This window comes from Parvularcula mediterranea, from assembly GCF_013085255.1.
Taxonomy (GTDB): Bacteria; Pseudomonadota; Alphaproteobacteria; order Caulobacterales; family Parvularculaceae; genus Parvularcula; species Parvularcula mediterranea.
In genome coordinates this window covers 1120448-1230424 of the sequence record NZ_JABFCX010000003.1, presented here as the reverse complement: position 1 = coordinate 1230424, position 109977 = coordinate 1120448, and the positions used below count along the sequence as shown (strand labels likewise).

Here is a 109977-nt window from a genome sequence, read left to right as displayed (position 1 = left end):
CACCTCGAAGAGGGCCTGCTGACGGGGATCGAGGACGCACCAGCCTTCCCCTACCCCGCTTATGCCGTCTGGCAGGAAGAGTTCGTGGACCACGGGGTGATGGAGGACGCGCTGGCAACCCTCCGCGAGACAGCCGAAGCATCGATGCGTGGAGAGCTTCCTCCTCCGTACTGGGCCTGACGTCGGCAGCACTCGAACAAGGTCGGTGCTAGCGTCACCTCTCCCTGAGGAAGAGGTCGAAATCTACGCTTTCGGGTGAGGGCATTCTAGGCCGAGCGCCAAAGTCCCTCACCCTCGATCCCTCTCCCGATGGGAGAGGGAGGCGGCACCTCGCCTGCTGCGCATCTATCCCAACATCTCAGCGGCGCGGCCAAGCGTCCGACCGGGCGCCGGGCGGACAGCCCGCCCCATCGGAGGCGCCGCGCGCCGTGAGATAGGAGAAGGAACCTTTCCATCCGTTCACAAATGATGTGGCTGCGCCGTCACGCCGCGATCAATTTGCGCAATTGTTCAGAATAAGGACCTTGCGGGAGATGCAGGGCTCAGCGCACCATCCTATATGTTGTATCGGTTCTTTTGAGCGAAATCGTGCGCTCGGAGGCGCGTTTGTAGGGTTCTGCATCGTATTCCATTTACGCTTTGCATTTACCCTGATGGTTGCGCCGATCGCACGTGGCTTGAGAGCGATCCGGCAGTGAGCATGGGCGGGTACCGGCGCTCCCGCCAGAGAACCGCTGGGCATCAGGGGCCCGGCAGAAACGGGTGGCAGTGATGAGCATGACTGACGGACTGGATGTCTTCGACGCCTTCGCAGAGGGCTATGAGCGGACCAAGCATGAGGAGATGTCGCTTCGCGATTACCTGCTCGCCTGCCGCGACGATGTCATGATGTACGCCTCCCCGGCCGAGCGGATGGTCAAGGCCATCGGCGAGCCAGAGTTCATCGACACTTCGAAGGATCCGCGCCTCAGCCGGATTTTCTTCAACCGCACCATCAAGCGCTATAAGGCCTTCGAAGGCTTCTACGGCATGGAAGACACGATCGAGCGGATCGTCGGATACTTCCGTCACGCAGCGCAGGGCCTCGAAGAGAAGCGCCAGGTCATCTACCTCCTCGGCCCCGTCGGCGGCGGTAAGTCCTCTCTCGCTGAGCGCCTCAAGGACCTGATGGAGGAGTACCCGATCTACGTCCTCAAGGCTGGCGACGAGCTTTCCCCTGTGTTCGAAAGCCCCCTCGGCCTCTTCCAGACCGAAGACCTCAAAGGCCTCCTCGAGGAAAAATACGGTATCGAGAAACGCCGCCTGACCGGCATCATGAGCCCCTGGGCCGTGAAGCGCCTCGACGAGTTTGGCGGCGACATCTCGAAGTTCACCGTGGTGAAGGTCTACCCCTCGAAGCTCCGCCAGATCGCCGTCTCGAAGACAGAGCCCGGTGACGAGAACAACCAGGACATCTCCGCGCTGGTCGGTAAGGTCGATATCCGCAAGCTCGAGCACTACTCCCAGGACGACACGGATGCCTACAGCTACTCAGGCGGTCTCTGCATGTCGAACCAGGGGCTTCTCGAATTTGTCGAGATGTTCAAGGCGCCGATCAAGGTCCTCCACCCGCTCCTGACGGCCACGCAGGAAGGCAATTATGTCGGCACAGAAGCGCTTGGCCCGATCCCCTTCCAGGGCGTGATCCTCGCCCACTCGAACGAGTCCGAATGGCAGGCTTTCCGCAACAACAAGAACAATGAAGCCTTCCTCGACCGGATCTCGGTGGTGAAAGTTCCGTATGCGCTGCGCCCCACCGAGGAAACGGCGATCTACGAGAAGCTGCTGAAGTCCTCGGAACTCAAGAACGCTCCGTGTGCACCAGAGACCCTGCCCATGCTGGCCAGGTTCTCAGTCCTCACGCGCCTCAAGGAGCATGAGAACTCGAACCTCTACTCCAAGATGCGGGTCTATGACGGCGAGAAGCTGAAGGACACCGACCCGAAGGCGAAGAGCCATCAGGAATACAGGGACGCTGCCGGCGTCGATGAGGGCATGGACGGGATCTCCACCCGCTTCGCCTTCAAGGTCCTCTCCGAGACCTTCAATTTCGATACGGAAGAGGTCTCCGCCGACCCCGTCCACCTGATGTACGTCCTCGAAAACTCGATCAAGCGGGAGCAGTTCCCTGACGAGGTCGAGAAGCAGTATCTCGAGTTCATCAAGGCCGAGCTCGCGCCCCGCTATGCTGACTTCATCGGCAAGGAAATCCAGAAAGCCTATCTCGAAAGCTATGGCGAGTACGGACAGAACCTGTTCGACCGCTATATCTCCTATGCCGATGCGTGGATCGAGGACCAGGACTTCAAGGACCCCGACACCGGCCAGCTCCTTGACAGGAACACGCTCGATCAGGAGCTTTCCAAGATCGAGAAGCCTGCGGGCATCGCGAACCCGAAGGACTTCCGCAACGAGGTCGTCAAGTTCGCCCTGCGGTCCCGCGCATCCCATGGCGGCAAGAACCCCAGCTGGACGAGCTACGAAAAGCTCCGTTCGGTGATCGAAAAGCGGATGTTCACGCAGGTCGAAGACCTCCTCCCGGTCATCTCCTTCGACTCGAAGAAGGACTCCGAGACCGCGAAGAAGCACGACGACTTCGTCAGCCGCATGACCGAGCGCGGCTACACCAGCCGTCAGGTCCGCCGCCTCGTCGAGTGGTACATGCGGGTGAACAAGGCCGGGTAAGGCCAGCTTCAATCGAGGCTTGATCGCCTCTCTCAATGGCGGTTCCATGGGAGCCGCCATTTTTCTTGAAGGTGCCCAATGGCCGAGCCCGGCAGCTACATTCTGAGAACCGAAGCCAAGGACGAGGTCGGCATCCTCGCCGGCGTCACGGGCCTGCTCGCGGAACATAGCATCTCGATCGCCGAGAGCCATGATTTCGGCGACCCCGTCTCGGGTAAGTTTTTCATCTGGGTAAGGATGACTTGTCCCGAGGGGATGGACATGGCGGCCTTCGAGAAGCGTTTCGCTGGCTTTGCCGAGTGGCGGAAGATGCAGTTCTCGATCCGCCCCGCTGACTATCGGCCGCGGGTCCTCCTTATGGCCTCGAAGATGGACCATTGCCTTTCGGACCTTCTCTTCCGCCATCGCCACGACCGTCTGGGTGCGGAAGTCGTCGGCATCGTCTCAAACCATGACGACGCCCGCTGGCATGCCGACCGGCACGACCTGCCCTTCCATCATATCCCGGTGGCCAAGGAGACAAAGGCCGAAGCCGAAGAGAAACTCCTGGTACGGATCGAAGACAGCGGTGCTGATTTCGTGGTCCTAGCCCGCTACATGCAGGTGCTCACGGACGATCTTTGCCGAAAGCTCGAGGGACGGTGCATCAATATCCACCACTCCGCCCTGCCAAGCTTCAAAGGCGCCCGGCCCTATCACCAGGCCTATAGTCGCGGCGTAAAGCTCATAGGCGCCACCGCGCACTACGTCACGGCAGACCTCGACGAAGGCCCGATCATCGCCCAGGAGGCCGTCAGCGTCGACCACCGCGCCACGCCCGACCGCCTCATCGAGCTTGGCCGAGACATCGAAGCCCGCGTCCTCGCCCGCGCGGTCAGGGCCCACGCCGAGGGCCGCGTCTTCATGAGCGCAGGCCGCACGGTGGTGTTCGACTGAGCAGCGCGGTCAGTGCACATCTGAGTTCTTGATTTGTCAGCGCGATCGCCATCACTGCCTTTCAGGCTTCCGCCTCTGCCCTCATTCAGTACACTACCTCTTAAAAGGGAGGACTGTCATGGACAGGAGAGGGTTCATTGCAGGCGCGTCGGCCGCTGCACTCTGCTGCGGAGGCGGCACAGCCTCTGCCCAGCGCTACAGGCTCATGTGTTCCTACGCAGGCGGAACGACGGGGCAAGGTCTCTTGCCAGCTACCCGCAGGGCCATCGTCGAACTGCAAAGCATCATGCGCGCGCTCGGCTACAGAGCGCCGCTTGAGATCTATCAAGGCGGCGTCCCAAACGCAGCGGCTACGGTCATCGGCGGCAGGCCCGTCGTCCTCTACAATGCAGGGTTCCTGAACGGGCTCGCTCGTTGCCATAGCGCAGCGGCGGTCACCGTCCTCGCCCACGAAGTCGGACACCATGCGAACCTCGATACGCAGTGGACGGCGCAATTCAAGCATCCCTGGTCCAAAGAGCTGGGCGCGGACTTCGTTTCGGGTGTCGCCATGAGGCGAATGGGCTATTCATGGCGAGACGCCCAAAGCGGGATCAATTGCAGCTTCGGTCCGTTCTCACCGGGGAACCAAAGCCATCCCGACAGTCAGCGCCGCCTGAGAGCAATCAATGACGGTTATTCGGCAGGCTGACCGGATCAAGGTTCCTGGCGCTGAGCCACGCTGCGTCGAGGATCTCCACGACGGTCAGATTGTTCTCCAGCGCGCTGGGGTCGGTGGGGTCCAAGGTCACCTCGCCCCGAACGACAGCCCGGAAGAGAGCGAAGGGGTCGTCATGGGGTGCCTCGCGCGGCGTGACCGGGAGCGGTGAGAATACTCCGCCCTCCTCGTCCTTGAGATCCAACCTGTCGCGGTCTGCGAACATGACCCCCTCGGTGCCGTAGACGGTCATGTCCTTGACGGAGAACGTCCAGTTCCAGCTCGCCTGAATGACTGCGACCGCGTCGCCATAGTCGAGGGTGATGACAGCATCATCGTCCACGTCCGGATAGAGTTCAGGCTGGAGCTGCGCGACCTGCGCCGTCACGGAAATCGGCTTCCGCCCGTCCATCAGCCATGTCATCAGGTTCGCGCCGTAGCAACCAAAGTCAATCAGAGCGCCGCCGCCATTCTGGTCCGGATCCGTCAGCCAGCTGAGGAATTCGTCATCGACACCGATGAGAGCAGGCCCCTTATGGCCGTGGCGAAACTCAACCCTCCGCACCTCTCCAGCCTTGCCTTCCCCAAGAAGCGCCTTGGCCTCATGGTGCGAGGCGTACCAAGTGGTCTCATAGTTCGTAAGAAGATGAATACCCGCGCCCGTGGCCAGCTCCGCCATGCGCTCGGCATCCTCAACCGAGAAGGCAAGCGGTTTCTCGACCATCACATGGATGCCCCGCGGCGCTGCGGCCTCGACCACGCCGAGATGCTCCACAATGCTTCCGAACGCGGCCAGGCCTTCAGGCTCCACCTCATCGAGCATCGCGCCAAGGTCGTCAAACAGCAGCGCATGATCCTTCCCGTACTGAGCAAGGTAGCGCGCCGCGAGCGCTTCGTCGGGCTCATAGATGCCCACGATCTCCACCTCACCGCGCTTTTCGCTCTCGAACAGCCAGTGGACATGGGTGTGGGTCAGCCGGGCAATGCCGATCCGCATGGGCTCGGAGGGGTGCGCGATACCCAATGCGGAGAGCAGCACCATCAGGGACAGGGCAAGGCGGATAAGGATCATGGCTGAAGGTCCGGCAGTGACGCCGGGTCAGCCTAGCCCCCAGGAGCACCCTTGGTCGAGCGTTCTGCGCAATCCTTCTCCCCCTCCCGATAGGCGGTGATGAGAAGCAGCTTCCGGCGGGTCGGATAGATGATCGCGACAACGCCAGCGGCGCTTCGCTTTTCCATCTTGTAGCCCTTACCCTTTTCGACCGTGTCCGGATAAAAAACGGCCGCCCTCAATTCAGTGCGGCCGATCCCTCGCCGCTCGACAGCGAGGCGGGCATGGCGGGTCTTGACGAGCTCCGCCATGCGAGAAAGCCTTACTCAGCTTCCGGTTTATAGTTGGCGACGCCTTCCTGGATCAGGCGCTCGGCTTCTTCCTTGCCCTTCCACTCGATCACCTTCACCCACTTGTTGGGCTCGAGGTCCTTGTAACGGTCAAAGAAGTGCCAGATCCGCTCAAGCAGGATCGGCTGCACGTCTTCATAGGTTTTGATGTTGTCGTAGAAGCGCGTGAGCTTCGGATGCGGCGCGGCGAGGATCTTCTCGTCGATGCCCGCCTCGTCTTCCATGATCAGTACACCAATCGGGCGTGCACGGAGGACACAGCCCGGGACCAGAGGACGGTTGCCAAGGCACATGACGTCCACCGGGTCACCATCGCCGGACAGCGTGTGCGGAACGAAGCCGTAGTTACACGGATACCGCATGGAGGTGTAAAGGAAGCGGTCGACGAAAATCGCGCCGGACGGCTTGTCGAATTCGTATTTGATAGGCTCGTTGCCGAGCGGGACCTCGATGATAACGTTGATGTCTTCGGGCGGGTTTTCCCCCACCGGCACCTTGTCGATGCGCATAGATAACCTCTTGCTGGCCTGAGACAGGCCCTTTCGGGCACGCGTTCCCCCTGAACACCGTGCCCCTCTGATGGTGCGTTATATTGCACTGCGAAAGCGCTGCAACCCTCGACATGAGGAGGGTTGACGGCGCTGAGGTGTTCGATAACCCCCGAGCGTTGATCAACAAGGAGGAAGCATGGGCGCCGATATCGTGGCTCTGCACGAGCAAAGCCAGGGGCCTGTCATTGAGAAGGTCTTCGACGCCCTCCTGCCTGACGGGTCGGATACGATCCTCGTGGAAGATGTCTACGCGGCGCTGGCTGCCTGCGGTCTGGACCTTCAGGACCGCCGCATTCGCGAGACCGTGCGCAACCTCAAGCGCCACGCGAAGGGCCAGAAGCTCGACCGCGAAGGTTTCCGCGAGATCGTGGCGCCGGAGAATGCCTCCCTCATCGCAAGAGGCGTCGCCGGGGACTTCATCATCCCGAACTTCACAAGCTTCCAGCGGCGTATCGGCGACATCTTCGAAGAAGTCTCCAAGGTCGAGAGCGGCCAGGTCGCCAACTACATCCCCCAGCTCGCCAGCGTCGATCCCGACCTTTTCGCCGTCGCGGTCTGCACGGTGGACGGCCAGCAGTTCTCGCTCGGCGATGACCATGAGAGCTTCTGCGTCCAGTCGACCTGCAAGCCGGTCAGCTACGCCATCGCGCTCGATGCCCTCGGCCGGGACGCGGTCCATCGCCATGTGGGCCGCGAGCCATCGGGCCGGGGCTTCAATGAGCTGACCCTCAACCAGAACGACCTGCCTCACAATCCGATGATCAATGCCGGGGCGATCATGACCGCCTCGCTGATCAATCCGGGCCGTCCGCTTGCGGAGCGCTTCAGCAGCGTCATGGATGTCTGGAAGAGGCTTTCAGGCGGCAGGCGCTGCGGCTTCGACAATGCCGTCTTCCTCTCCGAGAAAGAAACCGCCGACCGGAACTTCGCTCTCGCCTATTTCATGCGCGAGCACGGCGCATTTCCTCCCGGTACAGATCTTCTCCAGACCCTCGACTTCTACTTCCAGCAATGCTCGATCACCACGGACGTCAGGCAGATGGCGAACCTCGCCGCGACCTACGCCAATGGCGGGGTGTGCCCGACGACGAGCGACCACGTCTTCAGGGCGGAAACCGTCAAGGACGTCCTCTCTCTGATGTACAGCTGCGGCATGTATGATTTCTCAGGGGAGTACGCGTTCTCCGTTGGCATCCCGGCAAAGTCAGGCGTGTCCGGAGCGCTTTTCATGGTGGTCCCAGGCGTCTGCGGCATTGCGCTCTACAGTCCAAAGCTCGACGTCCTCGGAAACTCCGTACGCGGCGTTGAGTTCTCGCGCAGGCTCGTGGAGACTTTCGCTTTCCACACCTATGCCGGCATCGTCGACGATCAGGACCTCGTAGATCCGCGCAGGCCAAGGGTCGAGCGCGATGCAGAAGCCGCCGCCTACCTCTGCTCAGCAGCAGCCAGGGGTGACATCGGTGAGATCAGGCGGCTGATCGCTTCACACATCGATCCGTGCACCGCTGACTATGATGGCAGGACAGCCCTCCATCTCGCAGCATCAGAGGGAGAGGAGAAGGCGGTCCGCTACCTCCTCACCATCTGCAAGGACATCCGCCCCCTCGACCGCTGGGGCAACTCTCCCCTCGACGATGCAAGGCGCGAAGGACACGCGGGAACAGAGGCGATCCTCGAAGAGGCCTATGCCGCGCCCGCCGAGGATCAAGGGTGATCAGCCGTTGGGCGCCTCTTCAACGTCCTCCACCGTGACCCGCGCATCGAACGTCGCAGCAGGCGTCAGGCCGGTGCCCACAGGGAAGCTTTCAAGCGATACGCCCATGCGCAGGACCTCAAGTTCCATCCGCATACGCGCTATTTCGAGCTCATACATACGTGTGCAGTCAATCCGCTTGGCCCGCTTGCCGATCGGGAAGACCACCCGGCCGTAAACAGCTGCGGTCTGTCGCGCATAGACGTCTTCGGACTGAAGAACACCGACATCGAAGAACGGGCCGCCATTCGCCACGGCTGACTGACAGGTCGTACCATCCGCGCCGCGGACGACGTCCTGACCCGTGACAATGGGCGCTTGGGGCAGGTTGATCGTGTTTTGATTGAACAGGGAGCTTTGCGAGGGAATGACAATCGGCGTCGGTGGTGACTGGTCTTGCGCCGCTGCGCTTCCAACCAGCAGGACCGCTAGAGCGATCGGCGTAGAATACGAAAACGTCCGCATACTCTTCCCTTTACGGCTGCGCCGCGCGCCTTGAGTGGCTCGGCAGTTGCACAAATATAGATCGGCTCGCCCTCTTCATCAGGTGACGGAATGATAGCCAGAATGCTCCGCTCACCCCCTGCTCCGAGGATGAAATCCGAACGGGGGAAGCGCGCCTCCTTGATAGGCTGCCAGCTTGCGTCGAACGCGTTCACCGTGAACCGCCTCGGCATGGCGTAGGGGTTCGTAACGAAGGCCCGCACCGCGGCGCGCTCGGCGAAGGTGACCACGCGCCCCTCCATCGGCCGCAGGGTCTGCCCTGCGGCGGGCCCTGCGAGGAGGGCGCTCAGGACAAACGGGACTAGGGCGCGCATGTGACGATCGTATCGAGGGTATAGTTGCCCGCGGAGAACGTCCCTGCAGACTTGGTCGCCGTGGCATCCACATCAAGAAATGTGAGGCCCAGACCAAGAGGCGATGGCGTCGGCCCTGGCACCCCAACCGCAACGGTGACGCCCGACGCATCATAGCTGGTCGCAAAGGAGGTATTGGTATCGGCGTCGACCGGCCCGGTGGTGAAGTTCGCCGGAGGCGCGACCGTCACGTTGAAGCCCGAACCGGTGGTCGTGACCGTTGCCCGGCCTCTCGTACCGCCCGCTTCGGTGCTCGACAGGATGGTCAGGTCCGCGGATGGACCCAGCGTCCCGTCAGTATCCGCGATCACGGTGCAGGTGCCTCCGACATTGGCGGTGAAGGTCACCGTCTGCTGGGCAGCTGCAACCGACACGAGAAGCGGCGCGGCGGCGGAAAGAGAGAGAAAACTGTGAGACACTTAGGTCCCCCCAAGGATTACTGGCTCAACATAGCCTTGCCAAACTCGCGTTAAGGTTGCGGATCGATGCTCGCCGCATTTTGACTGATCGGGGAAAGGTCGAGCGGCTGACTTCGCTTGGCGAGGGGCGCTCTTTCGCCTAGTGGCGGCGGGAACTCTCAAGAAGGACCACCCCCCATGTTCGACGATCTCAAGGGCCGCAAGGCCGTCATCACCGGCTCGACCTCCGGCATCGGCCTCGCCTTTGCTGAAGCGCTGGCGAAGATGGGGGTCGACATCACGCTCAACGGGTTTGGCGACAAGGACGAGATCGAAGAGAACCGCGCCCGCATCGCTGGCGAGTACGGCGTCGATGTCCGCTATGACGGCGCGGACATGACCAAGCCTGAAGAGATCCGTAGCCTGATCTCAAGCGCAGAGGCTGCCCACGGCCGGATCGACATTCTCGTCAACAATGCCGGCATTCAGAAGGTCGGCCCGATCGACGAGTATGATGACGCAACTTGGGACCGGATCATCGCGATCTGCCTCAACTCGAACTATCACACGATCAAGGCTGCGCTTCCGGGCATGAAGAGCCGCGGCTTTGGCCGGATCGTCAATGTGGCGTCAGCACACGGACTTGTCGCCTCGCCCTTCAAGTCGGCTTATGTCGCGGCCAAGCACGGTGTCGTTGGCCTCACCAAGACCGTCGCCCTCGAGGCTGGCGAGGACGGCGTCACCTGCAACGCCATCTGCCCTGGTTTCGTCAAGACCCCGCTCCTCGAAGCTCAGATGGCGGACAATGCGAAAGCCCGCGGCATGACCGAGGAAGAGGTGAAGGCCAAGCTCTTGAGCGACGCCCACGCGACCAAGGAGTTCGTGACCTACGAGAACCTCACAGCGCTTCTTTGCTACCTCTGCTCGAATGCAGGCTCGGGCTCGACCGGCTATCCTTACGCGGTCGACGCTGGCTGGACTGCGCACTAAATCGGTCTGATGGCGGAAAAGCGGAAATCACTGAACCTCGCACTTCAGGGCGGCGGCGCGCATGGCGCCTTCGCCTGGGGGGTCTGCGACAAGCTCCTTGAGAGCAAGAAGATCAAGCTCAACGCCATCACGGCCACCTCGGCAGGCGCGATGATCGCCACCGTGCTCGCCTACGGCATGCACCTTGGCGATGACGAAGGCGCGCGCGAGAAACTGGATGAGTTCTGGGAAGGCGTCAGCAGGCTGAAGAATCCCTTCGAGCTGCCGATGACGTCCCCGCTCCCCTTCTTTCAGGAGCTGCAGACCGCCTGGACGGCCCAGGCGATGGGCGCTGTGACGAGCGCCTTCTCGCCCTACCAGCTCAATCCCCTCAACTGGAACCCGCTCCGCGAGCTCGTCGACGACATTGTCGACTTCGACCGCCTGCGGGAATGCAACAAGATCAAGCTCTTCGTCAGTGCAACGAATGTTCGCACAGGGAAGGTTAAGGTCTTTAGGCGCGAGGAGATCTCCATCGACGCCTGCATGGCCTCGGCCTGCCTGCCTCACCTTTTCCAGGCGGTGGAGATCGACGGCGAGGCCTATTGGGATGGCGGCTATATCGGCAACCCCTCGCTCTGGCCGCTCTTCTACGAGACGGAGGTCGAGGACCTGCTCCTCGTCCACATCAATCCGATGGTCAGGAACGACGTCCCCACCACTGTCCCGGAGATCGAGAACCGCCTCAACGAAGTGACGTTCAATGCCTCGCTCCTCAAGGAAATGCGGGCCATCAACTTCGTGCAGAAGCTCCTGCGTGAGGGTTGGATCAAGGACGAATACCGGGACCAGCTCTCGGACATCAAATACCACGCGATCCGCGCAGACACGTTCCTCGACGACTTCGCCCTGCCGACGAAGTACCAGACCGACCTCACCTTCCTCCGTGAGCTGAAGGCTATCGGCCGGGAGGCTGCGTCGAGCTGGATCGACAGCCACTGGGACCAGCTCGGACGCGAGAGCAGCTGCGACCTGCAGGCAGAATTCCTCGGCAACAGCTAGGGTTGCGGGGCCCTCAAGGGAGCCCCGCTCTTGGATCAGTTGATCGCGTCGAGGCGGCGCTCAGCATCTTCTGCAAGGCGGACGTCGCTGGCAGGCACGTCTTCCAGTGCTTCACCGAGGAGGGCCACGCGGGCGAGGACCTTCTCGATCGGGCCCGGAATGAAGGCTTTCTCGAGGCCCGTCAGCTCATCAAGGCGCTGCATCTCGGCGAGGTCATCATCGTCCATATCGAGGCGGATGATCGCAAGGATCAGGCGGTTGCCAACGTCAGCAAACTGACGGGAATTGCGGAAGCCGTTTTCACGGATCACTTCGCGGAAGGTGCCGCGCAGCTCAGGGTCATCTTCGATGCCCTCAACGATCCGGCTGAAGAGGACGATCTCGCCATCGCGGTCGATGAGGAGGTCAAGGGCCTCGCCGGGCGAGCTGATATCGAGGTCGACGTCGATATCGAGATCTTCGAACGGGCCTTCATCCTCAGCCAACGTCTCAACGGCGGTCATGAAGCGGTCGACCTCGTCAGAGGTCAGAGGCGATGCTGCGAGAGCGCTCGCAGGCGCTACGAGCAGAAATGCAAGCAGTAGACGGATAATCGGCACAGGTTCTTCCTCCCAAAGCCATCACACGGGTCCCGATCCCCGCATAAAAACTGCGGCCACGCCGCGCCCTGCCGGCTGTCCCTTGCCGACCACACTCAGGTAGGAACGCAAAACGGGCCCATGAAGGGCCCGCCTGCGGTTTTTGCGACGAAAATGTAAGAAAAGGCGGTCGCGCTCGCCTTAGCTGCCCAGAGCGTCGAAGCGCGGCTTGTACTTCTTGGCCAGCGCCACATCGCTTTCGGGCACATTTTCCATGGCCTTGGCGATCTTCAGCATCGGCTCGATCATCTGACGGGCTTGCGGCGGCAGCATGTCGAGGCCTCCCGCGCCGACCATCTGCACGGCCTGCTCCATCTCACGGAGGTCCCGGTCGGAAATCTCCACCCGGGCCATGGCCAGCATCAGCCGGTCACCCACCGACGCGAACTCCGGCATGGACGAGAAGCCAGCCTTCTTCACCTCAGCCTCCATGTCACGCCGCGCCTCGGGGTGCTTGGCGAGCATGTCGACCATGTTGGCGAACATTTTGAAGCGGCCGTTCTCGTCGATCATATCGCCGACAGCCTGCGCGGGGTTCTTGCCCTCGCTCTCGCCCATCACGTCCAGCTCGACTTCGGGATAGCGCTCGTCAAAGTCTTCGATGGCTTCTGCGACGGTGAGAAATTGCTGCACCTCCTTCTCCTTGAGAAGGTCGGCGGCACTGGCAGCCGTGGGCCACGCAAAGAGAATGACCAGGAACGGTCTCAGCAGGTGTTTCATCGGGTTCTCCCTCATTGTTCAAAGCAGCCTGGTCCTGAGCGGAGGCGGTGCCTCCTCCGAACGCAGCTCTCCTTCTTCGATCGGTCTGACAAGGTATTCGCCCTCAGACTTCCAGCTTCCGACCTTCCGGTCCACCGGCCAGAACACGTAATCGGCCTGGGGCGCACGAACGATGTCCCATGCGGGCGTGTCGTCGGTCTCATCGACATCGAGCCAGAGGGGATAGTCCTCAGGCCGCACCACCACAGGGGTCCGCCCGTGGATCTTCGCCACCGGCCCTTCGCTCGCGCGCGTCAGGAAGGCGGCGGTCCTGATCTCCGACCCGTCCGCGCCCAGCCAGTCCTCATAGAGGCCCGCCAGCGCAAAGAGCGGCATGTCCGCCCCCGTGGTGATCAGATAAGGCTGCTTCACCCCGCGCTCGGTCCGCCATTCATAGAAGCCGTTCAGGGGAAAGAGGCAGTGCCGCCGCCGCCAGGCATGGCGGAACATCGGCTTTTCGTGGGCGGTTTCGGAGCGGATGTTGATCATCGGCTTCTTCATCCACTTCCCTTCCTTGTCCCAGGCGGGAACGAAGCCCCAGCGGACGATCTCGTATTTCCGCTTGCCTCCCTCACCGATGATGACAGACACGGGCTGGCTCGGCGCGATGTTGTACCTCGCCGGGAAGTTGTCGGTGATGGGCACGTCGAAATGCTGCCCAATATCAACCGGCGTGTCTTTGAGAGCGTAGCGCGCGTTCATGGGAGTGAGCCTTGCCTGACCAGAAGCCCATCGTTGCGGTTGGCGGCGTCGTCCTCAAGGGCGACGAGGTCCTGCTGATCAAGCGGGGACGTCCTCCCCTGCGCAAGCACTGGTCGATCCCGGGCGGCAAGGTCGAATATGGCGAGCCGCACATCGATGCCCTCAAGCGCGAAATCCTCGAAGAGACTGGCGTCATCTGCGAGCCCATCGGCCTGATCGGCGTCTTCGAAGCTCTCCCCGATATCGGCGGCGACAAGCACTTCGTCATGGTCGACTATGCCTGCCGCTATGTGTCCGGCGAGGTGACCCCCGGCGACGACGCGATGGATGCCGAGTTCCTGCCCATCCCCGAGGCCCTCTCCCGCGTTGCTTGGGACGAGACCCGCCGGGCCGTGCAGGGTGCGCTGAAGTTTGCTAGGGACTGAGGCGATGCTTGCCCTCGCAGCCCTGCTCCTCGCGCTCCAGGCCGACCCGCCGCCGTCCACTGCACCCGATGCCAAGGCGGTGTTCGAGGAACGGCAGGAGGATCTCATCACCCTCGCAGGGGCCCTCGGCGGTCTTCACAGGCTGAACCAGCTCTGCCCCGGCTATGGCCGAGTCTCGATCTTTCGCGACAGGATGAAGGAGATCATCGACGGCGAGAAGCCGCCCCGGGACACGCGCGAGCAGATGATCGCCAACTTCAACACCGGCTATAGGCGCATGACCCGGCTGCACTTCACCTGCAGCGCTCAGGCGGAAGCTGACTTCAGAAGCGAAGCCCTCGCCGCTTATTCGGTGAGCGAGAAGCTCTCCGCGCCACTGTTGGTGCGCTGAACGCGCAAACCCCGCGCTTGACCCCGAACCGCTGCCGTATAACACTTCGTTAAGGGTTCAAGGCAGGGGTATTGGATGTTCTGGCGCGCGATGTCGGTCCTGGTGATCGCACTCACCCTCGTGGTGAACGTCTTCGCCGTGACTGCGCTCTTGGATGCCTGGGAGATCGCCGACACCGCGTGGAAGCCTGAGCTCTACCAGCTCGGCAAGATCTATGTCGTGCCGATCGTCCTTCTCTCGCGGACTATCGACGGGCCGATTACCTCATTCCTCAGCGAATGGTTCACGCTGCCCTGCTGGTGGATTCACCTCTTCGCCATCTATGGCGCGAGTGCCGGGGCCATCTGGGCGGGCACCATGTCCGTGGACGAGCGGTCGAACCGCATCAGCGAGATCAAGCGCGGCGGCGCGTCGATCTTCTTCCCCCTCGCGATCATCGGCTATATCGGCTCGCTGATCATGCAAGGATTCCGGAACCGGGTCGTCTCGACGTTCCTCGCCAAGCACACCGGCACGGCGCTTCTCTACACGATTGCGGTCTTCGGCCTCTACGCCGCGGCCAACTGGGCGAACGCCAACTATCTCGATGGCCCGCCCTATCCGGGGCAGGAAGTCGAGCTCAAGAACGCGACCCCCTGTCCTGTCGTCCCGGTCCCGACGGACGAGGAGCTAGCTGCCCCGATCGCGCTCCGCTGATCAGTTCTGCGGCGCGATCATCGGCGGCACGAGAAGCTCCGGGTCCATCGGCGTGCCATTCCAATTGAGCGTCCAGTGAAGGTGCGGCCCGGTCGAGCGGCCCGTCGACCCGACGCCGCCAACCACTTCGCCCTTGGCGACGATCTGCCCCGGCTTCACGTCCACAGAGCTCAGATGCATGAACACCGTCTCGAGCCCCTGGCCGTGGTCGATAAAGATTGTTCCGCCCTCAAAGTAGAGGTCAGGCTCGGCCAACGTCACCTTACCCGTCGAAGGCGCCTTCACCGGCGTGCCGACGAACTCGTCATAGGAGACACCGGGGAAGCGCGCGATGTCGGTGCCTGAATGCGGACGCCTCGGCTCGCCGTTCAGGATTCGCTGGGCCCCCATCTTGGTGGAGATCCGGCCCCTCAGCGGCCAGTCGAAACCAGCCCGCCAATAGGGCGTGCGCGAAGGATTGGCCCGTGCAGCGTTCTTGATCTCACGGTCTGCCGCGATCTTGCTCAGCTGCTCCTCCGTGTAAGGCGTCACCTTGCTTGGCGGCAGGCCGTCGACACGGCTGATGGGAAATTCACGGTCACCGATGGACAGCGTCCGCTTCTCCGAGCTGCCATCGGTAAAGATGACCTCGAGCTCGGCATTCTCCGTGCGGTCGCGACCGAAGCCCAAGGCAAAGTGCCCGTCCTTGTCGACCTGCACCATCTTGCCGTCGAGGAAGACCTCCGCACCGGGCTCGGTTTTCCAAAAGCTGAGTCCAGCCTGAACGATCCGTCCCTTATACTGTTGCAGCCGCAGTCTCTTTCGCTCGGTCACGTTCTCAGGCTCGGGCCGCGGAGCTTCCTCCGCGACAGTTGGCTTAAGCGAGGGCGGCGGCTGGGTGCTCGCCGTCGAGCAGGACGACAGAACTGTCGCAGCCAGAAGCGCGGCGTAACGATAAGTCATCTAAAAGCCCTCGCCGTTCTTCAGGGCTTCGTCGCGCACCCTGTTGGCGGTTGCGGCGTCGACATAGGGCTCCTGCCTGTCGACGCTCCAGTAGCGCAGGTCGCGCAAGGGAATCGCTTCGCCCGTCACGGCGCAGCGGACAAAACCGCCGGCCCTCAGGACCTCAAAATCGGCGTCGAGATAGCGCAGTTTCGCTTCCCCGCCGCCACTCAGATCAAGACTGTTCATGGGGTTCACCTAGGGCCATTGGCCCCATGCGGCCAAGCTTTCTCTTTGTAAGGCGTTTGCTGGCGTTGACCCGGGCGAAGGGCAGATATAGAGGGCGCGGCGAAATCTTTCGCGGCGCGCAAAATCAGGTGCTGCCGACTTCATGAGCGACGACGATCACAAGCGCTCCGACCTCGACGACTTTGGCGACAGGCTCGCCAAGGCTCGGGGGGAGGAGAAGGGGTCCAAGGATGAGGACCGCAAGGCGATCGGCGCGGCTGCCGGAGATGGCCTGAGGGTCGCGATTGAGTTTTTCGTGTCGGTGCTCGTCGGTTGCGGGCTCGGCTACACCATCGGGAGCTTCTTGGGCTCGGCGCTGGTTGGATTGTTGATTGGGATGCCGTTCGGTTTCGCCGCCGGTCTCCGCACTGTGTATCGCAGCCTCAAGATTGGGGCGGCTGATGAGGAAGAAGAGACATGAACCTCGGACTGGTTGAGCGGTTCCTGCCTGACATGCTGCGCCCCTTCGCTGCGGGCCCGATGGAGCAGTTCGAGATCGTCCCGATCTTCCCGCTGTCGTTCAATGGCGCGATCGACCTTTCCTTCACCAACGCATCGCTCTGGATGGCGATCGTGGTGGGTACCTCGCTCCTCTTCTTCACCCTCGCGACTCGCAGGCTCCAGCTGATCCCCGGCGGCACGCAGTCGATGGGCGAAGTCGCCTACGAATTCATCGCAGGCATGGTCCGCGACACGATGGGTGATGAGGGACGCCAGTTCTTCCCCTTCGTCTTCACGCTCTTCACCTTCATCTTCCTGTGTAACCTCCTCGGCCTCCTGCCCTCGATCCCGGGCTCGCCAGCCTCGTTCCACACCTTCACCGTGACTAGCCACATCATCGTGACCTTCGTCCTGGCGATCCTCTCGGTGGGCCTCGTGGTGGTCTACGGCCTCATCAAGCACGGCTTTGGCTTCCTGAAGCTCTTCGCGCCGTCGGGTGTTCCGCTCTGGCTGATGCCGCTGATCGTGCCGATCGAGATCATCTCGTTCCTGTCGCGCCCGGTCAGCCTCGCCGTCCGTCTCTTTGCCAACATGCTGGCAGGTCACGTCGTCCTTAAAGTCTTCGCAGGCTTCGTGGGTACGCTCCTGACCGCAGGCGGCGTCCTCTCGGTCATCTCGATCGTGCCGCTCTTCGGCATCGTTCTCGTCTTCCTGCTCGAATTCCTGGTGGCTTTCCTCCAGGCCTTCGTGTTCGCCATCCTCACCTGCATCTACCTGCAGGACGCGCTCCATCCGAGCCACTGAGTTTCACTAACCCGCAAACCAAACGATCATCACAAGGAGTATCACCATGGACGCGGAAGCAGCAAAGTACATCGGCGCAGGCCTCGCGGTTCTCCCCCTCCTGGGCGTCGGCCTCGGCCTCGGCATTATGTTCGGTCAGTTCCTCTCGGGCGCTTTCCGCAACCCGTCGGCCACCTCGGGCCTCACCGGCAACTTCTTCATCGCCTTCGCGCTGACGGAAGCAACGGGCCTCTTCGCCCTCGTCATCGCCTTCCTCATCCTGTTCTCGTAAGAACCTGATGATGCGGCGGCACCTCGCGGGCGTCCTTGCGGCGCCCCTGCTGGTCGGCACCGCTCTCGCCGCCGCGCCCGCTGAGGGCGAGGCTGAGGGCGGACTGCCCCAGCTCAACACCGAAACCTACGCAAGCCAGGTCTTCTGGCTGCTGATCGCTTTCCTCGTTCTCTATCTCCTGATGTCGCGGATCTTCCTTCCGCGTCTCGGCGGGATGATCGAGGAGCGTCGTCAGCGCGTGGCCGACGACTTCGACAAGGCTGCCGAGTTCAAACGGCAGGCTGAAGAAGCCGAGGCTGAGTACAAGCGCGCCCTCAGCGACGCCAAGGCCCGTGCCTCGAAGATCGCTCAGGAAACCCGCGACGAGATCGATGCGGAGATCCGCGCCATGCAGGCGGACACCGATCAGAAGCTCGAAGCCGAGATCGCGGCGGCCGAAGCCCGGATCGAGGAAACCTCGGCTCAGGCGGCAAGCGCTGTCCGTGAAGCGGCCCGCGAAACCACCCGCGCGGTGGTCATGGCCCTGATCGACGAGCAGCCCAGCGACGACGCCGTCGATGCTGCGCTCAAGTCGGCGGAAGGAGCCCGCTCATGATGTTCTTCATCGAAGGCCAGGACACCGACCTGATCGACGAGACCGAGGCGCAGCTCTCCGAGGACCTCGGCGCCAAGGAAGCGACCTACGGCGAAGCCTATGACGGCGACAAAAGCATCCTTGAGGACACCAACCTTTGGGTCCTGATCGGCTTCATCGCAGTCATCGGCCTCTTTGTCTGGCAGGGCGTCTTCAAGAAGCTCGGCACGTTCCTCGATGGTCGCGCCAAGACCATTCAGGACCAGCTCGACGAAGCGCGCTCCTTACGTGAGGAAGCCCAGAAGCTCCTCGCGGACTACCAGAAGCGCCAGCGTGAGGCCGAGACCGAAGCCGAGGGCATCATCGCCCAGGCCAAGGCCGACGCCAAGACGATGCAGAAGGACGCCAAGGCGAAGCTCGAAGAGCAGGTCGCACGGCGCACCCAGGCTGCCCACGACCGGATCGCCCGCGCGGAGGCTCAGGCCCTCGCCGATGTCCGCGCCCAGACCGCTGACCTCGCCGTCGACGCGGCGCGCGAGATCATCAAGGCCCGGACCGACGGATCGGCCCAGAAGGCCCTCCTCGACCGCGCCATTGGCGACATTCGCGGGAAGTTGAACTGACGCAGCCTAGGAACCTTTGTTCCAGCAGATATGTCCCCAAGACCTAGCAGTCTTGGGGACTTTTTTATGCCCATCCGCACCCTTCTCCTCACCGCAGCAGGCGCCCTCGCGCTCTCCGCGTGCTCCTCCCTGCCCTTCCAGAAGGAAGAGCTGACTTTCGCTGAGCAGCTGCAGGAAATCGAAGAGGACTGGACCGACGGCCGCAAAGATGTCGAGCGCGGCAAGGAGATGATCTCCAAAGGCGAGGAGAAGCTCGAGAAGAACAGGAAGCGCCGTGAGCGCCGCCTCGCTTCCCTTGAAGCCACCGAGAAAGAGATCGACGACCTCCGCGTCGAGATCTCAGGCCTCGCCCTCACCGCTGGCACCAGCGAGATCGAAGACAAGGCCGACCGCCTGAAGCGCCTCCAGGGCTACGCCAAGGAGCACGCGGAAGAGGCCAAGGACGCCGAGGACGATATCCGCGACGCGCGCAAGAAGATCGAACGCGGCGAAGCCCTGATCGAGGCAGGCACGCGCGACATGGAAGAAGCCGAGCGCCGCTACTACGAGGACGCCGGCCGGGCGCTCGACAAGGAAATGGCGAAACGCCTCGGCCTCGACGCCGATGAGAAGGGCAAGGACTAGCGTCCAGACCCCTTTTTCCTCAGCGTCAGGAGCGCGGCCACCCCTTGCGCTGCCAGAAGGAAGGTGAGCGGGACCGCTCCCGCCACCGCTAACGCCCGCGTTGCATCCTGCCCCTTGTCGGACAGGACCGCAGCGCCCGTCAGGACCGCGAGCATCAGCCCCCAGAACATCCTGCCGCCGCGGCTCGGGTCAGGCTCTTCCTCCGAAAACATAGCCATGACGTAGGCGCCGCTGTCCGCGCTGGTGATCAGGAAGATCACCACAAGGATAATCGTCACGAGCTGCATCAAGGCCGTCAGCGGCAAATTCTCCAAGAGAACGTAGGCCGCCTGCGGCGCTGTCCCGAAGTCCGTAACGCCAAGATCCACACCGCCAGCCTGCAGCGACAGCGCTGTCCCTCCGACCACGGAGAACCAGACCAGCGTCATGAGCGACGGCACGATCACAGCGGCGAAGACAAAGCTCCTCACCGTCCGGCCACGGCTGATCCGGGCAAGGAACACTCCGACGAACGGCGTCCAGGCCACCCACCAGAGGAAGTAGACGAGCGACCAGGCCCGGGTCCATTCGCGCCCAGGACCGTCATCCCTCAGCGTCGTGGAAAGCTCCACGAATTGAGAGAGATAGGCACCCGCCGTCTCAAGGCTTGTCGCGAAGATCTCGCCTGTCGGCCCTGCCACGAAAATGAAGACGAGGAGCAGGCCAGCCAGCATCATGTTGATATTGGAAAGGACCGCGATGCCCTCGCGAAGCCCAAGCCATGCAGACCCGAGATAAGCCACCGTCAGCATGAAGAGGAAGATCGCCTGCGCGCTCGCCCCCTCCGGGATCGCTCCCCCAGTAAGGAGCGCGAGGCCCGCATTGATCTGGAACACCCCCTGCCCCAGCGAAGCGACCAGCCCGAAAAGGAGCGCCACCAGCGCGACAATATCGATGGCCCGCCGCGCCGGTCGCGGCAGGAACTTGAAAGGCCGGCTCGGAAGGATCGACTTCGTCACATCCTGCGACAGGCCGATGGCCACCGCCGCCACGGCGTAGATTGCCCACGCATGAAGCGACCAGTGAAACTGCGTCAGGGCCAGCGCACGGCCACGCGCCTCCTCCGTCCCCGGAAGAACACCGTCTCCCGGGGGCGGATCGAGGAAAATGATGAGGGGCTCTGCTGCGCCCCAGAAGACGAGCCCCGCGCCCATCCCGGCGGCGAACATCATCGCCACCCACGTGATGGCCCTGAACTCAGGCTCGGCCTCCTCCCCGCCGATCTTCACCCGCCCCTTGGGATGGACGGTCAGGATGATGCAGACGACGAGGCAGAAGGAGGCGAGGAACAAGGTCCAGCCATCGAGCGTCTCGAGGAAAACCCGCGCAGCCCACTGCGCCCCTGCGGTGAAGGGGCCGGGGAAGAGAAGCGCGGCCACTGCGGTGAGCGCTGCGATGAGAACGAGGACGCGGCCCTTCTTCAGGAAATCGAAGGCGCCACCCATCAGCGCTTCCGCGACGTCAGCAGCGTGACGGCGAAGAGCCCTGCGGCGAGGCCATACCAGGTGATCGCGTAGCCCAGATGATTGTTCGTGAACGTCACACGGGTCGTCCCGCCCCTTGGAAGCTCCGTCGGCAAGGTGCTGTCGAGGATGAAGGGCAGGACCTCGCCAGTCTCTCCGGGCGCAAGATAGGCGGCAAGCCGCTGCGGATCGCGGGCATGGAAGACCCCGTCTTCGGGCCTGTCCGGCGGAGCGAAAGCGCCCGCCAAGCCGCCCGTCTCGCGGTAGGGTCTGATGAGACCCGTCATCGCCTCGGCATCGGGAAGGGGATAGAACTCCGCCCTCTGATCGTTCGGCACGAAACCGCGATTGATGACGAGCACTGCGCCTTCAGGCTCGTCGAGCCGCATAGCCTGGAAGGCGTAAGCGCCGGGCATACCATCATAGGTACCGGGTACGTGGGCGGTCTTAGCGCTTGGGAAGCCGCCAACCGCTCTGACCGGTTGGTAGGCGATCTCCGCATCCTCGCGCCCGAGGACCTCAGGTAGCGGGATTGGCGCAGCCTCGACCCGCGCCTCGACCGTCCCGATGAGCTCGGTTTTCCACTGGAGGCGCTTCACCTGCCACGTGCCGAGGGTGAGGAGGATGGCGACGGCCACTGCCGAAGCGATCCACAGGCCGGGACGCACGGCAATCTTCACGACAGGCGCCCTTCGGCGGCTTTGTTCTTGTACTGAAGGCCGATCAGGAGGCCCTTGGCAGGCCGGAGGATCAGGAGGGTCGCGCCGATGGTGAAGGCAAAGCCGATCAGCAGAGCTGCACCCGCGGGCATCTCAAACCCTGCGAGCAGGATGACGACAACCACCACGGCGAGAAAGCCAACGATCGACATAACGAAGAAGGCCGGGCCATCGCCCGAATCGGCAAACTCGAGATCGAGACCGCAAGAGCCGCAGGTCTTCGCGACAGTGAGATAGCCGGAAAAGAGCTTCCCCTGACCGCAACGCGGGCAGCGGCCACCCATGGCGGCGCTGCCCGGATCAGCGGTGGTGGGGTAATCTGCCAAGCCTTAGCTCAGCAGGCCCTGGTTCCCGAGGACGTAGATCGCGGCGAAGAGGAAGAGCCAGACGACGTCCACAAAGTGCCAGTACCAGGCCGCCGCTTCGAAGCCGAAGTGGCGCTTGCGGGTGAATTGGCCAGAGAGGCCGCGCACCATGCAGACGGCGAGGAAGATCGTGCCCACCAGGACATGGAAGCCGTGGAAGCCCGTCGCCATGAAGAAGCTCGAGCCGTAGATCGTGGAGCCAGAGAACTTGAAGAGATCGCCAGCGATCGCCTCGTAATACTCAACGCCTTGGAAGAAGGAGAAGATCGCGCCGAGAAAGACCGTCGCGTACATGCCCCACTTGAAGCCGTCGCGGTCGCCGACCTGGAGGGCGTGGTGGGCCCAGGTCACGGTGGTACCGGAGAGAAGGAGGATGATCGTGTTGACCAGCGGAAGTTGCCATGGGCTCAGCGGCTCGACACCGCGCGGCGGCCACTCACCGTTGAGGGCGTGGAACTTAGCGTCGTTCTGAAGATAGGCAGGCAGCCCCTCGAGGTTCAGCATCTGCGTGCCGTCAGCGAGAAGCACCGCTTCACCCGCTTCGGGGAAGAGAGCGCCTGCGAAGAAAGCCCAGAACCAGGCCACGAAGAACATGACTTCCGAGAGGATGAAGAGGACCATGCCGTAGCGCAGGCCGATACGGACCACGGTCGACGTGTTCTCACCGGTCAGCGATTCGCGAACGACATCGCGCCACCAGCCAGCCATGCAGAACAGGGTCGAGGCAAGGCCGAGAATGAAGAGCCAAGGGCCTGAGATGAAGAACAGGCCCGCTTCGCCTTCAGCGGTCGTGTGTCCCCAGCCGACCGCGCCGAGCATCATCAGCATCGCAGCGATCGAGGTGACCAGAGGCCACGGGGAAGGATTGACGAGGTGGTAATCGTGTTTGACGTCGGCAGCCATGGGATACTCTTTGGATTTCGCCGCCTGATAGCGACGGGAGCGCGTGAAGGCAACGTGGCATTCGCCTCTTTGCACGAGCTGTGATGAGGGACGGGTAAAGACCGGCGACGAAAAAGGGCGACCCCGAAGAGCCGCCCTTCCCAGACTTTGATGGCCGAAGCCCCTTAGGCGGGAGCGCCCTCAGGAACCGTGCCTTCTGCCGTGCCCGACGAGGCACCGGCGAGGTAGGTCTCAGCGCGTTGCAGGGCCTGCAGGCGCGTGATGTCGACATCGGTCTGACCCGCAAGCGACAGGATGGCGAGGCCATCGAGCATCTTCCGGACCTCAGCATTGACGTTGCAAAGGATCACGTGGCGGTTCTCCCGCTTCGCGTCCTCGATGATCGATTGCAGCGCATAGACCGCCGATACGTCGATGGTCGGCATCTGGGTGAAGTCGAGGATCAGGACCTCGCGACCCTTCACGTTCTGGCGCACTCGGTGGGCGATATCCGCCGCTGCGCCGAAGCTCAGCGGGCCGGTGAACTCGAACATACGGATCCGGCCGTCGGCCTTGTCGTAGATCGCCTTCTCCTCATCGGTGAAGCTCACGAAGCGCTCTTCGCCGATGGCTTCGAGCTGCTCCTTGGCCACCGACTGGGCAAAGCCGAGGGCGGCAAGGAAGACGCCGAGGCCAACCGCTGCAATCAGATCGAAGAACACCGTCACCAGCAGCACCAGCGCCATCAGGATCAGGTCCCAACGCGGCCCTTTGTGCGAGCGGGTGATGTAAGCGAAATCGATGATGTCCCAGCCGACCTTCACGAGGATACCGGCCAGCACCGCGTGCGGGATCTCAGCCGCCAGCGGGGTCAGCGCGACCACGATCAGGAACAGGAGCGAGCCTGCAATCATGCCCGACAGCTTGGTCATGCCGCCGGTCTTGATGTTGACCATCGTCCGCATCGTGGCACCCGCGCCAGGGATCGCACCGAAGAAACCAGCGATCGAGTTACCGATGCCCTGGCCGATCAGCTCCTTGTTCGAATCGTGACGCGTCCGGGTAGCGTTGTCGGCCACGAGGCTCGTCAGCAGGCTGTCGATGGCCCCGAGAAGAGCGAGGATGATCGCCGATTCGAGGATCAGGAAGCCAAGCTTCGGATCGAGGTTCGGGATGACAAAGGCCGGGAAGCGGTCACCGAAGGTCTCAAAGACCGGGATATCGGAGACGAGCTTCGGCACCTGATCCGCACCGAACGGCAGCGCGAGCAGCGTGCCGATGATGAGCGCTGCAAGGGCGCCGGGCACGAACTTGCCGATCGACTTGGGCCAGAAGAACACGATCCCCAACGAGACAAAGCCGATCACCGTGGCGATCGGGTTGAGGTTCATGATGGCGCCCGGGATCGCCTCGATGCCGCCCAGTGTGCCGCCACGCTCCGGCGCGCCGCCGAAGAGCCTTGAGGCCTGCAAGAGAATGATGATCACCCCGATCCCTGACATGAAGCCGGAGATCACCGGATAGGGCACGAGGCGTATGTACTGGCCCACCTTGAAGATACCGAACAGGATCTGGAGGATACCCGCCAGGATCACCGCGGCGAAGATGATGCCCGAGACCTCGGCGAAGTCGGCGTTCCGCTCGGCCGTGATCTCGGCCACGAGGCCTGCGAAGACGACGACCATCGGACCCGTAGGACCTGTGATCTGGGTGTTGGTGCCGCCGAAGGCCGCGGCGAAGAAGCCGGTGATGATCGCGCCCCAGAGGCCTGCGATCGGTCCCGCGCCTGACGCTTCGCCAAAGGCGAGCGCTAGCGGGAGGGCGACGATACCGGCGGTCACGCCGCCGTAAATGTCACCCTTGATGTGTTTGAAGTCGAACATGTGTTCCCTACCCTGAGAGTTTTTGGGGAGTGCTCAGCCCCGCGCCGCCCTATCCGCGGCGCGGGAGTGGCCGCCCGTATCCGGACGGCCCAGCCTGCTCAGCTTATGGCTGGTAAGGGAGCGACGAGTGGTGGAGGACGATGCGGAGGGTGCCCTCGGCGTCCTTCTTGTAGCCCCAGCTCTTGTCGACCTTGGTGACGTTGCCGTCCTTGTCGGTCATGGTGACCCAGCCCATCCACATGGCGACGTCGCCTTCGATGAAGTGCGCAGCCGTCTCCGAGGTACAGGTGCGCCAGCCTTTGATGCCGAAGCCGCCATCGAGCGGGAAGTCGTCATCATGGCCGACGAAATAGGAGAGCGCGCCCTTCTTGGTCGGGCGGAAGGTCTTCTCACCGCTGGCAAGGGTCGGTTTGAACAGAACGTCGCCCATATTGTAGCCGTAGGCGGCGTCCAGCACGCTGTCTGCCAGCGGCCGGGCTTCGTCGATGCCGCCTGATTCATAGGCTTTGGCGATAGCCACGAGGGCGTCGCCCCAGGCTTTGCGGGCGTCGGCGAGTTCCTGTTCGGTGATCGTCATGTCGGCTCCTTGCTCGAGTCTCATTGTTCGCCGCGGAGGCGGCGCCTCGGGATGACCTATTCGGGGGAACTCCTCAAGCAAGGTCGTGTCGCAGCCAGCGCTCCGGCCCGCGCGGGATTTCAATCGGATAGGTTTCGCAAAGCTGTCCTCAGACCCTCTTCCGTCACCGGATGATAGGCCGGCATCTCCTGCGCTTCGGAGATGGTTATCTCCTGCCGGAGCATCAGCGCGAGGATGTGAGCGTGGTGCTCAGCGTCAGGCCCGATCATCTCGGCGCCGAGGATCTTCTGGTCCTTCGCCGAGCCGTAAATGCGCAGGATGCCCTCATTGCGTCCCTCGCAGATGGCGCGCCCCTGGTCCGAGAAATCAGCGCAGCCGATGAGGAGATCATCGCGGTCCTCGACCTCGGAGAATCGCTTGCCGACCTGCGCCATCGAAGGCTCGGTGAAGCAGATGCCCATGGTCGGCGGCGCGTCCGCCTTCCCTACAGATGGCCAATTCGCTGCGTTTCGGCCCGCCGCCTCCCCGGTCCAGTTGGCGCGGGGGAGGACCATCGTCTCCGCATCGGCATCGCCAGCGATGAAGACTGGCTTGTCTTCACTGCCACGGCAGAGGCGGGTCAGCTCATCGAATTGAGGCGTGCCCTGATCATCGAGTTCCAAGCCCGCCTTTTCGAGATTGAGGTCGTTGAGTGACGGCTTGCGTCCCGTGGCCACGAGTACGGCATCGAAGCCTTCTGTCTGCGGACCATCACCCTCAGCAAGCTTGACCGAAAAGACGTCCCCCTCCCACCCGAGAAGCTCGAATTCTGCATCCGGGAGGAGGCGGAAATGGCCCTTCAGAATCGTCTCGGCTGCGCTTTTCACAAGGGGGTCCGATAGGAAAGAAATATCACCTCCCTTCGAAAGGCACGATACCTCCACCCCCAGGCTCGCCATCGAATCGGCAATTTCGCAGCCAATGACGCCCGATCCGAGAATCAGGAGCCGCTCGGGAAGGCCGTGAAGCTCGAAGATATCCCCGACCGTCATGAACCGGCCGCCGGTGGCTTCAGCAATATCGCCGGGGATCACGGCCTCGGACCCTGTCGCAATGACGATCCGCTCGGCCTCGACCCTCCGCCCACCGACGTCGAGGATCCCGGGTGCGAGAAACTTCGCGCGCCCGCGCAGGCGTTGGGCTTCGGGGATTGCCCGATAGCCCTCGATCACCCCGTCAACGAAGTGATCCCGCAGCCGGCGCACGCGCTTCATTACCGCAGGCCCGTCGACTTTAACGCTCGTCTTCACACCGAAGCTCTCGCCGCCACGTGCGGTGGCAGCGACCTTGGCCGAAGCGATCAGCGCCTTGGATGGCATGCAGCCTTCCCGGGCGCAGGTCGTGCCGAGGGGACCGCTTTCGATCAGGAGGACGTCGTCAGTCAGCTCCCGCGCTGAACGGAACGCAGCGAGCCCGGCGGTACCGGCACCGATAACGGCAATCTTGCAGGAGACATCAGGCATCGCTTCCACATGGGCGGCAACACCATCGGGACCATCACTGTTTCAGGAGAAGGGCGCTTAGGGCGCAGTTTTTTCAATCGCCGTGCGAATCACAGGCGGGCAACGGCGCTTCACCTTGCGGAGGCCATTGTCCACGGCGGGAGAGCGTCGGCGCAGGGCGCGAACGGCGTTCTGGATCGGCTTGAAATAAGGAGCCAGCAGCAACAGCCCGAAGGCGATCATCAGCAGGCCGACCGGAATAGGCAGCGGGAACAGCACGAGCCCGAACACGACCAGCACACTACCAGTCAGTTTGTGCACGAATGTCAGGAGACTTGCTGTTAGCGGGCCCATCGATCCTCCATGTTGCGACCGTGTAACAAAGGACACGGTCAGCTTCAATTGTAATTTGTGCACCCTCTGCACCGGGTGAAACCACGTTACGAGATTTTCGCCTGCGGCTTAACGGAGCGTGACGTCGGATCGAAGCTGCGGCAAGGGGCCAAAATGGCATACCGTTCCCTGCGTGACTTCATCGCGAAGCTCGAGGCTGAAGGCGAGCTTCTTCGCGTCTCAGAGCCCATCTCCACCGACCTCGAAATGACGGCGTTCCACAGGGAAATGCTGCACCGCGGCGGCCCTGCGATTCTCTTCGACAACGTGATTAACGAGCGCGGCGAAAAATCCGAGATGCCAGTGCTGGTCAATCTCTTCGGCACGGTGAAGCGGGTCGCGATGGCCGTCACCTTCGGCGGCAAGGAGCGACGCACTGGTGAGGAGCTACGTGAGGTAGGCGAGACCCTCGCCTTCCTCCGGCAGCCCGAACCGCCACAGGGCCTCAAGGACGCGATGGAGCTCCTGCCGCTGGCGAAGCAGGTCCTCGCGATGCGGCCCTCCTCCACCAAGAAGGCACCCTGCCAGGAAGTCGTGCTCACCGGCGACGACATCGACCTCAACCGCATCCCGATCCAGACCTGCTGGCCCGGCGAGCCCGCGCCGCTCATCACCTGGCCGCTGATCGTCACCAAGGGCCCGTCGGACAAGCGCGAGGACGCCTTCAACCTCGGCATCTACCGGATGCAGCGCCTGTCGAAGAACAAGACCATCATGCGCTGGCTGAAACACCGGGGCGGGGCCCAGCACCATCACCGCTGGTCCAAGGAAAAGTCCGAGCCGCTGCCCGCAGCCGCCGTCCTCGGCGCAGACCCGGGCACGATCCTCGCCGCCGTGACGCCAGTGCCCGACACCCTGTCGGAGTACCAGTTCGCAGGGCTCCTGAGGGGCAAGAAGGCCGAGCTCGTCGACTGCAAGACCGTCCCGCTGAAGGTCCCGGCAGAGGCAGAGATCGTCCTCGAGGGCCACGTCAGCCTTGAGGAGTATGCCGACGAAGGTCCCTATGGCGACCACACGGGCTACTACAATTCCGTCGAGCCCTTCCCGGTCTTCACCATCACCGCGATCACCATGCGGAAGGACCCGATCTACCTCTCGACCTTCACCGGCAGGCCGCCGGATGAGCCCTCGGTCCTTGGCGAGGCGCTGAACGAGGTCTTCATCCCCCTCCTCCGCCAGCAATTCCCGGAGATCACCGACTTCTGGCTGCCGCCCGAGGGCTGCAGCTACCGCATCGCCGTCATCTCCATGAAAAAAGCCTACGCAGGCCATGCCAAGCGCGTGATGCTCGGCGCGTGGAGCTATCTGCGGCAGTTCATGTACACCAAGTGGGTGATCGTCGTGGATGACGACATCGACGCGAGGAACTGGGAAGATGTCTGGTGGGCCATCTCCACCAAGATGGACCCGGTGCGCGACATCACGACGCTCGAGAACACGCCGATCGACTATCTCGACTTCGCTTCGCCCGTTTCTGGCCTTGGTTCCAAGATAGGCCTCGACGCCACGGACAAGTGGGAAGGTGAAACCAACAGGGAGTGGGGCGACGAACTGAAGATGGACGGCGATGTTGAGGAGAGGATGACAGCGCTGATTGACCGATTGACCTCTGCGCCCGGTCAGGCACGATAGAAGTTAACAGACTACGTCGCTGGGGCAGGCGGCGCGAATTCTAGGGTGGTACGCGATGACTTTGGCCAGAACACTTCTCACCGCGGTCGCGGCGCTGACCCTGGTTAGTGCCTGCACCCAGGGTGGCGGTGGTAACGACACGCCTCCCGCCCCGACGCCAACACCTGCACCGCCTCCCCCTCCACCGCCGCCTCCCCCTCCGGCCAACGAGGCACCGGTCGCGTCCTTCACCTTCAGCTGCACAGAGCTGGTCTGCGACTTCACCAACACCTCGACCGACGACAATGCCGTCACGGGGCAAGAGTGGAACTTCGGTGACGGAACCATCGTCACAGATCCCAATCCGGCCCACACCTATGCCGCTGACGGCACGTACACGGTCACGCTGATCGTCAGCGACGCCGAAGGGGAAACCGGCTCAGCGACACAAGACGTGACGGTTTCGGCTGCCGCACCGCCGCCTCCACCACCTCCCCCGCCTCCGCCCGGGCCAACCCAGGGCACGATCAACGGCCAGCTTCTCGCCGACGCGATCCTCGTGGTGGACAGCGATCTCAACGATGCTCCCGCAGGCGCATCTTCGAACGACGACACATCCTCAGCCCAGCCGATCAACAATGATGCGGAAGTCAGGGGTTGGGTCTTCTGTTCAGGCAGGACGAGCGGCTCGACCCCGTGTTTCGCCGGGTCCGACCAGCAGGATTACTACCGCGCCGAGCTGCAGACCGGGCAGCGCATCTCGCTGACGATCGCGGACTTCGATCCGAACATTCCTGACCAGCTCGATCTGGACCTCTATCTCTATGACGAGAGCGGTACGCTTGTGACCTTCTCCTTCGCCTTCTCCGCGAAGATCGAGCAGATCGTCGTGCCAGAGGACGGCACCTACTTCGTCGTGGCCGACGCGTTCGCAGGCGGCTCGAACTACATCCTCCAGATCACACCGCCCTCCTCGACGACACCGCAGCCGATCGGGACGATGCACCTCAAGGACATGGCACCTGAGCGCCTGATCCTCGCCCAGCCGCAGCTTGGCCCTCTCCCAGTCGAGATCGCCGAGGTTGAAGGCCGCCGGGCGCTCGTGCGTCCTGAGGCTGGCGAAGAACGCGCCCGCCAGGTGCACCTGCCCGTTGGCTCGCTCCTTCCGCCCGAGAGCGGTCCGCTTTCGCTCAGCTTCGCCGAGGAAGCCTTCGGCATCCTGCCAGAGGCAGCACGCGACCCTGAATACGCGGCAAAGCTCGCGCTTCTTCACCGCATGAAGGTCGCCAATGCCGAGCGCGGCGGCGCGTTCTTCGAGGCCTATGCCTACCCGCGGATGCACGCCGTCGATCCGCCACCGGACCCGAACCTCCAGTGGAACCTCGGCGCCGTTCACTGGCAGGAGGCCCTTGAAGACCTCGAAGCGAACATCGCCGATCCTGACCGTCCGCTGGTCGCCATCCTCGACAGCGGCGTTCTCTCCGCACACCCCAAGATCGCTCCAGTCATGGTCGACGCCCGGGACTTCGTCCCATCCTTCATCGACGGTGATGGCTTTGATGCGGAGGCTGAGGAAGACGTCGTCACCGACGAGGAGAATCCTGGCGACTGCTTCGACTTCCACGGCACCCACGTGGCGACCATCGCCACCGCTCCGCGTGAAGGTGACCCGATCAACGGCCGCGACATGGTCGGTGGTCTTCCGTTCGCGGATCTTATGATGCTGAAGCTCGGCTACAACCAGGGCGACCGCTGCCGCCTGATCGTCGGCGACGTTCCCGCTGCTATCCGGTACGCGGCAGGTCTCACCAACAATTCAGGCGAACTGCCCGCGCGCCGCGCTGACGTCATCAATATGAGCTTCGGCGGCAGCAGCCCGGACAGCGCCACCCGCGCTGCCGTGGAAGAAGCCGCCGCTGCAGGCGTTATCATCGTCGCGTCAGCAGGCAACTCAGGCGATGATCCGTCGGAGAACGGACCAAACTATCCGGCCTCCTACCCGGAAGTCTTCTCGGTCGCGGCAACCACCATCGACAATGACCGCGCCAACTATTCCTCGTTCTACCCGCAGGTCGAAATCGCTGCACCTGGTGGTGAGTCGAGTACGGACAATAATGGCGACGGCCTCGCGGACTCCGTCATTGGCGGCGTCGGCAGGCTCAGCAATGACGGTACCCGCTTCGTTGCGCGCTACGCTCTTTATCAGGGTACGTCGATGGCAGCCCCGATGGCTGCCTCCGGCTTTGCCATCATGAAGTCGATCTACCCCGAGCTGACCACCGAACAGGCGCACCGCGTCGTTGAAGAAGGTCTCCTCACGGAGGATATCGCCGACCCGGGCCGCGATGACGAAACGGGCTTTGGTCTCCTCGACTTCCGCAAGATGGTCGACATCGCCCTCCAGCTGAGGGCCGATGCCCTCGACCTGCCACCGGACTTCAGGCTCAACCCGCCGGTGATCGATCTCGGCAACATTCGCGAGACCGAGACCATCGAGATCACCCGCGCAGGCGATCCGGCCTTTACCATCGACAGCCTCGTCGTCTCGGTTGAGGGTAGCGACGTTGTCGTGCCTGATCCTGTGGCCGAGACCATCGATGCCCAGGGCTTTGGTACCTACGAGCTGAACATCGACCGGAACGCGTTCGAGCCCGGTGAGTATTTCGGCGAGATCACCGTCACCGCGTCGAACGGCTCAAGCAAGCTCATCCCGCTCAGCTTCGACATTCCTGAGCCAAGCCTCCTCGCCGAGACCGCTCCTGCTCGGATCCTCCTTGAGCGTCAGTTCGAGCCCGGCACTTTCATCCAGATCCAGGAGCTGACACCTGGCGGGGCTGGCTCAGAGTTCACCCTGGAAGGCCTGTCTGACGGTTTCTACAGGCTGCGGTTTACCACCGACATGGATGCTGACGGCGAAATCTGCGACGCTGGCGAGCTTGGCGGCACGTTCCCGGGCGGTGACTGCCTCGGTGAGGAAGTCTTCGAGATCCCCGGCCAGGAAGGCGAGCTGATCGAGGCCGTGCTGCGCCGACTGCCAGAGTAGGTTGGGCGGCAGGCCTTTTGCAGGCCATATGGGACGGAGCACTTGGAGTCCCTGAATGTCCGGCGTTGACCTGCCCTTCGCCCAAGAACCTGAGGTTGAGACCAACAGTCTCGCCGAGAAGGGCCGTTGGTTGAAGTCAGCTTTCGCAGCCCGTCTTGGCGAGCCGCTGATCTGGCTGGCTGTGGTCGTTCTCCTGTTCTTCGTTCTGGACACGGGGCTCCGCGCCTATTGCCAGGGTGGACGCTGCGGCGTGGGCCTTGGCCCTGCTGGTGGCCTCCTCAATATCGCCTTGCTCCTCGGCATCGGGTTCACCCTCAAGGCATCCTTCGGTCGCTATCTCCAGGAGCGGACCCAGTGGCTGGCTGCGCTCCTCGCCGTCATCCCCGTGGCCTATCTCCTCGCCTACCCCCGCGTGACCGTGCCAGCGCCTGCCGCTGCGCAGGTCGTGACAGAGCCCCAAGCGGTCACTCCATCACCGGTTAATCCGGCACAAACCGAAGCCATCACGGCAGAGCTCGAAGCGGCCTCAGCCATGCTCGCCGCCGCGGAGGAGCAACAACGGCGCCTGAGATCCGAAGTGGCTGCCCTCTCCGCAAGGCTCGAAGCCTTGGAAGCCGCTCCTCCCGTCACCGAAGAAGCCGTACGGGCCATCGCCGCCGAGACACTTCAAGGCGTGGAGGCGGCCGATGAAGAGGCCTTGTCCGTCCTCCTCGAAGAGCGCGAAGACGCCCTCGAAGCGGCCGTTGCCGACCGCCTGCGCCGCGAGGCGAGCCTCGCCACCGTTGGCCCGAGGATCGCTGAAGCCGGCCCGCTCGTCCGCGAGGTCCCTGCGCTCTCCGAAGAGCTCCAGCAGGTCGCCGAACGGCTCGAGCTCTCAGAAGCCGGGGTCGAAGCGCTCGCCACCGACCCTGACCGGCAGAGCTGCATCACCACGCGGCTGGCCGAGCGCGGCGCGCTGATGACCATGAACCAGCGGCTCAATCCTGAGCGTTTTGCCGACTATCTGGCGCCCTGCTTCGAATAGGGCCTCACCCACTCTTTAACGGTTTGTGGCGGTGCAATATGTTAGGCCGTCCTGTCTTCGCGTGGAGCTTTTGATGCTGTCTTCGGAACCCGTTCTTCTCGTCGGCCTGCCGCGTAGTGGATCGACGTTGCTGAACGCTATCGTCAATCAGTGTCCTGACACCTATTGCCTCAATGATCTCTACATCCTGCAGCTCATTGATGAGCAGGGCAGCTGGGACCGGTTCGCGAATGACGAGCAGGCCGAGGCTGTGCGGCTGCACCTGCGGGGTAAGATCGAGCGGCAGTCCGGTGTTGGCCTGCCTGAGCGCATCGAGTGGACGGCGCGGATGACGCCTGAGCAGCTTGAGCGTGCGCTGTCGGTGATCGATGGACCTTCGATCCGTCGTGGGCACTGGGCCGAGATGATCGACGATGTGATCTCTGCTGCTGCGAAAGCTTGTGGGAAATCGACTTGGGGTTGGAACACTCCTCAGGATTACCTGCATAAGGAACGTGTGCTGAAGGAATGGCCGAAGGCGAAGTTTATCTTCAACCTTCGTGATCCGAAGTCGATGCTTCGTTCGTACAAGTTCTATCCGCATGATACGGAGCGGGCGCGGTACCATCCTGCTGCGCAGAGTTTTGCTTGGCGGAAGGCTGCCCGTGCCTATGAGGTGATGGCGGAGGAGATGCCGGAGCAGACGTTGCTTCTGCGGTACGATGACATTGTTCGTCAGCCCTCGGTGGAGATAGCTCGGCTGAACACTTTTGCCGGAACGTCTGTGGACGAAGGGTTGGAGCTTGAGAGCCTTGGGCGCAACACGTCCTATGGCAGCGGCGAGAAGAAGCCCAAGGGCTCGGTGGAGCCGTTTGAGCTTTGGCTTTCGGACCAGGTTCTGTTCCGTGAGCGGAAGGCCCTTGGCTTTGATGCGACGCGGCACCCGTTCTCGTTCAGGGGCGTGGGCGTGACGGCCGGGAACTCGCTCAAGTTCCTGTCGCGATACGGTACGCTGATCGCCTCGGACCCCAACATCCGCCGCAGGGTCGGCCGGATGCTAGGCGGTGCAAGCTAGGCCCTAGCCAGCGCGAAAAGCCGCCCTTGGGCGGTTATCTCATGATATGCGGGGGCGGAGCGAACGGCTCGTTTGCGCGCATAGAGTAGATTGTACGCAGACGAACCGTCCGCTCCCGGCGCTTTATGCGAGAGGCCATGTCCGCGGGCTTTTGAGACCGGCGGCTAAGCACTTCAAACTCTCGTCCACGAAGGATGGCTTGTCAGGGCCACCCTTACGCGGAGCACCGCTCTCCCACCGGGCCGTTGACGTCGGCGCGCCCGCTATGCGGGAGAGATGGCTAGCTTAGGACCAGGGGGAGGTGCGGGGATTAGTTTTCTAGGATTTTCTGATGGCGCGGCCGAGACTGTCGCTCATGCGGTCGAAAGCATCAGGGCGCGAGCGGCGACGCTCCTGCCGCTCTTCCTTCTGACGCTTGATCCGCAGGAGGAGGAGTTTCTCCCTCTCAATCCGTAGCCGGATGGTCTCAAGGGGCGATAGCGAGCGTTGGATACGGCGCGGCATGAGGTGAGTATGGGGGTGGTTTGCGGGTGCGGGGATAACACACTGCGTGCGGGCGTTTTGGGTCCCGAGGCTCTCACCGTAGGGTGCATGGAGGCGAAGCCGAAATGCACCTTTTGGGAGTAAATGCGGTGCATTCCGCCCTTGGCTTCATGCACCCTACGCTCGATGATAATCTGAGCGGAGAACGCCGGTAACGATCTCCACCACTGGTCTCGTTTGAAGCTCTTTAAATGCGCGCCGTTTGGCTCTGTTTCTAGCCCAATCAGAAGACAAAAAATTACGTGCGGAGCGATCTATACAAACACAGTGCTCGACCAACGCCTTGAACTCTTGCCGCAGACCGACGCATGCCACCCAGAAGATTTCTTGGCACTCGGGCGTCATCAGCATTTTCTCGATTTGGCGAGTCGCCTTGATCACTGAGATCGCTTCGGTTCTCTGAAGTGCCCCTTTTAACGCTTTCCCGGAAAGCTCGACCATCCCACCAATCTGTTCGCGGATCATTTTGAGGTGCAAGCGCGCCTGGACAGTTCTCGACCCATCGCGCAAATCGCAGAAAAGCTTCTCGCACAGGTAGCCCGCTCCCTTCTCGAACTTCCCCCGGAGGTCGAGCGCAATAAGCCTGTTTGCGTGTGATTTTTCTCGTCTTATCAACTCACGATAGAGCCTTAAAAGTTGATAGCCGAGTACACGTTCCGAATTATCGATTGAGGTCTCATAAGAAACATCGAACTGCCCTCCATCTACCTGTGAATAGACGTATACGGCAAAGCCTTCCTCAGTAATTGAGTCATGCAGAATAATACCCGAGGCGTCGTGTTTTCGACCATCTACATGGCGAAAGGACAGCGCAGGATGCCCAACGCTTACGTTTCGAGCGGACCGAAGGATTGCTGTGTCTGGATTGGCGTGTGGGTCGAACTTCACGCCGAGCGACTCAGACAGGCACTTGACCGCATCCTGCATGACATAGAGAGCTTGCAAGAACCCATAGCATGCCAGGACCCCCGAACTGGGGGCGTTTGTTATCGCATCTGGGTAGGCTCGGACCGCTGAATTCGCATCCCGCAAGGCATCGAGAGCCCCGAATAAGCGCGATCGGGTCTTCGCGCTCAATTCAGCCTCAACAAAGCGAAACTGGGAAATACATTCGGCGATCGCTTCCCGCACTTCCCAAAATGTGCTCATCCCTTAATCTTCTCAAACTGCGCCCACACACCTTCTGCGCCGTGCCAGGCACCCTGCGTCGCGCCCTTCGAATACTCCGTGGCCCGGGCTTCGAAGAAGTTGGCGTGTTCGACGCCGTTGAGCATTTCTCTCAGCCAAGGGAGGGGGTGCTTGGAAACTCCGTACACTTCCGGGAGGCCGAGTTGCTGGAGGCGCCAGTCGGCGATGTGGCGGATGTAGGACTTGATGTCGTCCGGGGTCATGCCGGGGATGTCGCCGGCCTCGAAGGCGAGGTCGATGAAGCGGTCCTCAAGACCCACCACGGTCTTGCAGCAGTCGACGATGTCGTCGGCCACGCCCTTGGTCAGGCAGTTCGTTTCCTGGGCGAAGGTGTGGAAGAGCTTGATCATGCCCTCGCAGTGGAGGCTCTCGTCACGGATCGACCAGGTGACGATCTGGCCCATGCCCTTCATCTTGTTCTGGCGCGGGAAATTCATCAGCATAGCGAAGGATGCGAAGAGCTGGAGACCCTCCGTGAACGCACCGAACATGGCGACGGTGCGGGCGATGTCGGCCTCGGTCTCGACGCCGAACTGGCCCATATAGTCGTGCTTGTCCGACATTTCCTTGTAGTCGAGGAAGGCGGAGAACTCGGACTCCGGCATACCGATCGTCTCGAGCAGGAGCGCGTAGGCGGCGACGTGGATCGTCTCCATGTTGGAGAAGGCCGACAGCATCATCTTCACTTCGACCGGTTTGAAGACCCGGGCGTAGCGCTCCATGTAGTTGTCGTTCACCTCGACATCGGACTGGGTGAAGAAGCGGAAGATCTGTGTGAGGAGGTTCCGCTCACCGTCCGAGAGGGCGCGCGCCCAGTCCTTGCAGTCCTCACCGAGGGGCACTTCCTCCGGCATCCAGTGGACCTGCTGCTGCTTCTTCCAATAGTCGAACGCCCAGGGGTAGCGGTGCGGCTTGTAGCCCTTGGACGGGGTCATCAGGCCGGGCAGCTTGCCGTTATCAAGGGCGTCGAACATGGTGCTTCTCCTAGAGCGGACGGTCGGGGATTCTTCCCCTAGTTTGATTCCTCGGGTGCCACGATATCTTGTGGCCGGGGAGAAGAGAAACGCTGTTTGTCCACAAGATGAAGGGGTATCGTGTCGCAGGGAGGGTTCCCTTCTGACGTGTTTGCCTTTTTTCGGTCATGGGCAGGTGGGACATTTGCGCTATGCTCCCCGGCGGGGATCTCAGATCTGAAAGGCTTTTCAGCGTGAAAGCGATTTTGGCAGGGGGCGTTGCCGCCCTCGCTCTCGGCACGGCTTCGGCCCAGGACGTGGTGGCACCCGATGGCCGGGCGACGTGGACGGTGGCGATCGAGAATGACGGCTATTTCGGCGAGGACGACAATTATACGAGCGGGCTGCGGCTCGGATATTTGAGCGGCAATGAGCGGCTGGGGCGCACGGGACGGTTCGTGGCGCAGCGGGTGCTGGGCCTGAACGGTGATCCTTCGAAGATGCGCTGGCGGCGCGGGTTTTCGATTGCGCAGGAGATCTACACCCCGCGGGACCTTGAGGCCTCGGCACTGCTGCCGGACCAGCACCCTTACGGCGCCTACCTCTATGGGGAGTACACCTCGCTGGTGGAGCAGCCGGGGCGGGTCGACCAGATCTCGGTGCAGATGGGCGTCGTGGGACCCCAGGCGCTGGGCGAGGAGACCCAGGACTTCACCCACTCGATCACGGGGCGGGAGAAGTCGAACGGCTGGGACAACCAGATCGACACGGCTGTCGGCCTGAACGTGACCTACGACCAGCAACGCAGGATTGCGCATTCGGGGCTGGGGATCCTCGGCATGGGCTGGGACTGCGTCTGGAACATGGGCTTCAGCGCCGGAACGGTGAAGACCGCCGGCCGGGTCGGCGGGAACATTCGCATCGGCGAGAACCTGACCAATGGCTTTGGCCCTCCCAGGGTGCGGCCTTCGACGGCAGGCTCAGGCTTCTTCACGCCGAAGGACCGGCGGAGCTGGTACATCTTTGCCGGCGGGCAGGTCGAGGCGGTGGCGCACAACATCTTCCTCGACAACTCCCTCTTCCGGGACAGCGGGCCTAGCGTTGAGCGCCGGGTGATCGTCGGGGATACGCAGGGCGGGGTCGCGCTGCAGATGGGCAGCGCGCAGGTGACCTTCACCTACGTCCTGAGGACCCGCGAGTTCGAAGCCCAGCAGGACAGCCAGAAGTTCGGCGCGCTCAGCATCTCCAGGAGGTTCTAAGGCCCTCGGCTGCCTTGCCGCAGGGAACCTTTTTGCGCTTTCAGTTATTCTCACCTGTAACGTAGTCTCACCTGACTGCGAACAGGGAGGCATAGCTTCCCCTCAGGACCAGAAAGCCGCCTTATGCGCACCACGATCATCGCTACCCTTTTCAGCCTCCTTGCCGCCTGCGGCATGAACGAGGCTCGGACCCAGGAGGTCGAGACGCCAGACGAGCTCGCCGAGCTCATGGTGGCGGGGGGCTGCTTCTGGTGTGTCGAGGCGGACCTTGAGAAGCTGGCGGGCGTGAAGGACGTGATCTCCGGCTATGCCGGCGGAGATGTTCCGAACCCGACCTATCAGAACTATTCCAAGAACGGCCACCGCGAGGTCGCACTCGTTCAGTATGATCCTGAGGAGATCAGCTTCGAGGAGATCATGACTGTCTTTATCCGGACGATCGACGTGACGGATAATGGCGGGCAGTTCTGTGACCGGGGTTTTGGTTATACAACGGCGGTCTACTACGGCACCGAGCGTGAGCAGGAATATCTCGAGGTGATCATCGCCAAGGGCGAGACGGAGATCGGCCGCAAGATCGTCACGCCCATCCTTGCCAAGCCGCAGTTCTGGCCTGCCGAGGACTATCACCAGGACTATTACATGAAGAACCCCCGCCGCTACGGCGTCTATCGCGGTCTTTGCGGCAGGGACAACACGGTGAAGGCCGTCTGGGGCCAGAAGCCCGGCGACCTTCTCGCTTCGCTGAAATAATCAGCCTGCAGACTTGTATTCGAGATAACGCAACCTTCCGAAGAGCGCGAGGGTGCCGATCGAGCCTGTGCAGCAGGTGAGAAGCGCGTAGAGCACGGGGCGCATGCCCACCGCTCTCGCCCGCGGCGCGAGCAGAATCAGGGTCATGCCCAGCGCGATCAGGAGGTCGAGCCAGATCTGGTTCCCCCAGAGGCCGAGCACATGCTCTTCCCAGAAACCGAGCGGGCCGTCCTGAACAACGACGATTACGGAGAAGATGGTGAAGATCGCGAGGATCAGGGTTGGCAGGATCCACGACATGGCCGTCGGCTTTCCGTCACCGAGGACGGACGCGAAGACGATGACCAAAAAGGCCGCGAGGCCTGCGAACGGGATGATTGCTGTTAAGTCCATGATGGCTCCCATCGTTTGACGTGGGCCTGAGAAAGCCACGGCGACGTCATCGCGGCCATGATGTACGAGGTCATGGCGCCGATGATGCGCCCTCTGGTAGTCTCAGCCCATGTTTGGACAGGAGCTGAAACGCTGGCGGCAGACGCGACGGTTGAGCCAGGAGGCGCTGGCTGGCCTCGCCTCGGTCTCGGCGCGGCATTTGTCCTGCCTTGAACGCGGGGTTTCGTGGCCGTCCGAGGCGATGGTGCTGCGGCTTTCCCGGGCGCTGGACTTGCCTTTGAGAGAGCGGAACGGGCTCTTAGGCGCGGCGGGCTTTGCCCAGCGCTGGCATGATGGGGGCGAAGCGATCCCCGAGCCGCTTGTCCCGGTGGTGGACCGTATCCTCAGTGGGGGGAACGTTCCCTCCTACGCGATCAATGGCCGGTATGAAGTGCTGCGTGCGAACCAGCTCGGCTGGGGGGTGCTGAAGACCCTCGCGCCTCAGGCAGACGAAGGGACGGACGTCGCGAGGCTGTTCCTGAGAAAAGGTCCGCACAGGGACATGATCCTCGACTATCCCGAAACGGCCCGCGCGTTCCTTGCGCGGCTCAGGAACGATGCGGCAGGACAAGGCCCCTCCTCGCCCCTCCATGACGTGATCGCAGAGGCGGAGGCCGACCCAGTCATCGGCAGCAGCGAACCGGCATCGGGGTCGATGCCGGTTCTTCCCATACGGATCAATTTCCTTGGGCAGGAGACAAGCTGGATCACCGTGCTCCTCTCCTTCGGCACGCCGCAGGACGCGATGGTGGAGCAGCTGGTGATTGAGCAATTCATCCCCGCGGACGATGCCACCGAGGCGCTCCTCAAGACGCTGATGGCAGCGGGCTAGAGCAGCTCGCCGCGCTTTGCTGCCTTGAGGGCTTCCACGATGGATTTGACGTCCTGGCTGCGCTCCGAAGGTAGGATGAGGACGGCGTCGGGGGTCGAGACGACGACCATGTCCTTGAGACCTACCGCGGCGACCATGGGCGCATCGCCCGAAGCGCGGATCAGCGTGTTCTCGCAGTCAATAGCGATGCTCCCCTCACTGACCATCGGGTCGGCGAAGTCCTTGACCGCGGACCATGAGCCGATATCGTTCCAGCCGATCGTCACGGGACTGACGACCGCAGCCTTGTCGGTGGCTTCCATGATCGCGTAGTCGATCGAGTCGCTCGGGACCTCTGCGAAGAGGTCTTCGGGCAGGGTGAGCGTCGCGCCGTCGCGGGGGCCTGCATCGTAGGCTGCGCGGGTCTTAGCCAGCATGTCAGGAACGAGCTTTTCGGCCTCTGCTAGCAGGTCCGACGCGCGGTAGAGAAAGATGCCCGCGTTCCAGGAGTAGCCGCCTTCGGCGAGGTAACCTTCCGCTGTCGGACGGTCTGGTTTTTCGACGAACCGCTCGACCTTGAAGGTTCCGCCCGTGAGCTTTTCGCCGCCCTTGATGTAGCCATAGCCCGTCTCTGGGCCCTCGGGCGTGATGCCCAGGGTGACGAGATAGCCCTTCTCCGCCGCCTCGACGCCGCGGGAGACGGCCTCGGTGAAGGCAGGAATGTCAGCGATGTGATGATCTGCAGGCAGAAGAAGGACGAGACCCTCTGCGTCGCGTTCCGCCACGAGCAGCGCGGCGCAGATGGCGGCCGGCGCGGTGTTCTTGCCGAAGGGTTCGAGAACCACCGGCGCGCCTGCGGGCAGCGCCTCTTCGATCATCGCGCGGTGGGGGACTGAGCCGATGACCGCCGGTGCGGTGTACTCATCACCCGTGACCCTGGCGAGCGTCTCGGCCAGCATCGTCTCTTCACTGACGATGGGCTGGAACTGCTTCGGCTGGCTCTTGCGCGACAAGGGCCAGAGGCGCGTGCCGCTGCCCCCAGCCATGATGACCGGCGTAATCTTCGCCATAGTGACCTCTCCCGTGGTGCCTTCAGCGGGTGAAGCGGCTCACCCGCCGAGGGTCAAGGGTTTCAGAAGGAGCAGACGATGCCGCGGCTCGGGTCGACTTCGCCTTTCACCGTGTCGGTCCAGACCTGCTGGACGTCCTTCGGGCCCTTCAGGTGCTCATAGACCAGCCGGTCGCCGAGGCCGTCGGAGATCGCGACCCATGCGCCGAGCGCATCGCCCATGAGAGCACCCGCGCCGCGTTCGGTGTCGCGCTTCTGGATCTGGGCCGGGGCGAAGAACATGGTCGGCTTGGCGCCGGGGAGCGGCTCGCGCTGGCGCGGGGCCTGCCAGTGGGTCGCGCCGACGATGGCGGAGTTCTTGACGTTGTCGCCCAGGTGCTTGTGGACGCCCGTGATGACCTCGGCGTTGCCGGACATGTCGACGAACGCTGTGGGTTTGTCGGCGATCTCGGCGACCTCGTCATAGCCGAGGACTTCGTCGAAGGCCTTCAGCTCACGGACGAATTCCTTGCGGTGGGGCGAGGTGAGGCCGATGACGGGCAGGCCCTTGCCGAGCCGCTTGATCGTGTGACCTGTTCCGAAGCTTGTCTTGGAGGAGGCGCTGGTCACCACCACCTGCTCGGCACCGAAGAAGTCATTATCTTCGAGCCAGTCGGCGATGATGTAGGAGGTCGCAAAAAGCGGGAAGAGGACGGCGCGTGCATCCTTCCGCTCACGGACGGCATCGTTTTCTTCTGCGGTCAGGCGGTAAGCATTGTAGGCTGGTGGCAGCTGGGCGCGGTGGGGCGAGGTGTCCATGACGTTGGCGCCCCGGCGCTTGGGCTTGATCACCATATGGCTGCCCATCGGGAAGTATCCGTAGAGCTCTTCGCCCTCGGCGAGGTCAGCGCTTTTGGACGCCACCACCTTGCCGAAGCCCCAGACGGGGATGATGCCTGTCTCCGGCGCGTCCGGGGTCGGGAAGAACTGCCAGTAGCCGATCTGCTCGCCGACAATGCCGTAGGTGACGTTGTTGGCGGTGAGGCCGAAGCGCTCAACTTCGAGGAGCGCTTCGCCGTCTTCGAGGCCCTGATGCTGGTATTCTGCGATTTCGGAGTTGGCGAGGTCGCCGCGCCTGACGCGCAGCTCGGTAATTGTAGTCATGGTGTCTCCCTCGGTCTTTGTTCGACCTATAGGAGACAGGGCACAGGAACTCCAGCGAGGCCGATAGCGCAACGCAGAGGCATGTTTTCAAAAGGGAAAATGGTACCGCCTGTGGGAATCGAACCTACGACCTCTTGATCCACAATCAATTTTTGGCGCATTTTTGAAGCTTTATGCTATGTAGTTAAGCTATTGCAAATCAGCTGTTTTTTGAGATTTTTGCTTCGTTTTTGATGCCTACTGATAGCTATGAATTCCGCTAATTTGGTTGCCATGTGGTTGCCAGCTTCGTACCCTCACGTCGAGAGCAACCTCAATTTCGGGACCGTTGATTATGAGCCGTTTGACGAAGCGCATTGTCGATGCGGTCCCGGTCGGCAGCACAGCATGGGACTCAGAGTTGAAGGGTTTCGGCTGCCGTCGCCGCAAGAGTGGGGCAGCCTTCTACGTTCTGAAGTATCGGGCCGGTGACAGGCAAAGATGGCTCACGATCGGAGAGCACGGCAAGCCTTGGACCCCGGATGCGGCACGCAAACGCGCCGCCGAATTATTCTTCGAGATCCGAGCAGGCGGAGATCCTGCAGCTAAGAAGGCCGAACGTCGAGAAGGCCTTACCGTCAGCGAGTTCGCCGACCGCTATGATCGAGACTGGATCGAGCTTTACAAAAAGCCCTCTTCGGCCTCGAGCGACCGATACAATCTCAAAAACCATGTCCGTCCCAAACTCGGACGAATTCTTATCACCGACCTCGACGGTGAAGACGTGCGGCGCCTCCACCGGTCTCTCAAAGCGAAACCGACGCTTGCCAACCGTGTGGTGGCCCTTGTCTCTCACATGTGCACGAAGGCAGAGGATTGGGGGGTACGCGAACGAAATACCAATCCTTGCCGCGAGGTAAAATTCTATCGTGAGACAAAGCGAGATCGGTATCTGTCGACCGACGAGATGCACCGACTTGGGCAGGCCTTGGACGCTGCCGATGGCAAGACGGCAAGCACGTATGTCGTGAATGCCATTCGCCTACTCGCGCTGACCGGCGCTCGTCTCGGTGAGGTTCTCGACCTTCAGTGGAGAGACGTCGATTTTGAGCGTAAGCTGCTGTTGCTTCGCGACTCGAAGACTGGGGCGAAGCCGGTACTTCTTTCCGATACAGAAGTCGCCCTACTCCTTCGACTTCCTCGCAAGGAAGGCAACCCGTATGTCTTCTGTGGTCAGCGCGTCGGCTCTCGGCTGGTCAACATTCAGAAACCGTGGCGCGCTATTCGAGATGCGGCTGGCCTCGATGACGTTCGCCTTCACGACCTTAGGCACAGTTTCGCCTCCGTGGCGGCAAACCAGGGCGCCTCGCTTCCAATGATCGGTGCCCTTCTCGGGCACAAGCAAGTTCAAACGACAGCGAGGTACGCGCACCTTGCGAATGATCCAACGCGTGAAGTCAAAGACCGGACGGAGACAGTTTTAAACCGCTTCTTCGGAGGGGAAACAGATCATGCGAGCTAGCGGCGGCGATGCGCTTCAACTAAACCTAATATAGGCATATCGTTCAATGGCTTGCACTATTACCTCTAGTTAGAAACATAGCAAAAAGCGAAAATTATCTGTAGCAAAATCTGACGTCATTTTTCGCGCTGAGTCCCGTCATACCCTCTCTGCGGAGAGCCAGATCCGGAGCTCATCGTCGGCAAAACGCCAGTCGCCGTCCCAGCGATCAATGATGCCCTGATCGGCTAGAGATGCGAGCGCGCGCTGCACGGTCGATTTTGCCGGCTCTTTGCCGGTCTCGCTCTCGATCATGGCGGATGCCTCTGCACCAAAGGGTGGGTACTCGGTTGCGAGGGCTCCGAGCAGGGCTCGGTGAAGCGGCTTAAGTCCGAGCCAGAACGTATCGTAGCCCTGCTTCGCTGCGAGCCGCCGCCGGTACGCCACCAGAGCATCTTCGATCGACAGGTCGGGCCTGAGAACAATGTCCTCTATCAGAGCTCGAAAATGGTAGGGGGATCGGCCGAGGGACCGGTAGGCTTCGATCGCCACCTCCCGGTCCAAGGCCGTGCCGTTCAGCTCGAGGACCCGAGCGATCAGGTGATCGACGAACTCGTCGCCCAGAGGCTCCAGATCGAACTGGCTCCCAAAATGAAAGAACGGCGCCTTGGACGCTGAGAACATCGTACGCAGACCTTCGCGGGAGCTGCCGGTGAAGACCGTGCTGAGGCCGTCGCTACGGACATCAAGCGACGTGCGGAGCGCGGCCACGAGCCCTTCGTCGCGCTCCCGCCGCGCCAGTTCCTGGACTTCGTCGAGCAGCAGGATCGTCTTACGCTTCGGCTTCTCGAGGCGACCAAGAAGCGTGTCGACATGGGCGACGAGGCTGGTTCTCGTCTCCGGCGGAATCTGCGACAGGTCGATCTCCCCGCCCGCGCCGGTACCCGGCAGTTTGGCGGACAGCTTCAGCTTCGGGGTGATCCGCCGAACCGCAGCTCCCGCCTTTCCTGTGATCGTCTTTCTCGCGACCGCCTGCTCGAGGGCGTCGACGAGCAGCGCAAGAGGCTCCAGCGGGTCCCAGAAGCTGATGTAGACGACCACGTGCCCCTCTTTCTCGGCAGCGGGGGTCAGGTCTTTGCGCAGGAACTCCGTCTTGCCCTTCCGCCGGGGAGCGAAAAGGGTCAGGGCCTTCGTCGGACCCTTGGTAAGAGCGAGGACCGTGCGCTCAGCCAGCTCGCGTCGATGGAAGTGCCAGGGATCGGCATTGAAATCGGACATGGTACGCATGAGTACGCACCAAAGCGTACTTATGCAAGGATGCGAAAATTTGCGCAACCATTGGCTAGTCGGGGCCTGACAACCGAATGCGAGCTACCCAGCTTTTGCGCAACCTAGGTTTCGAGGCCAGAATGCCAAAAACCTCCGGTAAGCCGCATTCACAGCGGCTTCTCAGGTAGACCTTCCTCAACAGCTATCGATGACACGCTGCAGCCTCGTCCGGACCTCCTGAGATACTACCCTGAGCGAGCCATTATCGATAGCGCTCATGGAAGCGACCGGATCGATCGCGGCAACCTCAACCCTCCCGGATCCCGTCTCCTGAACGACGACGTTGCACGGCAGCATGGTTCCGACCTTGTCTTCCGCCTTGAGGGCTTCAAACGCGAAGTCCGGATTGCAGGCGCCCAAGATCAGATACCGCCGAAATGGTACATCGAGCTTCGCTCGGAAAACGTCCTGCACGTCGATCCGCGTCAAGATGCCGAAGCCTTCTTCACCGAGCAGCTGCTCGAGCCTGGTCAGCGCATCCTCGAATGACATCGCCGCTGTCTTAGAAAAATAGTAGCTCATCGCTTACCCTGTGATCGTTCTATTTCCTGATCTCTGAGGCTTTCAGCCCTCTCGGCTGTTGTTCGCCGAAGTGCTCAGCACCGTTCAGTGAACGAGGAGCGTCGGCATGAAGGGCTGCCTGATCGTCTTTCTCGTAACGCCGCCCAGGACACGCTCCCTCAGTCTTGAATGAGAGTATGCGCCAAGCAGGAGCACGTCCGCGCCGGCTTCTGAAGCCTCGCCTTTCAGTGTTTCCGTCACGGTACCGATCTTGCCAACGGTTCTGCCTTCGGCCTTGATCCCAGCGTTGTTCAATGCCTCCGCGATGACGCTAGCGTCGGGCGCGGGCCGGTCGATCTCCCCGACTGAAACCACCGTGACACGCTTGGCAGTCTCAAGGAGCGGACGCGCCGCGGCGAGGGCCCGCGTTGCTTCGATACTTCCGTTCCATCCGACGAGATAGGAACTGGGAACTCGGGGCTCCGCATCCTCCGGCGTCAGCAGTACCGGGCGGCCGGAGCCGATCATCAACTGCTCGACGAGGCTTTGAGCATCTGGGCGTCCGCAAACGTTCGGCGGCGGCGCCACAATGAGATCGGCCATGCGCGAGGCGGGACCGAAATCCGCCTCCTCAACGCCCTCAGGCTGCAACCAAGTAAAATCGCTACGCCCGGCAGCTTCCTCCGCCGCCACTCTCAGCTCTTGCGCACGCTGCGCGACCTTCTCCGCAAACTCCTTTAAGACCTCTGTATGCCAATAATACTCGGCCACATGCGCCGCCGGATAACGCTCTCTCACGTGAAGGACGTTGAGGCTGGCTCGGAGTTTCTGGACGAAGGGCATCGCCGCACGCACGGCGTGGCGGATGCCTTTGTCATCGAAAGCCGGAACAAGAACAGTGCCGATGGTCATGGAGAGGCTCCTTGCGATTTAACGCCGAGGTAGCCGTCAGGACAGCTGCACTTCTTTGCGATAGATCACAAAGGATGCGGGCGCGTCAGTGGACCATAACCGTTGGAGGCAGCGCCTCCCGGAGGAGCCAGCGTTTGACGCCGCCGAACACACGCTCCTTCAGACGGGAGCGCGAATAGGTACTAATGACGAGGCCGGTAGCTTCGACATTTCGGCACCCGTCCTTCATCAGGTCGACAACCTGCCGGTTGTGATCAGCGGCGCGCATGACCAGAGCCTCAGCTGCATAGCCAGGCGTTCGCAGACCGCCAGCGACCTCCGCAGCATCCGGAGCCCCGACGCAAACCGAACCGATAATCATCACCCTCACCCGCACGCCATCCAAAAAGGGACGGTCTGAGGACCGACAGGGCGCGGGCCGCTGCAGTGCTGCCATTCCAGCCAATACCTAAAGGTCGAGCTCGACGGCGGAAAACGGTGCAGGCGTCAGGAGGATTGAACCCCCCGCACCGATCAGGATTTCCTCGTTGATGGGTAGACTGTTCCGGTGATCCGTATGCTTTGGGAGCGGCAGCGCGATCAGTTGACCGAGACGGGAGGCGGCCGCGTAGCACCCTTGCTCAGATGGCGGATGCTCGATCCAACGTATCTTTTGCGGTGGCAGACCCAGCTATGCCGCAAGTTCGCAAAAGGCCAGCCGCCGCCTCTGGGCGAGGCGATGGCTTTCTGCCTCAAAGCTCTATTAGATCCGGCGCGCGGTATGCGGGTCTGTCAGCAGGGCCCGCTGCTGCATATCTGGAACTTAGAGACCGATCGCCTCCCCGGTTTCGCCGAAATACGGCACGGCTGCCCTCAGCGCGGCCTTCATGCCGCGGTCGTCGAAGGCAGAAACGATGACGGAGGTCATGACGGTGAGCTGCCCGCTCGCGCCCTCGAAGGCCATGAAGGAAGCATCCGCGCCACCAGGCCATCTCGCCGTACGAACTGGTGGTAAAGGGTACCAACCATATGAAGAACGATGAGCCCCGTCAGAATATCGACGGAGAAGCCGTGAACGGAGTTCATCAGCGCTGCCGCCGAGGGGTCGTCACGGAGCCAGCCCGAGACCCGGATCGCTCCCGCGAGATCAACATCATAGGCGACCAGCCCGGCGAGGATCAGGCCGAGAACGGGAACCAAAAAGAAGAGGACGTAGAACGCACGCTTCACGCCAGCCGCCAGCCGCTCTTGCCAGAGCGGACCGGCGATCTTGTCGGGTACGGGAAGCTTGCGGACCAGCCAAAGCCTCACGGCTCCGAGGCAGAAGAGGCCTGCACCCAAGGCGGCATGAACTTTAATCCTCTCGGCTCTCTCAACGCTTTCCATATCTTCGAAATGGCTCGTCAGAATGAGATAAGCGATCATTGCCGCCATGACCCAGTGAATGATTTGGATGGACACCGGCCACCGGCGCGCGCTCGGCTGCGAAGCGTTGGACCGATCTGCGAGGTGATACGTCACGACCGTTCTCACTCGAAATCTAAGACGACGCGCCCGTCGATCCGGCCTCGCTCCATGCGATCGAAGATATCGTTGATCGCTTCGAGCCGCTCGGTCGTTTGGTGGACAGTCACGGCTCCGTCGCCCGCGAACTCCAGTGCCTCGCGAAGGTCGTTGCGTGTACCGACGATCGAGCCGCGAATCGTTTTTCGCGAGAGAACAACATCGAAGATCGGAAGCTCGAAGCCGCCAGGTGGCAAGCCGACCAGCGCCATCGTTCCTCCGCGCGCCAGCATCTCGACTCCTTGCGCAAAAGACGAGGTCGAAACGGCCGTGACGAGCACCCCCTCTACGCCGCCGCCTTTTTGGAGCTCCGTTCCGGGATCCACTTCAATCGCGTTGATCGTCGTATTGGCACCGCATTCGCGGGCAAGTCGAAGCTTGTCCTCCGAAATATCAACCGCGACGACGTCCATACCCATCGCCTTCGCGTACTGAACGGCTAGATGGCCGAGACCACCAACGCCGACAATCGCTACTGTTTCGCCGGGCTTTACCTCGGTTTCCTTGAGACCCTTATAGACCGTAACGCCAGCGCAGAGAATGGGCGCTGCGGGGACGAAGCCAAGCTTGTCTGGCAGGTGGCCGAGATAGGCCGGGTCGGCATCCACATACTCGGCAAAGCCACCGTTGACGGAGTAGCCGGTGTTCTCTTGTTCTCCGCAAAGCGTCTCCCATCCGCCGACGCAGTGGCGGCAGTGCCCGCAGGCTGAATGAAGCCAAGGTACCCCGACACGGTCTCCTTCGCGGATGCCGCGAACACCCTCACCCACTTCGGCCACCACCCCCACGCCCTCATGACCTGGAATGAAGGGCGGCTCGGGTTTCACGGGCCAGTCTCCATGGGCCGCATGAAGATCCGTATGGCACACGCCGGAGGCCCTCATTTCGACGAGTACGCGACCCGACCGTGTCTTCGGTCGGTTGACCTCTCTAATCGCAAGAGGCTTTCCGAACTCGGTGACTACGGCGGCCTTCATTGTCTGTGTCATGGGATTTTCCTCTCTAAGAGGGATCATTTCGGCGGAAGGAGAAGGCGTCTCTGACCTCGATCAAGCGGCCGCTGGGGCGCAGTAGTCGGTCTTGCACCTCTGTTCTGTTCCTGGCTGCGGCGCTGCCCTGCCCCCGTTACGGCGAACCGCAACTGCTTTTCCGTTTCGAGAAGAATCAAGACGATCACGCCCAAGCCGAGAATGATCAAGCCTTCTCGCACAGGAACTGCTGCGGTACCGAAGATGCTCTGAAGAGAAGGAATGTAGGTGACCGCCAGCTGACCGGCGGCAGTGAGGAATACAGTTAGCCAGATGACCCTCGTTCCGCGAACGGCCTTCCAGGTGAAGCTGGTTCCATAGATATTCCGCACATAAAAGAGCGCTGCGATCTCGAAGGCCACCAGAGCGTTGAGCGCCATGGTCCTTGCGACGGGCAGATCGTAGCCGAGCCGGAGGCCGTAGGTGAAGATGCCGTAGATGCCCGCCACGAAGACAACTGTCACCACCACAACATGCCAGGCGAGTCTCCCATCGAAGATCGGCTGATCAGCGGGCCGGGGCGGACGGTGCATCGTGTTCTCTTCCGTTGGCTCAAAGGCAAGAGCGATCCCGAGGGTGACGGCGGTGACAAGGTTCACCCACAAGATCTGAAGCGGCGTTATCGGAAGCGCCGTACCGAGAAGGACTGCGAGTGAAACGATCGCGACCTCCGCAGCGTCGGTGGGCAAGAGCCAGGCGAGGACTTTCTTGATGTTGTCGTAGACCGTGCGCCCTTCCCTTACCGCCGCGGCGATTGAAGCGAAGTTGTCGTCGGCAAGGACAATGTCCGCGACCTCGATCGTCGCTTCGCTACCCTTGATGCCCATAGCGATACCCGCATCTGCCAGCTTCACGGCAGGCGCGTCATTGACCCCGTCGCCGGTCATTGCGACGGTCAACCCCTGAGCCTTCAATGCCCTGACGAGCCGCAGTTTGTGCTCAGGGCTGGTCCTGGCGAAGATATCAGTCTCGAACGCGGCGTGACTGAGAGCGGCGTCATCGAGCTCATCGAGATCCTGACCCGTCAAAACACGGTCCACAGACGCAAGGCCGATCTGACGACCGATCGCTGCCGCTGTCCCTCGGTGGTCACCAGTGATCATTTTGACATCGATCCCCGCCTCGATGCAGGCGGCGACCGCCTCGATGGCCTCGGGACGCGGCGGGTCGATCAAGCCGACAATTCCCAGAAAGACGAGTTCGTGCCCGAGCGTGTCAGGCGTGAGGTCGCCTTCCTCTGCCGCCGCTTGGCGACTTGCGAAGCCGAGGACACGCTGGCCGCTCGCGCTCAGCCGGTCGATCTCATCTTTCCAGAAGGTTTCGTCAAAGGGCTCTTCCGCTCCCTCCGCACCTATCTGTGTACGGCAGAACGCGCCGATGGCCTCGGGCGCCCCTTTCACGGAGACGACAGAATCATCGCCGGCTCGGTCGAGTGTGGCCATAAACCGGTGGCGAGCATCAAAGGGGATAAGGCCCTTCCGCTCGGTTTTGGGAGCTTCGTCCGGGTTCGCCTTCCTGGCGAATGCAAGGAGTGCCCCCTCCATCGGGTCACCGCCTACGGACCACCCACCGCCTTCTTCGGCGAGGCATGCATCGTTGCAGCGTTCCGAAACCGCAGCGATTGCGTGGAGGACTTCGATCGATCCCGTACCCTCGGCCCTGATTTCGCCTTCGGGGGCGTAACCCTCGCCCTCCACCTCCCAGCTCCCCGCCCGCGCGACAACCGACCGAACGACCATCTCGTTGCGTGTAAGTGTCCCGGTCTTGTCCGTACAGATCACCGAAACCGAGCCCAGGGTCTCAATGGCCGGAAGCCGCCGAACGATGGCATTCCGCTTCGCCATGGCCTGAACACCCACGGCCATGGTGATGGTCAGGATCGCGGGCAAGCCTTCGGGAATGGCCGCGACGGCGATGCTGACCGCAGCCATGAACATCTCGATGAAGGGCTCGCCCCGCACCATGACGCCGAAAACGACCAGCAGCGCTGCCAACAGTAGGGCGAGGATCGTTAGCCAGGTCGAGAACCCGTTCATCTGCCGGATCAGCGGCGTGGTCATAGTCTCCACGTCATGCATCATCCGGCTGATCTTGCCGATCTCGGTCCTGTGACCGGTGGCGAAGACCACCCCCTTCGCCTGACCTGAGGTCACCAGTGTTCCGCCGAAAGCGACGCCGTACCGCTCGGCGAGGGCCGCATTTTCAGCGCTCGCCTCCTCGCCCTTTTCCACAGGGACCGACTCGCCGGTGAGGACGGCTTCCTGGGCCTGAACGCCGTGAGCCTCAAGAAGTCTGATATCCGCGGGCACCCGGTCGCCAGCATCGAGGAGGACGATGTCGCCTGGCACAATCTCCGCGCTGTCGAGAGTCAGACGCTCGCCACCACGGATGACAGCAGCGTGAGGCGCCAACATTTTGCCGATCGACGCCATGGCCTTTTCGGCGCGCCCCTCTTGGATGAAACCGATGATCGCATTGGCAAGAACAACAGCGGCAATCACCGCGGCGTCGGTGCTATGTCCTAGAACGGCCGTCGTGACCGCTGACGCCATCAGGACGTACATGAGGACATTGTTGAAATGCGCGAGGAAGCGCAGCAGGACAGGCGTGCGCTTGTGTTGTGGCGGTCGATTAGGGCCGTATTCAGCGAGGCGCCGGGTCGCCTCTTCGGGTGTCAGTCCGTCATCGGACGAAGAAAGTGCCCCGAGGCATTCCGGCCCGGACCGAGCGTGAAAGGCCGTGGTGGCAGCCTTATCCCCGACGGCCCCGGAACCCGTGTGGTCATTTCTGTCGGGCTCCGAGAGGTCAAGCATGGTCAGGCGGCGGCTCCCGGCACCCGGTGGATCCGACGATACTCCAGCAGGTTTCCTTTTTTCAGAGGAGCTTGCTCCTGCATTTCTTCTTTATACGCAGTTTCAGCATCCGTCCGCTTGATCATATCGAAATGAGCCAAAGCCTCACCGGCAAAGATCATCGCCGGGCGCTCCGCCATCATGACGCCGCGGGTCAGCGCGCGCTTGATCTCAAGCCGAGAAGCACCCCGGCCGATGGCGTTGACAAGGGCATCCGCGACGCACCCTTCGCAGCCGCTGCCAAGGGTCGTCATGAGACGGAAAAGCGCGCGGTCCTTCGCCGTCATCGTCTCCTTTGCGTAGCTCCGCAAAGCGAGAGTGAATTCACCGAGCGGGCCGAAGGGAAAACGGGCCCCGCTGCTCATCTCCGCTTCGAGTTCCTTGAGGGTCGAGCTCACGTCGAGAGGACCGTTCAGTCGGCTGAGATTTTTTAGACGCGCATCATCAAGGCTCATTGTTTCTCTCCCAATTGGCGTTTGCCATTATGCGGCCAGCAGCGCGCTGACCTTTATCGCCGCCCCAACTCTATTTAGTCCGTAGCCGGGCAATTCGTATTGACCTGGCGCAACCTGAACGAGGCGTCCTTCGCGCACCCAGCGGGCGAAGATGCGGGACACGGTCTCGAGCGTCAGGCCGAGATAATCGGCGATCTGCTGGCGCGTCATGGGCAGGTCGATCTCGCCCGGTGCGCTACCCAAACACTCCGAGACGCATTCGAGAAAGTCCGCGAGCCGCTCCTGGGCCGTCTTACGGCCGAGCATCGTGATGTGACGCCGGTCCATAGCCAGGCGTGCACGGGTCTGCTCGAGGAAAAAGGGCAGGAAGTCAGGGTCACCGAGGGCGGAGGCGCCGTCGAACACCGCCAGCTCCGTCTCGGTCAGAGCCTCCGCGAAATGGTCAAGCTCGCCGTCGAGATCGAAGTGTAAAAGATCGCCGGGGCCTGCCAGGTCGATGATCTGACGGCGCCCGTCCTCGAGGATCATGAACAAGATCACCGCGCCCGAGCAAACCTTGTAGAGAGCTGCCGCCTCTTCCCCCGCAGCGTAGATCTCGTTGCCTCTCTGAACGTGAATCAGTTTGGAACCGGTCATCGCACTCTCCCTGGTGCTGTTGCCCGATCAATGTCCCACTTTCGCACACCGCGCGGTATCCGGTCGTGCGCGTAGGGGGTTTCTATTACGTACGTGGCGCCCCGTAGGGTTGCACTGTACCAAGCTGCCGCAAGAGCGCACGCAGGTTGAGCGGTTTGCGGTAAGCGGCCTCTGGCGCAATGCAACGGACAGCAGCTTCGAAGGGTCCCAGCTTCAGACCAGATACAACGATGATCCGCGGTTGGAAGCCGGATTTTTTGAGAAACGCTACGACGGCGTCCCCAAGAAGATCGGGCAGGCCGATATCCAGCACCACGACATCGTTGTCGGTCGGTGCCGCGTCGGAGAGGAAATCGAGAGCGGTTGCATAGCAGCTCACCTGATAGCCCTCCCCTTCCAGAAGGGTCCGCATCCCTTCGCGAACGGCATCGTCGTCTTCGACAACGAAAACACGGGTGGAGGGACAATGATTCCGAAGGGCTAGCTTCATCGGGCCCCGCAAGCTTGACAGTAGAGTTCATGGGCGCGCCGGAAGACCTCCCCGCCGGGTGTCTTCGGATAGGCCGCAGGATCGTCGTGGAGCTTGAGGTCGATCCCGACTTCGGGACCGCGGGTATCCCGCTCCACTTCGAAGTCGTCTAATAGGTCAAACAGTTTTCTGTTGTCCGACATATCCACAGACCGGAAATGGGCGATGCCATTGTCTGTCGCCCGGCTCGCGATGACACCCAAAAGCAAGGTGCCGAGACCGCGCCCCTGGTGACTGTCGAGCACCGTGACAGCGAAATCCGCGGCGGTGGGGCTCTCTTCCTGCTGAATGTAGCGAGCGATCCCGATGGGCTTGGGACCGTCGCCGCTCTCATCGAACGCGCCCCAGGCATCGTGCGTGTGGTGATCGATCTCGGTGAAAGCTTCGAGCTCGCGCTCCGAGAAGGCCTTCTTTGGCGCGAAGAAGCGGTAGTGCTGCGCTTCGAGCGACAGCTCCTCCAACCCCTCATTCAGATAGTGTTTGTCCTCGGGATGGATCTGACGGATCATCACGGGGGTTCCGTCCGTGAGGGTGGTTCGGATGGGGCGCTCGAACTCGGCCATGGTGGTCCTCTGATTGGATGACGCTCCTTTCCTAGACTGACGACCCTCCAGACTCTTTGCGCCAGGTCAGACGTCTCAACGGACGAGCTTTTCGAGAACATCGCCGACGAGGAACGCTGCCCCCGCCGCGAGAGAGCCGATCGCGAGGGTTTCGAGCCCGGACACCCACCAAGCTCTCAGCGACCAGCGCGCCTTGGCAGCGCCGATGAGAAAGAAAACCGCCGCCGTGGCAAAGGCCGCGACGGTGAAGCTACGAGAGAAGCCCAGAGCGAAAGGGAGAAGTGGAACGGCCCCGCAGATTAGAAAGGCTGTGAAGGTCGCGAGCGCCGCGGTCGGAGCCGAGCGGGCGACCGGGCTGAGCCCTAGCTCTTCGGTCAGCATGAACGCCGCCCATCGGTCATTGTCCGACGAGATGACTTCGACCGCTCGGTCAAGGTCAGGGCCCTCGAACCCCTTGCGCCGGAAAATCTCGCGGACTTCCGCCCTCTCACCTTCGGGGACCTGGCGAATGTGCCGAAGCTCCATCGCTCGGAGCCTCGAGCGCTCGTCGTTCTCGGCTTTGACCCCGCTGTAGTTCCCGGCGGCCATCGAAAAGCCGTCGGCAATCAGGTTGGCACAGCCCAAGATCAGCACCACCGAAGGTGCAAGACCCGCCCCCGCCACCCCGGCGACAATAGCAAAGGTTGTCACCGCCCCGTCGATCCCGCCGAGCACCCAGTCCCGAAGCAATCCGCCGCGTCCGGCGTTACCGATCCTCTTCCGGATCGCGGCGGTCGTGTGCTCATGCTCGAGCGGCTCGCTTGTAGGCCCGTTCATGGCGCCAAGGTGAGGCCCCGATGGCCACCACACTTTGACCTCAAACAAAGATTCGCAGTCAGTGGCTGAAGCCCGACACCATCCTGACAAGACCTGCAATGTTCGAGACGCCGAGCTTGCTGAAGACCCGCGCACGGTGGACTTCGATCGTTCGCGGGCTGCACCCGAGGCGCCTTGCCACTTCTTTGTTCGTCAGGCCCTCATGAAGGGCGAAGGCCACTTCTTTTTCACGCGGCGTCAGTACCGAAAAGTGGGTCTGCTCAGGTTCGACATCAGGACAGGCTGGCTCAGTGTTTCTACCACGTTCCCGCAGCACCCTTTCGATCAGCCCCTCCAGCTCCTCCGGCACGAAAGGCTTCTCGATGAAGTCCACAGCCCCAAGCTTGATCGCGTCGACCGCCGTACGGATATCACCGTTGGCACTGATCATCACCACAGGGAATGCAAAGGGCTTAAGGCGCTCAAGGATTTTCAAACCTGTCAGACCAGGAAGGCGAAGATCAAGGACCGCAAGGTCAAAGGCCTTCTCAGGAACGGCGTCGAGAAACGCCTCCCCTGTTGCATAGGCCGAAATTTGGCAGCTACCGACCCCCAAAAGCGCAACAAGAGCGCGGCGCATGCCGTCATCGTCATCGACGATCGCAATCCTTGTCATCGATCATTCTCCCGTATCTCTTCGTCGGCATCGGGAAGCCTCAGACGGAAACAGGCGCCAGGCGACAAACCAGCTTGAGAAACCAGGAGCAGCTCACCGCCGTGGCTTTCTGCAATGCTGCGGCAGATGGAAAGATCAATTCCCAGTCCGCCGCTCTTCGTCGAATGAAAGGGTTCGAACAGCTTCGCGGCGATGGTCTGATCGACGCCGGGGCCGTTATCGGCAACGTCCACAGTAATGGAGCGCTGTCGGGCGACAGCAATCTGCACGTCCCGGCGGTTCTGATGCTGGGTGGCTTCAAGGGCGTTTTTGATAAGGTTTACCAGAACCTGGCGGATCTGAACCTCGTCACCGAACACCTCGACGCTGTCCGCACCAACGATCTCGAATGTGGCGGGGTTCGCCGTATCGGCGATACGGCAGAGCTCGATCGCATCCTCGATCACAGGCTTAAGCGCGAAGAGTTCTCGCTTGTGCTCCGCTCCTTCGACCATCTTCCGTATGCGCTTGACAATTGCCCCCGCCCGTTGCGCTTCGGTACGGGCATCTTCGAAAAGAGCGAGCGCTTGGTCTGGATGTTTTGGAAATGCCCGCTTCGCCGCCGTCAGAAAAAGGTCGATGGCTGTCAACGGCTGGTTGAGTTCGTGCGCAAGCGACGCCCCCATTTCTGAGACTGCGCTCCGCCGCCCCATCAGGGCGAGCTGATCTTCGAGCTGCTGAAGACGGGCCTGTTCATGGGTCTCCGCGGTCAGATCCCTCAAGATACCTACGAAGTAACGTTCGCCAGAGACCGTGCACTCGCCGACGCTCAGATGCAGGGGAAATTCGCTGCCGTCGTAGCGTTTCCCGCGAACCTTCCGGCCCTTGCCGATGATGCGCGCATCTCCCCCGTCCATGTAGCGGGCGAGATAGCCGTCATGGCGATGCGCATCGGCCTCCGGCATGAGGACGCTGACATTCTTGCCGACAAGATCCTGCGCCGGCCAACCGAAGAGCCGTTCGACAGCGGGGTTGCAGAGCCTGACCGTTCCGTGGCTGTCGATCGAGACGATCGCATCCACCGCGGTCTTGATGAGCGCGCCAAGCTGCTCGCGCAATTCGGTGTCGTCGCTGTCCAGCTCCATGACAGCGGCCATAGCATAGGCATGTTTGGCGCCGAACGTTTAAGTCCGAGCTTGCACAGTAACTTGAGGAGGGTGCCGACGACTGTTCTTTTACATGTCAGGAGGGCGCCCCGCGCGGCCTGATGCGGTCGCCGTTTTGAAGATCCGGATCGGGATAGAGCACCACCTCGGCGCCTTCGAGACCCTCGCCCGCGACTTCGGCTTCAAGGCCGTTGGTCAGACCCTTCGTCACCCGCGTCAGGACCGCCCGTCCCTCGCGGAGAACGTAGACAGCGTCACCGCCTTCATGGGCGAAGAGACTTGTGGTAGGGACGATCAGGACATCGTCACGCTGGTCAGCCACGATCCGAACATACACCCTGTAGCCATGCCCAAGACCGACCCGCCCTTCTTCCGGATCCGTCAGTTCAATCAACACGTTGGCCCGCTGCTCTTCGATGCCGAGGGCAGAGATCTTCGTAAACGCCCATGGATCGACACGGCGGACCCTGCCGTTCAGCACACGGTCGCCGCCCCAGCGCTCGATTAAAACGGGATCGCCAGGCTCGATCCTGACGGCCTCGGGGGAGAGAAGCTCGGCCACCACTTCGAGATCGTTATGAGGATCGCCCACCGAGAGGATAGGCGATCCGGCCTGAAGGGTGGTCTCGCTTTCGCGGTGCACCTGAAGAACGACGCCGCTCGCTGCAGCGATGACCGGGGTACTTTGGACGGGGTGAGGATTGCCGGTCATCGCGGCCTCCTCGGCTGCCTCCATCGACATGAGAAGAGCACGGGCCTGGCGAAGTTCCGCCGTCCGCATGCTGATCGCCGCTTCCGCCGAACGCAGCTGCGCCGCCGAGAAGCGGACATCGCGCTGGGCCCGGTCATGGTCGGCGCGGGACGCGGCATCGACCCGAACCAGCCCTTCGTACCGCTCGAGGGTGGAGCGTGCCAGGGCGAGGTCAGCCTCCGCCCGCGCCTTGTCGGCCTCACCCAGGGCGAGTGCGGCCTGCGCCGCATCGACCGCGGCCAAGGCCTGCTCCTCCGTCCTGATATCGAGGGCGTCGGGATTGGTCGGCATCATCCGTGCCAGAACCGTCTCACCAGCGATCACCGGATCACCCGGCTCGACATCGACCCGCAGGAGCCTGCCAGAAAACGGCGCACTGACCTCATAGATCTCGCGCACGCACGCCTCGGCCTCCTCATCGACCGTAACCAGAATTGTGCCGCGTTGGGCAATGGCGGTATCGACGAAGATCGGCCGCGGCCAGAACGCCCACAGCAGAAAGAGAGCCACGACCGCACCGACCACAGCGAGAGACACCAAGCGGGAGCGGTTCATGGGATCAATCCCTCGCTTTCAAGGCGGACACCATATCGAGTCGGCCGATGTCGCGGCGAATCATCAAGACGGAAACGGCACCGGACAGAAGAACGATGATCGCGGCAGCGCCGAAGCCGGCGGGGTTCCAGACCGTGGGCACCTGATAGAGCTCGTTGCTCATGGCGACCGAGATGTAGCTCCAGATGAGCGTCCCGATCAGCGCGCCCACGGGAAGGGCGAGGATGACGAGGATCATGATCTCGCCCGTGACGACGTAGCTCGCCTCCGCTCTCGTGAAGCCCAGCACACGGAGGCTTGCGAGATCGTAGCGCCGCTCACCGAAGGTAATCCTCGCGCCGTTATAGACGACACCCACCGCGATGAGCCCCGCGAAGAGAGTCATGATGGTTCGGAACGTCCCCGGCCCCTCCTCCAGCAGCTCCTCGAAATTCGTCAGTACATCGCTTCGCGCACTGACGTTGGAGAGCTGCGGTATCTCCTTCATCTGCCGTTGCAGCGCTGCCAGGGCGCTGCTGTCGGACGCGAGATAGGCTCCAGAAACACGTCCCGGCTCGAGCAGCAGCCGGTTGATCGCCGAGCGAGACATGTAGGCCGGTGTCCCGATCATCGCGTCCATAATGCCGACGATTTCGATTTCGAGCGAAGGCTGGCGCCCCTCCCGCACCTCGACGGTCATGACATCGCCAACCTCAGCGCCGAGAAGCCGCGAGAGGGACGAGGAAATCAGAAGCCCCTCCTCCGGCACGACAACGTCCCTCAGGCTCTCGTCCACAATGCGGTTAAGCCTCGGCTGGCCATCCACGCCAGTGATGCCGCCAAGGTACTCTTCCGTTCCATGACGAAAAGAAACGGCGACGGAGCGGAAGGCCTCGACGTGGCGCACACCGCCCAAGCGCCCGAGCTCCAGCGTGACCCGCTCGTGGAGAGGCTCCCTAAACCTGACGGTAAGGTCGCTTCGGTCGACCACGTGGAAAGACACATCGAGGATCTGCCCGATTGCGGCCCTGTTGAACTCCATCATTACCGACAAGCCCATGGCCGCGCCGATGCCAAGGATCAGCGTTCCGGCCCTGACCGGGCGCCTGGTCATCTGCCTCAGAACCATCCTCGTAAGCCCGTCGAGCCGTTTCGAGACAGCTCCGAAAATGCCGCCAGCCTTGGCGAACCTTTCGGGTGCGGGAGGACGCATCGCGACCGCAGGCTGAAGCCCGATGGCAGAACGTACGGCGCCAAAGGCTCCGACCCCTGCGCCAAGGAGGCTGAGACCGAAAGCATAGGCTGCGGTACGGAAGTCCGTTTCGAATATGAGGAACGGGAAGCTGTAGTAGCTCTGGTAAACCCTAGTAATGACACGGCCGAGATAGAGACCGCCGCCCCACCCGACGAGGGCACCGAGAAAGGCTAGAATGAGTGCAAACTTGGCGTAGTGCAGACCGACCTCTCCATCCGTGTAGCCAAACGCCTTGAGGAGGCCGATCTGCTCGCGCTCGGTCTGGACGAGCCGCCCGATGACGACGTTCAGAAGGAAGATCGTGACGCCCATGAAGATCGGCGTCATCAGAAACGTCATGACCCGCAGCTGCTTCAGTTCCTCAGTCAGGAACTTGTTGGAAATCTGGTCGTTGCGACCAAAGGCGTCCCGTCCGCCAAAGGGGGAGAGAACACGGTCGATACGGGCGGTGACCTCGGCCTCTCCCGCCCCGCGATCAAGTCGAACCACGAGGTCGTTGAAGGCCCCATCCATGTCGAAGGCGGCTTCGAGAGCCTCCTTCGGTGCCCAGATGATAGTGAATCGATCGTCGTCCACCGTTGGCGCGCCGGGAGCGATCGCGTAGATGAACTCGGGCGAAAGGGCAGTGCCGACCATGCGAAACTGGCGTTTCTTGCCGTAAGCGACGACGGAAACGGTGTCCCCGAGTTCTAGCCCGACGGCTTCCGCGAAGGCATTGAGAACCAAAACTTCATCAGTCCGCACTGGATTGGGGCGTCGTCCTTGCACGATATGCACGCCGTTAAGCTCCGAGCGGGGGTCCTCGCCAAGGGAGACGAAACTCGCCGAAACCGGTGCATCAATGGTTGGGATATCGACGAGGCCGCCACCAACGACGCGCCCTTCCGCGGCGGCCACGCCGTCGATGGCCCTGATCTCAAGCAGCGTCAGGATGGGAGCGCGGGTGGCGGAAGCAAAGACATCACCGAAGCGGTAGCGATCGTAATAAGCCTCCATGGTCTGGCTCAAGGAGGCGATCATCCCGAGGCTCATGACCAGAAGTGAGATGCCGGCCGCCTGAACGAGAATGATGGCCAAGGACTGACCTTTGATCGCCCAGAGGTCGCGAACGAGCTTTCGGTCGATCGTTCTCATAGCATCACCACACGATGCTTTCGGGGTCGGCCTTGGTCACGTTGCGGACGATCTCCCTGATGGCCCCGTCGCTGAAGTGCATCACCCGATCTGCCATTGCCGCCGTCGCCGCCGCGTGGGTGACGATGAGGACGGTGGTGCCGAGCCGCTCGTTGAGGTCGGCTAAGACCTTCAGAACGGTGATGCCGGTCTTGCTGTCCAGCGCCCCCGTAGGCTCGTCGCAGAACAGGACGTTGGGATTCTTGGCAATGGCCCGGGCGATCGCGACCCGTTGCTGCTCACCGCCTGAGAGTTCCGAGGGAAAATGCCCCGCCCGCTCTCCGAGGCCCACCATGGAAAGGGCCTCACGGGGTTCGAGGGGATCGTCCGCGACTTCGGCGACGAGGGAGACGTTCTCCTCCGCCGTGAGGCTCGGCATCAGGTTGTAGAACTGAAAGATAAAACCGACATGGTGACGCCGGTAGTTCGTAAGCTGACGGTCTGTCATGCTCGTGAGGCAGCTGCCCTCGTAGAAGGCCTCTCCCTCACTCCCCCTGTCGATCCCTCCGAGAATGTTCAGAAGGGTCGACTTCCCGCTCCCCGATGGTCCGAGGAGAACGATCAGTTCGCCCCGCTTGATCTCGAGATCGACACCTCTCAAGGCGTGAACCGCCGAGGGGCCCGAACCGTAGGTCTTGGTCAGCCCCCGGGTTTCGAAGACATGCGCGGCAGAGACCGAGGCCGTTGGGCTCCGCTCGACTTTTTTGCGTGCTTTCACGAAGGGCATGGGCGGTCTTTACAAGCTTCTCTCCGCCTTGCCGCGCGAATCTAGGGTGATCTTTGATCCCCATCAAACCGGGTCTCAGATGGCCATCGCGCCGAGACGACCGGCCCGCTCCAGCCATTTCTCTCGATAGCTATCGGAGCCTCCCTGCACACCGCCGATCAGGCTGGTTCGGACTGGACCGAAGCCCGCGAACTTGAGGAGGTTCCGTTCGAGATTCTTCAGCCCATGAGCACGAAAATAGTGCCGGTAAAGAAACGCTGGCATCCCCATGGTCATGATGATGCGCGCAGATTTGCCTCGCAGAAGCTGTTTAGGAAGGGTCTTCGGATCAGTCGTGTCGAGAGCGAAGCCCTCTCTGAAGGTCTGCTCAATGACACCCTTGGTGAGAGCTGGAAGGGTGCCCATCCACATCGGAAAGATCAGGACCAGATGGTTCGACGCCTTGATCGCCTTCTGAAGGCGTAAGGCAGGTTCTGGCACCTCGCCTTCCTCGAATTCTCTCTGGGAGCGGAGGAACGGAACCTCTTCCGCGGCCGCATCGAAGAAGATGATACGGTGACCTGCCCCCTCAGCGTGCTCTTTGTAGCGTTCCGCCAGTGCCCGGCAATAACTGGGGCCAGGATCGGGATGTCCGAGAAAGAGGGTGACGGTTTTCGTATCAGTCATGGGGCGGACCATCGGAAAAGTCGTACCACTCCTCCCCCCGGTAGCGGTCGTAAAAGTCGTCCAGGTCCTCTTCGAGAACGTAAGCCTCGTCTAGGAACAGTTCCTGCATCTGAAGCGGCACGTCGTCGATGGTGAACGTATCCTGTGCCTGCGGGTCGGAGGCGAAAGCGGCGAGATGGAGAAGCTCGTCGCCTTCGAGATCAATCTGGTAGCCGATCTCCAGGCGCTGCAGCTCCACCATGATCGGTGCACCACGCCACATCCCGGCGAGAAAATCCGCGGACGTGGGACTCTCGCCCCCCACGATCACATCGAGGGGTGGTCCCGCCCTGCCGCCGACGCCCCTCACCTGGTGGCAGGTGACACAGCTCTTGGTGACGAAAAGCTTCCGGCCCATGAGCGAGTCGCCATTCGCCTCGGCAGAAATCCGCCTCTCCGGTTCTGGTATCTCTCTGGCCGCACGAAGCACGAAAAAGGCGGACAGAGCACCGAGAAGTACCACAACAAAAACGAGCGCACGCTTCATCTTCGATCTCCCAAGCCTGTCGGGAACGTGAGCTGCAAGGACCAGGGCGGCCTTGCGCTAGGTCAAACCCTGCCTGTCCCGCCTGGTGCAGAACCCGCACATGACTTGGGAGGATCAGCGACTGATGGATGGCAGCCTTTCCCCCGACTTCTCAGGCCCCACGGCCAACGCCGGGTCGGCTAAGCCAAGCCCTGCATCCCCTCGTTGGTTGGAAGTGCCGTTCACCGGGGACATGTTCGAGGCGTTCAGACACGAGCTGCCGGCAAAGCTCGACCACCATGCCCACGCCATGGTCGGCAAGCTCATGGGGGGCTTCTCCCCGATCTCGGTGATGGGCAGCTATCTCGACTGGGGTACGCATCTTCTCTTCTCGCCGGGCAAGCAGATGCAGGTCGCGTTCAAAGCGGCTGATAAGGTCAGGCGTCTGACGGCCTACGCGCAGCAACTGACGGCTTCGAATGCGACAGACGGACTCTGTATCGAGCCTTTGGCTCAGGACAGGCGTTTCAGGGACGAGAGCTGGCAGACCTGGCCTTTCAACGTCATCCATCAGCATTTCCTCCTGACCCAGCAGTTCTGGCACAACGTCATCACCGGCGTGCCGGGCGTCAGGCCCCAGCACGAGGCGCTAGCCGACTTTCTCACCCGTCAGGCGCTCGATACGATGTCGCCGAGCAACGCCTTTTTCCTCAATCCGGAAGTCCTTCAGCGGACCATGGAGGAGCGGGGCGAGAACCTGCTTCGTGGGGTACTCTATTTTTGGGACGACACTTTCCGGCAGCTCTCCGGACGTCGCCCGGCCGGGCACGAGGCTTTTACGGTAGGCGAGAACCTGGCCGCGACGCCTGGCGAGGTCGTCTACCGCAACCACCTGATCGAGCTCATCCAGTATGCACCCACGACCGAGGAGGTGCGGCTCGAGCCGATCCTGATCCTGCCCGCCTGGATCATGAAGTACTACATCCTCGACCTGTCCGCGGAGAACTCCCTCGTCCGCTACCTCACCGGTCAGGGCTTTACCGTCTTCATGGTGTCCTGGCGCAATCCGGGAGCAGGTGAGCGCGATATCGGCTTTGATAGCTACCTCGAAGACGGAGCCCTGGCAGCTCTGCGGGCTGTAAACGAGGCCGTTCCGGAGGCGGATGTTCATCTCGCGGGCTACTGCCTCGGCGGCACGCTTGCAGCGGTCGCGGCAGGCTACCTATCGAAGAGGGAGAAAACCGGGCTCGCATCCCTTACTCTCCTCGCAGCGCAGGTCGATTTCGAGGGGGCGGGCGAGCTCTCTCTCTTTATCAGCGACAGCCAGCTCACATTCCTCGAAGACCTGATGGAGGAGCAAGGCTACCTCGACAAACAGCAGATGGGCGGCGCGTTTCAGATGTTGCGCTCCAACGATCTCATCTGGTCGCGTGGTATGCGGCACTACTGGCTGGGGGAGCGCCGCCCGCCAAACGATCTCATGGCTTGGAACGCCGATGGTACGAGGATGCCAGCGAGGATGCATGCGGAGTACCTTCGCCGTCTCTATCTCGACAACGAGCTTGCCCATGGTCGTTTCGATGCCCTTGGTCAAAGTATCTCGCTATCAGACATCGACGCGCCAATCTTCGCGGTCTCCACCACGAAGGACCATGTCGCCCCCTGGCCATCGGTCTACAAGATCCACATCCTGTCCGATACCGACGTGACGTTCGTTCTGACAAGCGGCGGCCATAATGCCGGTATTGTCAGCAAGCCAGGTCACGCTGGTCGGACCTTTCGCATCCGCACCACACCCCATGATGCCAAGTTTCAAACACCCGAAGCCTGGGAAGCCGAGACAGAAGAACAAGACGGCTCTTGGTGGCTCGCCTGGACCGCCTGGCTCGAGAAGCGGAGCGGCGACCCTGTATTGGGCCGCCAGCCCCGACTGGTGGAGATCGCAGGCAATGACCTCACACAAACTGAAAAGGCGCCCGGTAGCTATGTCTTCCAGCTTTAATGACAACCTTACGGAGCAACTGCCCCTTTCGGGTGCTAAGATCCTCGTGACCGGGGTTGCCAACCAGCACTCGATCGCAGCTGGCTGTGCGCAGGCTTACGTTCGGGCCGGAGCTGAGGTGGGCCTGACCTACCTCAACGATAAAGCGCGGTTCCATGTCAAGACGGTGGCGGATGCGGTGGATGCGGCCTTTCTCTGCCCCTACGACGCCCGCGTGCCAGTCACGGCCGACGGCGTTTTCGAAGAGATTGGCCGGACATGGGGGCATGTCGACCACGTCCTCCACTCAATTGCTTATTGTCCGCTTACCGATCTTCTCGAACCTCTTCACGAATGCTCGCAGGAGGGTTTCCTCGAAGCGATGGAGATAACCTGCTACTCCCTGGTCGATCTCGCGCGCCGCTCGGCCGCGATCATGCCCAAGAACGGTAGCATCACGACCGTCAGCTATCTTGGCGGGCAACGTGTCCTTCCCGATTACAACGTGATGGCACCGGTCAAGGCCGCTCTTGAGGCGACCGTCCGTACGCTGGCGTACGAACTCGGCCCGCGCGGGATCAGGGTTCATGCCCTGTCTCCGGGACCGATGGACACCCGCGCGGCCTCCGGCCTCGAGGATTTCGACCGCACCATGGAGCGCGCGCGGCAGGTGGCTCCCTTGAGAAGGCTCGCTAGCCCGGAAGATGTCGGCAGTTTCGCCGCCTTCCTCGCCGGCCCCGGTGCTTCGGCGACGACCGGAAACGTTCATTTCGTTGATGGCGGCCTTCACGTCATGGGATGGGACGATGGCGACCCTTGTTAGCAAACCCTACGAAGCCTTGTCGGTCGGCGACACCGCCTCGCTCGTCCGCACCCTGACCCAACGGGACATCCTCGCCTTTGCGGGGGCCTCCGGCGACATCAACCCTGCCCATCTCGACCGAGACTACGCGGCCGGGTCTATCTTCCGCGGTGTCATCGGCCATGGGCTCTGGACCGGCGCCCTCGTCTCCACCGTTCTGGGCACGAAGCTTCCCGGTCCGGGCACGATTTATCTCTCGCAATCCTTCTCTTTCCTCGCTCCCGTCCGCGTCGGCGACACCCTGACCGTCGCGGTGACCCTCACTGCAAAGGAGGACAGGCGGCAGGTCCGGCTTGGGTGCAGGGCGATCAACCAGGACGACGAGCTTGTGCTGGAAGGCGAAGCCGTCGTTCTTGCCCCCGAGGAGGCGCGAGAAATCGAAGCGCCGGACGTGCCGCCCCTCCTCCTGCCCGAACGTGGGGAGCGCCTCGAAGCCCTCATCGGCGAGGTTGCAAAGGAGGGCCCAATCAAGGTCGCGGTGGTTCACCCCGTCGATGAAGTCTCTCTGAGGGGTGCCCTTGCCGCCCGCCGGGACGGGCTCATTGAGCCGATCCTGATCGGTCCTCGCGCCCGAATCGAAAGCGCGGCTTCAGCTGGCGATCTCTCCCTCGACGGGCTCTTCATCGAAGATGTCCCCCACAGCCACGCGGCCGGGATTAAGGCGGCAAAGATTGCGGGCGCCGGTGAAGTTCAGGCGATCATGAAAGGGGCACTGCATACCGACGAAATGCTGGAGCCTATCGTTGACCGTGTCCACGGCCTCAGGACTGAGCGGCGGCTCAGCCACGTCTTCGTCATGGATGCGCCGAGCTACCCGAAGCTTCTCCTCATCACCGACGCCGCAGTGAACATCGCTCCGAACCTGGCGCAGAAAGCCGACATCCTCCGCAACGCCGGCACCCTCGCCGCAGCGCTGGGGATCGAGACGCCGAAGGCGGCAATCCTCTCGGCTGTCGAGACGGTAACGGGAGACATCCCATCGACGGTGGATGCGGCGGCGCTCTGCAAGATGGTGGAGCGTGGACAAATCGAAGGAGTCATTGCGGACGGGCCTCTGGCCTTCGATAACGCAGTGTCTCCTGCCGCTGCCGCCCTCAAGGGTCTCAAATCCGAGGTGGCCGGCGTCGCTGACATCCTGCTTGTTCCCGATCTTGAAGCGGGCAACATCATGGCCAAACAGCTCGACTATTTGGGCGGCGCCGTTGCCGCCGGGATCGTGCTTGGCGCCCGCGTACCGATCATTCTGACAAGCCGGGCGGAAGGCGAGCTGCCGCGCCGAGCCAGCTGCGCTTTGGCAAGCCTTCTGCTGAGGCAGGAATGGTAAGCCGGGTCCTCGTTCTCAATACGGGCTCGTCCAGTGTGAAGTTCGCCCTGACTGATGGGCACAAGACCGTTCTCCGCGGTCAGATCAGCGGCCTGCCCTCGGCTCCGGAACTCGAAGCGCGTTCCGGCAGGTCGGATGCCATGCACGAGCGCCTCGACGGGCCATTATCAGCAGATGAGGCTGTCTTGGCCGTGCTCGGCCTCATCGAGGAGCGCGCCTCTGGCACAACGCCCGACATTGTCGGTCACCGGGTCGTCCATGGCGGTCCCTTCTTCGAAGGACCAGCGCTCGTCACCACGAAGGTCTTGAAGCGGATCACGCAGCTCGTTCCTCTCGCGCCGCTTCACCAGCCTGCGGCGCTCGAAGCGATAGAGGCCGTTGAGCGCCACCTACCCGGCGTTCCCCAAATGGCGAGTTTCGATACGAGCTTTCACCGAAGCCAGGAACACCACGTCCAGCTCTATGCTCTGCCAGAGGATTACACACGGCGCGGCATCCTCCGATACGGCTTCCACGGCCTCTCCTACGATCATGTCGCGAGCGAAGTGGCGCGCCTCCTTCCGGATCTCGATCAGCCGCGCATCGTTGCTGCTCATCTCGGTAGCGGCGCCAGTCTCTGTGCGATCCGTGGACGGCAGAGCGTGGCCACCAGCATGGGTTTCAGTGCGCTCGACGGGCTGCCCATGGCCACGAGGTGCGGCAGCCTCGATCCGGGCGCGCTCCTGTTCCTCATTCGGCAGGAAGGCCTCGATCCTGACGAGGTCGAGCAGGTCCTCTACAGGGAGGCTGGCCTCCGAGGGATGGCGCGCATCGGTACGGGCGATATCCGTGAGATACTGAAACGCGAGGAAGAACCGGGCCCGGCTCAGGCGCTTGCGCATTTCGTTCACCGCATCAGTCTTGGGATCGGTGAGATGGCGGCAGCCCTGAACGGTATGGATGTTTTGGTCTTCACCGGCGGTGTCGGTGAGAATGCGGCCCAAATCCGCGAGCGGGTCGCGGCTGGTCTCGGATACTTAGGAGTCCATATCGACCGCACGCGGAACGATCAGGGACGACAGCGTTTGGAGTTCGACGACAGCAACTGCCAGGTACTCGTCATCCCCGCCGACGAGGAAGCGGTCATCCGCCGCGACGCGGAAAGCATTCTCGCGTCGCGGGACTAAACTGCGTCCGATTCAGGCGAACATGCCATTGTGCTTGGGGATACCAGCGACGCTATGAAGCGCTTCTTTGGTGCGGTCTTCCATCGGTCTGCAGGTCGCAGCGGTTGCATCTGCAGCGAGGTGGACCATCTTCGCTGTTTCATCAGCGTAAGCACGAACCGCATTGTCGAAAAACGCCGACCCGGTACGGAAGACATCCTCGCCGGTGCGACAGGTGGAAAGATGCTTTGCAGTATCCATGTCCTCGCGCATGCGTTCACTGAAGAAGCGCGTTGCTTCCCCCGACAGTTTCATCGCGCCATGGATTGAAGCGGAAAGCATCTCCGTCATCGCGGTGATATTCCGTGTACTGGACCAGTAGAACTCTGTCTGTTTCAGGAAGGGGTCGAAGATCGACGCCATAGGATGGTCCTGAGGGTCGGTGCTCGGGTCGTTTGCGTCATCGATATTATTGGTTTGATCAGCCTCGGTTCGAGTGGCTTTTTCAGCTTCCTGAGACGGGCGCGTGGGGTTTTTCGATTGGTCTCGTGCGCTAGGCATGCGGGGCTCCATGGTTGGGGGTATGGCAATCCTAATGGCGCCGCAGAAAACACGTTCTGAGATGGATCAAACCCGCCGGTGAAGACAAAGCGTGTCGCAGAAACGCTGGGACAGGATTTCCGAGGCGACGTAGCCGAGATCCCCGCCCTGACTACCTCTCGTCGGAAGGACCAGAAGGTCGGCATTCTCTTCCCTCAAAGCTTCCCGCAGACCGGTAAGAAGCCCGTCTGCCGACACGTGAACTGAAAAGTCGGCGGGAGAGAGACCCGCAGCAGTCAATGCACGGCGAAGCTTGTCCTCACCGGCGGCCAGCTCGCGGCTGAGGCTTACGCTGAGAAAGACCGCGATATCAGCCGCGGGAGCATAGACCCTCGTCCGCTCGATCGCGGATTGGAGATCCTTGCTGCCGTCCCAGGCAATCACGATAGATCGGTAGGGTCCACTCTCCTTGCTTCTCACGAGAAGGACGTCAGCGTCCGTATGAAGAAGAAGATGGCTCATGGTAGAGCCAAGCCGCTTGGGCGCGGAGGACACTTCTCGGTGAAAGCCGAGAACGAACAGGTCGGCTTCGGCCCGTTCGCCTTCCACCTCTATGATCGCTCCCGGAACGCCGTGCCGCGTCTTAACATCCGGGCGCAGGTCGACGTCGGCGATCGCATCTGCCTGACGCGTGAGCGCCTGACATGTGCGCTGCTCCTCAGCTCCCCTCTCGCCTTTAACTCCGTTCCCAGACAGGACGTGAAGGACGCTGAGGTCAGCGTTCAAAGACCGCGCCAGCTGCGCGGATCGCCGAACGACATGACGTGATGCGTCCAGAAGATCGGTCGCGGCGAGAACGCGCTTGATGTCAGCCGTGGTCACGGGGCAGCACTCCCTCGTCAGCCAACGGATAGGCGAAGGGGCGGCCCGGGACGTAGTCGTAGCGCTCAAGGAGATCGCAGCCGCCGAAGGCAGGGCTCGGCGCGATGGTTTCGGCATCCTCCGCGTTGCCCTCTTCATGGTTCGCTCGCATCGGGCGGAAAAGAAGACCCTGGAGCAGACCAGCGAGCCCTTCCGCGACGATGGCGGGCAGAGCCATCAAAGAGAAGAGCGGCAGCTTGCTGCCCGGGGTCCTCGGCGGAGCTGGTCGAGATGAACGGTCCGTGGTGTCGTGCGTCATGACGGCCTCCTTCGCCCTCATTCTCGCGAGAAGGCGATGGCGCGGCCTTGATGTCGGTCAAAGCCCGGAGTGGTGGGTACGGTTGAGAGTGGGGCGAAAGCCGCGGAGACCCAATTCATGTCCATCGATAGTCGCCTGGCCGGACAGCTCGTCTTTCTGGTCTTCCTCGTCCTGCTCCTCCTGTTCGCGACCGCCGCCGTCAGAGCCCAGGTCGAAAGCCGGGCGGGTGAGGAGATCAGGGTCGAGGAAGCCCTCGACGACATCGCCTTCTTCGCTGGCGGCGAGATCACCCTGAACCCGGTGTCGAGTGACGACGTCGTGGCGGCAGGTGGGCAGGTCCTGAGCGAGGGCCTTTCGGCCGAAACGCTCATCCTAGCAGGGGGTGCGCTTGACCTGAGCGAGATCCTCGTCGGCGACGCGTTCCTTGCCGGAGGCAAAGTGTCGATCCCAAGCGGGCGCGTGATGGACGATGTCACGGTGGCAGGGGGTGAACTCCGTCTGGGCGCGGAGCTCGATATCGGCGGTACCCTCCACGCAGCAGGCGGCGAGGTCACGATCAACGCCCCAGTCGGGGGCAGCATCCGGGCTGCCGGAGGCGATCTCACTGTAAACGGAACGATTGCCGGAGATGCCGACCTGACGGCCGAGCGTCTTGTCGTTGGCCCTCAGACCAGGATCGCCGGTAACCTCCGCTACCGCGCCAAGGACGCACAGATCGACCTCTCCGCCGTCGTCGAAGGAGAAACCGAAGCTTTGCCGTGGCCGGAGGAGAGGAATGGATGGAGGGCGTCCCCGGCCAAGACCGTTCTCTCCGGTTTCCTCGCCTTCGCGGCAACCGCCCTCGGTGCTGGACTCCTCGCCGTCGTCGTGGCGGTGGTCTTCCCGGAACTCGTGACAAGGACCCACGACCAAGCACATCGAAAGCCGCTGGCCAGCCTCGGTGTTGGCGTCCTCGTCTCTCTCCTCGGCCCGGCCGCCATCGTGGCACTAGGTATGTCCGTTGTTGGGTTTCTTCTAGGCGGCGTTCTGTTGCTGCTTCTCCTGCTCCTGTTGCCGTTTGGCCTGGCCGCAATGGCCTTCACGACCGGCTCGCTTTTGCGGTCATTGAAGGGAGCGACGAGGCCTGAGCTCGGCCCCGGTGGCCGGGCCTCTTGGACGGCTCTTGGGTATCTCGCAGCGCTGCTCATCAGTCTCGTTCCCTTCGTCGGTCCCCTCCTCTGGATGGTCCTCGCGCTCCTCGGCGTCGGTGCGATCGCAAGGGCAGGCTTCGGGCTCCTGGGACCGGTTCATCGGTCGGCGGTCACCATCTGACTTAGGTCAGAGCGGGCCCTCGGGCTCGGGTCTTAAAACCCCAATGGATGCCGCCCAGGAGACTACCTATGGCCCTCGACTTCGCTTTCGTCCCCGCCATCGACGAGCCGAGCTTTGAAGCTGGGCTCACTACCGCCCTGGAGCTCGTCAGGCACCAGAAAGGGCATTTGTCTGCCTGCCATCTGCAGCAACATTATCCGCCCAACGACATCGCCTTTGGCTACTGGCAGGTCGGTACGCTCAAGGCCCTCGAGGCGGACGTCAGAGCCCGTAAGGAGAAGCTCGAAGCCGCCTTCTACAGCTTCTGCAGTGAACGCGGCATCGAAGTGATCGATACCGAGCGCCTCCCGAACAAGAACGCCGTGACGGCATCCTGGCGGGTCGAGGGGGCCAACCCCTTCGAGGATTTCGGCCTCTTCGCGCGGTCTTCGGATGTGTCCGTCCTCTGCCGATCGGCAACCGAACCGGCTCCCCTCGCCCCCGTCGTCTGGGAGGACCTAGTGACGAGCTCTGGCGTACCGCTTCTGAACGTTCCCGTGGGAGCGGGTTTCAAGGAAGCTCAGAGAATCCTCGTCGGCTGGAACGGTTCGGTCGAGGCCAAACGGGCCGTGGCGGCCGCAATGCCGCTCCTTCACGCGGCGAAGTCCGTCCACCTTCTTTCGGCGGGGCTGACCAAGGACGGCAGACCATCGGCCGAAGAGATGGCCGCAGTTCTTGGCCGGAAGGGTATCAAGGCTACCGCGGAGGATCGCGACGATAAGAAAGAACCGGACGAGCAGCTGGTTCAGACCGCTGCCGACGGCAGCTACGACCTCCTCGTCATCGGTGCCTATTCCAAACCTCGGTGGCGGGAAGCGATGTTCGGCGGCGTGACCCACCGCATGCTGGTCGACCCGCCGCTTCCCGTGCTTTTGGTGCACTGAGGGGGTCCCATGCCCGTTCACTACCTCAACGGTGCCGCGCGCCTCTCGGCCTCGAGCCCTGTTCCCAGAGACAGCGCGTCGGCTCTGGCGGGTCTCCTCCCCTCAGCAGAGCACGAGGAGACGCACCTTTCCCATATCTTCCTAACGGACGACACGGTCTACAAACTAAAAAAGTCCGTCCACCTGCCCTTCGCCGACTTCAGCACCATCGGCAAACGTCACGCCGCCTGCGCTAAGGAACTGGAGGTCAACCGCGAGAGTGGGGGCGAGCTTTACCGCGATATCGTACCCCTCACCCGAAAGGACGGCGAGCACGCCATTGACGGCGAGGGCGTACCGGTCGACTGGCTCGTCCGTATGCACCGGTTTGGGCCGCAAGACCGCGGTGACCGGGCCATGGAGGCAGGACGGATCAGCGGAGAGATGCTGCGCGACTTCGTCGACCACCTCTATCGCCGACACGAAGGGACGCCGAAAGCAGAGGGGCTAGATTGGCGCTCGAAAGTGCGTCTTACCCTCAAAAACGTGGCTGCGACGCTCCTCGAACAGGACCTGTCCGCTGAGACAGAGGAGCGGGCCAGTCGCTGGTTCGCTGATCTCGCGGGGCGCTTTGCAGCCTGCGGCGAGGATCTCGACGGGCGGAACGCCTCGGTTCTGGACAGCACCCACGGCGACCTTCACCTCAAGAACCTCTGCATCATCGATGGGCGTGTCATCGCCTACGATGCCCTGGAGTTCGACCGCGATCTCGTCCGCATCGATCCGCTCTACGACCTGGCCTTTTTGGTCGCCGATCTCTGGCATCACAGCCATGCTTGCGCCGCCAACGCGGTCATGAACCGCTATCTGGGACTCTCCGCCGCTTATGAAGCCGCCCCGCTCCTCTCCCTCTACGCCTCCCTGCGCCTCGGCATCAGGGCCCTCGCCGAAGCGATGTCAGACCGACGCGCGGAGGCTGAGGCCTATCTTGTCAGCGCCGCGGGCTTTCTCGCGCCGGTCGAGCCCGTGACCCTCCTTCTGTCCGGCCGGTCGGGCACCGGGAAATCAAGCCTCGCCGCAAAACTCGCTACGGATTTTTTACCGCCCCCGGGCGCCGTCCATCTGCGCAGCGATGTGCTCCGTAAACGCATGAACAATACGTGGCCCGAGGACACCCTTTGCGACGCCGCCTATACGCCCTGGGCCCGCGATGAAGTCTACCAGCGGTTCGAGGAGATCTCCGCTTCGATCTCAGGTCGGGTACCGCTTATCCTCGACATCGCGCTGGCGGGATCGTCCGAAGCGCCTCGTCTCGAGGACCTTGCGACCTCCAAGGTCTGGCTTACCGCGCCGGACAATGTGTTGTCGGAGAGACTGAAGCGGCGGCAAGGCGATGCCTCGGACGCCGATGCCGCAGTCATGATCACGCAGCGAGGTGATCCGCCGAGCATGGCTTGGACTGTGATCGAGGCTACGGGTTCCTTGGACGAGGTCGCAGACCGGATACGCGAGGCTCTTTCGGCTGAAAACGGGGAAGAGGGCGACGTCCCCTACGACCCCCGACACGAGGTTTGACCTATCGCAATGGCGAGCACCCAGTCAGGTCCCTACAACAGACCCGTCAACTTCAGGAGGTACTCCCCATGCGCGGAGAAGGTCTCATTCCCTGGCGGCGCCACCACCGTCCACAGCAAACCGTCCCGTCCCAGGATCACGACGATCTTGGCCACGACATGTCGCGGCTTATCGACAGCTTTTTCGGTCGGCGGGCCGGGCTGTCCGATCCCTTTCTGGGCTTCGGCGATCCGGGCTTCGGCGCCGTCGACTTCACCGAGAAGAACGGCGCGTTCTCTGTATCTATCGATCTGCCAGGTGCGGACGAGAAAGACATCGATGTCGAACTGAATGGCAATCGCCTCTCAATTTCCGCCGAGCGCTCACGCGAAGAAGAGGTGGAGCGCGACGGTTTTCATCAGATCGAACGCTCCTTCGGACGGGTCAGGCGTGAGGTTATCCTCCCCGACGATGTCGATGGGTCCAAGGTCGATGCTAAGTTCGCGAACGGAGTCCTGACCCTTGTCCTCCCGAAAACCGAGACGGCGAAAGAGAAAACGCAGAAGATCCGTATCGGTCACTAGCGACTGCCGCGGCGCTCTCCGCCCCTTACTGCCCTGGAACGGAGCGCCGCGGACTTTTTACTCTCCCGATCGAGGCGCAATGAACAAACAGACACCGGACAGCCGCCGGAGCGGCACGATCCTGACTGCGGTCAGACCCGAAGGCGACCTGACGGCCCTCGAAAGGGCTGGTCAGATCGCCAAGGCTTTCAGCCTACCCCTCCGCATCGAAACGATCATGGACGAGGAGACCACGAAGGCGGTTCTCGCCGCGGCGGAAGACGCTTTGCGAAAAGCAGCGGGAGAGATCCTGCCGGACGGTGTCGAGGCCAGCTTCGGCGTTCGCCGACTGGCACCCCAATTCAGTGACGAGGGCTTCGGCACCGCGGCCATGCTGCTGGACACGGCCAGGGTCCAGGACATCGCAATGGTGGTGCTGAACAAACCCACCGGCAAGAAGAGCTTCGGCAAAACGATGGTCGAAAAGCTCCTCCGCCTGACCCGGCTGCCGGTGCTGACGGTCGATGGGGATAGCCGCTTTCCCTATGAGGGTGTCCTCGCAGGGGTCGACTTTGGAAACTGCGCGGCCGCCGTGGTCGACAGCGCCCTTCTCTGGGCACCCGGCGCGAACTGGTCCTTCGTGCATGCCTATGACCCCGTTCTACGGCGGGTCCAGGCGGACATCGCCAGGGCGGAAGGCCTTCAGCTTGCGGAGGAGGAGATGAGCAACCTCATCGAGCGCCAGGCTATGCTGTCGGTGGCGCAGGAGGGCTACGTGGACCGTTTCTCTGCCCATATCGAAGACGGCACCCCCCGCGACGTCATCGCTCGGCATCTCGAAGACGAGACGCCGGACCTTCTCGTCCTCGGCGGTCACGGCCGCTCGGGCTTCGCCTCCGCAATCCTCGGCAGCTGTGTTTCGACCTTCATCGAGAGGGCCGCCTGTGACGTGATGATCGTTCGCGGCTGACATCCGTATTTGGAGCTGCCATGTCTATCGGGTCGCCTCTTCCGTTTCAGAAGCGCTTCCCGATACCGAAACCGACGAGGACCGGATCGAGGTTAATGCCGACGATATCGTCGCCCGCCTCGGTCTCGAAGACCGCGTCGGTCTTCAGATCCAGATACCGTATATCGACATTGAACGCCCAGCCGTCCGACAAACTGCGGTCGAACCCCGCCTGCAGGACGTAGCCGGTCGTTCCCTCGACCGAGAGTTCAGCCTCGCCAAAGCGGGCCTCCAACGGCCGGGAGACCTGCTCACCGAAGAAAACCGTCCGGTGGAAGCCCGCCCCGAGATAGGGATTCCAGCGTTTTCGCGGACGGAAATGGTACTGAAGCGTGGCGGTGGGGATCAACATCCACGCCTCGGCGACCTCACCCTCACCGGAGAACGCGCCGGTGCCGATGAAGTCGTGGGTGGTGGCAAGGACCGCGAACTCATAGGCAATCCTCTTGGTCAGGAACATCGAGACGTCCACCTCCATGGTGAGGTAGTTCTCGACATCGAAGCCCGGAGCGCCGCCTTCGAGGGCGAAATCGAAGCGGTCCTCCGTAGGCGCCACTTCGACGAGGCGAGCCCGCAGGACAATGTCGCCGTCATCGCTTGCCAGAGCCGTGGTGAAGAACAGGGCGGCACTGCATAAGAGAGCTTGAGACCGGTGGCGCATGGGAGAGTACCTCGTTGCATCGCGACCAATCTGAAGAACGCTCTGTCCACCGGCCTTGACCTACCGCAACCAAAGCAGGGGCTCGGGTTTCAACGCCAGAACCGGGCCGCTTCATCGATCACCGTCGTAAGTCCGATGTCGATGCGAAAGCCTGCATCAAGATGCGTCGAGGGCTGCTCGCGCCCGCTCCTCGAAGACGGGGCCGAAGCCCTTTAACTGCCGCACCCGGCCATCATCGAGGGCAGCGCGCAACTCTTCCTGTGAAACGATACCGAGCTCCTTTCGCAGGGTGCGCAGCCGTTTCGGGCCAATCCCCGGAATCAGCAGGAGGGCTGCGGTATCCGGAGGCATTTTTTGTTCGAGCTGGTCCAGGGCATGAAAAGTGCCGGTCTGAACGACTTCTGCAATCTTGCACGCGATGTCGTCACCAATGGTCGGCAACGCCGTGAGATCCTCACCATCCATCAAGGCGCCCTCGAGAGAAACCGTCAGTGTTCTAATGAAGCGAGCTGTCTGCTCATAGGCCCGGATGGCGAAAGGATCACCGCCGGTCAGCGCGAGCAGCTCGGAAAAGACATGAAACCGATCCGCGATGTCATCGTTCGTCACCGGCATAGGGAACGTCCAGCGTTTCTACCGCGAAGTGCACCAAGAAAGGATGGCAGATCGTATCCACAGGGCACCTTGATGGAGATCAACCTTTCGAAACGAGCGCCTCCTCCGGACCGGGCTCTCGTGAACGAAGCCAACCCGTCGCCTCCGTCGACAGGCCGTCTTCGCCATCCGGCGTCGATCCCTGACGCTTGGCCGGGCGCCGCCCGGCGAGGGACGCGCCGCGGCACGGCGCGACTTCTGATGGTGCCTTTCCCTACGAGGTCGGGGGACCGGACGCTCGATCCGGCTACCGGAGGCGGCCGGTCCGCAACCTGTTTCGGGATTGAGACGTCTGAGTGATCTGAGTTCTCCTACGAAACAGGTCCATCGTTCCTGTCCGTCTACGGGTCTTTTCGCCTCACTTGCTGACCGTCTCCTCGCCTCCGGTTTCCGGCGCTTACCGGTCCCCCGCCTCGCGGGGGAAAGGATGCGAGCGGAGAGGAGCGAGAGCATGGGTGCGAGAACCCCGAAGAGTGGCGCTAGGGCGAAGGCCGGAGGCGCGAAGCGGCGGGACCTTTATCAGGAGGTCACCGACCGGATCATCGCCCAGCTGGAGGCGGGCACCGTCCCTTGGGTGCAGCCTTGGGACGGTAAGAAGGTAGGGCCAACCGTGGGGCTGCCCCGCAACGCCTCGACCGCCAAGAGCTATTCCGGGATGAACATCCTGCTCTTATGGGGTACGGCCTTCGAGCGGGGTTTTCCTTCCCTCGACTTTCTCACCTTCAAGCAAGCGCTGGCATTGGGCGGTGCCGTGCGGAAGGGCGAGCGCGGAAGCACCGTGGTCTATGCGGACCGCTTCACGCCGGAGAGCGAGAAGGAGAAGGCCCGCGAGAGCGGCGAAGCGGCGCGCGAGGTGGCGTTCCTCAAGCGCTACACATTGTTCCACGTCAGCCAGTGCGAGGGCCTGCCGGAGAACCTTCTGACCGGCGGCGCGCCGCTGCCCGAACGGCAGACGATCCCGAGGGCGGAAGCCGTCATCGCTGGGACCGGCGCAGACTTCCGCATCGGCGGTGAGCGCGCTTATTACGCCCCCGGCCCGGACTTCATCCAGGTCCCGCCGCAACCGGCCTTCCGGGAACAGATCAATTATTACTGAACCTGCTTTCACGAGCTTGGCCACTGGACCGGCCACGCCTCGCGGCTGGACCGCAACCTCACCACATCCTTCGGCACCAAAGACTATGCCCGCGAGGAACTGGTGGCGGAGATGGCTAGCGCCTTCACCTGCGCCCAGCTCGGCATCGTCCCCACCGTGCGGCATGCCGACTATCTCGGCAGCTGGCTCAAGGTTCTGAAGGAGGACAAGCGGGCGATCTTCAGGGCGGCGTCACAGGCCTCCAGAGCCGCGGACTTCATTCTTACGGGTCAGACGCCCGGGGCCGATGCGGGCCAGCAAGTGGCAGAGGTGGCAGCGTGACCGGCAAGGTCGGCGCGCGCCTTGGCCGGCCGAGCCGCGAGGGTTCGGCTGCGGTGCCGTGGCGCTTCTCCCTTGGCCGGGTCCCGATCAATTGTGACGGCTATGACCGCAGCGGGACCTATTGGGGGATCGGCGCGCCGCTCTACCGCTATGCGGCGGAGGGACCGGACAGCGAGAGCGATGAACCCGAGGGCTACTTTCGAGCGGCGAACCGCGACACTGCCAAGGCCGAGCTTCGGTCCCGCTATCCGCTGGGTCGGTTCTTCCGATGACCGGCACCATCGAGACCACCGAGGCGGGGGAGCAGCGGCTCATCTCAGGCGTCCGACCTGTCGGCTTGCGCGACCGGCTGAAGGTTCGCGCCAGCGAGCCTTTGCGTCCCAAGCGGCACCCCGACTGCCAGCAGCGCCCCTGCGATATCGGGCTCTTCGACAGCGTTGGCAGAGCGCAGATCGACCTGATCGATCTTGTGCAGGCGGAGGGCCGAGCGAAGCCGGAGCCGTAGTGATCCCTGAGACACCGGACGGCGCGCTTCAGATGAGGGCGCGGTGCCCCGCCGTCCGGCCTCGCTCCATAGGGCGCCGCGTCCGCTCATTCAAAGCGTCAGGAACAAGGAGACCCACCATGACCGACTTCATTACCCACCCGCTCAAGAGCCTCGTCATCGCGGAAGAGAACGCACGCGCCGAGGCGGAGCCCGATCAGGGCATCGCGCAGCTCGCGAACCTCATCGCCGAGGAAGGCCTGCAGCAGCCGCTCTGCGGCTACGCTAAGGGCAAGACGCAAGTTGCTGTCTATGACGGACGCCGCCGCCTTCTGGCCCTGAAGCAGCTCGCGAAAGAGCACCGGCTTCCGTCAGGGTGTACGGACGGTGTCCCCGTGCGGCTCGGCAGCAAGGAACAGGCGCGGCAGGCGTCGCTTTCGGCGGGCCTCAGCCATCGCGGCTTCCACCCCGCCGAGGAGTACCGGCAGTTCGCGCGGCTCTTGGAGGACGGGAAGACCGTGCCCGAGATCGCCAGGACCTATTCTGTCGCCGAGCGCGAGGTGGAGAAGCGGTTGAAGCTGGCGCGGCTCGCGCCGCCTATCTTCGACGCCTTCGCCCGGGACGCGATCACCATCGAGCAGGCCCAAGCCTTCGCCCTCACCGACGACCACGACCGGCAGGTCGCGTTGCTGGAGCCCCACGGCTTCGACATCAGCGCCCACGCTATCCGGCGGCACCTGACCGAAGGCGAAACCCCGGCCACCGACAAGCGGGCCCGCTTCGTCGGGCTGGAGGCTTATGAGGCAGCGGGCGGCAAGGTCCGTCGGGACCTGTTCGGCGAAGACGGCGATACCTTGGCCGATAACGGGCTTCTGACCCGCCTTGCGGAGAAGAAGCTGCAGGAGATCGCCGAGGAGGTGCGCGGCGAAGGCTGGTCCTGGGTCCTGGCCATGGTGGCGTTCGACCCGGCACTTCACCAGACCTGCTACCGGGTCCATCCCCAGAAGCACGAAGTGACCGGCGAGGCGAAGGAGGAGCAGGGCCGACTGGTCGCGCGTCTGAAAGCTCTGCTGGACGGGCCGGAGGGTACCGAGCCTGAAGAACACGACCTCAGTTCCGAAGAGTGGGAAGAGGTCGAAGCCATCGAGGCGCGCATGGACGAGATCGACAGGGCACATACGGGCTTCACCGACGACGACCGAGCCAGGGGCGGCGTGGTGGTGCATCTCGACCACAAGGGCGAGCCGAAGATCGTGCGGGGGCTGGTCCGCCGTGAGGAAAAGAAGGCGGAGACAAAGCCCGACAAACCCAGCGTGCCCCATAGCGTACATAAGCGGTGTACGGAGATCGTCACCCAAGCCCTCGCCCGCGACGTGGCCGCGAACCCTGCCGAAGCGGGTATTCTCCTGACCGCCGTCCTCGCTCGAAGCGCCTTCAGCCATTGGAGCCTGCAGGGCGTCAAGCTCGCCATCAGCGGCTTTCATCCGTCCGAGGGCTCGGAGCTGCCGGTTAGTCACGCCCTCGCCGAGCGGCAGGAGCACTTCGCCGAACGTTTGGGTGACAGCCTCGCCGAGACCGTCGCCATGGTCCAAGGCCTGACCGAGGACGAGCGCCGGGAGCTGCGCGCCTTCTGCCTCGCCCCCTCCCTCGACTTTACCGAAGCCCGAAGCGATCAGCCGGACCACGGAGCGCGTCGGACGGCAGCCCTGATCGCCGAGCGCTTCGGCTCGGACCTACGTCAGCATTGGACCCCGGACGAGGCCTACTTCCAAAAGCTCAGCCGCCCTGCCCTCGCCGATGCACTACGAGAGATGGGCAGCCGGGAGACCGGGCTGGAGAGCTGCAAGAAAGCCGATCTGGTTCCGATGGCGGTCAGGCGCGCCAAGTCGTCCGGATGGCTGCCGGAGAGCGTCCGTTTTGCCGAAGCCACTGCCTCTGAAGAAACGCTTACGGACCAACAACACGAGGCTGCTCTTAAAGCGGCTTAGAGATCGAGGGCTTTACCGCAGGCGGAGCCCTCACCCTTTCGGCTCAGCTCCGCAGATAGGCAAAAGCGTGCTGCACATAGTCGGCTTTGCCGAGCGGCACACCTTCTTGCCGGAGGATCGCATAGGCCGTCATCACGTGAAAATAGAACTGCGGCAGGGCCCAGTCGCGAATATATTCCGCTCCCGTCATATCGAAGACGCGCCCATCGGGAAGTTTGAGTTCGACGGGCCCGGTCTCGCCGTCATTGAGCGCGTCCGGTCCAAGCCCGCCGAGAAACATCACCGCATCCGCGATCCGTGTCTTCGCCTCCGCGAAGGTGCCGGGCCTCTCTCGCCCATGGCGCCCTTCTTCGAGAAGATCGTGCCAAACTTGCGGAAACTCTTCGCAGCGGAGATAGGGGACGCCTTCGTAAGCCTGAAGGCACGAAAACCGGACCTGCGTCGCCAGCGGAAACATATCCGGCGCGAGACAAGCGCTGACAGCTTTATCCTTGTCGTCCGCCTTGTCGAGTCAGCCCGCGAGGGCCGTCAGCATCTGGGTGTAGGTCGGGACGAGCAGATCGATCGGGGTCATGGGCTGGGCTCCGTCAAGCGTTGGCCCTTGGTCTATGAGGGATCGCTGCCTGAACCAAGTCCGCTGACCAGAGTGACGGGGTGCCCGCTGGAGCACACCCGGTTCGCTCATGGGCTGGGGAAGGTACACCCGCGCGAAGGAGGGGCGTGGCCATCGCTGCGGCTTCGCTACCAGAAGCCGCTTAAGGAATCATGGTGGGTCCTACCGAGTCAAGATTGGAGCAGGCTGGGACCGACCGCAGCGGCGAAGTTCAGCGAGACGAGCCGCCTGTCGAGCCGGTCCTAGATCTTCTGTAAACGGACTGCCGTGCTCTGGAAGCAGAACTTTACGGGCCAAGCAGCACCGCCTCCGCATCGCCAGCCAGCACCCCGCGTAGCAGTCACGGCGAGGGTCCGAAACGCCGCGCCCGCATGTCCCGCCTAAGGGATCGACAACATCTCACCCGCTGCCATGGCGGCAGTCTCCTTCCGTCACTCAAGTGGTACACGGAAAACCATCCCTGCCGACTGACAACCAGGCCCTGGGGCGAACGGCAGCCGCACGAAACCGCCCTCCACCGAAAAACTCCGGTGGCCTGCCTGCGGCTGGGCCATTCCATCGCGAAGCAGTTTTTAGGTCTCGTTCGGTCCTCCGCTGGCGCTGCGGCCTTCCAGGTTCGTCCACCTGCCGCCCGCCCCTTTTGGGGCCTCGGTCGGCAGGGATGGTCCCCGCTGACCACGGACAAAAGGAGACCACCACCATGGCAGCCATCGGCTACGTCACCCACAACCCCGAGCGGGACAGCTACAAGGGCTCGCTCAAGACCCTCACCATCGCCTGCGGCATCGAGCTGGTGCCCAACGGCGAGAAGGCGGACGACAAGCAGCCCGACTTCCGCATCTTCACCGACGAGCGCACCGAGATCGGGGCAGGCTGGAAGAGGACCGGCAAGAACTCAGGCCGGCCCTACGTCTCGCTGACCTTCGCGGCCCCGGAGCTTGGACCCAAGCGCCTCTACGCCAATCTCGGCCCTGCGGCAGGACAGGACGACAGCTCCGTCTACGCCATCATCTGGAACCCCGAAGGCTGAGGCCCGCGCCCGCCTCTTACCGGGGCGGGCGTTCTCTTTTCCGAACAAGGAGAACCGTCATGAAACTACTCACCAGCGACCACCGCACCGCCCTCAAAGCCGCCTTCGAAGACGAGACCAAGGACCACCCACCTCTCGTCAAGCTCTTCCGTCCCTGGGGGCCCGGCACCTGGCTCCTAATGGGTCTCACCGAGGACGAGGCCCTAGCCTTCGGGCTCTGCGACCTCGGCTTGGGCTTCCCGGAGCTCGGCTATGTCAGCCTCGACGAACTGCGCGCTGTCAAAGGCCCCTTCGGTCTCGGTGTTGAGCGGGACATCCACTTCACGGCGAAAGCCACCATCGGGGTCTACGCCGAGGCCGCGCGGATCGGCGAGGCGATCACCGAGGATGAAGGAAAACTTCGGCAAGCCTGTGCGGTCCTGGAGCGCCGCGCCAAAGAGGACGGACGGAGGCTAAGAGCAACAATGCTTTAAAACAGCTCACCTTCTCCGATGCATCACGTCGGAGAAGGTACTGCTCGAAGGGGACGAAAGGATGCGGATCGACCGCACGACTTGATCTCCCACGAGTTTGGATCAATCGGGCACCGCCTCCTCCGCGCGGCGACGAAGATCTGCCTCTAAAGCATCGAGATCGTTCCGGTCGAATACGCGGCCGGCGGCGACCACGGTTTCGATTTCTCTAAGGGCGCGGATATCTTCCAGAGGGCTGCGGCGGAGAAGGATCAGATCCGCCCGCCGACCTTCTTCAACGCGTCCGGTTTCCCCGTCATTGCCAAACAGCCGCGCGGGGTTGATGGTTGCAGTCGCAAGTGCATCACCCGGGCTCAAACCGATATCCACATAGCGTTCCACCTCTTCGATCAGTGTGAAGCCATGGAAGAGAAATGGATTGAGGAAGGCTGCGTCCGATGATGCCAATATGGTGACACCGGCTTCGTGCGCCAGTTTGAACGTCCGGCGATCCTGCCGGACGGCCTCGGGGGCGATGGCGAGCATGTCGTCGGTCATCGCCGCCCGGCGAAAATCCGGCTCCCCCCAACCTTCCCGGATGTTTGCGGGAACGGTGAGCATCCGGGGATCATCGGCCTGGGGATCGTCACCGAGGTAGAAATCCGCAACCATGAGAGTCGGCGCGACCGCGATTCCCACGGCGGCTAGCCGATCGACCGTCCGTCGGCAAAGTTTCTCATCCCATGTCTTGAAGGTTCTCATCGTGTGAGCCGCCATCTCCGCCATCAGTGCGTCGAAAGGTTCGTCCTGCGACAGCGCAGCTTGGGCACCTACGACCATCTCAGCTTCATCCCTCGAGCAGGCCTTCGTTACTCTGCCGACATGCTCGACGACGTCCTGACCGGCAGCTACCGCCTCATCGAGTCGCACTGCTTCCGGCACATGGCCGTAGAGAGGGAGGCCGAGTTTCGTCGCTTCATCGGCAATCGCAAGATAGGTCGCCCTATCGAGGAGGGAGTAGGCTTTGACCGACGTCCATCCGAGATTGGCCGCCTCTCTCACGCGAAGGCGTCCTTCCTCAGGCGAGGCGGCCACCATCTGCCCCGGCCAGGACCCAGGCGGACCGTCGATCATCGCCCCCGCGGGTACGATACGAGGCCCGACGCGATTACCAGCGGCGATCGCTTCGCTGATGGTCAACTGCTCTCGGAGCGGAACGAGCGCACCCATGTCTCTGATGCTGGTAACGCCGTGCAAAATGTAGAGCGGTAGCGCGACATCCGGCTCACCCTCCGCAGAGAAGACATGGACATGGGCATCCCAAAGACCCGGCATGAGGAAGAGGCCTTCCCCCGATATCACCCGGCTCGACCTGGCAAGGACGACACGCCGCTGGCTTGCCACCTCGACAATCCTGTCGCCGCGGATGACGACGCTCTGATCCGGTATGACGCGCCCCGTCTCCACGTCGATCACTGAGACGCCTTCTATGACCGTCAGCCCTAGAGCGGGCGAGTCTTGACCAGCGCAAGCGGCCGCAAGGAGCAGCGCAAACAGGGCAGCAACTCTTTCCGGATAGGCGCTATGCTTATTTTCTGTCTTTATACTGTTCATCATCTGACCTCCTTGATACTACTGCTGCTCATCCCGTATTGCCCTGCAATAGGCACTCGCGATCCGGTCTTCGATCTCCATGAGAATGGGCCGGTCGCTATCAATGATCCCGATGTCAGTGTTGATCTGAAGAGCAATCGCAGCGTCGTGGGCGCGATAGTATTGAAGGCTGGTCGAGTAGCCTGGTATCCAGCCGCGATGACCGTAGGCCTCGCCCATGACGGGACCGGATCGTACTGCGATACCGAGCCCGTAGCGCGACGCTCTTCGTTCCGGTGCTGTGGGAACCCCTTCTGCGGCGACCTTGAACAGCTCTTCTTTCGTCAACCGTCCGGAAAGAAAAGCGCGGCCCCAAGTAGCGAGGTCGCTGGACGTCGAGTAGAATCCGCCGCCGGCTCCTTCGATGGCTGGATTCCAGACGAGGCGACCTTCACCGTCGGTTGATCGGACGGGCAAACCAAGACCCCCGGCCTCGGAAGCGTAGCCGCGGGCAAGGCCAGGAAGCTGCCGCCTGTTCGAAGGGCCGGTAAGCCCAAGGGCAAGGGGCTCAATAAAACGTATACGGACGGCGTCTTCGAAGGGCTCGCCTGTGACTCGCTCGATGATCAGGCCCAAGATGAGATAGCCGGTGTCCGAGTAGGACCATTCTTCCCCCGCCGGAAACAACGGATCAAGACCTCCAAGAAGAGAGATCAGCTCGACCGGGTCAGTTTCGCGGTCCGAGCGGCGGAGCATCTCTGGAAAGGCAGAGAGTTTGACGTGATCAGGCAGCCCCGAGCGGTGGCCCAGTAGATGCCGGACCGTCATCGTTTCGGCATTGGGGAGCCGGGCAAACCACGCATCATCCGCAAACAAGGGGGCAACCGGACTATCGAGGCTCAACTGAGCTTCAGCGACGAAGTCGAGAACCACGGCAGCGACGAAGGTCTTCCCCACACTCGCCGCCGGCATGGTGGTGCGCGGGGTCATCTCCTCGCCAGTTTCGAGGTTGGCAGAGCCCACCGCCACCGAGACAACGCCGTTCCCGTCGGCGACCGAGACCGTGATGCCGGGAAAGCCGAACGCGTCGGCGATTTCCTCGGCCTCGACCGTCAGTGACCGCTTGAGATCATCAACGAAGGCCTCGGATGAGGCCAGAGCGGAAGGGGCGAGCGCCACGACCGCCGCGGCGAAGCTTTTGGCGAAACTTGTCATCTTGCCGTCTCCGCTTCGTCGCCGAAGAGATCGGTCACAGCTTCTCGCGATGAGAAGAGCCCGGCTCGGTTCATCCAGACGACGAGGCACGAGGCGGCAGCAAAGAGATACATGTCGTAGGGCTGCGCGTCCGGCCACAGCGGGTTGTTCATCTGGAAGTGGAACAGCATCGACAGCGCCAGGCTGCCCCGGGCATGGTTGAAAAGGGCTGTTAGAATGATGCTACAACTGACCGATCCGATGAAGAACGGCAGGAACTCCCAGGCGGCTTGCGGCGTCGTGCCGAGGACGAAGGCGGGCAGATGCCAGACCGCCCAGATCACTCCAAGGACGAGCCCTGACCAGAAAGGCAGGAGGAACCGCTGCAGGAGGGGAAGGGCGAAGCCGCGCCATCCGATCTCTTCGACCGGCCCGAGGACGAGCATGATCAGGGCGAGCGGGAAAAGGGTCATCCATGGCTCCTTCAGGAGGGGCGCCGAGCCCGCTTCGCCCTTGATCAGGGCACCGGCGAAGAAGACCAGCGGAAACCCGAAAACGAGAAAGGCGTACCAAGCCAAAGAAGCTCGAAAGAGAAGGAGGCGGCCAAAATAATGGCGAAGACCTCGGGAGCCTGCGCTTCGCCACACGAGGCTGATCGCAACGAGGGCCGGAGCGTAGACGGCGAGGAAGAAAAGCGGGTGGCGCCCATGAAGAGCCCCCAATCGCTCCTCCGCCCACTCCGGCCATAGAAGAAAAGGCGCGAAGACCGACCACGCCAGCCCAAAAGTCAGAAGGAAAAAGGGCACGACCAAAACGGTCTGCGCCCGGTTTTGCTCATCCGGTGCGCTCGCCATCAGCATGGAATGCCGCTCCCGGGCCATAGCCCCCTTTGCTCTGGGCGGGGTTAGGAACAACCGCGGAAGACGGCCTTGATCCAGATCGAACACACGCGGCAAGCCGAGGTGCAAAACTCAGACGCGATGAAAATGATCTGGCTTCTTCTCCTCGTCGTGGCGGCGACCTTTTCCGGACTTCGAGCCTGGCGTGCGCTCGACCACCGGTCTGACCTGTCGGCGTGGCAGAGCCTTGCTAGCCGCGAGGCGAAAGAACTCCGGCTCTTTGATCTTGCGATGGTCGAGGACCTACCCGAACCGGCGAGGCGTTATTTCGCCTTCACTATCGCGCCGGGGACACCGCTGCATACGGTTGCCGAAATCGATATGGTCGGCACGCTGGACAACGGGTCGAGAGAGGCCCCGAACCCGATGCCCATGGAGGCGAAGCAGATTCTCGCCCCTCCCTTCGGGCTCGTCTGGCGCGTCAGGTTCGGAAAGCTTAGCGGCTCCGATGGAGCGACGCCTTCGACCTCCTGGACCCGCTTCTGGCTTCTGAACACTGTGCCTGTGGTACGCGCCAGCGGCCCCGACCACCACCGCTCAAGCTTCGGAAGGGTGATCGCCGAGACCGCATTCTGGAGCCCCGCGAGCCTTCTTCCCGGGCCCGGCGTCCGGTGGGAGGCGGTCGATCGTGATCGAGCCCGAGCGATCGTTACCTATGGCAGTTTCCAACAGGCCGTCGAGATCACCGTCGATCCGGAGGGTGCCCCCACTAAGGTCCTCATCAAACGCTGGAGTGATGCCAATACCGAAGGCGAGTTCCGCGAGCAGCCCTTTGGCGGTTTTCTGTCCGAGTATCGCAGCTTTGACGGCTACCGCCTCCCAACCCGGGTCGAAGGGGGCAATCTGATCGGCACCCCGGAATATTTTGCGTTCTTCCGTGCAGAAGTGAGCGATATACGGCTTGGTGAGACTTCGATCCGGGGGACAAAATGATAGCGGTCGCCATTCAGGTTCTCCTCCCCGCAGGTCTTCTTCTCTAGCTCGCGTATACGCCGCTTGGGCGGGGGTTTGCATTTTTCGTGCAGGCCGCGGCGGTTGCGTCCGCTCTTCTTGCGCTGACGCTGACAAGTATGTGGATCGTCCCTCCGTCGTGGACCCCCTATCTTTACCTTCTCGTCTTGTTGGGCATCGTGGTTGCGCGGTACCGACAGGGCCCGGACGGAGAAGACCCGCATCGATTTCGGATCCTGAGAACCGTGACTTCAATCCTTCTCGGCGCGTTGGGGCTCTGGGCAGCGATGCTGAACGAGGCCGCTTTTTCTGGGAGGAATCTCCCTTCCACGAGAACTGCCGTCGACCTCGTCTTCCCGCTCAGGGCAGGCACGTATCTGGTCGCCAATGGGGGATCGACATCGACTGTCAACAGCCATTTCTTGACCTGGCAACCATCGACCGATCGTCAGCGCGACTATCACGGACAATCCTTCGGGGTTGATCTCGTTAAGCTGAACAGATGGGGCGCGAGCGCCAGGGGCTGGAGACCGTTTCGTCCAACTGCGTATGAGATTTTCGGGGCTTCGGTTCACGCACCATGCTCGGAAGAAGTGCTGCAAGTCAGAAATGACATGCCCGACATGCGCGTTCCCTTTCTCGACGAAACCGCGCTCGAGGGAAACCACGTCGTCTTGAAATGCGCCGAAGCGATCGTGATCCTCGCCCACATGCGACGCGGAAGCGTCATCGCGAGTGAAGGCGCGATAGTGGAGGAAAGCGATCTCCTCGGCGAAGCCGGAAACTCGGGATAGTCGTACGAGCCCCATTTGCATATTCACGTACAGCGCCCCAGCGCGCCGAGCCGTCCTATCTTCAGCGGCGATCCGCTTCATCTTACCTTTCTTGGCGACCTTCCGGTGCACAACCAACCTATCGTCGTCGATTAGGGGTCGCTGCCGCCACCGTCGTCGTCGGAGACTTTACCTCGCGGCACAACCGTTCTATCTCGCTTCCGCTTTCGCCCGGTGATCGATCTCCGCTCCTCAGGAGATCAAACCCATGGACTTTCTACCGACGTATGGCGGCCCCGCTCGCTGCCTGTTCCTTCAAACCTGGCTTTTGGCGCCTGTCTGTTCGGGGCCCGAAGGCCCTTCGGCGTTGTCCGGCTTCGCATCGCCGCCACGATCCGGTGCTGACGCCTTACACTGGCCTCGCGACAGACGCCGCAAGCTGTCTTCGGGACCGAACTCCGAAAGCTTCGCCAGCACCTCCACCAACGTTTGGAGCTCCCAAGTGTGGAGCTTCGATCCCATGACCAGCTTTCCGAGGTGCTGGGCAGCATCCGCTTCGAGCTGCTTGGCTTTCATTGCGAGACTTTCCTGCTTCGCGCGGTGCGCTTCGAGTTCGGCGATCGGGTTCTTCTTGGCGGGCACGGCTAAATCCTTTTTGGTCGATAGGTCCCACTCTGAGGGGTCGGACACCTCCCGTCGCGGGCTACAAGGACGACCGAAACCCGCCGATCCGGAACGGCGACGAGCACGCCTTTGTCAAGGTGCCGGTTCGTCCGGAAAGACAATCGGGCGTAGGGGCGGAGAACGGCCAGGGGGCCGCCCTGGCCTGATCACACACAACGCACAGGGTGCCTTGGGGCGGCAAAGCCAGTCAGCGTCTGGGTTGGAAGCCAAGTCCGTCAAACCGAGCCGCTTCGGCGCACTGTATCCGCATGGTCCGCTGGCGGAGAGTATGCGCGGCTTCCGCCGGATACGGACTGTCGCCGATCCGCGCCGTGAATGCAGGGACCATCCTTTGGGTTGTTTGCGGTGCTCCCCCTCCCTGGTGCGTTTCGGAAAGGCGGTGACCCGATGACCGAGTGCACACGCTTCCAGTTCCGGCTCCCCAAAAGGGACTGCTTTGCCCTCGAAGAGGCCGCCAAAGCCCACGGCATCGCTCCCAACCAGATGGCGAAGAAGCTCGTTCAGCTGGCCCTCTCGAAAGATCCCCTACCCCCCGAGAAGCTCGCCGATGACCTCCTGGTGATCCGGGCGGGCATGGAGCAGCTGTTCCGACGGTCCGACCGTTCCGGCGAACTCGATGACGCCATCGAGATCGTCAAGACGCGGCTCCGGCAAGAAGCCTCGATCCTCCGTGACGGGAGGATCAGCTGATGGCGGAGAACACGAACGGACCTCTCAAGACCTTCCTGCGCGGCGGGCAGGTTACCCTGCACACCCTTCGCATGTTCGGCCAGGTGATCCGCTTCCTCGCCGGCGCGATGATCAGCCTGATGTTGGTCATCGCCTATCTCGGCACCATGGCGAACACCTCGCCCGAGGAACGCCACTACGCCATGAAGAGGTACGAAGCCCACGGGTATCGGCTCCTCCGCGCGCCGCTCCATACCGAGCTCAACATGCTCACCGCCTCGGGCGAGCATCGCCCCTTTCCGCTCTCGGTGATCCTCACCAACAGCGCCGTCTCCGAGCACGAATTGAGCTTCCGAAAGACCACCCTCCGATGGCTGATGATCGGCGGGTCGGCCGGAGGCTTGGGCTTCCTGTTGCTCGTTGGACTGTTCGTCCGACGCGGCGGGACGCTGACCCGCACCAATATCAAACGGGGTGCGTCGATGACCGACGCCAGATCCCTAGAAGCCGAGGTGAAGGCTCATAACAACGCCCGGCGACGGGAGGTGAAGGCCCTTCGCTCTGCACCCACCTACAGGCTCGCGGGCATTCCCTACCCCCTCGGCTCGGAGGTCCAGCACACGTCGATCTCCGGGACCATCGGTTCGGGCAAGACCCAAGCCATCTCCGCCCTCCTCGAACAGATCAGGGAGGCCGGTGACCGGGCCATCGTCTTCGACCTCACTGGCGGCTTCATCGGTCCCTTCTACCGGGAGGGCACGGACCATATCCTCAACCCCCTCGACGCGCGCTCCCCTTCCTGGTCGGTCTTCGAGGAAGCTCAAAGCAAGGCCCAGTTCGACGCCATCGCCGCCGCTATGATCCCTCGCGGCATGCATGGTGATCCCGTCTGGGCGGACAGCGCGCGGCTCGTCTTCTCGACAGCGGCGCAGCTTCTGGTCGGGGACGGCAAGGCGACCAACGAGGAGCTGGTTCGTACGCTTCTTACCGCCAGTTTGGACGAGCTCGGCGCCTTCTTCGAAGGAACACCCGCCGCCCCGATCATCTCGCCGGACAGCCCCAAGATGACGAACTCCGTGCGGATGATGCTCAGCACTTACCTCGACGGTTTGCGGCTCCTGCCAACCGAAGGAGAGACGTTCTCGGTGACCCGCTGGATCGAAAAAGACGAAGCGGGCAGCACCCTCTTCCTTTCCTCCCGCGCCGACATGCACGAGACTCTGAAACCGCTCCTGACCGTCTGGATGGACACAGCCGTCAGGGCGCTGATGTCCCGTCCGCGCGATCCCTTCCGGCGGATCTGGTTCATCCTCGACGAGGTGGCAGCCCTTCAATCCCTCCCCTCGATCATGGACGGCCTCGCCCGCGGCAGGCAGTTCGGCGCCGCCTTCGTTCTTGGCCTGCAGGCGCAATCCCAGCTCCGCCAGATCTACGGCATCGACGGGGCACAATCTCTGTCCTCGGTCTGCCGGACGAAGCTGATCCTCGCAGCGTCGGACGCGGATACAGCCAAATGGTACGCGGATTTCCTCGGTCGTCAGGAACGGTCCCAGTCCAACGAAAACGTCTCCTTCGGCGCCAACACGATCCGCGACGGGGTGATGGTCGCCCGCCAGGAGAAGACCGAGCATCTCGTCATTCCCGAAGAAATCCTGAACCTTCGAAGTTTGGAGGGCTTCCTCAAACTGCCCGAGGGGTTCCCGCTGGCGAAGGTGGGCGTGCCCCTGGTGGTGCGAGAGGACGCAGCGGCACCCTTCGTACCGAGGACGGAGGATCAGCTCCTTGTGCAGCGATCAGCGGTCCAATCGCCTGGCAAACGGCGTTCCCATCGTCGCGAGGAAGAAAGCAGGGATTTGACCGATCTCGATCCTGTCGAGACCCGAACTGCAACAACGCCAAACCAGCCAGCCGACGAAGTGGACCGGAAAGAGTCAGATGCGCTGGCGCTTCGGTTCCCCGGCTGGGATATTGAGATCTAAGACGAACGGGAAGAAACGCGCAGAACCCGACATCAGCTCAGCGGCCCTGAACGCCCCAAAACGGACGCTGTTCGACTTGTCAGTGCCCAGGCCTAGCTAGCGCAGGAACTGCGCTAGGCATCCTGCAACTGGGCACGCCACGCAAATGTCTTCACCCCGGCGAATAGGATCCACAACAGGAACGTGATTTCCCCTAATGCTGCGATGCTTCCCACGAAAAGTTGGATAGTCGCTGCATGGACAGTATAGTCTGCATACAGCGTAAGAGCGAGCGTGTCCGCACCGTAGGCGAGGCCCGCTGCGATCAAGCCGAGGCCGAGCAAGCTCGGGAGGAAGGTGGATCGAAAGATCAACACACCCAGCACGATCAGATGCAAGCCAAAAATTCCGAGCGAAAGCGTGAAACCAGCATCGTAGGCTGCGAAGCGCTCCTGTAGGCTTGCTAGCTCCACAGTAGGAAACAAAGCGCTGAAGAGGCCCACCAGAGGTACGATATGGGCAATAACGTAGAGGAGCCGTAGTCCCATCATGCCGCCGGCTAACAAGCGCCCAGCGGGAAGCATCAGCTGGTACAAGAGAAACGCGATAAGCAAATCGATGATCTGCACAACAACCATGGCGAGCAGGCCAAGTCGAAGTGTCGACACGGAAATGTCCGCCTGAAGTCCTGCTGCAGCGGGGGTGACCACTGCAAAGTACGACCAGCCCGCCAGAATCGCGAGTGTTAGATACAGTACGCCGATCAACCGCGGTCTTGGTTTTTGCTGGATCATTGTCACTGCTCCTGTTGCTGAATTGACCAAAATGGGTCCGTCTGTTTCGGCGCAGATGGTTCACGATGATGAATTGCGCTAGGGTTCCGCATGGCGTTTTCTCTGAAGCCAATCGCCAATTTGCTCTCTCCGGTAGTTGTTGCTGGGGTCACATCGGTAGCGTTCTGCGCCGTTGTGCTATCCATCGTAGACCCTGCTCAGAGCTGGAAAGCTCTTCTGGCAGGGCTGTTCATCCTGGCTGCAGCCGTTGCAGTTCTCGCTGCGAAACCCCAAGCGCGGTCAGGGGAAAAACCAGGACAGCGCATCCGCTTGGCCTTTATCGTGGCCAGTGTGATGGTGACCAGCCAACTTGCTTTTGCTGTTGCACGCGCAGTTGGGTGGTTTGCGGAGGAGGGCAACGTTGAACGGTGGTCGCTGCAGTGGTTCGTCGTGGCCATCGCCGCGGTTGCGACAGAAATGCTGACGTCTCGGAAGAAGCGGAAATCAAAAACAAATGATGCCGAAGACTAGTCTGCACAGCGGTGTTCCTAAACATGCCCGCTTTAGACGACCGTTACGTTGAATTCTTCTGATTCTTCTGACGGCTCGAAGTATCGCGTTACTTCTCTGAAGACCTCTTCCGTGTCGAAATTTGCCCGTTCAGGCTGCTCCTTTCTACGTTCTTGCAGCCGTCTCAAGCAAACATCGTCGTCAACTTGGAGATAGTAAAGTTGATGCGGGATACCACGTGGCCCGTAGATCTCCTTGAACCACGCCCTTTGCTTTTTCGTGTTACCCGGAAAATCCAAAACTACGCTGGTACCTGAAATCAAAATCTGTTCCACATGGACCTTCAGCAAAGGCTTTAGTCGCGACGAGTAACGAGCATAGTCGCTAAAATCTTTGATCTCGCCCGGGAACAAATTGGCCAACCATTCATCTTCTGAGATGAGGACAGCGCCTCGTTCGCGGGCAATTTCGGCGGACATTTTGCTTTTGCCAGCACCCATCTTGCCGCTGAAGAATATCAGTGTGCCGAAGACAATCATCGCGCAGCCTGACCTTCTGGGCCAAGCGCCGACGCATGACGTTCGACGCGGGGATCTTCCTGTTCTGAATAAAGCGACTGTCCAGGCGTGAAGTAGATGAACTTTGCGCCATTCGGTGCGCCAGGTTTATGCCAGATACCCCGGGGGACAACGAAGGAAGAACCGGCCGGCGCAACATAGCGCTGCGCTGTTTTCTCGAGGAGGGTAATCTCGACAGCCCCCTCAATGACATAAAAGAATTCGTCAGTATCTGGATGCATCTCCCAACCCGGGGATACCCCAGTGAAGCTACATGTACCAAAGCTTCGACCATTGAATGCAGAAAACTCAAGAAACGTTTCCTCTGGATTGCCCGCAAGCATTCCTAGTACGTCGACAACATTCATAGTGACATCCTCGCAGTGACTATCTTAGGCTCAAAAACCTACCCTTCAGGGTTGGCGGAATTCTGAGTGCTACGCACAATCAATTGGTTCCGTCTACGGATCGTTGGTGAGGCCGAACAGATGTGGTCTCGCGGACACCAAACCAGTACGCCCAGCCAATCAGCAGGACTTGCAGGGGTGTTCTGATCAACAAATAGGACGGACCCCACTGGTGCCCGCCCAAACCCGTTTCGTTCAGCGCGGCATACACATTTGCTGGGAAAAACAGGATCAAAACGAGGATACAAAGCTGTGCACCGCGCTTTCTCCATGCCGGTACCAGAAGCGCTAAACCGAGCGTCGCTTCCAAGACCCCCGTTGCGTAGACAAGCAGTAAACGGTGAGGGACGAACGGTGGCAGCATTTCGATCATTCCTTCCGTCATGACAAAGTGCCCGACGGCGAAAAAAATGAACGCTGCGGATAGTCCGATGATGGCGCCTAGTCGGTACAGATGAGGCCGTTGCACCATTGCGCCGATCGCTGCCCCGACCAACGTCGGCCCGAATAGAATTGTAATGATGATTAGAGGTGTCGTCATTGAAAGCCACTCCCGATAGCTTTGGCAAAATTGATCTGTTCAATAAGTTCTGTCGTCGTACGACCCAGGTCTTCGTGCGGCAGAACTGCGTTCAACCTTTGATCAATGGCCAGCACGGCGATGCCGTGAACCAGTCCCCAAGCGGCGGCGCAGGCGGTCCGGAGCTGGCGCTCGGATGCAGACGGCATGCACACACGGATCGTTTCGAACAGTATATTGAAGTTCTTGCTGCGCTCAGCGACCAGCCCTTCGGGCGCAGTGCTTCCTGCAAAGTCTGGCGTCTGGATCAGCTCAAACAGCTTAGGATTCTCGGCTGCAAAAACGACATAAGCAGCCCCAAGGTCACGCAACTGTTTGTGGGGACAGTCTGCCTCGTTCGCCGCCGTTTCCAATGCCTGATTAAACTTCTTGAGGCCTGCCTCCACGATAGCGGCCATCAATTTCTGCTTGTCTTTGAAGTGATGATAAGGCGCTGCGGGAGACACTTCGATTGCTTTTGCAACACCGCGCAGTGAAAGTGCGCTCGCTCCATCCTTTTCCACGATGACCATCGCAGCATCGATCAAGGCGGCCCTCAGATCCCCATGATGATAGCCATTGGCCTTGTTTTTCGCCGCGCTAGGCATGGAATCGCGCTCCTATCTAAGCAACGTTAAGATAGGAGCAAACTAAGCGGTGTCAAGATGGGTTTTTGGAGTTCGTCTCCCCTAGTGGAACGGTGACTGTTCGTCCGTCGGTCAGAGGCTTAAACTCGCCTCAACTCAGACACTCACGCTGCAAGGAGCACCATTCGCTTCTTGCGGAGAGTGAGCTTTCGCCAGACCAAGTCTCGGAAGGCGCATTTGCGGACATGACCTAGCACCACGCGGATAGGACAAGGTGGCGATGCTGCTTGCTGAATACTGCTCAGCACGTTCGACATATCGTAGCCCCCGCCGACACTCATCATCGGGCCGAAGGTTGCAACTGGAACCATACATCATCCGCGAGTGAGTTTGAGAAGAGAGCACCACTCACGCGAGAGGCTGGTCCACGAACAAAGCGAACCTCCTGGACCGGTCCGTCACCGAAGAATACATCCTCTGTAAACGGTAGTAATGAAGAGCTTCCAACGCGAGGATGGCGCAAAACAAGTGCTCCGTCCTCTGTACTCACGTCAAAGAAAACATCAAGCTCTTCGCTATAGTATCGCCCGAGATAGGCTGATGTATCGATGGCATCGGGATCGACCGGCTCAATGTTCAGACGCATACCGGGGATACTGCCGTGCAGTCCGAGGGTCCAAGCAAATCCCGGTGACTTGCCGCCCACGGGCCGATCAAAAGCTATGGATAAATCGGTTGTTCCTCCCACGAGAAACCTCCGCGGACCAATTTGGGGAATTGGGGCCCCTTCCGTAGAGCCATAAGGGGCGAAATACAGCGCCTTTCCGTCGGTCGTGATCGAGAAGATCACACCAGGGAACAATTCATAGTCTCCTGCATACGCCTGAAGATCAGCAGATGAGGCAGGCTGAAATTCAGCGGGCTCCCGAGGACTGCCGAAGAAGATATCGTCAATAATGCCATAGGCTAACTTTGCTGTATCAACGTCGAAGCGGTTGCTCATCACTGCAACGGCGAAGTTTCGACCTGGCACACGGATCAGAAAGGAACGGTAACCTGCATCGGTCCCGCCATGGGACCAAGTTTCAAGGCTGCGGTAGGAGCGCTTCTCTTGTCCGCGCCCGAGCGTGGCCGCGTCACCGGACAGGGCGAATGTCCGTTCTTCAAAAATACGCCACGCGTCCACGCTACCCACGGTCTGCTCGTTAAGTGCACGCGCCCAGATGAGGAGATCCAGCACTGTGGTCTGGATCCCGGTAGATGCAACCAGCTCGTATCGCAGGTCATCCCGCAAGAAACCATCGCCGGTAGGCTGGTAAGACATCGCCCTGTGCGGAATGATCTCAGAAAGATCCGTACGCATGATCGTTTGTGTCATGCCAAGTGGATCGAAGTACGCTCCCTGCAAATGCTCACGGTAGGACACGCCGGTGGTTCGCTCGATGATCTCACCGAGAAGAGCATAGCCGGAATTGCTGTACTCAACCCGAGCGCCAGGCGCGAAGTTGAGGGACACTTGATTCTCTAACAAGCGTTGGCGCTGGTCCTCGCTGAAGACATCGCCGCGTCGCCACCCGGCCATGGCAGACAGGCTGGACGCTTCGCGGAGGCCCGACATGTGGTCGAGCAAATGTTGCACCGTGATCTCAGGGCCGCGATACGCCAGTTCCGGCAAGTAGGTCCGAATATCCTCCTCGATGTCAATCTTGCCCTCAGATGCGAGTTCTGCGATCGCAAGAGCCGTGACCTGCTTCGTCAGCGATGCTCCGTGGAACACTGTTGTCGGAGTGATGGTCACGTCGTGGCCGACATCCGCTAAGCCCGTAGCGCCCGCGTAGACAACCTTCCCCTCTATCATCACCGCGAGCGCTAACCCCGGCGCTCCCTCTCTCTCCCAAGTAGCGAGGTTGTCTGAGAAATCGTATTTTGCGGACGTTGTCCCACCGTCCGACGCACAGGCCGTGAGGAGGAAAAGAGCGACCAGAAGTGCGCAAGGCGTCTTACGGAGAAGTATCATCGAGAGTTGATCCGTAGCTATCCGTCGAAGCTAGGGAACAGCGCGGGACGTGTCGTTCGGCTTCCCGATTTCGGAGGTTCGACTTTCCGCAAAATATTGTTCTGCCTTAACTTTATTGGCTAGGCGAAAAGCTGAGGGTGTCGTTTTCGCGAGCTTTCGGAACGCCGTGTTGAACGACGACTTCGATACAAACCCCGCCGCCAGCATGATCTCAGCCACGGTTTTCTCGGGCGCTGCGACAAGCAAAATCTTCGCCTGTTCAATCCGGTATTGGTTGACGAAGTCGAAGAAATGCACCCCAGCTTCGAGGTTGAGAAGAGCTGACAACTCCCGGGGTGTGAGGTTAGCTTCCAGCGCCAGTTCGTCGACGCGAAGGTCTGGCTTCAGGAAGAGCTCTCGCTCGCGCATCACCGAACGGACCCTCTCAAGATCACCCACGAAGGACTGTCTCGGCGCTGCCTTGCCGCCGGTGCCCACCGGGACCGAACGGCGATCAACACCGCGAAAGGTATCGGGCTGGAAAAGGGCAACCATTAGGATCGCGCTGACGACAAGCAACGCGACGAGAGCGACAAGCTGCTGCAGAATGCTCAGGGCGTTGGGGCCCACGCCTGCTATCATAGCAGCGTTCTTTGTCACCACCAGTAGGTGAGCGAGGACGCTCACCGCGACGAGGCGGCTGAGCCAAAGAAATGTCTGCGATCCCGCATCGGAAAACTCAGCCAAGTAACGCTGACGGAAGGTCGTCAAAACCAAAACGCAAGCGGCGGCATAGGCGAAAAACTGCAGATGAAGGAAAGCCGTCAGCACGCCGACTATCTGTGCCCAAGCCCCTGAACTCAAGGCGATCGCTAGAACGGACGCAACCATCCACGGCAACAGGTGCGGCCAATCCGCAAGACGGACGCGCCTACTCCGGAAGCACGCCGCGGCGACGAAGCCAAAGAACATCGGCATTTGCAAGAAGGCGCTCGTGAAGCGGAACCGATTAGCGAACAGATGCTCTGCCCAAAAGCTTTGGGCGTACCAGCCAGAGGTCTCAAACGCGGTCAAAACCAGAAAGGCCGCGAACAGCAGGTTCGAGGTCCGGGCTTCGGAACGGGCGAGAACGAGGTATGCTGCAAGGACACAGCAGCAAAAGAGCAACATCGCCGAAAAGGGAGCGAGCATCATCAGTTTACCGCCTTACGTTACTGATCCCGCTACCTAATTCTTGAAGGAGCAAGTGTTTTCGGTGATCAACGAGCGCGACCACATCCAAAGTACAGGGATGTCGGCGAGTTCGCTAACTCCAAATCCTCGGCTTTGAGCTCTTTGGATCAACGCAAGCGAACACCACGGAGAAGTTTGGTACTCCGTTTTTTTTTACCGTCAACATGACCGATGCGAAAAGGGTCTCATATTCGCGTTTCACCCGCTAAAACTATGCGGGCGTTGCTTCGGATGAGGACTGAGTCTTCTTGAACGCTTAGTGCCATCGTACCGGTTCGCCAGGATGATTGGAAAGATCTCAGCTCACGCTTTCCAAGCTTCTTTGCCCAAAATGGCGCCAAGAAAGTTTGAATGCCTCCTGTTGCGGGATCTTCGTTGGTGCCGCTCCAAGGCCAGAAATAGCGGCAATGGTAATCATACAGGTCCTCATTCGACGCTGCGGTCACCAACACCCCATTGATCGAGTTGTGCGATGCTCTGAGTGCAGAATAATCAGGTTGCAGCTTGCCTAGAACCTCCGTTTTCTCAATTTCCAGCATCAGAATTTTCGTCTCAGCGTTGAAGCGCACGCTCCGTACAGTTTCCAGACCGAGCGCCTCCAACAGACTTTCTGGAACGTGCGCTGACACTGTTTTGTAGACAGGAAAATCCATCCCGATTTCGTTCCCTAATCGTCGGATAGGGATGCGCAAACCATCAGTGTTGACGAAGCTCAAAGCGGGCAGCCCAGCTTCCTCAAATAGAACCGCAGCGGCTGCGATTGTTGCGTGCCCGCAGAGCGGTATCTCCATGACCGGCGAGAAAAAGCGGATCAACCAGGTGTCAGGGCTGTCGGTCGCTTGAAGAAATGCTGTTTCTGAGAACCCCAGTTCACGAGCGATCGGCAGGAATTTACCAGGTTCGAATGCATCGTCGATAAAGCAGACACCCGCTGGATTCCCGCAAAACGGATCGGCCGTAAACGCGTCGACAATAAACGTCTTCATTGGGGCTGCTCACGGCACAGCAGGATTGCGAGCGCCGCTTGCCCCCAGAGAACTCCGAGTAGTGATGTTTTCGAGCCCACCGTCATTTGGTATGCGTTATCCCTCTTGCCGCGATGGCAGAATGGCTTTGATTCTTTCAATCATTTCGCGTGCATGAGAGTTTTTGGGATCAAGCTCCAGAACACGCTTGAACTCGGCCAATGCGTCCTCTGGCCGATCAGCGGCCAGCAGGGCTTCGCCCAAGCTGTCATGGGTATTCGCTGAAAGGGGAAACAGCTCAGTGTTCAGCGAAAACACCTCGATGGCGTCTTCAACCTTCTCCTGCGCCAGAAAGTCGTAGCCGATCGCATTGAGCAATCCCTCACTGTTTGAAAGATCGTATCGCTCGCCCTGGCGTGCAGCTGCTCGGTAGGCTTCTACCACATCTTCACCGCTCATCGTAGAGTAGCCAGCGAGCGCAACCAGAAGCGGGGTTTTGGGGGGCTCGCCAGACGTAATCTCGTCAATCAGCATGTTGGCCAGCGTGATGGCGAGCCAGTTGTTGAAGGTATCATCCGTACAGACCATGACACCCACTTTTTGATCAGGCGCATACCGGATGTTTGCCCTTGCGCCACCACCACTATGACCGACCGTCAGTATACTGTTCCTACTATCTATTACACTTCCGAGGCTGTAATCGTCGAAGAGATACCTTTCGTCGAGTAAGAGTTCTTTCCAGTCTTCTGGATCGATAATGACCCCCGTGTTGAGGCCCAAGAACAAGCGCGACATATCTTCTGCCGTCGTTTGATAGCCGCCCGCGCTCAGGATGAGCGACGGCTGAGTTTCGTCGGTCACAGAGGGGTGGGATGTGTTGGTCATGCCCGCAGGTACCGTGATGTATCGGTCAACAAGGGCATCAAATGTCAAACCTAACTTGCGAGCCAGGATGACCTCACCAACAGCATAGCCTGATTGTCGGTAACGGGAGAATTCGCCCGGGTTGAAATCCAGTGGAGCACCTCTAATCAGGCGATAGATGTCTTCGTTCGTGGATGACGGCTCTGAAGCAATGGTGCCGAATTCTGGTTTGTTCACGGCCATCGTGATGCCCGAGCTATGATTCAACAACCTGAAAAAGGGAATCGCCTGCCAGTCGGAAGGCGCATCTACCAAGTACTCACCAAGCCCTGTTTCGAGATTGACGACCCCTTCACCGGATAGCTTCGCGTAAGTTAGAGAAGCCAACACTTTTGTTGCTGAATACAGTCCGCACTTCGTGGTGGGAGTGTAGGCGTCACCATTCGCCTTCACTCCAAACCCCTCGGAAACGAGCACATCGTCTCCTGCGACAGCCGTGACGGCCAATCCGTCGACCTCAAACGCAGTCATCAAGTCAGGAATCTGTCGAACGGTTGATAGGTTTGGTGCAGCGGCACATCCCACCAAAGCTGTTGCTGTTAAGAATGAAGTTAGACAGCTGGAGCCCCGTGGGCCGAACTTAGAACGTGCTCTTGCTTTTTGGTCTTTTGACATGATAATCTTTTTACTGCACTGCTGGTTTGGTTTTTTAATGTTGCGTACGCTGGATAATGGCGATCATTCGCGAAAACGCATCGCCACGTCACACCGATCGTAGCGGCCACCAAACCGCTCCATGATCTCGCCATCCTGTTCGAAACCAAGTTTCTCATAGAGCTTGAGGGCGGCCGTGTTTCGCTCATTGCTCAGCAGGAAGAGCTTGTCTCGCCAGCCCAGTTGCCGAGTGTGTTCCAGCACGAAGCGAAGCAAGAACTCGCCCGCGCCATTGCGCCGGGCGGAAGACCGAACACCCATTTTGGTGAGTTCGGTGAACCCGTCGGCTTGGCGCTCAAGTGCGCAGGTTCCCACGATCCCCGCTTCCCCATCTTGAACGAAGAAGATCAGCCCACCCTTATCGATAATATTTTTCCGTGGGCGCTTTAATAAATCCTCGTCGCGTTGTTCGATTGTGAACATCGCGCTGAGCCACTCCATGTTGATATCGTGGAAATGATGAGCAATATCGTCTGTATAGTGAAGAATTCTCAGCGTGTTGCCTCGGACTCGTTCCAACATAGACTGGTCTTTCAGTCGGCGCTCGATCTCAGTCACATTCTCAAGGATATCGCCTGATAGACCTTGGGTCAGGTCGCGCGCTGCCGCCTCGACCCGGGGCCACATCGATCGCTTCAACCGATCAACACAATCGCGCCCCTCGTCCGTAAGTGATAGTTCACGAACTCGTTTGTCGTTTTCTGCCTGGCCAGAGGCGACCAATCCTATTTTCACGGCTTCAGATGCCGCACGTGTTGTCGCTGGCTGACTGACCCCTAAGGTATCGGCCAAGTCATTCACTGACATGGGCCCGTATCTGTCCAGTGCGGCGATCAGCGGAAATTGTCCCGGCTGAAGGACCTCACCGCTCTCTGAATGAATCTTGGAAGCATCAGCAAGCAATGCCTCTGCGAGCCGCTTCAAACGGCTCGCAAGAGCCAAGTGACCAAGGTCCTTCAATACGTCTTGCTCTTTCATATAACAAGGTATATAGCAAGGTATATGGTTTGTCACGCCCTTTCCTGGGATCAAACCTCAATCCTTTTGCGCGCTGAAGGAGCAAGAAATGTCAGCCCTTAATCTGCTTTCCGCAGCTGAACTGTGCCCGGACACATGGTCTCCCATGGTTGTGGCGGATGTAAACGCCACTTCGGTCAAAGTGGCCCGGGTGGAGGGCAACTTCGTTTGGCACCATCACGAGGAGGAGGACGAGGCTTTCCTAGTCCTCCGAGGTGAACTGAAGATTTGTTACCGGGACCGCGAAGCGGTGGTTCTGAAGTCGGGCGACTTGCATGTGGTGCCGCGCGGTGTGGAGCATTGCCCGCAAGCTGAAGAAGAATGCTTCATTGTACTGATCGAACAGTCTTCAACCGCACATACGGGCGAGGTCGAATCGACACTAACGCGTTCGGCTGAGGAGCAACGCGACGCTGCCGAAGTGGTTCTAGGCCAATGACGACGCAGAACCAAACCACCTCATTGTTGGAGGCCGCCCATCGAGCAAGCGTCGCCTACACAAGGGATATCAAGGCACGTTCAGTCGCACCATCGCCTGAAGCATTGTCAGCGCTCCAAGACATTCACAGCGAGCTTCCGGAGGGGAGCTGCGATCCACTTGAAGTCTTCGATCGCATCGATCGACTGGGCAGCCCAGCCACGGTCGCGACGACAGGGGGGCGCTTCTTTGGCTATGTTGTGGGTGGCGCGCTTCCTGTCACCATCGCGGCCGCTCAACTCGCTGCGGCCTGGGATCAGAACGCTGGCACATGGAACCTGTCTCCACCCGCAGCAGAGATGGAAACCGTGGTCAGCCGTTGGTTGCTTGAGCTCCTGGACCTGCCTCGCACCAGTGTTGTGGGTTTTGTAACCGGCTCAACGATGGGGACGTTTTCAGCTATTGCCGCAGCAAGATCCGCGGTCTTGAAAAGGCTCGGTTGGAATATGAAACGCCAAGGCTTGGCCGGTAGTCCTCCGCTCAGAATTGTTACGTCTACGGAATGCCACCCAACGAACTTCCGTGCCCTTGGCTATGCGGGCATTGGGCTCGATCAAGTTGAGTATGTGCCGACAGACCACGAAGGTCGCCTTGACCCTAATCAGATGCCCGAACTCGACGACCACACCATCGTGTTGCTCCAGGCAGGCAATATAAATTCCGGCAGCATGGACCCTTTCTCAGAGGTTTGTGACCTTGCGAAGTGCGCCGGAGCGTGGGTCCACATCGACGGGGCCTTCGGTCTTTGGGCGCGTGGGTCGCGTCAAACCAAGGCCATGACCAATGGCGTCGAACTGGCGGACAGCTGGTGTGTTGACGGCCACAAGTGGCTGAACTTGCCGCAAGACAATGCGATCTATGCCTGCCGCGATGCTGAGGCTGTGCATGACGTTTATGGGGTCAACGCGACCTATCTCATCCGTGATGGTGGTGTGCGGGAGCCGCAATGGTTCACGCCAGAACTCAGCCGGCGCTCACGTGGGGTGGAGTGGTACGCAGCTCTGGCAACGCTGGGGCGTGAAGGGGTTGAAGACCTCATCAACCGCTCCTGCCGTCACGCAGAGCGCTTCGCACAAGGTCTCTCGCGAGCGGGATATGAGATCCTGAACGACGTGACATTGAACCAGGTTGTTTTCGCCCTTCCGAGCGACGCAGAAACAAAGCTTGCTTTGGAGAGTATTCAAAAGAGCGGCGTAACTTGGCTAGGGCCAACAACATGGAAGGGGCGATACGCGATGCGGATCAGCGTGTCGTCGGCCGCGACAACCGAATGCGACGTTGAGCAATCACTTCAGGCTATGGTCAGCGCAGTTCCCGCGTGCCGATCGGCCGGTGCAGATTTATGATGTCGATCGAACTGCTGCTGACGTTTATCGCATTCGCATTCACAGCTTCAATTACTCCGGGGCCGAACAATCTGATGATGATGGCATCGGGGAGCGTATTCGGCTTTCGAAAGACCCTGCCGCACATCACCGGCGTTGTTCTCGGTTTTGCGGTGCTGCTGTCAGCGATGATTGCCGGTCTCGGGCTGGTCCTTGAAGGTCTGCCCGCCATCACGATCGGCGTGCAAGTTATCGGTGCAGGCTGGCTGTTCTGGCTAGGCTTAAGCTTGTGCCTTTCTGCTAAGGATCACAGTGCAGTCACTCGGCACATCCCAAGTGTCACTTCGGCGCGCCCTTTCCGAGCTATTGAAGCGGCACTGTTTCAATGGGCGAATCCGAAGGCTCTTGCCATGACTGCTTCGTGCGCTGCCGCTTTCAGCGCCCTTGCACCGTCAGTGGTCCTTCGATTGACGGTTATGGTCACAGTATTTTCCGTTATCGGAGCTTTGACCAGCGTGCTATGGACGCTCGTCGGCTGTAGGCTGGCAAAACTCCTCGCAACCGGAAGCAGCGCTTACATCGCTCAACTCGTGATGGGACTTCTCTTCATCGCAACATCTATCGGACTTCTGATTGTTTAGATGCTTTGCAGACTGATTAGCCTCCCGGTTACTTCAGACATCTCCGGCTGCGAAATCCAACACTTGTCTTAAACAACGAGCGGCCTGCCCTGAGACGGTGCAGGTGGCGCCTCGCCTTCTTGAGAAGTGGTGCACGGACGAACGAATGGTTACGTCTTTGCTGAAGAATGAAATCTGACACCTAATCGTCTGCGTTGCCGCCAGTAAAAGCCCGCACAGCTGGTGGCGAGACTTACTTGTCATGTCCGCAATTGGATACTTTGAGACAAAGTCATAAAAGGAAAAGTCGCCCGAATTCTGCGTGCCCTCCTGTCAGAACAGATGACGCCTACCCGTTCTGGCGAAAGACGGACGCTTCGAAGCCGTGGGGTCCCCTTCGTCGATCATTAGCTCGATCCAGCTTACCCATTCGAGTTCAAGCGCCACACCTCTCGGCTGGTCTCATCGCGGACGAGATCGATGATCGATCCGTCAAAATGATAGGCAAGGGCACGGCCTTGCATCGGCAGGCCGACCACGTCGGGCCAGAAAGCGGCGACGCACTCACCGTCAGCGTCGCGGACGCTCGGGAACACGATGCCGTCCGATCCTCCGCTTCTGAGTCGCCGGGCCAAGGCCTGCGAAACGGTGTAATCGTCGGGACTCAGCGCATCGGCAAAGCCACTTTCGCCCCTGAGGTCGTGGAACCTGTGATTGATCGGAATGATCAGCTCCCTGAATTGGGAGAACCATCCCGGCCTTTGCTTGGAGGCGCAATAGAACCGTGCGCGATGATGGCTCGTTTCGGCGATGGCTGTCTCGATCGACTTGGCGACGTATAAAGCACCGAATGTTCCGTCATCGAACCGTCCGGCATAGGCAGAGCTGATATGGACGAACGGCGCCATCAGGTACGATGCCCCCGGACCACTGACCCAGCGCGCCGGAGGAACTAGGGCCAATCGTCCGATCTGCTCCATGAGCCGGGGGTTGGTCTTCGCCTCCTCTGCGGCGATGAGGTCCCAGTCCGACGGGTCAGCGATGTCTTCGAAGAGATCGACCGGCGGGTGCCGCGTCGAGATGATCCGCCGGGCGTCCTTCCACCGAACCCGGCGGACTGGTGGATCTGCTCGCCCCCCCGCGCTGCCCTCGGACATCACCAACCGCGGGCGGCGTCGAGATATTGGCGGACGGCGTAAAGGTCCATCAGGCTGCCCCGCAGCATGATGTCCAGTGGACGCTGCTCCTCGAAGTCGGTGTTGGGTGTGCTAGCCCAGCCATAGGCGCGGTCGTTCTCGGTGAACAAAATGCGCAGCGCCTTGTGGATGCCCATGAGTAGCGACAGCCGGGTCTTGAGATCGACGCCCAGACGGCCGATCTCCCCGCGTTTCCATTTGGCATATTTGCTGGGCGAGATACCGCCAAGCAGCGTGCACGCCTCGGCGTCGGTGAGCCCCCATTTGCGGAAGAGGTTCACTGATGCACGCGCCATCGCAGCACCGCCTTCGTCACCGATGCCGGTGGGATCGTCATTAACGCGGCTCGGTGCTTCGCGGACCAGTTCCATGGCAGTCTCCTTGTGGGAAGGAGATAGCACGCGGCCTGTCAAAAAACAAGGAATGGCTGTTTTCTTGCTTTTCTGCATAGCAAGGCCGGGGCGGCCGCCGTTGATGCTGCAGCGCCGGACGTAGCCCGCTCACAATGCCTTGGGACCGCCTACAGTGTCCCCGCTTCACCGGCGCTCCATCCAAATTGGTCATCGTCGCATCGATTTCAGGGATCAGCTCAGCGTCCGCCGGGGCATCCTACTATGGCCGCGACAACTACTATGCGCGGGACAAGGATGACGCTGAGCCCTCAGCCTGGTTCGGGCGCGGGGCCAGTGCGCTTGGACTCAGCGGCCCTGTTGATACCAAGACCTTCGAGCGGATCCTCCGCGGCGAAACCCTCGACGGCAAACGGGTGGGCCAGCGGGAGAACGAAACTGCCGAGGCGGCCGAGGCTCGCACCCACCGCCCGGGCATCGATCTGACGTTTTCTCCGCCCAAGGACGTTTCGCTTCTGCTCTATCTCGGCGGCGACAAGCGTATCCTCGGGGCGCACCGGACAGCGGTGGACCAGACCCTCACATGGACCGAACGAAACCTCGCCGCCGCCCGCGTGCGTGAGGACGGCAAAGCCCCCGTCCCCCTCAGGACCGGCAACCTCGTTGTCGCGAAGTTCGAGCACGATATCTCGCGAGATAAGGACCCGCAGCTTCACACCCATGCCGTCATCGCCAACATGACCCAAACGGAGGATGGCCGCTGGCGGGCCCTCCACAATGACCCGATGTTCCGTCACGCCAAGCTTGCCGGTCTCGCTTACGATGCCGCGATGCGGGAGCAACTCCGAGAGCTCGGCTACAAGGTCAAACTCGAGAACGGCAGATCGGGGGCCTATTCGATTGAAGGGGTGCCAGCCGAAGCCCGTTCTGAATTCTCGCGCGGCGCAGAACGTATCAGGAGCATATCGAAAGAGCTCGACCACGACACTCCGAAGACACGGGAAGCCGTCGCTCTCAAGTCCCGCCCATCGAAGACGACGATGTCGCAGGATGAGCGAACGGTTGCGTGGCAAGAGCGCGGCGGGCCGTGGACGGACCAGCTTCATCGCGTTGCGGAAGCGGCCGTGCACCGGCAGCGAACCGGCGACATCGAGAGGCCGCTCAGCGAAGAAGCCCCGCGGGGTCCTCTGGCCGCTGCGTTCGCCGAGCTCCGGCACCGCTTTTTCAAGCCAAGCCGATCGCTGAGTTCACAAGCTGACGATCCCTACCGCAGCCGCGGGTTCACCAGCGAACGAAGCGAGGCTGCACGTGCGGCGGTGAGTTTCGGTATCCGGCATTTGGAGGAACGCGAAGCCGCTTTCTCAGCGCAGCATGTACGGCGCGCAGCGCTGGAACACGGCGCCGATGGCCTGACGCTCAAGGATATCGACCGTCAACTGATGGCCTTGCGGGAACGCAAGCTCGTGCGGGTGAACGCCGCTGACCCTGACGCCGAGGCCACCACCGCGAGGAGTTTCGCCCAGGAACAGCGTACCGATGCGCTCGTCCGGGGAGCGGGAAAGACCGATCCGCTCGTCGGTCACTCGGAGCTGGAAAGCGCTCTCAGCCGAACGTCCCTGACGCCCGGTCAGAAATCGGCCATCACCACCATCCTTGGCGGCACCGATCGCTTGGTGGGCGTCCAGGGCTATGCGGGGACAGGCAAGACGACCATGATGCGCCACGCGTCGGAGCTGGCCCGCGACCTGGGCAACGCTTCGGGACGCGAGGGGCCAGGCATGCTCGGTCTCGCACCCACCCACTCGGCAGCGCGCAGCCTCTCCGAAGGCGGAGGGATCGAAACCCGGACCGTTGCGCGCTTTCTGACGGACCTCAAACAGGGGCGGGGCCCAGGGTCGCTTGCGGGAAGGATCGTCCTGGTGGACGAAAGCTCGTTCCTCTCGACCAAGTCGATGAACCTGGTTCTCGAGCGCATCCTGGCCCTGGAGCCTTCTCGCCTCGTCCTCCTCGGCGACCGGAGGCAGCACGGCGCCATCGAAGCCGGGCGGCCCTTCGATCAGGCCCAGAGGAACGGAATGACCACGACCGTAATGAAGGATGTCGTTCGCCTCCCCCGGGACGCTCAGCACCAAAACCAAAGGCGCGCCGTCGAAGCTGCTGCTGAGGGCCACGTGGCAAGGGCCATGAAGCGGATCGAGGGCAACATCGCCGAGGCCCCCGGCGCTCTGGCGGAGGCGGCGGCGTCAGCGTGGAAAGCCTTGCCGAAAGAAAGGCAGGACGCCGCTCTCATCGTGGCGCCGGGGCACCGGTTGAGGGGTGCGATCAACGCTGAGATCCGGGACGCGATGATCGAAGATGGACGGCTTGGCTCTGAAGCCACCAGTGTCGGCGTTGCGCTTCAGAAGGACATGACGCGGGCGGAAGCGGAAAGCGCAAGGAGCTACGATCCGGGCGACATGCTGAAGTTTCACCGGCGGGTTGACCAGCTCAACGTCAAACCCGGGCACCAGCGGAGGGTTGTTTCCGTCGACGAGCAACGAGGCACGGTGACGCTTGTCAATAGCCGGGGGCGCCAGCAGACGCTCCCCCTCAGCAAGCTCACCGGAAAAGAAGACGCCCTTCCCTATTCGGTGTTCCAAAGGGCAAAGCTCGACATACGCGAGGGCGATCGTTTGATGTTTGCCCGGAGTGATCCATCGAGCGGGATCGCCGCGTTGGACCGAGCATCCGTGCTCAGCTTCGACGATAAGACCATCACCCTACAGACCAATGGCGAGCCGCGTGTTTTTGAGCGATCGGACCCGGCGCTCGAGGCGCTGACCCATGCTTACGCTGTCACTTCCCACGCCTCCCAGGGGCAGACCGCAAAAGACGTCATCACCGTGATCGATAGTTCAGAGCGCCAGCTCACGAGCCAGACCGCCTTTTATGTCGGGATCTCGCGCTCCGCCGACACCGTGTCGGTTATCGTCGACGACAAGCAACGAACGCTTGATGCCCTCCATCGCAACACGGGTCTCAAGACGTCCGCCATCGAAGCAAGTGCCAGAATGGAAGAGCTGACCGGGCTTGACCAGGAGCCAGGGCCTGCGGACCCAGCCGAGGCCAGTAACGATGGTGAAGCCGCACCGAGCATGAGCACAACAGAACCACCGGCAGCCGATCGTGACGAACCTGACGCTGGCGCGGAGATCAGCCTTTAGAAAGGCGTTCCGGTTTTGTTTTCATCGCCTGATGTGGTAGGCAAGATTATGACCCAAGAGCACGAGAGCGATGAGGAAGCCGAACGGCTGCAGCGGCTAGGCGCAAGCCCCGACGGCTTCGATTCCGTCCTTCGCGATCAGATCCAGACCTCGCTCCACGCCGGCTACGCGTGGAATGCGAAGTACGCGAAGTATGGCATCTTATGGGTGTGGTTCTTCTGGGTTCTCAAGTGGGGCTTTGTAGCGGCATCGCTATCCGCAACGGTTGGCGGAATCGTTTTGCTGGTTCAGGGGCCTGGCGAAAGCGCGAACTGGCTTCTCTGGTTAGGATCGACTTTGCCGCTGGCGGTCGGAGCTTTCTTTTTCGGGGCGTTTCATATTGCAGTGAAGCGAGCCCATGAAGCCGAACTCAAACTTGCGGATCGATACATCGTCGCTCGATGATCCAGCAGCTTAATCCTCCCCGAGAAGCAAAGCTCCAGTCTCGTAATGATCGGAGCTACTCATCCGTTGCTCTCTCGGCATCCTATTCTCATCCGCTTGCTGACTATCGCCATCTATCGGGGCGCCTCCTAGACCCGGCAGCCGTTTCGACTTCCTCCAAATGTCCGAATACTCCTCCGGCATATCGTCAGGCTCGCTTCGCGCAAACGCATCCCATTCGCCGTCACGCCCATCCTGAACCCGCGACTGAACCGTGAACCTGCGGAGCTGTCCCGTCCTCTCTCCGTCATCGGACGAACGCTCAACCATCGTGCGATTGAAATCAGCGGAAGCGGCCGTTCCTCGAGCCGTGGCGTCGGCGCGGCGCCCGTCAAACTCAGGAGAGGATAGCTCTGCGCCAGGCGGATTAGCGCGCCTTCTCTCAGCTTCACTCATGTTATCGGCACCTACCGCCCGCACGTCATCGAACGAGGAAGGGACAGCATCGGGCAGGCTCGCAGGGCCAGCATAGCCATTGACTTCCGGAAGCTCCAGCAGCTGATCAGCCTGCGTATCGATGAACTCTCGCGCCTCACGCTCCACCCACATCCGGTCATCAAGATCGCCCGAGGTCCAGCGACGGCTGGCTTCCTCCATGCCGACGGCATGGCCATCGCCCCGGTCCTGCTCCGCCATATGCTCGAGGAAGGCATTGTCCCAATTCGCGGTGAACCCTGCCGCTTCCCGCTCGACGCGGCTCGCGAGCTCCCGCGCCGCTTCGGAACGCGCCGTGTAGTGCTCCTGGTCCTGGGACGCGCTGTTCAACTCCTGCAGGTTGGCAGCAAAGGCCTCCCGCCAGTTCGACGACTGGCTCGAGGTCTCCGAGGTGCTGTCGCGGTCGAAGGTTTGGAGGATATCGTCATAGGCCTTGGCCGACGTATCCGTACGCGATGCATCCATGGCCGCTTCGTAGATCTCACCCCGGCGCGCCGACCACCCAGCCGACCCGCGGGCACCGGCTTCGGCCTTGAGCCCGCCCACTAGGGGCACGCCGAAACGCTTCGAGGCCGAAGCCTGCATATAGGCTTGGAAGGCGAACTCCTGGTCCTTGCCTTCAGTGAACCGCTCCGCAAACCGGCTGGCGTTCGACACAAGCTCGTTGAAGCTCTTGGTACCGCGCGTATCGAGGCTGAAGCCGGTGGCGTCTTCGAAGGACCGGCCGTTGCTCACCTGCCAACCCACATCGCCGATCTGGTGGGCGAGCGCTGAGACTGCCGTCGAGGAACGCTGCGCCGCTGCATCGCGCTCTTCGAGGGAAACGCTTGCCTCGGACTGGAGGGCCGTGGCGAGCCCGCCTGAATAGTCCACACGGGTGCCCCCGGCGGAAATCGCACTCCGGCCATCATAGACCGAGGCGCCCGACCCGGTGCGCCGCATCCGTCCGCCCTCGGAGGTGTTCCAGCTCATCTCTCCTGTATCGACGAAGCCGGACGTGGACCGCCGGTTGCCATCGACGCTCGAGAACCGGTGGGTGTCGAATTGGGTGTTTCCGAGGCTCAGGTTTC

At 61.6% G+C, this 109977-nt stretch carries 114 protein-coding genes and 3 pseudogenes (2 of these 117 only partly in view); 49 read left to right on the top strand and 68 right to left on the bottom strand.

Going from position 1 to position 109977, the window contains the following annotated elements:
• From HK107_RS14895 to HK107_RS14880, 4 genes are all read left to right on the top strand, one after another.
• On the top strand, positions 1 to 180 hold the final stretch of the coding sequence (locus HK107_RS14895) for a LysR family transcriptional regulator (RefSeq protein ID WP_198912427.1). It extends 696 nt beyond the left edge of the window; only the last 180 of its 876 coding nucleotides appear in the window; the start codon falls outside the window, past its left edge; its stop codon occupies positions 178 to 180.
• A 597-nt stretch (positions 181 to 777) separates the two neighbouring features.
• Positions 778 to 2724 (top strand): PrkA family serine protein kinase, encoded by a 1947-nt coding sequence (locus tag HK107_RS14890; RefSeq protein WP_269815647.1) that lies wholly within the window; start codon positions 778 to 780, stop codon positions 2722 to 2724.
• Between the two features lie 78 nt (positions 2725 to 2802).
• Positions 2803 to 3660, top strand: a complete 858-nt coding sequence (gene purU / locus HK107_RS14885; protein WP_173201211.1) for a formyltetrahydrofolate deformylase — start codon at positions 2803 to 2805, stop codon at positions 3658 to 3660.
• 118 nt (positions 3661 to 3778) lie between these two features.
• Positions 3779 to 4351, top strand: a complete 573-nt coding sequence (locus tag HK107_RS14880; protein ID WP_173201209.1) for a M48 family metalloprotease — start codon at positions 3779 to 3781, stop codon at positions 4349 to 4351.
• Here HK107_RS14880 and HK107_RS14875 read toward each other — a convergent pair.
• From HK107_RS14875 to ppa, 3 genes are read right to left on the bottom strand one after another with little or no spacing between them, the layout of a single operon-like run.
• On the bottom strand, positions 4326 to 5429 hold the full coding sequence (locus tag HK107_RS14875) for a Gfo/Idh/MocA family protein (RefSeq protein WP_173201207.1): 1104 nt from the start codon (positions 5427 to 5429) through the stop codon (positions 4326 to 4328). The genes HK107_RS14880 and HK107_RS14875 overlap by 26 nt on opposite strands.
• Before the next feature lie 32 nt (positions 5430 to 5461).
• On the bottom strand, positions 5462 to 5719 hold the full coding sequence (locus HK107_RS14870; protein WP_173201205.1) for a DUF4258 domain-containing protein: 258 nt from the start codon (positions 5717 to 5719) through the stop codon (positions 5462 to 5464).
• A gap of 11 nt (positions 5720 to 5730) precedes the next feature.
• Entirely contained in the window at positions 5731 to 6267 is a 537-nt protein-coding gene (gene ppa, locus HK107_RS14865) for an inorganic diphosphatase (RefSeq protein WP_173201203.1), read from the bottom strand.
• 178 nt (positions 6268 to 6445) lie between these two features.
• Between ppa and glsA the strand changes: the two genes are divergently transcribed.
• Complete coding sequence (gene glsA, locus HK107_RS14860; RefSeq protein ID WP_173201201.1) at positions 6446 to 8023, top strand: glutaminase A; 1578 nt, start codon at positions 6446 to 6448, stop codon at positions 8021 to 8023.
• Here glsA and HK107_RS14855 read toward each other — a convergent pair whose 3' ends face one another.
• Genes HK107_RS14855 through HK107_RS14845 form a run of 3 tightly spaced genes read right to left on the bottom strand, consistent with a single transcriptional unit; the run spans position 8024 to position 9338 of the window.
• The gene (locus HK107_RS14855; RefSeq protein ID WP_173201198.1) at positions 8024 to 8527 is read right to left on the bottom strand and encodes a hypothetical protein; all 504 of its coding nucleotides are present in this window, start codon (positions 8525 to 8527) and stop codon (positions 8024 to 8026) included.
• Positions 8491 to 8880 (bottom strand): hypothetical protein, encoded by a 390-nt coding sequence (locus HK107_RS14850; protein WP_173201196.1) that lies wholly within the window; start codon positions 8878 to 8880, stop codon positions 8491 to 8493. The genes HK107_RS14855 and HK107_RS14850 overlap by 37 nt, the downstream gene beginning before the upstream one ends.
• Positions 8868 to 9338 (bottom strand): hypothetical protein, encoded by a 471-nt coding sequence (locus tag HK107_RS14845; RefSeq protein WP_198912426.1) that lies wholly within the window; start codon positions 9336 to 9338, stop codon positions 8868 to 8870. The genes HK107_RS14850 and HK107_RS14845 overlap by 13 nt, the downstream gene beginning before the upstream one ends.
• Positions 9339 to 9515: 177 nt before the next feature.
• Between HK107_RS14845 and HK107_RS14840 the strand changes: the two genes are divergently transcribed.
• On the top strand, positions 9516 to 10307 hold the full coding sequence (locus HK107_RS14840) for a 3-hydroxybutyrate dehydrogenase (RefSeq protein ID WP_173201194.1): 792 nt from the start codon (positions 9516 to 9518) through the stop codon (positions 10305 to 10307).
• 9 nt (positions 10308 to 10316) lie between these two features.
• The gene (locus HK107_RS14835) at positions 10317 to 11348 is read left to right on the top strand and encodes a patatin-like phospholipase family protein (protein ID WP_173201192.1); all 1032 of its coding nucleotides are present in this window, start codon (positions 10317 to 10319) and stop codon (positions 11346 to 11348) included.
• 35 nt (positions 11349 to 11383) lie between these two features.
• On the opposite strand, the gene HK107_RS14830 is transcribed toward HK107_RS14835, so the two are convergent.
• The 3 genes from HK107_RS14830 to HK107_RS14820 all read right to left on the bottom strand — a co-directional run bounded on the left by HK107_RS14830 (position 11384) and on the right by HK107_RS14820 (position 13447).
• A complete protein-coding gene (locus HK107_RS14830; protein WP_173201190.1) occupies positions 11384 to 11947 on the bottom strand; it encodes a type IV pilus biogenesis protein PilM in 564 nt (187 codons plus the stop codon).
• A 180-nt stretch (positions 11948 to 12127) separates the two neighbouring features.
• Positions 12128 to 12706 carry a hypothetical protein gene (locus HK107_RS14825; protein WP_173201188.1) on the bottom strand — a complete coding sequence of 193 codons (579 nt, stop codon included), beginning with the start codon at positions 12704 to 12706 and terminating at the stop codon, positions 12128 to 12130.
• Positions 12707 to 12724: 18 nt separating this feature from the next.
• A complete protein-coding gene (locus tag HK107_RS14820) occupies positions 12725 to 13447 on the bottom strand; it encodes an SOS response-associated peptidase (protein WP_173201186.1) in 723 nt (240 codons plus the stop codon).
• A gap of 11 nt (positions 13448 to 13458) precedes the next feature.
• Here HK107_RS14820 and HK107_RS14815 point away from each other — a divergent pair, with 11 nt between their 5' ends.
• The 3 genes from HK107_RS14815 to HK107_RS14805 all read left to right on the top strand — a co-directional run bounded on the left by HK107_RS14815 (position 13459) and on the right by HK107_RS14805 (position 14959).
• Complete coding sequence (locus tag HK107_RS14815; RefSeq protein ID WP_173201184.1) at positions 13459 to 13872, top strand: NUDIX hydrolase; 414 nt, start codon at positions 13459 to 13461, stop codon at positions 13870 to 13872.
• 4 nt (positions 13873 to 13876) lie between these two features.
• Positions 13877 to 14263 (top strand): TIGR02301 family protein, encoded by a 387-nt coding sequence (locus HK107_RS14810; protein WP_173201182.1) that lies wholly within the window; start codon positions 13877 to 13879, stop codon positions 14261 to 14263.
• Between the two features lie 75 nt (positions 14264 to 14338).
• Entirely contained in the window at positions 14339 to 14959 is a 621-nt protein-coding gene (locus tag HK107_RS14805; RefSeq protein WP_173201180.1) for a hypothetical protein, read from the top strand.
• Here the strand turns inward: HK107_RS14805 and HK107_RS14800 are convergent, their stop codons facing one another.
• Positions 14960 to 15901, bottom strand: a complete 942-nt coding sequence (locus tag HK107_RS14800) for a M23 family metallopeptidase (protein WP_173201178.1) — start codon at positions 15899 to 15901, stop codon at positions 14960 to 14962. It abuts the gene before it with no gap.
• Positions 15902 to 16129 carry a DUF2093 domain-containing protein gene (locus tag HK107_RS14795; RefSeq protein ID WP_173201176.1) on the bottom strand — a complete coding sequence of 76 codons (228 nt, stop codon included), beginning with the start codon at positions 16127 to 16129 and terminating at the stop codon, positions 15902 to 15904.
• 142 nt (positions 16130 to 16271) lie between these two features.
• Between HK107_RS14795 and HK107_RS14790 the strand changes: the two genes are divergently transcribed.
• The 6 genes from HK107_RS14790 to HK107_RS14765 all read left to right on the top strand — a co-directional run bounded on the left by HK107_RS14790 (position 16272) and on the right by HK107_RS14765 (position 19505).
• Entirely contained in the window at positions 16272 to 16589 is a 318-nt protein-coding gene (locus tag HK107_RS14790) for an AtpZ/AtpI family protein (RefSeq protein WP_173201174.1), read from the top strand.
• Positions 16586 to 17413, top strand: a complete 828-nt coding sequence (locus tag HK107_RS14785) for a F0F1 ATP synthase subunit A (protein ID WP_198912425.1) — start codon at positions 16586 to 16588, stop codon at positions 17411 to 17413. Before HK107_RS14790 ends, HK107_RS14785 begins: the two co-directional genes overlap by 4 nt.
• Before the next feature lie 46 nt (positions 17414 to 17459).
• Complete coding sequence (locus HK107_RS14780) at positions 17460 to 17684, top strand: F0F1 ATP synthase subunit C (protein WP_173201172.1); 225 nt, start codon at positions 17460 to 17462, stop codon at positions 17682 to 17684.
• A gap of 10 nt (positions 17685 to 17694) precedes the next feature.
• Positions 17695 to 18279, top strand: coding sequence for a F0F1 ATP synthase subunit B family protein (locus HK107_RS14775; protein ID WP_173201170.1), 585 nt, complete (start codon positions 17695 to 17697; stop codon positions 18277 to 18279).
• On the top strand, positions 18276 to 18881 hold the full coding sequence (locus HK107_RS14770) for a F0F1 ATP synthase subunit B family protein (protein WP_233061530.1): 606 nt from the start codon (positions 18276 to 18278) through the stop codon (positions 18879 to 18881). Before HK107_RS14775 ends, HK107_RS14770 begins: the two co-directional genes overlap by 4 nt.
• A gap of 66 nt (positions 18882 to 18947) precedes the next feature.
• Positions 18948 to 19505 (top strand): hypothetical protein, encoded by a 558-nt coding sequence (locus HK107_RS14765; RefSeq protein ID WP_173201168.1) that lies wholly within the window; start codon positions 18948 to 18950, stop codon positions 19503 to 19505.
• On the opposite strand, the gene HK107_RS14760 is transcribed toward HK107_RS14765, so the two are convergent.
• From HK107_RS14760 to HK107_RS14725, 8 genes are all read right to left on the bottom strand, one after another.
• On the bottom strand, positions 19502 to 20989 hold the full coding sequence (locus HK107_RS14760; RefSeq protein ID WP_173201166.1) for a BCCT family transporter: 1488 nt from the start codon (positions 20987 to 20989) through the stop codon (positions 19502 to 19504). The genes HK107_RS14765 and HK107_RS14760 overlap by 4 nt on opposite strands.
• Positions 20989 to 21687 carry an SURF1 family protein gene (locus HK107_RS14755; protein ID WP_173201164.1) on the bottom strand — a complete coding sequence of 233 codons (699 nt, stop codon included), beginning with the start codon at positions 21685 to 21687 and terminating at the stop codon, positions 20989 to 20991. The genes HK107_RS14760 and HK107_RS14755 overlap by 1 nt, the downstream gene beginning before the upstream one ends.
• Positions 21684 to 22010, bottom strand: a complete 327-nt coding sequence (locus HK107_RS14750) for a DUF983 domain-containing protein (RefSeq protein ID WP_173201549.1) — start codon at positions 22008 to 22010, stop codon at positions 21684 to 21686. The genes HK107_RS14755 and HK107_RS14750 overlap by 4 nt, the downstream gene beginning before the upstream one ends.
• Before the next feature lie 45 nt (positions 22011 to 22055).
• The gene (locus HK107_RS14745; protein ID WP_173201162.1) at positions 22056 to 22994 is read right to left on the bottom strand and encodes a cytochrome c oxidase subunit 3; all 939 of its coding nucleotides are present in this window, start codon (positions 22992 to 22994) and stop codon (positions 22056 to 22058) included.
• A 164-nt stretch (positions 22995 to 23158) separates the two neighbouring features.
• Positions 23159 to 24856 (bottom strand): SulP family inorganic anion transporter, encoded by a 1698-nt coding sequence (locus HK107_RS14740; RefSeq protein ID WP_173201160.1) that lies wholly within the window; start codon positions 24854 to 24856, stop codon positions 23159 to 23161.
• A 103-nt stretch (positions 24857 to 24959) separates the two neighbouring features.
• Entirely contained in the window at positions 24960 to 25433 is a 474-nt protein-coding gene (locus HK107_RS14735) for a phosphoribosyl-AMP cyclohydrolase (RefSeq protein WP_173201158.1), read from the bottom strand.
• A 119-nt stretch (positions 25434 to 25552) separates the two neighbouring features.
• Entirely contained in the window at positions 25553 to 26935 is a 1383-nt protein-coding gene (locus HK107_RS14730) for a dihydrolipoyl dehydrogenase (protein WP_173201156.1), read from the bottom strand.
• Positions 26936 to 26992: 57 nt separating this feature from the next.
• Entirely contained in the window at positions 26993 to 27235 is a 243-nt protein-coding gene (locus HK107_RS14725; protein WP_173201154.1) for a PGPGW domain-containing protein, read from the bottom strand.
• Between the two features lie 186 nt (positions 27236 to 27421).
• Here HK107_RS14725 and HK107_RS14720 point away from each other — a divergent pair, with 186 nt between their 5' ends.
• The 4 genes from HK107_RS14720 to HK107_RS14705 all read left to right on the top strand — a co-directional run bounded on the left by HK107_RS14720 (position 27422) and on the right by HK107_RS14705 (position 34039).
• The gene (locus tag HK107_RS14720; protein WP_173201152.1) at positions 27422 to 28939 is read left to right on the top strand and encodes a UbiD family decarboxylase; all 1518 of its coding nucleotides are present in this window, start codon (positions 27422 to 27424) and stop codon (positions 28937 to 28939) included.
• A 55-nt stretch (positions 28940 to 28994) separates the two neighbouring features.
• Positions 28995 to 31961, top strand: coding sequence for a S8 family serine peptidase (locus HK107_RS14715; protein ID WP_173201150.1), 2967 nt, complete (start codon positions 28995 to 28997; stop codon positions 31959 to 31961).
• A gap of 55 nt (positions 31962 to 32016) precedes the next feature.
• The gene (locus tag HK107_RS14710) at positions 32017 to 32985 is read left to right on the top strand and encodes a hypothetical protein (RefSeq protein ID WP_173201148.1); all 969 of its coding nucleotides are present in this window, start codon (positions 32017 to 32019) and stop codon (positions 32983 to 32985) included.
• 73 nt (positions 32986 to 33058) lie between these two features.
• Positions 33059 to 34039 (top strand): sulfotransferase family protein, encoded by a 981-nt coding sequence (locus HK107_RS14705; RefSeq protein ID WP_173201146.1) that lies wholly within the window; start codon positions 33059 to 33061, stop codon positions 34037 to 34039.
• Between the two features lie 318 nt (positions 34040 to 34357).
• Here HK107_RS14705 and HK107_RS14700 read toward each other — a convergent pair whose 3' ends face one another.
• The 3 genes from HK107_RS14700 to HK107_RS14690 all read right to left on the bottom strand — a co-directional run bounded on the left by HK107_RS14700 (position 34358) and on the right by HK107_RS14690 (position 36744).
• Positions 34358 to 34543: a hypothetical protein gene (locus HK107_RS14700; protein WP_173201144.1), complete on the bottom strand. Its 186-nt coding sequence runs from the start codon at positions 34541 to 34543 to the stop codon at positions 34358 to 34360.
• Between the two features lie 156 nt (positions 34544 to 34699).
• On the bottom strand, positions 34700 to 35731 hold the full coding sequence (locus HK107_RS14695; protein ID WP_173201142.1) for a hypothetical protein: 1032 nt from the start codon (positions 35729 to 35731) through the stop codon (positions 34700 to 34702).
• Entirely contained in the window at positions 35728 to 36744 is a 1017-nt protein-coding gene (locus HK107_RS14690) for a ribonucleotide-diphosphate reductase subunit beta (protein WP_173201140.1), read from the bottom strand. Before HK107_RS14690 ends, HK107_RS14695 begins: the two co-directional genes overlap by 4 nt.
• Before the next feature lie 233 nt (positions 36745 to 36977).
• Here HK107_RS14690 and HK107_RS14685 point away from each other — a divergent pair, with 233 nt between their 5' ends.
• Both HK107_RS14685 and msrA read left to right on the top strand, forming a co-directional pair.
• On the top strand, positions 36978 to 37982 hold the full coding sequence (locus tag HK107_RS14685) for a lipid A deacylase LpxR family protein (RefSeq protein WP_173201138.1): 1005 nt from the start codon (positions 36978 to 36980) through the stop codon (positions 37980 to 37982).
• Positions 37983 to 38105: 123 nt separating this feature from the next.
• A complete protein-coding gene (gene msrA / locus HK107_RS14680; RefSeq protein WP_173201136.1) occupies positions 38106 to 38735 on the top strand; it encodes a peptide-methionine (S)-S-oxide reductase MsrA in 630 nt (209 codons plus the stop codon).
• Here msrA and HK107_RS14675 read toward each other — a convergent pair whose 3' ends face one another.
• Positions 38736 to 39128, bottom strand: coding sequence for a hypothetical protein (locus HK107_RS14675; RefSeq protein ID WP_173201134.1), 393 nt, complete (start codon positions 39126 to 39128; stop codon positions 38736 to 38738).
• A gap of 109 nt (positions 39129 to 39237) precedes the next feature.
• Here HK107_RS14675 and HK107_RS14670 point away from each other — a divergent pair, with 109 nt between their 5' ends.
• Complete coding sequence (locus HK107_RS14670; protein WP_173201132.1) at positions 39238 to 39999, top strand: helix-turn-helix domain-containing protein; 762 nt, start codon at positions 39238 to 39240, stop codon at positions 39997 to 39999.
• Here HK107_RS14670 and HK107_RS14665 read toward each other — a convergent pair.
• Entirely contained in the window at positions 39996 to 41048 is a 1053-nt protein-coding gene (locus HK107_RS14665) for a mannose-1-phosphate guanylyltransferase (RefSeq protein WP_173201130.1), read from the bottom strand. The two genes, HK107_RS14670 and HK107_RS14665, sit on opposite strands and share 4 nt — an antisense overlap.
• Positions 41049 to 41110: 62 nt before the next feature.
• Positions 41111 to 42190 carry a DUF2855 family protein gene (locus HK107_RS14660; protein WP_173201128.1) on the bottom strand — a complete coding sequence of 360 codons (1080 nt, stop codon included), beginning with the start codon at positions 42188 to 42190 and terminating at the stop codon, positions 41111 to 41113.
• A 334-nt stretch (positions 42191 to 42524) separates the two neighbouring features.
• Between HK107_RS14660 and HK107_RS14655 the strand changes: the two genes are divergently transcribed.
• A complete protein-coding gene (locus tag HK107_RS14655; RefSeq protein ID WP_173201126.1) occupies positions 42525 to 43691 on the top strand; it encodes a site-specific integrase in 1167 nt (388 codons plus the stop codon).
• Positions 43692 to 43829: 138 nt separating this feature from the next.
• Here the strand turns inward: HK107_RS14655 and HK107_RS14650 are convergent, their stop codons facing one another.
• The 19 genes from HK107_RS14650 to HK107_RS14560 all read right to left on the bottom strand — a co-directional run bounded on the left by HK107_RS14650 (position 43830) and on the right by HK107_RS14560 (position 62265).
• Positions 43830 to 44957, bottom strand: coding sequence for an ATP-binding protein (locus tag HK107_RS14650; RefSeq protein WP_173201124.1), 1128 nt, complete (start codon positions 44955 to 44957; stop codon positions 43830 to 43832).
• Between the two features lie 177 nt (positions 44958 to 45134).
• Positions 45135 to 45521 carry a DUF302 domain-containing protein gene (locus tag HK107_RS14645; protein WP_173201122.1) on the bottom strand — a complete coding sequence of 129 codons (387 nt, stop codon included), beginning with the start codon at positions 45519 to 45521 and terminating at the stop codon, positions 45135 to 45137.
• Between the two features lie 84 nt (positions 45522 to 45605).
• Positions 45606 to 46412, bottom strand: coding sequence for a universal stress protein (locus HK107_RS14640; RefSeq protein ID WP_173201119.1), 807 nt, complete (start codon positions 46410 to 46412; stop codon positions 45606 to 45608).
• An 85-nt stretch (positions 46413 to 46497) separates the two neighbouring features.
• Positions 46498 to 46773 (bottom strand): hypothetical protein, encoded by a 276-nt coding sequence (locus HK107_RS14635; protein WP_173201117.1) that lies wholly within the window; start codon positions 46771 to 46773, stop codon positions 46498 to 46500.
• Between the two features lie 542 nt (positions 46774 to 47315).
• Positions 47316 to 47852: a cytochrome b gene (locus HK107_RS14630; protein ID WP_173201115.1), complete on the bottom strand. Its 537-nt coding sequence runs from the start codon at positions 47850 to 47852 to the stop codon at positions 47316 to 47318.
• Positions 47853 to 47920: 68 nt separating this feature from the next.
• Positions 47921 to 48943 (bottom strand): alcohol dehydrogenase AdhP, encoded by a 1023-nt coding sequence (gene adhP / locus HK107_RS14625; RefSeq protein WP_173201113.1) that lies wholly within the window; start codon positions 48941 to 48943, stop codon positions 47921 to 47923.
• A gap of 23 nt (positions 48944 to 48966) precedes the next feature.
• Entirely contained in the window at positions 48967 to 51795 is a 2829-nt protein-coding gene (locus HK107_RS14620) for an HAD-IC family P-type ATPase (RefSeq protein ID WP_173201111.1), read from the bottom strand.
• Between the two features lie 2 nt (positions 51796 to 51797).
• Complete coding sequence (locus tag HK107_RS14615; protein WP_173201109.1) at positions 51798 to 52289, bottom strand: hypothetical protein; 492 nt, start codon at positions 52287 to 52289, stop codon at positions 51798 to 51800.
• A 27-nt stretch (positions 52290 to 52316) separates the two neighbouring features.
• The gene (locus HK107_RS14610; RefSeq protein WP_173201107.1) at positions 52317 to 52925 is read right to left on the bottom strand and encodes a helix-turn-helix domain-containing protein; all 609 of its coding nucleotides are present in this window, start codon (positions 52923 to 52925) and stop codon (positions 52317 to 52319) included.
• 85 nt (positions 52926 to 53010) lie between these two features.
• Positions 53011 to 53415: a response regulator gene (locus tag HK107_RS14605; protein ID WP_173201105.1), complete on the bottom strand. Its 405-nt coding sequence runs from the start codon at positions 53413 to 53415 to the stop codon at positions 53011 to 53013.
• Positions 53412 to 54017, bottom strand: coding sequence for a GNAT family N-acetyltransferase (locus HK107_RS14600; protein ID WP_173201103.1), 606 nt, complete (start codon positions 54015 to 54017; stop codon positions 53412 to 53414). The genes HK107_RS14605 and HK107_RS14600 overlap by 4 nt, the downstream gene beginning before the upstream one ends.
• 75 nt (positions 54018 to 54092) lie before the next feature.
• Positions 54093 to 54833 (bottom strand): VIT1/CCC1 transporter family protein, encoded by a 741-nt coding sequence (locus HK107_RS14595; RefSeq protein WP_173201101.1) that lies wholly within the window; start codon positions 54831 to 54833, stop codon positions 54093 to 54095.
• A 58-nt stretch (positions 54834 to 54891) separates the two neighbouring features.
• Positions 54892 to 55488, bottom strand: coding sequence for a response regulator transcription factor (locus HK107_RS14590; protein WP_173201099.1), 597 nt, complete (start codon positions 55486 to 55488; stop codon positions 54892 to 54894).
• Positions 55485 to 56624, bottom strand: coding sequence for a two-component system sensor histidine kinase NtrB (locus tag HK107_RS14585; RefSeq protein ID WP_173201097.1), 1140 nt, complete (start codon positions 56622 to 56624; stop codon positions 55485 to 55487). The genes HK107_RS14590 and HK107_RS14585 overlap by 4 nt, the downstream gene beginning before the upstream one ends.
• Before the next feature lie 85 nt (positions 56625 to 56709).
• Positions 56710 to 57939 (bottom strand): efflux RND transporter periplasmic adaptor subunit, encoded by a 1230-nt coding sequence (locus tag HK107_RS14580; RefSeq protein ID WP_173201095.1) that lies wholly within the window; start codon positions 57937 to 57939, stop codon positions 56710 to 56712.
• A gap of 4 nt (positions 57940 to 57943) precedes the next feature.
• Complete coding sequence (locus tag HK107_RS14575; RefSeq protein WP_173201093.1) at positions 57944 to 60307, bottom strand: ABC transporter permease; 2364 nt, start codon at positions 60305 to 60307, stop codon at positions 57944 to 57946.
• A gap of 4 nt (positions 60308 to 60311) precedes the next feature.
• Positions 60312 to 61073, bottom strand: coding sequence for an ABC transporter ATP-binding protein (locus tag HK107_RS14570; protein WP_173201091.1), 762 nt, complete (start codon positions 61071 to 61073; stop codon positions 60312 to 60314).
• A gap of 75 nt (positions 61074 to 61148) precedes the next feature.
• Positions 61149 to 61739: an NAD(P)H-dependent oxidoreductase gene (locus HK107_RS14565; RefSeq protein ID WP_173201080.1), complete on the bottom strand. Its 591-nt coding sequence runs from the start codon at positions 61737 to 61739 to the stop codon at positions 61149 to 61151.
• The gene (locus HK107_RS14560; protein ID WP_173201078.1) at positions 61732 to 62265 is read right to left on the bottom strand and encodes a c-type cytochrome; all 534 of its coding nucleotides are present in this window, start codon (positions 62263 to 62265) and stop codon (positions 61732 to 61734) included. The genes HK107_RS14565 and HK107_RS14560 overlap by 8 nt, the downstream gene beginning before the upstream one ends.
• 100 nt (positions 62266 to 62365) lie before the next feature.
• Between HK107_RS14560 and HK107_RS14555 the strand changes: the two genes are divergently transcribed.
• Genes HK107_RS14555 through HK107_RS14540 form a run of 4 tightly spaced genes read left to right on the top strand, consistent with a single transcriptional unit; the run spans position 62366 to position 67577 of the window.
• Positions 62366 to 64246, top strand: coding sequence for a PHA/PHB synthase family protein (locus HK107_RS14555; RefSeq protein ID WP_173201076.1), 1881 nt, complete (start codon positions 62366 to 62368; stop codon positions 64244 to 64246).
• Positions 64230 to 65048, top strand: coding sequence for an enoyl-ACP reductase FabI (gene fabI, locus HK107_RS14550; protein WP_173201074.1), 819 nt, complete (start codon positions 64230 to 64232; stop codon positions 65046 to 65048). Before HK107_RS14555 ends, fabI begins: the two co-directional genes overlap by 17 nt.
• Positions 65032 to 66411: a bifunctional enoyl-CoA hydratase/phosphate acetyltransferase gene (locus HK107_RS14545; protein WP_173201072.1), complete on the top strand. Its 1380-nt coding sequence runs from the start codon at positions 65032 to 65034 to the stop codon at positions 66409 to 66411. Before fabI ends, HK107_RS14545 begins: the two co-directional genes overlap by 17 nt.
• Positions 66405 to 67577 (top strand): acetate/propionate family kinase, encoded by a 1173-nt coding sequence (locus HK107_RS14540; protein WP_173201070.1) that lies wholly within the window; start codon positions 66405 to 66407, stop codon positions 67575 to 67577. Before HK107_RS14545 ends, HK107_RS14540 begins: the two co-directional genes overlap by 7 nt.
• Before the next feature lie 12 nt (positions 67578 to 67589).
• Here the strand turns inward: HK107_RS14540 and HK107_RS14535 are convergent, their stop codons facing one another.
• The 4 genes and pseudogenes from HK107_RS14535 to HK107_RS14525 all read right to left on the bottom strand — a co-directional run bounded on the left by HK107_RS14535 (position 67590) and on the right by HK107_RS14525 (position 69276).
• Positions 67590 to 67979, bottom strand: coding sequence for a phasin family protein (locus HK107_RS14535; protein WP_173201067.1), 390 nt, complete (start codon positions 67977 to 67979; stop codon positions 67590 to 67592).
• 204 nt (positions 67980 to 68183) lie between these two features.
• Entirely contained in the window at positions 68184 to 68618 is a 435-nt protein-coding gene (locus HK107_RS15770) for a universal stress protein (RefSeq protein WP_233061524.1), read from the bottom strand.
• Between the two features lie 12 nt (positions 68619 to 68630).
• A pseudogene (locus HK107_RS16125) lies at positions 68631 to 68978 on the bottom strand (universal stress protein); the annotation flags it as partial.
• Positions 68965 to 69276: a hypothetical protein gene (locus tag HK107_RS14525; RefSeq protein WP_173201062.1), complete on the bottom strand. Its 312-nt coding sequence runs from the start codon at positions 69274 to 69276 to the stop codon at positions 68965 to 68967. The gene HK107_RS14525 and the pseudogene HK107_RS16125, both read right to left, overlap by 14 nt.
• A 117-nt stretch (positions 69277 to 69393) precedes the next feature.
• Here HK107_RS14525 and HK107_RS14520 point away from each other — a divergent pair, with 117 nt between their 5' ends.
• From HK107_RS14520 to HK107_RS14500, 5 genes are all read left to right on the top strand, one after another.
• The gene (locus tag HK107_RS14520; protein ID WP_173201060.1) at positions 69394 to 70587 is read left to right on the top strand and encodes a bactofilin family protein; all 1194 of its coding nucleotides are present in this window, start codon (positions 69394 to 69396) and stop codon (positions 70585 to 70587) included.
• A 68-nt stretch (positions 70588 to 70655) separates the two neighbouring features.
• Positions 70656 to 71510 carry a universal stress protein gene (locus tag HK107_RS14515; RefSeq protein WP_173201058.1) on the top strand — a complete coding sequence of 285 codons (855 nt, stop codon included), beginning with the start codon at positions 70656 to 70658 and terminating at the stop codon, positions 71508 to 71510.
• Positions 71511 to 71519: 9 nt separating this feature from the next.
• Positions 71520 to 73064 (top strand): bifunctional aminoglycoside phosphotransferase/ATP-binding protein, encoded by a 1545-nt coding sequence (locus HK107_RS14510; protein ID WP_173201056.1) that lies wholly within the window; start codon positions 71520 to 71522, stop codon positions 73062 to 73064.
• 68 nt (positions 73065 to 73132) lie between these two features.
• Positions 73133 to 73627 carry an Hsp20/alpha crystallin family protein gene (locus tag HK107_RS14505; protein WP_173201054.1) on the top strand — a complete coding sequence of 165 codons (495 nt, stop codon included), beginning with the start codon at positions 73133 to 73135 and terminating at the stop codon, positions 73625 to 73627.
• A gap of 79 nt (positions 73628 to 73706) precedes the next feature.
• Positions 73707 to 74576 carry a universal stress protein gene (locus tag HK107_RS14500; protein WP_173201052.1) on the top strand — a complete coding sequence of 290 codons (870 nt, stop codon included), beginning with the start codon at positions 73707 to 73709 and terminating at the stop codon, positions 74574 to 74576.
• A 46-nt stretch (positions 74577 to 74622) separates the two neighbouring features.
• On the opposite strand, the gene HK107_RS14495 is transcribed toward HK107_RS14500, so the two are convergent.
• Complete coding sequence (locus HK107_RS14495) at positions 74623 to 75276, bottom strand: OmpW/AlkL family protein (protein ID WP_173201050.1); 654 nt, start codon at positions 75274 to 75276, stop codon at positions 74623 to 74625.
• A gap of 156 nt (positions 75277 to 75432) precedes the next feature.
• The gene (locus HK107_RS14490) at positions 75433 to 75891 is read right to left on the bottom strand and encodes a helix-hairpin-helix domain-containing protein (protein WP_173201048.1); all 459 of its coding nucleotides are present in this window, start codon (positions 75889 to 75891) and stop codon (positions 75433 to 75435) included.
• A gap of 490 nt (positions 75892 to 76381) precedes the next feature.
• Here HK107_RS14490 and HK107_RS14485 point away from each other — a divergent pair.
• From HK107_RS14485 to HK107_RS14470, 4 genes and pseudogenes are all read left to right on the top strand, one after another.
• Positions 76382 to 77347, top strand: a pseudogene (locus HK107_RS14485) (ArdC family protein).
• Positions 77344 to 77619 carry a hypothetical protein gene (locus HK107_RS14480; RefSeq protein ID WP_173201046.1) on the top strand — a complete coding sequence of 92 codons (276 nt, stop codon included), beginning with the start codon at positions 77344 to 77346 and terminating at the stop codon, positions 77617 to 77619. Before HK107_RS14485 ends, HK107_RS14480 begins: the two are co-directional and overlap by 4 nt.
• Positions 77616 to 77852, top strand: coding sequence for a hypothetical protein (locus HK107_RS14475; protein WP_173201044.1), 237 nt, complete (start codon positions 77616 to 77618; stop codon positions 77850 to 77852). The genes HK107_RS14480 and HK107_RS14475 overlap by 4 nt, the downstream gene beginning before the upstream one ends.
• Before the next feature lie 119 nt (positions 77853 to 77971).
• Complete coding sequence (locus tag HK107_RS14470) at positions 77972 to 79819, top strand: ParB/RepB/Spo0J family partition protein (RefSeq protein ID WP_173201042.1); 1848 nt, start codon at positions 77972 to 77974, stop codon at positions 79817 to 79819.
• Positions 79820 to 79862: 43 nt separating this feature from the next.
• Here HK107_RS14470 and HK107_RS14465 read toward each other — a convergent pair.
• Positions 79863 to 80303 (bottom strand): annotated as a pseudogene (locus HK107_RS14465) (DUF1993 family protein); the annotation flags it as partial.
• An 829-nt stretch (positions 80304 to 81132) separates the two neighbouring features.
• Here HK107_RS14465 and HK107_RS14460 point away from each other — a divergent pair.
• Together HK107_RS14460 and HK107_RS14455 are read left to right on the top strand one after the other, a co-directional pair.
• Entirely contained in the window at positions 81133 to 81462 is a 330-nt protein-coding gene (locus HK107_RS14460) for a DUF736 domain-containing protein (RefSeq protein WP_173201040.1), read from the top strand.
• 59 nt (positions 81463 to 81521) lie between these two features.
• Positions 81522 to 81935 (top strand): DUF2958 domain-containing protein, encoded by a 414-nt coding sequence (locus HK107_RS14455; protein ID WP_173201038.1) that lies wholly within the window; start codon positions 81522 to 81524, stop codon positions 81933 to 81935.
• Positions 81936 to 82037: 102 nt separating this feature from the next.
• Here HK107_RS14455 and HK107_RS14450 read toward each other — a convergent pair whose 3' ends face one another.
• The 3 genes from HK107_RS14450 to HK107_RS15530 are packed head-to-tail and all read right to left on the bottom strand — an operon-like array spanning position 82038 to position 85174.
• Positions 82038 to 83531 (bottom strand): amidohydrolase family protein, encoded by a 1494-nt coding sequence (locus HK107_RS14450; protein WP_173201036.1) that lies wholly within the window; start codon positions 83529 to 83531, stop codon positions 82038 to 82040.
• Positions 83532 to 83546: 15 nt separating this feature from the next.
• Entirely contained in the window at positions 83547 to 84722 is a 1176-nt protein-coding gene (locus HK107_RS14445; RefSeq protein WP_173201034.1) for a serine hydrolase domain-containing protein, read from the bottom strand.
• Positions 84719 to 85174: a CPBP family intramembrane glutamic endopeptidase gene (locus HK107_RS15530; protein ID WP_198912422.1), complete on the bottom strand. Its 456-nt coding sequence runs from the start codon at positions 85172 to 85174 to the stop codon at positions 84719 to 84721. The genes HK107_RS14445 and HK107_RS15530 overlap by 4 nt, the downstream gene beginning before the upstream one ends.
• A gap of 507 nt (positions 85175 to 85681) precedes the next feature.
• Here HK107_RS15530 and HK107_RS14435 point away from each other — a divergent pair.
• Together HK107_RS14435 and HK107_RS14430 are read left to right on the top strand one after the other, a co-directional pair.
• Entirely contained in the window at positions 85682 to 86533 is an 852-nt protein-coding gene (locus HK107_RS14435; protein ID WP_173201032.1) for a DUF6544 family protein, read from the top strand.
• Between the two features lie 263 nt (positions 86534 to 86796).
• Positions 86797 to 87345 carry a hypothetical protein gene (locus tag HK107_RS14430; RefSeq protein ID WP_173201030.1) on the top strand — a complete coding sequence of 183 codons (549 nt, stop codon included), beginning with the start codon at positions 86797 to 86799 and terminating at the stop codon, positions 87343 to 87345.
• Between the two features lie 294 nt (positions 87346 to 87639).
• On the opposite strand, the gene HK107_RS14425 is transcribed toward HK107_RS14430, so the two are convergent.
• On the bottom strand, positions 87640 to 87966 hold the full coding sequence (locus HK107_RS14425; protein ID WP_173201028.1) for a DUF6437 family protein: 327 nt from the start codon (positions 87964 to 87966) through the stop codon (positions 87640 to 87642).
• Positions 87967 to 88395: 429 nt separating this feature from the next.
• Here HK107_RS14425 and HK107_RS14420 point away from each other — a divergent pair, with 429 nt between their 5' ends.
• Both HK107_RS14420 and HK107_RS14415 read left to right on the top strand, forming a co-directional pair.
• Positions 88396 to 88698 (top strand): hypothetical protein, encoded by a 303-nt coding sequence (locus HK107_RS14420; protein WP_173201026.1) that lies wholly within the window; start codon positions 88396 to 88398, stop codon positions 88696 to 88698.
• Positions 88698 to 90656 (top strand): type IV secretion system DNA-binding domain-containing protein, encoded by a 1959-nt coding sequence (locus tag HK107_RS14415; protein WP_173201024.1) that lies wholly within the window; start codon positions 88698 to 88700, stop codon positions 90654 to 90656. Before HK107_RS14420 ends, HK107_RS14415 begins: the two co-directional genes overlap by 1 nt.
• Positions 90657 to 90769: 113 nt before the next feature.
• On the opposite strand, the gene HK107_RS14410 is transcribed toward HK107_RS14415, so the two are convergent.
• Positions 90770 to 91429: a DUF4386 domain-containing protein gene (locus HK107_RS14410; protein WP_173201022.1), complete on the bottom strand. Its 660-nt coding sequence runs from the start codon at positions 91427 to 91429 to the stop codon at positions 90770 to 90772.
• 90 nt (positions 91430 to 91519) lie between these two features.
• Between HK107_RS14410 and HK107_RS14405 the strand changes: the two genes are divergently transcribed.
• Positions 91520 to 91939 (top strand): hypothetical protein, encoded by a 420-nt coding sequence (locus HK107_RS14405; protein WP_173201020.1) that lies wholly within the window; start codon positions 91520 to 91522, stop codon positions 91937 to 91939.
• Positions 91940 to 91971: 32 nt separating this feature from the next.
• On the opposite strand, the gene HK107_RS14400 is transcribed toward HK107_RS14405, so the two are convergent.
• The 9 genes from HK107_RS14400 to HK107_RS14360 all read right to left on the bottom strand — a co-directional run bounded on the left by HK107_RS14400 (position 91972) and on the right by HK107_RS14360 (position 100778).
• Positions 91972 to 92457 (bottom strand): AAA family ATPase, encoded by a 486-nt coding sequence (locus HK107_RS14400; RefSeq protein WP_173201018.1) that lies wholly within the window; start codon positions 92455 to 92457, stop codon positions 91972 to 91974.
• Positions 92454 to 92843 (bottom strand): cupin domain-containing protein, encoded by a 390-nt coding sequence (locus HK107_RS14395; RefSeq protein WP_173201016.1) that lies wholly within the window; start codon positions 92841 to 92843, stop codon positions 92454 to 92456. The genes HK107_RS14400 and HK107_RS14395 overlap by 4 nt, the downstream gene beginning before the upstream one ends.
• A 79-nt stretch (positions 92844 to 92922) precedes the next feature.
• A complete protein-coding gene (locus HK107_RS14390) occupies positions 92923 to 93423 on the bottom strand; it encodes a DoxX family protein (protein WP_173201014.1) in 501 nt (166 codons plus the stop codon).
• Positions 93420 to 94049 (bottom strand): TetR/AcrR family transcriptional regulator, encoded by a 630-nt coding sequence (locus HK107_RS14385; protein WP_173201012.1) that lies wholly within the window; start codon positions 94047 to 94049, stop codon positions 93420 to 93422. Before HK107_RS14385 ends, HK107_RS14390 begins: the two co-directional genes overlap by 4 nt.
• A 319-nt stretch (positions 94050 to 94368) precedes the next feature.
• Positions 94369 to 96045: a serine hydrolase domain-containing protein gene (locus HK107_RS14380; protein ID WP_269815645.1), complete on the bottom strand. Its 1677-nt coding sequence runs from the start codon at positions 96043 to 96045 to the stop codon at positions 94369 to 94371.
• Positions 96046 to 96075: 30 nt separating this feature from the next.
• Entirely contained in the window at positions 96076 to 97218 is a 1143-nt protein-coding gene (locus HK107_RS14375; protein ID WP_173201008.1) for a helix-turn-helix domain-containing protein, read from the bottom strand.
• Positions 97219 to 97442: 224 nt separating this feature from the next.
• Positions 97443 to 98243 carry a PhzF family phenazine biosynthesis protein gene (locus tag HK107_RS14370; RefSeq protein WP_173201006.1) on the bottom strand — a complete coding sequence of 267 codons (801 nt, stop codon included), beginning with the start codon at positions 98241 to 98243 and terminating at the stop codon, positions 97443 to 97445.
• A 96-nt stretch (positions 98244 to 98339) separates the two neighbouring features.
• Positions 98340 to 99761: a serine hydrolase gene (locus HK107_RS14365; RefSeq protein ID WP_173201004.1), complete on the bottom strand. Its 1422-nt coding sequence runs from the start codon at positions 99759 to 99761 to the stop codon at positions 98340 to 98342.
• Positions 99762 to 99824: 63 nt separating this feature from the next.
• Positions 99825 to 100778: a bifunctional helix-turn-helix transcriptional regulator/GNAT family N-acetyltransferase gene (locus HK107_RS14360; RefSeq protein ID WP_173201002.1), complete on the bottom strand. Its 954-nt coding sequence runs from the start codon at positions 100776 to 100778 to the stop codon at positions 99825 to 99827.
• Between the two features lie 88 nt (positions 100779 to 100866).
• Here HK107_RS14360 and HK107_RS14355 point away from each other — a divergent pair, with 88 nt between their 5' ends.
• Genes HK107_RS14355 through HK107_RS14345 form a run of 3 tightly spaced genes read left to right on the top strand, consistent with a single transcriptional unit; the run spans position 100867 to position 103261 of the window.
• Positions 100867 to 101256: a cupin domain-containing protein gene (locus tag HK107_RS14355; protein WP_173201000.1), complete on the top strand. Its 390-nt coding sequence runs from the start codon at positions 100867 to 100869 to the stop codon at positions 101254 to 101256.
• Positions 101253 to 102641, top strand: coding sequence for a pyridoxal phosphate-dependent decarboxylase family protein (locus HK107_RS14350; RefSeq protein ID WP_173200998.1), 1389 nt, complete (start codon positions 101253 to 101255; stop codon positions 102639 to 102641). The genes HK107_RS14355 and HK107_RS14350 overlap by 4 nt, the downstream gene beginning before the upstream one ends.
• Complete coding sequence (locus HK107_RS14345; protein ID WP_173200996.1) at positions 102641 to 103261, top strand: LysE family translocator; 621 nt, start codon at positions 102641 to 102643, stop codon at positions 103259 to 103261. Before HK107_RS14350 ends, HK107_RS14345 begins: the two co-directional genes overlap by 1 nt.
• 401 nt (positions 103262 to 103662) lie before the next feature.
• Here HK107_RS14345 and HK107_RS14340 read toward each other — a convergent pair whose 3' ends face one another.
• Both HK107_RS14340 and HK107_RS14335 read right to left on the bottom strand, forming a co-directional pair.
• Complete coding sequence (locus tag HK107_RS14340) at positions 103663 to 104397, bottom strand: RES family NAD+ phosphorylase (protein WP_173201545.1); 735 nt, start codon at positions 104395 to 104397, stop codon at positions 103663 to 103665.
• Complete coding sequence (locus HK107_RS14335; protein ID WP_173200994.1) at positions 104397 to 104807, bottom strand: MbcA/ParS/Xre antitoxin family protein; 411 nt, start codon at positions 104805 to 104807, stop codon at positions 104397 to 104399. The genes HK107_RS14340 and HK107_RS14335 overlap by 1 nt, the downstream gene beginning before the upstream one ends.
• A gap of 134 nt (positions 104808 to 104941) precedes the next feature.
• Here HK107_RS14335 and mobF point away from each other — a divergent pair, with 134 nt between their 5' ends.
• Together mobF and HK107_RS14325 are read left to right on the top strand one after the other, a co-directional pair.
• Entirely contained in the window at positions 104942 to 107989 is a 3048-nt protein-coding gene (gene mobF, locus HK107_RS14330; RefSeq protein WP_173200992.1) for a MobF family relaxase, read from the top strand.
• A 48-nt stretch (positions 107990 to 108037) separates the two neighbouring features.
• Positions 108038 to 108433 carry a hypothetical protein gene (locus HK107_RS14325; RefSeq protein ID WP_173200990.1) on the top strand — a complete coding sequence of 132 codons (396 nt, stop codon included), beginning with the start codon at positions 108038 to 108040 and terminating at the stop codon, positions 108431 to 108433.
• A gap of 9 nt (positions 108434 to 108442) precedes the next feature.
• On the opposite strand, the gene HK107_RS14320 is transcribed toward HK107_RS14325, so the two are convergent.
• Positions 108443 to 109977, bottom strand: partial view of a conjugal transfer protein TraG N-terminal domain-containing protein gene (locus HK107_RS14320; RefSeq protein ID WP_173200988.1) — the 3' portion only. It continues 1417 nt past the right edge of the window; the window shows 1535 of its 2952 coding nt (coding positions 1418-2952); its start codon lies beyond the right edge, outside the window; the stop codon is at positions 108443 to 108445.

What these genes read in the sequence shown, in the direction of transcription:
- HK107_RS14695 (WP_173201142.1), bottom strand. Translation starts at nt 35,731, where the DNA reads ATGAGCACATTTTGGGAAGTGCGGGAAGCGATCGCCGAATGTATTTCC.
- HK107_RS14510 (WP_173201056.1), top strand. Translation starts at nt 71,520, where the DNA reads ATGCCCGTTCACTACCTCAACGGTGCCGCGCGCCTCTCGGCCTCGAGC.
- HK107_RS14385 (WP_173201012.1), bottom strand. Translation starts at nt 94,049, where the DNA reads ATGCCTAGCGCGGCGAAAAACAAGGCCAATGGCTATCATCATGGGGAT.
- HK107_RS14655 (WP_173201126.1), top strand. Translation starts at nt 42,525, where the DNA reads ATGAGCCGTTTGACGAAGCGCATTGTCGATGCGGTCCCGGTCGGCAGC.
- HK107_RS14580 (WP_173201095.1), bottom strand. Translation starts at nt 57,939, where the DNA reads ATGAACCGCTCCCGCTTGGTGTCTCTCGCTGTGGTCGGTGCGGTCGTG.
- HK107_RS14760 (WP_173201166.1), bottom strand. Translation starts at nt 20,989, where the DNA reads ATGGGTGGCGCCTTCGATTTCCTGAAGAAGGGCCGCGTCCTCGTTCTC.
- HK107_RS14635 (WP_173201117.1), bottom strand. Translation starts at nt 46,773, where the DNA reads ATGATTATCGGTTCGGTTTGCGTCGGGGCTCCGGATGCTGCGGAGGTC.
- HK107_RS14785 (WP_198912425.1), top strand. Translation starts at nt 16,586, where the DNA reads ATGAACCTCGGACTGGTTGAGCGGTTCCTGCCTGACATGCTGCGCCCC.
- HK107_RS14360 (WP_173201002.1), bottom strand. Translation starts at nt 100,778, where the DNA reads ATGAAAGAGCAAGACGTATTGAAGGACCTTGGTCACTTGGCTCTTGCG.
- HK107_RS14600 (WP_173201103.1), bottom strand. Translation starts at nt 54,017, where the DNA reads ATGGCCGAGTTCGAGCGCCCCATCCGAACCACCCTCACGGACGGAACC.
- HK107_RS14640 (WP_173201119.1), bottom strand. Translation starts at nt 46,412, where the DNA reads ATGACCATCGGCACTGTTCTTGTTCCGGCTTTCGATGACAAAGGCATC.
- HK107_RS14690 (WP_173201140.1), bottom strand. Translation starts at nt 36,744, where the DNA reads ATGTTCGACGCCCTTGATAACGGCAAGCTGCCCGGCCTGATGACCCCG.
- HK107_RS14340 (WP_173201545.1), bottom strand. Translation starts at nt 104,397, where the DNA reads ATGTCCGAGGGCAGCGCGGGGGGGCGAGCAGATCCACCAGTCCGCCGG.
- HK107_RS14800 (WP_173201178.1), bottom strand. Translation starts at nt 15,901, where the DNA reads ATGACTTATCGTTACGCCGCGCTTCTGGCTGCGACAGTTCTGTCGTCC.
- HK107_RS14615 (WP_173201109.1), bottom strand. Translation starts at nt 52,289, where the DNA reads ATGAGCCTTGATGATGCGCGTCTAAAAAATCTCAGCCGACTGAACGGT.
- HK107_RS14525 (WP_173201062.1), bottom strand. Translation starts at nt 69,276, where the DNA reads ATGACGCACGACACCACGGACCGTTCATCTCGACCAGCTCCGCCGAGG.
- HK107_RS14545 (WP_173201072.1), top strand. Translation starts at nt 65,032, where the DNA reads ATGGCGACCCTTGTTAGCAAACCCTACGAAGCCTTGTCGGTCGGCGAC.
- HK107_RS14840 (WP_173201194.1), top strand. Translation starts at nt 9,516, where the DNA reads ATGTTCGACGATCTCAAGGGCCGCAAGGCCGTCATCACCGGCTCGACC.
- HK107_RS14735 (WP_173201158.1), bottom strand. Translation starts at nt 25,433, where the DNA reads ATGACGATCACCGAACAGGAACTCGCCGACGCCCGCAAAGCCTGGGGC.
- HK107_RS14790 (WP_173201174.1), top strand. Translation starts at nt 16,272, where the DNA reads ATGAGCGACGACGATCACAAGCGCTCCGACCTCGACGACTTTGGCGAC.
- HK107_RS14560 (WP_173201078.1), bottom strand. Translation starts at nt 62,265, where the DNA reads ATGAAGCGTGCGCTCGTTTTTGTTGTGGTACTTCTCGGTGCTCTGTCC.
- ppa (WP_173201203.1), bottom strand. Translation starts at nt 6,267, where the DNA reads ATGCGCATCGACAAGGTGCCGGTGGGGGAAAACCCGCCCGAAGACATC.
- HK107_RS14585 (WP_173201097.1), bottom strand. Translation starts at nt 56,624, where the DNA reads ATGGCCGCTGTCATGGAGCTGGACAGCGACGACACCGAATTGCGCGAG.
- HK107_RS14420 (WP_173201026.1), top strand. Translation starts at nt 88,396, where the DNA reads ATGACCGAGTGCACACGCTTCCAGTTCCGGCTCCCCAAAAGGGACTGC.
- HK107_RS14410 (WP_173201022.1), bottom strand. Translation starts at nt 91,429, where the DNA reads ATGATCCAGCAAAAACCAAGACCGCGGTTGATCGGCGTACTGTATCTA.
- HK107_RS14415 (WP_173201024.1), top strand. Translation starts at nt 88,698, where the DNA reads ATGGCGGAGAACACGAACGGACCTCTCAAGACCTTCCTGCGCGGCGGG.
- HK107_RS14345 (WP_173200996.1), top strand. Translation starts at nt 102,641, where the DNA reads ATGTCGATCGAACTGCTGCTGACGTTTATCGCATTCGCATTCACAGCT.
- glsA (WP_173201201.1), top strand. Translation starts at nt 6,446, where the DNA reads ATGGGCGCCGATATCGTGGCTCTGCACGAGCAAAGCCAGGGGCCTGTC.
- HK107_RS14765 (WP_173201168.1), top strand. Translation starts at nt 18,948, where the DNA reads ATGCCCATCCGCACCCTTCTCCTCACCGCAGCAGGCGCCCTCGCGCTC.
- HK107_RS14745 (WP_173201162.1), bottom strand. Translation starts at nt 22,994, where the DNA reads ATGGCTGCCGACGTCAAACACGATTACCACCTCGTCAATCCTTCCCCG.
- HK107_RS14805 (WP_173201180.1), top strand. Translation starts at nt 14,339, where the DNA reads ATGTTCTGGCGCGCGATGTCGGTCCTGGTGATCGCACTCACCCTCGTG.
- HK107_RS14660 (WP_173201128.1), bottom strand. Translation starts at nt 42,190, where the DNA reads ATGACTACAATTACCGAGCTGCGCGTCAGGCGCGGCGACCTCGCCAAC.
- HK107_RS14780 (WP_173201172.1), top strand. Translation starts at nt 17,460, where the DNA reads ATGGACGCGGAAGCAGCAAAGTACATCGGCGCAGGCCTCGCGGTTCTC.
- HK107_RS14375 (WP_173201008.1), bottom strand. Translation starts at nt 97,218, where the DNA reads ATGATGCTCGCTCCCTTTTCGGCGATGTTGCTCTTTTGCTGCTGTGTC.
- HK107_RS14450 (WP_173201036.1), bottom strand. Translation starts at nt 83,531, where the DNA reads ATGATGAACAGTATAAAGACAGAAAATAAGCATAGCGCCTATCCGGAA.
- HK107_RS14470 (WP_173201042.1), top strand. Translation starts at nt 77,972, where the DNA reads ATGACCGACTTCATTACCCACCCGCTCAAGAGCCTCGTCATCGCGGAA.
- HK107_RS14590 (WP_173201099.1), bottom strand. Translation starts at nt 55,488, where the DNA reads ATGACAAGGATTGCGATCGTCGATGACGATGACGGCATGCGCCGCGCT.
- HK107_RS14750 (WP_173201549.1), bottom strand. Translation starts at nt 22,010, where the DNA reads ATGGGTGGCCGCTGCCCGCGTTGCGGTCAGGGGAAGCTCTTTTCCGGC.
- HK107_RS14460 (WP_173201040.1), top strand. Translation starts at nt 81,133, where the DNA reads ATGGCAGCCATCGGCTACGTCACCCACAACCCCGAGCGGGACAGCTAC.
- HK107_RS14575 (WP_173201093.1), bottom strand. Translation starts at nt 60,307, where the DNA reads ATGAGAACGATCGACCGAAAGCTCGTTCGCGACCTCTGGGCGATCAAA.
- HK107_RS14355 (WP_173201000.1), top strand. Translation starts at nt 100,867, where the DNA reads ATGTCAGCCCTTAATCTGCTTTCCGCAGCTGAACTGTGCCCGGACACA.
- HK107_RS14875 (WP_173201207.1), bottom strand. Translation starts at nt 5,429, where the DNA reads ATGATCCTTATCCGCCTTGCCCTGTCCCTGATGGTGCTGCTCTCCGCA.
- mobF (WP_173200992.1), top strand. Translation starts at nt 104,942, where the DNA reads ATGCCTTGGGACCGCCTACAGTGTCCCCGCTTCACCGGCGCTCCATCC.
- HK107_RS14500 (WP_173201052.1), top strand. Translation starts at nt 73,707, where the DNA reads ATGAACAAACAGACACCGGACAGCCGCCGGAGCGGCACGATCCTGACT.
- HK107_RS14820 (WP_173201186.1), bottom strand. Translation starts at nt 13,447, where the DNA reads ATGAACGCGCGCTACGCTCTCAAAGACACGCCGGTTGATATTGGGCAG.
- msrA (WP_173201136.1), top strand. Translation starts at nt 38,106, where the DNA reads ATGCGCACCACGATCATCGCTACCCTTTTCAGCCTCCTTGCCGCCTGC.
- HK107_RS14475 (WP_173201044.1), top strand. Translation starts at nt 77,616, where the DNA reads ATGACCGGCACCATCGAGACCACCGAGGCGGGGGAGCAGCGGCTCATC.
- HK107_RS14795 (WP_173201176.1), bottom strand. Translation starts at nt 16,129, where the DNA reads ATGAACAGTCTTGATCTGAGTGGCGGCGGGGAAGCGAAACTGCGCTAT.
- HK107_RS14405 (WP_173201020.1), top strand. Translation starts at nt 91,520, where the DNA reads ATGGCGTTTTCTCTGAAGCCAATCGCCAATTTGCTCTCTCCGGTAGTT.
- HK107_RS14515 (WP_173201058.1), top strand. Translation starts at nt 70,656, where the DNA reads ATGGCCCTCGACTTCGCTTTCGTCCCCGCCATCGACGAGCCGAGCTTT.
- HK107_RS14775 (WP_173201170.1), top strand. Translation starts at nt 17,695, where the DNA reads ATGCGGCGGCACCTCGCGGGCGTCCTTGCGGCGCCCCTGCTGGTCGGC.
- HK107_RS14490 (WP_173201048.1), bottom strand. Translation starts at nt 75,891, where the DNA reads ATGCCGGTGACGAACGATGACATCGCGGATCGGTTTCATGTCTTTTCC.
- HK107_RS14770 (WP_233061530.1), top strand. Translation starts at nt 18,276, where the DNA reads ATGATGTTCTTCATCGAAGGCCAGGACACCGACCTGATCGACGAGACC.
- HK107_RS14665 (WP_173201130.1), bottom strand. Translation starts at nt 41,048, where the DNA reads ATGGCGAAGATTACGCCGGTCATCATGGCTGGGGGCAGCGGCACGCGC.
- HK107_RS14620 (WP_173201111.1), bottom strand. Translation starts at nt 51,795, where the DNA reads ATGCTTGACCTCTCGGAGCCCGACAGAAATGACCACACGGGTTCCGGG.
- HK107_RS14700 (WP_173201144.1), bottom strand. Translation starts at nt 34,543, where the DNA reads ATGCCGCGCCGTATCCAACGCTCGCTATCGCCCCTTGAGACCATCCGG.
- HK107_RS14835 (WP_173201192.1), top strand. Translation starts at nt 10,317, where the DNA reads ATGGCGGAAAAGCGGAAATCACTGAACCTCGCACTTCAGGGCGGCGGC.
- HK107_RS14390 (WP_173201014.1), bottom strand. Translation starts at nt 93,423, where the DNA reads ATGACGACACCTCTAATCATCATTACAATTCTATTCGGGCCGACGTTG.
- HK107_RS14335 (WP_173200994.1), bottom strand. Translation starts at nt 104,807, where the DNA reads ATGGAACTGGTCCGCGAAGCACCGAGCCGCGTTAATGACGATCCCACC.
- HK107_RS14495 (WP_173201050.1), bottom strand. Translation starts at nt 75,276, where the DNA reads ATGCGCCACCGGTCTCAAGCTCTCTTATGCAGTGCCGCCCTGTTCTTC.
- HK107_RS14455 (WP_173201038.1), top strand. Translation starts at nt 81,522, where the DNA reads ATGAAACTACTCACCAGCGACCACCGCACCGCCCTCAAAGCCGCCTTC.
- HK107_RS15530 (WP_198912422.1), bottom strand. Translation starts at nt 85,174, where the DNA reads ATGACCCTTTTCCCGCTCGCCCTGATCATGCTCGTCCTCGGGCCGGTC.
- HK107_RS14380 (WP_269815645.1), bottom strand. Translation starts at nt 96,045, where the DNA reads ATGATACTTCTCCGTAAGACGCCTTGCGCACTTCTGGTCGCTCTTTTC.
- HK107_RS14565 (WP_173201080.1), bottom strand. Translation starts at nt 61,739, where the DNA reads ATGACTGATACGAAAACCGTCACCCTCTTTCTCGGACATCCCGATCCT.
- HK107_RS14650 (WP_173201124.1), bottom strand. Translation starts at nt 44,957, where the DNA reads ATGCGTACCATGTCCGATTTCAATGCCGATCCCTGGCACTTCCATCGA.
- HK107_RS14445 (WP_173201034.1), bottom strand. Translation starts at nt 84,722, where the DNA reads ATGACAAGTTTCGCCAAAAGCTTCGCCGCGGCGGTCGTGGCGCTCGCC.
- HK107_RS15770 (WP_233061524.1), bottom strand. Translation starts at nt 68,618, where the DNA reads ATGAGCCATCTTCTTCTTCATACGGACGCTGACGTCCTTCTCGTGAGA.
- HK107_RS14740 (WP_173201160.1), bottom strand. Translation starts at nt 24,856, where the DNA reads ATGTTCGACTTCAAACACATCAAGGGTGACATTTACGGCGGCGTGACC.
- HK107_RS14850 (WP_173201196.1), bottom strand. Translation starts at nt 8,880, where the DNA reads ATGCGCGCCCTAGTCCCGTTTGTCCTGAGCGCCCTCCTCGCAGGGCCC.
- HK107_RS14535 (WP_173201067.1), bottom strand. Translation starts at nt 67,979, where the DNA reads ATGGCGTCGATCTTCGACCCCTTCCTGAAACAGACAGAGTTCTACTGG.
- HK107_RS14350 (WP_173200998.1), top strand. Translation starts at nt 101,253, where the DNA reads ATGACGACGCAGAACCAAACCACCTCATTGTTGGAGGCCGCCCATCGA.
- HK107_RS14610 (WP_173201107.1), bottom strand. Translation starts at nt 52,925, where the DNA reads ATGACCGGTTCCAAACTGATTCACGTTCAGAGAGGCAACGAGATCTAC.
- HK107_RS14540 (WP_173201070.1), top strand. Translation starts at nt 66,405, where the DNA reads ATGGTAAGCCGGGTCCTCGTTCTCAATACGGGCTCGTCCAGTGTGAAG.
- HK107_RS14670 (WP_173201132.1), top strand. Translation starts at nt 39,238, where the DNA reads ATGTTTGGACAGGAGCTGAAACGCTGGCGGCAGACGCGACGGTTGAGC.
- HK107_RS14605 (WP_173201105.1), bottom strand. Translation starts at nt 53,415, where the DNA reads ATGAAGCTAGCCCTTCGGAATCATTGTCCCTCCACCCGTGTTTTCGTT.
- HK107_RS14435 (WP_173201032.1), top strand. Translation starts at nt 85,682, where the DNA reads ATGAAAATGATCTGGCTTCTTCTCCTCGTCGTGGCGGCGACCTTTTCC.
- HK107_RS14520 (WP_173201060.1), top strand. Translation starts at nt 69,394, where the DNA reads ATGTCCATCGATAGTCGCCTGGCCGGACAGCTCGTCTTTCTGGTCTTC.
- HK107_RS14705 (WP_173201146.1), top strand. Translation starts at nt 33,059, where the DNA reads ATGCTGTCTTCGGAACCCGTTCTTCTCGTCGGCCTGCCGCGTAGTGGA.
- HK107_RS14400 (WP_173201018.1), bottom strand. Translation starts at nt 92,457, where the DNA reads ATGATTGTCTTCGGCACACTGATATTCTTCAGCGGCAAGATGGGTGCT.
- HK107_RS14810 (WP_173201182.1), top strand. Translation starts at nt 13,877, where the DNA reads ATGCTTGCCCTCGCAGCCCTGCTCCTCGCGCTCCAGGCCGACCCGCCG.
- HK107_RS14555 (WP_173201076.1), top strand. Translation starts at nt 62,366, where the DNA reads ATGACTTGGGAGGATCAGCGACTGATGGATGGCAGCCTTTCCCCCGAC.
- HK107_RS14715 (WP_173201150.1), top strand. Translation starts at nt 28,995, where the DNA reads ATGACTTTGGCCAGAACACTTCTCACCGCGGTCGCGGCGCTGACCCTG.
- HK107_RS14675 (WP_173201134.1), bottom strand. Translation starts at nt 39,128, where the DNA reads ATGGACTTAACAGCAATCATCCCGTTCGCAGGCCTCGCGGCCTTTTTG.
- HK107_RS14870 (WP_173201205.1), bottom strand. Translation starts at nt 5,719, where the DNA reads ATGGCGGAGCTCGTCAAGACCCGCCATGCCCGCCTCGCTGTCGAGCGG.
- HK107_RS14370 (WP_173201006.1), bottom strand. Translation starts at nt 98,243, where the DNA reads ATGAAGACGTTTATTGTCGACGCGTTTACGGCCGATCCGTTTTGCGGG.
- HK107_RS14395 (WP_173201016.1), bottom strand. Translation starts at nt 92,843, where the DNA reads ATGAATGTTGTCGACGTACTAGGAATGCTTGCGGGCAATCCAGAGGAA.
- HK107_RS14730 (WP_173201156.1), bottom strand. Translation starts at nt 26,935, where the DNA reads ATGCCTGATGTCTCCTGCAAGATTGCCGTTATCGGTGCCGGTACCGCC.
- adhP (WP_173201113.1), bottom strand. Translation starts at nt 48,943, where the DNA reads ATGACACAGACAATGAAGGCCGCCGTAGTCACCGAGTTCGGAAAGCCT.
- HK107_RS14505 (WP_173201054.1), top strand. Translation starts at nt 73,133, where the DNA reads ATGCGCGGAGAAGGTCTCATTCCCTGGCGGCGCCACCACCGTCCACAG.
- HK107_RS14325 (WP_173200990.1), top strand. Translation starts at nt 108,038, where the DNA reads ATGACCCAAGAGCACGAGAGCGATGAGGAAGCCGAACGGCTGCAGCGG.
- fabI (WP_173201074.1), top strand. Translation starts at nt 64,230, where the DNA reads ATGTCTTCCAGCTTTAATGACAACCTTACGGAGCAACTGCCCCTTTCG.
- HK107_RS14570 (WP_173201091.1), bottom strand. Translation starts at nt 61,073, where the DNA reads ATGCCCTTCGTGAAAGCACGCAAAAAAGTCGAGCGGAGCCCAACGGCC.
- HK107_RS14720 (WP_173201152.1), top strand. Translation starts at nt 27,422, where the DNA reads ATGGCATACCGTTCCCTGCGTGACTTCATCGCGAAGCTCGAGGCTGAA.
- HK107_RS14710 (WP_173201148.1), top strand. Translation starts at nt 32,017, where the DNA reads ATGTCCGGCGTTGACCTGCCCTTCGCCCAAGAACCTGAGGTTGAGACC.
- HK107_RS14645 (WP_173201122.1), bottom strand. Translation starts at nt 45,521, where the DNA reads ATGAGCTACTATTTTTCTAAGACAGCGGCGATGTCATTCGAGGATGCG.
- HK107_RS14890 (WP_269815647.1), top strand. Translation starts at nt 778, where the DNA reads ATGACTGACGGACTGGATGTCTTCGACGCCTTCGCAGAGGGCTATGAG.
- HK107_RS14595 (WP_173201101.1), bottom strand. Translation starts at nt 54,833, where the DNA reads ATGAACGGGCCTACAAGCGAGCCGCTCGAGCATGAGCACACGACCGCC.
- HK107_RS14880 (WP_173201209.1), top strand. Translation starts at nt 3,779, where the DNA reads ATGGACAGGAGAGGGTTCATTGCAGGCGCGTCGGCCGCTGCACTCTGC.
- HK107_RS14365 (WP_173201004.1), bottom strand. Translation starts at nt 99,761, where the DNA reads ATGTCAAAAGACCAAAAAGCAAGAGCACGTTCTAAGTTCGGCCCACGG.
- purU (WP_173201211.1), top strand. Translation starts at nt 2,803, where the DNA reads ATGGCCGAGCCCGGCAGCTACATTCTGAGAACCGAAGCCAAGGACGAG.
- HK107_RS14855 (WP_173201198.1), bottom strand. Translation starts at nt 8,527, where the DNA reads ATGCGGACGTTTTCGTATTCTACGCCGATCGCTCTAGCGGTCCTGCTG.
- HK107_RS14825 (WP_173201188.1), bottom strand. Translation starts at nt 12,706, where the DNA reads ATGAAACACCTGCTGAGACCGTTCCTGGTCATTCTCTTTGCGTGGCCC.